This window comes from Paraburkholderia lebeckiae (assembly GCF_050436325.1).
Taxonomy (GTDB): Bacteria; Pseudomonadota; Gammaproteobacteria; order Burkholderiales; family Burkholderiaceae; genus Paraburkholderia; species Paraburkholderia tuberum.
The window spans coordinates 2727067-2842409 of sequence record NZ_JBNDLZ010000002.1 but is presented as its reverse complement, the minus strand read 5'-3'; the positions used below and the strand labels follow the sequence as shown (position 1 = coordinate 2842409).

Below are 115343 nucleotides of genomic sequence, written 5' to 3'. Positions count from 1 at the left end.
GACCGCGAAACCGATGCAGTCCTCCACTGGCAATTGATCTATTTCGATACCACTCCCGTCGACAGTCTCGCCGACGCCGTTCGTCAGCGTTCTGAACACGAGCGCATGCACCCCAACTTTTACGGTCTGTTTGCTTCCGACGGACGGCATCTGGCTGGCGATATACTTGTGCGCCCGCCTGGTGTCCCCGTAAATCGCGTGGGTATGACGCTCGGAGACAAACTCGTACTCGGAGGCAACGAAACGGCCCCAATGGTTCGCGTCATGGCCGCCCAGCGCGCGAACGGCGACACGCTGGTGATCGCGAGAGATCTTACCCATGTCTTGCGCATACGGCAGACCATGATCATTGCGCTGATCGGCGGTGGCCTTTTCTGTCTCAGCGCGGGCGTCGTTGCCGGACTAGCACTGAGCGTCAGACAGGCTCGACGCCTGAAAGCAATCCGCCGCGTGACCCAACGTATTGCGCAGCGCGGCGACCTCGGACAACGTCTGCCGACCGGGGGACGCGATGAAATCGATATGCTTGCTCAGTTGGTCAATCACATGCTCGCCGAAGTCGAAAGGCTGATGAACGAGGTGAAAGGAACCTGCGACGGAATCGCTCACGATCTCAGAACGCCTCTTAGCCATATACGCACGTCGTTGATGCACATTGACGAGCGAATAGCCGGACTACCGGACGCCGAGCTGAACAAGCTAGTAAATGACGCACGGCGCGACACTGATGCGCTGCTGGAGCGCTTCCGTGCGATGCTGCGTATCTCCGAAATCGGAAGCTTGCAACGTCGCGGCGGTTTCGAGGAAATGCAACTGGCCTCGCTTATGACGGAAGTCGGCGAACTCTTTGAACCGCTGGCCGAGAGCCGGTCAATCGGCGTCGTCACACAAATTGCGAGCGTCGGTACGACGCATGCGGACCGCGCGTTGATTTTTGAAGCTCTCAGCAATCTGCTTGACAACGCGATCAAGTTCACGCCGGATGGAGGCACCGTTAGGCTCGAACTCATTCGGACCTCGCGTGGCCCGCAGATCGATGTCATCGACAGTGGTCCGGGCATTCCGGCGGATGAACGCAACGCGGTCCTGCAGCGCTTTTATCGCAGCGACCGGACGCGACATCTGCCGGGTTCCGGCCTCGGGCTGAGCATCGTCTCGGCAGTCGTGAACGTGCATGACTACTCCATGCGCATCAGCGATGCGAACCCGGGCACGCGCGTGACGATTCAGTGCTGGACCAAAACATTGACATGACCGATTTTCTCAATCAGCCCCTGGCACTCAACAGTTCATGCGTGTCCTACTAGTTACCGGTACACAACCCGAGGCCGCCTGGCTTCAGAAAGCCCTGATCGAGAGCGCGCACAGCCTTGAGCTCGTCGACTGTTTGAACGATGCGATCTTCCTGGCAGGGCAAGAGCTCTTTGACGCAGTGATTGTCATGTCGACAGACGTTCCGCCGTATGCCTGCCTGCTAGCCGCCCTACCAAAACTCGCGAGCGAAAGCCGCGGTGCACCGATTATCGTGGCGCTCGGTGCGGCTCACGCAAAGGAAAGGACGCAGGTACTGCGAGCCGGTGGCGACGCCTGCTTCTGCCATCCGCTGTCTTTCATTGAATTGCACGAGCGCATGCATGCATTGCGGCGCGTTAGCTCTGATGCGGTCCAACGCGAGGGACAGGTCCCCGTGTGTCCCACATTCGATACTGCCACGCGGGAGCTGGTGCTGGGGGTACAGCGGCTCTATTTAACACGCCGCGAATCCATGCTGCTTGAATGCCTGCTGCGCCAGCCGAATCTGCCTGTGTCACGATCCGATCTGATCCGCTATGCGTGGCCCGATCACGATGACGTCGCTGCTTCGAGCGTCAATCTTGTCATATCGCGTCTGCGTCGCAAGCTCGCGCCGCATCATCCCGATGTACACATCGATACGTTAAAACGCTACGGCTACCAGCTCACGTTGACGAGAGTTCCCGGTCGATCTGACACATAGTGGCTTTCCCGCTTCTTTCCAGCTTCTTTCCCGCTTCTATCCCTCTTCGCATGCCGCTGACTGTACGCTTCCCGAGCAAGGGAAGCGCACTCCCTATGATCCACCAAAGTAGACGTTGCAATAGCTTGGTGGACCGACACATTGATCGGCGGTCTTGGTTGCATCCAACGCGCAGCCGGACAGGAGAGCGCTAGCAACGGTCGCCAGAATCAAGGCCACGCGGAATTTCGTGGATCGGCTTCGGTTCATCTCGGCTCCAGATTACAAGCGTTTGTAGGGGCATGAATCTCAGCCAACGACGTCATCGCGCCGCCGTTGGCCAAGCGCTTTGCTACGTTACGGGTGCGCATAGATCGTCGAGTTCAGGTAAGCAAGTTGCCCATCCTGCTCGGCGTGCACCAGTTCCTGGTAGACCTGAGCGCGGGTCTTCGGGCGCCTCCGGTTGACCATATGGCGGCACCCATTGGCCACTGGCCGCGCCCGCCGATGTGACATTTGACGCGACCTGAGCCGCCTGACTGCTCATCTGCGTGCTACCCGTGGAACCGGCCGGAGCCGACTGTGCAAAGGCCGTTGCGGCCGACAGTGTTCCAGCGAGAACGATCGCCAATGTGATCCGTTTCATTTTCTCATCCTCAAAATTTAGGTTAATTAGCCGGTCGCTGCGCGTTATGCCTCGCGAGAACCGGTTGAGGATCAGCATAACCAGCCACCTTTATCGGATGACTAGCTGAACGGTGAAAATTAGTTTATCGAAGACATAGCGTGCGATCACGAATCGCTGAACCCGTGCGGATCGAAAAATTAAAGGAATTTCATTTAACCGATCGCTTTTTATCATCCGCAGCCAATCGTGTCCGAATACATTGCCGCCAGTCGCTCGCATCGACGCGCGAACTCGCGCCCGAAAGCGCGGCAGACCGTATCTATCCCTAGGAAAAACCACATGAATAAAGCATTGACAACAGCCTGCGCGGCGCTAGCGGCGGCTTTCGCGACAGCCGCGCACGCTCAGAGCAATGTCACTCTCTACGGCACGCTTGACACGGGTATCGACTATGTCAGTAACCAGAAGACAGCCAACGGTCAGGGACATAGCAACTGGATGATGGTGAGCGGCAATCTCAACGGTGACCGCTGGGGGCTGCGTGGCACCGAAGACCTGGGCGGCGGCTTGCACACGGTGTTCGATGTGGAGAACGGATTCAACATTACCAACGGCAAACTGGCTAATGGCGGAGACGTCTTCGGGCGGCAGGCGTGGGTGGGATTGTCGAGCAACACGTGGGGCACAGTGACCATGGGGCGTCAATACGACTTCCTCGTCGACTTTGTCGCGCCCTTGTCGGCAACCGGCTCCGGCTTCGGCGGAAATATCGCCGATCACCCATTCGATAACGACAACCTGGCTAACGACTTCCGCATGAACAATGCGGTCAAGTACCGCAGCCCGGATTATCACGGTTTCAAATTCGGCTGGGCTTACGCATTCAGCAATGCGGCTGGCGGCTTCAGCAACAATAACGCATTCAGCGCCGGCGCCGCATGGTCGCGCGGGCCGGTCGACCTGGCAGTCGGATATTTTCAGGGTAATCATCCAGGCGGCGTCGACGCGCCCACCAACACGGGTGGTGCGATCAGCAGCAGTGACGGCGACGCGATGCTGACGGGCGCGCGTCAACGCATCCTCGGCGCAGCGGGCCGTTACGCATTCGGGCCCGCCACCGTCGGCCTGGTAGTTACGCGCACAATCATGGACGACCCAGCTCAAGTCGCGCAAGGCGGTACGTACGTCGCTCTCGAGGGGGACCTCTTGACGTTCACCAACTACGAACTGAACGCGCGATATGCGCTTACGCCGGCCCTGAGCCTCGGCGGCTCTTATACCTTCACCGATGGGCATTTCAGCAGCGCGAGCGGCGTCGCATCGCCCAAATGGAATCAGGTGATGCTGCAAGCCGACTACGCGCTGTCGCACGGTACAGACGTCTATCTTGAAGGGGTCTATCAGCATGTGTCCGACGCCAGCGGCATACCGGCGCTCGGCAACGCTTCTATCTTCACGCTGGCACCGTCGGCAGGCAATCAGCAGACCGTGGTCGCAATGGGCTTGCGCCACCGCTTCTAGACATCTGTCTTTAACTCGCGTTGTGCATGACGAGCAGGACGCATCGCCGCGAATCGCAGCAAACCGCTGCGAGGCATCCTGTTCTGCGAAACGTGACTGTTCACTTCGTCGTTGTGGACGTGGGCGTGTCGGCGGGTTCGTTGGCCCATCCACCTCCTAACGCGTCTATCAGTGCAGCGGAGGCGATCAACTCGCGAGTTTGCAAATCCAGCACCGAGGTTTGCGTTTCGAGTTCCATTGCCTGCGCAGTGACGACATCCAGATAACTCACGACGCCATCGCGATACCGCGACATCGACAACTCGAGCGTACGCTGCGCAGCCGAAAGCGCGCGTCCTTCTTTCGCGGACTCGTTGCCCAGGTAATGCAACTGCGAAAGCTGATCTTCCACCTGCTGTACCGCCAGCAGCACCGTCGCCTTATACTTTTCACCATTTTCTGCCAGCTTTGCCTGCGCCTGCCGCGTGACGGCCGCTCGCCGGCCGCCGTCGAACAAGGTCACCAGCAGGCTCGGACCGATCGACCACATCTCGTTAGGCGCTGCCAGCCACGGGGATAAAGTTGTGCTTTGATAACCGCCGTCAAGACCTAACGACACATCCGGGAAAAAAGCTGCTTTGGCGACGCCAATCTGCGCGTTCGCCTGGGCGACGTGGCGCTCGGCAGCCGCGATATCGGGCCGACGTTGCAGCAGCGCGAGAGGCACTCCAACTGGGATCGACGGCAAATACGTCGGGGCGACGGCGGGCGCTAGAGAGAATTTTGAAGCCGCTTCTCCCGCAATAGTCGCGATCGCATGCTCGTACAAGGCCCTTCGTGCCGACACATCTTCAACTGACGCCCTTGCCGATTCAAGTTGGGTTTGAGCACGAGACACATCGAGATCGGATGCGATACCTCCACCGTGCCGGCTTTCAGTCAACTGCAATGCATGCTCATATGTGCGAACGGTATCCGCCAGCAATTCCTGCTGTTGATCGAGACCACGCAGATGGAAATACGCCTCAGCAAGCTTTTCCTGCAAACTCAATCGCAATGACTCGATGTCGTACTGGCTCGCCTGCTCGGCCGCCTTGCCCGCGGCAACCTCATTGCGCACCTTTCCCCATAGATCGAGGTCGTAGTTCAGGCCGACATCGACAGTCGCCGAATTGTAGAGCGCTGGTTGAGTAGCTCCCCTCAATGGCCGGTTGTCGGACTGACGCGAGCGCGAGACCTGCGCATAAGCGCCGATGGTGGGAAAGAGGCCAGCGCGAGCCTGGTCCAGATACGCTTGCGCCTGGTCATGCCGAGCAATCGCCGCAGCCAGGTCGGGGTTAGCGCTGGCCACCTTGCTTTCCAGTTCATCGAGGACAGGATCGCGATACACAGTCCACCACTCACCGCGCGGCATACGGTCGGCAGGCTGCGCGAGTTGCCAACCGCGGGCCTCCTTGAACGCGCTCGGCATGGCCGACGGCGGTACCTGATACGGCGGCGCGAACGAACACCCGCTCACGAGCGCTGCGGCAATCAGAACCGCGCATACGCGGCGCCTAACCATGACTGCGCTCCGCTTCGTTATGCTGTGTGAGCGCGGTCGTCGCGGATGTCGAAGCCAGTCGCACTGAATCGCCGTTTGCCAGCGAATCAGGCGGGTTGTCGATCACCCGGTCGGTGGCAGTCAAACCCGATGCAATCACAATCTTGGTACCCAGGTCGGTCGCGACGCTCACCCGCTTCAGCATTGCGTGATTGCCCGGACCGACCACCGCCACTTGCAAACCGCTTTCCCGGAACATCAGCGCGCTAGCAGGAATGGTCATCGCATGCTTGTCCGTGGGCAGTTCAAAATGAACTTCCGTGTATTCGCCTGGAATCAGCACGCCGCTGGAATTGTCGACTGCCAATTGCACCAGCAGCGTCCCTGAAGAGGGCGTGATGGAGTCGTCCGTATCGACAAGCTTTGCGGAGAACTGCATGCCGGGGCGTTCAGGCACGGTCAGACTGGCGACCAGTCCGGGCCGGATCACGGCGGCTTCGTTCTGTGGCACGCTGACATACACGCGCAGTTGCCGTGCGTCGGAGACGGTGAACAACTCCGGTCCGTTGCCGCCGCCCGCGCTGATCAACGCGCCGACATCGGTCTTGCGCGCAGTCACGACGCCATCGAAAGGCGCGGTGATCCGTTTGAACGATTCAAGCGCTTGCAGCCGTGCAACATTCGCCTGGTTCGCGGCCACCATCGCCTGCTTTGCCGCAAGGTCACTCGTTTTTTCGTCTGTCTCCTGCTGCGATACGGAGTCCTGCTGCAGCATCTGGGTCCACCGGCGCGACGTGGATGCCGCGAGCGTTTCGTTCGCCTGTGAGGTGCGCAGATCGGCACGTGCCTGAGCGAGTTGCTGATCGAGATCGGGCGTATCGATTTCGCCCAGCAACTGCCCGGCCTTCACGTGAGCGCCAATGTCTGCATACCACGCATGCAGATAACCCGACACGCGCGCATAGATCGGTGCCTTCACATAGGCCGACAATTGGCCCGGTAAGACTAGCACCTGCGCGGAACTGTCATGCAACGGCGGGTTGGCGACGACCGTTGGAATCGCCTGCGCGGCCGACCATTTGGCCATCTGCTCCTTTGCATGGACGCGCGTTGCGATGCCGGTCGCTGCAACCGCTGCGGCAGCCAGCAGAGCGACAACTCCTGCGAGTTTGAGAGACCGCAGCCGCCGCGGCGCTGCGATGTCGATGTCAGTTGACATGGATGACTCCAGGTTCGGAAGATGAATGGTCGTATGACTCGCGTTGTGGTTCGCTCGGCCCAGCGTCGGGTGGGGCGGCGTCGCGCCGGTGCACCAGACTGAAAACGACAGGAACGAACAGCAAGGTGGCACAGGTTGCGCAGATCAGGCCACCAATAACGGCTCGCCCGAGCGGTGCGTTCTGCTCACCGCCGTCGCCGAGACCCAGCGCCATCGGAGCCATGCCGATGATCATCGAGAGTGCCGTCATCAACACAGGGCGAAACCGCGAGAAGCCCGCTTCGAAGGCCGCTCGCAATGCGTCGTGAGTCACCGCGAGCCGTTCGCGTGCGAAGCTGACGACCAGCACGCTGTTCGCGGTTGCCACACCCATGCAGAGGATGGCGCCAGTGAGAGCAGGCACCGACAGCGGCGTGTGCGTCGCAAACAGCATCCACACGATGCCAGCCAGCGCCGCAGGCAACGCCGAGACGATCACAAAGGCGTCGCCCCACGAATGGAAGTTGACGACGATGAGCAGATAGATGAGCGCGATTGCACCGACGAGGCCGAGTAACAGCCCGGTAAATGCGCTATTCATAGTCTGTACCTGACCACGCAGCGTGACCGTTGAGCCCTTGGGCACATCTTTCGCTGTGGCACGCACGATGCCGTCGATGTCGCTCGCGACCGCACCGAGATCGCGACCCTGCGGAGTGGCGTAAATATCAAACAGCGGCTCGATGTTGTAATGCGATACCACCGCGCTGCCGACGCCGCGCGCGATGCTCGCGACACCGCCGAGCAATTGCGAGCGGCCACTGGCGTCTGTTACTGGGAGATTCTCGAGACTGGACAGCGATGCCATCCAGTATTCGGGGGTTTGCGCGACGATCGGGTATGAAACCCCGTTCGTTGGATTGAGCCAGTACGTGGGCGCCACCTGGCTCGTACCGGCGAGCGTTGCTACGACGGAGTTCGTCACATCCTCCTCGCTAATGCCCAGTCGTCCCGCGTGAGAGCGATTCACCGCGATGGTGAGCTGCGGATAAGTGACCGCCTGCTGGATACGGCTATCGGCAATACCGGAGATCATCCGCACACGTCGCAACAGTTCGTTCGCGTATCGATGATTCCCGGCCTGGTCCGGCCCGGCGACTTGCAGATCGATCGGTGCCGGTGCGCCGAAATTCAGAATCTGGCTAACGATGTCCGCCGGCAGGAAAGAGAAGGTCGTACCTGGAAACGCTGCGGGCAGCACTTCGCGTAGCCTTTTCACATATCCCGCCGTCGGCTCATGATTCTCACGCAGCGCGATCATGATGTCGCCATCCTGTGAGCCGATGGTGCCGCTGTTGTTGTATGTCAGGTTGATACCGCTGACCGGCAGGCCAATATTGTCCACCACGCTGCCGAGTTGACCCGGCGGAATAACCTGGCGAATGGTGTTTTCAACGTGATCGAAAATACTTGCCGTATTTTCGATGCGTGTCCCAACCGGCGCGCGCACATGCAAGGCGATCTCGCCCGCGTCGATGTCGGGAAAGAAGTTCCGTCCGAGCCACGGTGAAAGCAGGAAAGACACGCATACGACGGCCAGTACGCCGACCACAAAGCGCTTCGGGTGCGTCAGCACAAGGCCGAGAAGCACGCGGTAAACGTTTCGCACGCGCACAAAGCATTGCTCGAAGCCGCGCTGGAAACGTACAAACGGATTGCGCGACGTTGGACTTGTGGACATGCTGCCGTGAGATTCGATTGTCGCCGCGAGTTCACCGCTTGAATGCCCGCCCGACGCATGAGGGGCGAGGAGGTACTGTGCCATCATCGGCACAAACGTACGCGACAGAATGAACGAAGCGATCATCGCAAACATCACGGCTTCCGCCATCGGCACGAAAAGGAACCGCGCAATGCCGTCGAGCAACAGCATCGGAACGAACACGATGCAGATGCACAGCAATGAAACCAGTGCTGGCGTGACGATCTGCTGCGCGCCGTCCATGATCGCCCGCTGCACATCTTTCCCCTGTTCCAGGTGCCAATTGATGTTCTCAATGGTGACCGTGGCGTCGTCGACAAGTATTCCTACTGCCAGCGCGAGCCCGCCTAGCGTCATCACGTTCAGCGTCTCGCCCATCGCGGAAAGCGCCGCCACTGCCGCAAGCAAGGCTAGCGGAATCGACGCCGCGATGATAAGCGTCGAGCGCCAACTGCCGAGGAAGAGCAGGATCATGGCGGACGTGAGGGCCGCGGCAATGACGCCTTCACGCACCACGCCGCTCACGGCACCCTTGACGAACTTTGACTGGTCGCCCATCGTGACCAGCTTCAATTGCGGGGGAAGCGAAGCTTCGACGAGCGGCAGTTTCGCCTTGACGCCAGAAATGATGTCGAGTGTCGAAGCGGACCCGTTCTTCAGGATACTCATCAGCACCGCGCGGCGGCCGTCAACGCGGACAATATTGGTTTGCGGCGGATATCCGTCGCGTACATGCGCAACATCGCGAATGTAGATTGTCGCGTCACCGTCTACTTTCACGGGCAGCGCATTCAACTCCTCGAGGTCCACCGGACTATTGTTCAGCTTGACGTTGTACTGGAATGCACCAACCTTTTGCGTGCCGACAGGAATGATCTGGTTTTGCCGGGCAAGCGCCGCGGCGACGTCTTCTGCCGACAGCTTTCTCGCCTGCAACGCTTTGGGATCGAGGTCAATCTGCACCTCGCGCGTCTTTCCGCCGTATGGCGTCGGAATCGCGACGCCCGGCACACTCAGCAATTGCGGGCGAATCGCGTTTGTTGCGTAGTCGGCGAGTTGCTGCTCGTCGAGTGTGTCGCTTGTCAACGCTAACTGCAATACCGGAACAGTCGATGCGTTGTAGTTGAGAATCTGCGGCGGAGTCGTGCCGGGCGGCATCTGCTTGAGCACGGTCTGCGAGATCGATGTGACCTGGGCCGTCGCGGTCCGGATGTCGACCGTTGGCTGGAAAAATATCTTGACGATGCCGTAGCCCGTGAACGACTGCGATTCAATATGCGCAACATCGTTCACTGTCGTACCGAGCGTGCGCTCGTAGTAAGTAACGATTCGACCCGCCATGTCGTCAGGCTGAAGTCCCGTATAGCTCCATACGACGCTAATCACCGGAATGCGTATGTCGGGGAAAATGTCCGTCGGTGTGCGCAATGCCGATAAAGGGCCCAGAATTAGAATGAGCATCGCGAGCACGACGAACGTATAGGGCCGCGTCAACGCCAGCCTGACCAGTTTCAACATTGGAACAGCTCCATTCAGGAAAGCGCATGGTCATCGCGCGCAGGCATCGGTATGCGCCTGATGCATGGCACGCATGTTTATATGGGGATTTTCGACGTAGGGCGCTAACAGTGTTCTACCTCGAACATTAAGGAACTTTTAGTTAGCGAGACTCATACGGACGAAAGCTCGACGCAGCACCGCAGAGATCGGGGACGCTTGTGCGCATTGCTGCCCGCTGCGGGCTTTGGAGTTAGATAACTTTCACCCAGGCGGCTGGACGCGCAGCTCTCACATGCAGTGCGGAGCTTGCCGCAAGGCCTCATTGAAAGACGGTGGCTTGAAGGTCAAGCGACCGCCTTGAGCGATGACGTGCGATCCATTGCGCGGTAGTGGTCCACCGCGAAGTCTACGAAGCTTCGCACCCTCCTAGACAACAACCCCGGCGACGAATACAACGCGCAAAGATTTCTCGCGCCGCTGCCGACATTGAACTGTTCGAATAGCTCGACCAACGCGCCGCGTTGCAATTCCGGTTCAACGATCGAACGGGGTAACAAAGCGATTCCCAGGTGGTGCGTGCATGCGGACTTCAGCATCGCATAGCTGGACGACGCAATCCCGGCAGATGCGGTGACGCGTGAAACCTGGCCACGATCCACGAACTCCCAGCAGCGAGCCCCACTTCCCGACCGGTACAGCAACGTGTGTCGGGTCAGATCCGCGGGGGCAATTGGCGTGGCGTGCCTGGACAGGTACCGAGGCGATGCGACGACAACCTGTGGGATACGCAGAAGTGGCCGGCAAACGAGCGCTGAGCTGAATAGCCCAGGATCGTCCGAGAAGCAGACGTCGAAGCCACCTTCGACCATGTCGATATGGACATCGAAAGTCGTTACCTCGAAAGACACGCCGGGATGCAACTCGCGATAGGCGGCAACCAGGCGTACGAGTCCGGCGTCAGCGAAGGTTGCCACGCTTGCAATCCGAAGCGCTCCGCGCAACTCCCGGGTCGACTGTACGAGGGACGTTTCCATTTCGTCCAACTGCTCGATAATCACGCGACAGCCTTCGAGATAATCGCGACCTGCCTCCGTTAGCGACAGCGTGCGCGTCGTCCGGTTGATCAAGCGTGTGTGCAGATGAGCTTCCAGCAAGCCAATGCTGCGCGTGACCGATGCCGCTGACACGCCAAGCTGCTTGGCCGCCAGATTGAAACTGCCGAGGCCGACCACACGGGTGAAGACGCGCATAGCCTGAAGCTGATTCATGACGCAATGTCCATGGTTGAACGATGGATGCATCATTGCTCGCTTCCCCTAAAGTCCCCGCTCCACGTTGATGAAGTCTTTTTTAGTTTTGCTTCGCGCCGACACCAACGCTAAAAAAAGTAAGTCAAGCGGGGGGTAGCCAAATACAACGGCTTGCGCCCCCTCAACCCGTCTGTCTGCCGGCACTTTCCACGCCGAGAACGACTCACGCGCTTTGTTCAACTTTCCTGAATGCTCGATTTCATTTCCTTGTGAACGGTGGCAATTCTCGCTGCCTAGACTTGCTTCGCCTTTCGAGTCGAGCGACCGAAATTGCGTAGGCAGTCTCGAGTCGATCGTCTGCGGCTCCTGGCAACATCATGCGGACAATCCTTAAATAGCGAGTCAAAATGAAAAAGACGAACTTGACGTGGGCAGCTTTCGCCTCCTTGACGCTGGTCACCGGCGTCGCGCACGCACAATCGAGCGTGACGCTCTATGGGCTTCTCGATGAGGGCCTCAACTTCACGAGCAACGCAAACGGACACGCCACGTATCAAATGAAAAGCGGTGACACGTACGGGAGCCGCTGGGGCTTGCGAGGCGAGGAAGATCTCGGTGGCGGTCTGAAAACGATATTCAAGCTGGAAAGCGGCTTCGATACAAACAGTGGACAGGCAGGCCAGGGCGGGCGTCTGTTCGGCCGTCAGGCGTACGTAGGGTTGTCGTCCGATCAGTACGGGACCGTCACGTTCGGCCGTCAGTACGATACGAGCGTCGACGAGCTTGGCTTCGGCGGCCTTACTGCGGCCGGAAATTATGCTGGCGATGTGAACGCGCATCCGTTCGACAACGACAACGCGGACTGGGATTTCCGCGTCAACAACGTTGTCAAGTATGTGAGCCCGACATACCGCGGCCTGACTGGCGAAGCGATGTACGGTTTTAGCAACCAGGCGGGCGGGTTCGCGAATAACCGCACCTGGGGCGCGACGTTGAACTACCAGAACGGTGGCTTAACGGCGGCGGCTTCCTATCTCAAGCTCGACAACCCCGGTGCAAACGCCAGCGGCGCCGTTTCCGGCGACACGCTGTTTGCCGCCTCATCGCAGCAGGACATCGGCGTGGCCGCGACTTACCGCTTTGCGCATTCGCTGGCCGGACTCGCCTATTCGCACGTCGACGTGTACGACCCGACTTACAACTTGTATTTCACGTCCAACAGCGGGCCCTCCGGCGGGACATGGAATTCCTGGAAATTCGACAACTTCGAAGCAAACGAGCAGTACTTCTTCCGACCGGACCTGTGGCTTGGAGCGGCTTACACGTTTACGGTCGCGCACCTTCACTCCACCAGCGGTTCCTTTACTCCCAAGTGGCATCAATTGGGTCTCACGCTTGACTACGATCTGAGCAAGAGCACGTCGGTCTATGCACAAGGTGCCTACCAACACGTCGTCAGCGCGCACACGGGCACTGACTTCGACTTTGCTCACATCCCTGCCGCGGCCGGCATGTCTAGCAGCCAGAACCAGATGGTCTATCGCGTCGCCATGATCCATCGCTTCTGACGTGGCGTGCTATCGCACGCAATACGAACGATGACGTTTGAGCCCAGCGCTCCACAGAGTGCTGGGCGAGATAGCGTTCAGTCATTCCCTGCCGCGAAATGGGATTAGCCGCCTGGTGGTGGCCGCAAACGACGCGGCGGTGCGGCGGGTGTCGCACCAATACTGATCCAACCGCGAGCGAGCCCATGAAGCTGCATCACGGCATGCCGCGCTTCGCGTACTGGATCGCGTCTTCGAGCAGCCGTTCGACTGGCAGCCTGCCGCCGAGCGTTTCAGCCGACCAGTGATGCGCGCGCTGCCAACCCGACACCGTGCGTGGGCCCACACCCTGTCTCTTCTTATCTTTCCTGTGCCGGATATAGGCGAGCGGCATCTGTGCCGGCTGGGCCGTTGTTAATGGCTCAGCGAAGCCGCAGACCGCCGCCAACGCGGCAACCACTATGAATCACGGGGTTTCATTGCTTAAGAATGCGTCGGTCGCGAACGCGTGACTCCAAACCTACGCTTATCCATAACAGGTCATGCGTCAGAGTGGTCTCCACCCGGCACAAAAATCGATCGGCGCGAAAATCCCTTGAGGAATTGGGGGCATCGACGCCTGATTGAGAGGCGGAGCGAGTCACAATTCACGCTATAGGCTTTTCGCGCTGTCACCGCCCGTAACTTCGATTTCGGAGCCGGTGACCATCGCGGCGGCATCCGAGGCAAGATATACCGCCGCAGGCGAGATGTCTTCCGGCTGCACCCACCCGACTCCAAGCGGCATCGTTGCCGCGCGGCGGTCCCACGCCTCCTGCGGCGTCAGGAAACCGTCCGGTTTGTGGTAGCCGGTCTCACCGACGCTTTCGGCCAGTCGCTTTTCGTACAGCGTCAAAGCGGTGGCGACGAGCCCCGGTACCACGGCGTTGACTGTAATGTTGTAGCGACCGAGTTCGAGGGCCGCCGACTTCATCAGCCCAAAGATGCCCCACTTGGACGCCGCATAACTTGCTGCGTCTTTCGTACCGTGCCGTCCCTGCATCGAAGAAACCACGATGATGCGGCCATAGTTGCACTTCACCATCATGGGTGCGAATGCTCGGATAGTATTCGCGGTCCCGTTCAGGTTATTGTCGATGACGTCCGTCCACTCTGTGTCCTGGAGGTCCAGAAGTGGCTTCCAGTACTGAATGGCGGCGTTGGCTACCACGATATCGATCTTTCCGTAACGCTGTTCGATGCGACTAGCGGCGGCGCGCAACGCGCCGAGGTCGCGGACGTCTGCGCGAATACCCTCCGCACGGCGCCCATACGCCTGGATCATCCTGACTGTCTCAGCAAGCTCTTGCGGCGTGGCGGGTGCCGCATCGGAGGCGATACTGACCGGTCCCGAGATGTCGAGCGCAATGACGTCCGCTCCATTTGCCGCGAACTCGACCGCAATGGCGCGCCCGATTCCGCGGGCCGCCCCGGTGACGACCGCAACGCGTCCCTCCAACCTGGAATCTCGGCCAGCGACGATCGGCCCGGCCGTCTTATCCGCCGGCGGCACTGGCACGGGCAGCCCGTCCATCGTCGGAGCGCCGCCGGGCGACTTCTGAGCCTGCGCGACGCCTGACAGCAACATGCCGGCTGCGGCTACGCCGCCGCCAACAATCAACTTTCGTCGCGAGCGATCGGGATCATCGTGGTCGCTGTCAGATTTTCTTTCTTTCGTTATCAATTCAATGCTCCTTTCGGATAGGGTTCGAGCAGCGCGCCTCGCCTATGACGGCGCGTGACAGAAGGTCATGCCGTGGGCGACGAAGCTGCGATGTGCAGACCCTGAAATCGGAATTTTTAGAGGCCGGGCGTAGCGCGAATCAAATTCGGAAGACTAACGCTCGCAATCCTTACTCAGAAAGCAGCTCGCCAGGCAGTTGGCGCGGGCGTGGGCCGAGCCAACAGGTCAGGAGCTTGCCGGGGCGTCCTGGTTCCCCTTTGCGGACGCCTGCGGTGCCGGGGCGCAATCGGCAACGAACTTTGCATGCAGGCGCTCCTCCGCCTGCGTGAGTTGGTTCGGATACTGCGGATCATTTCTGGCCGGTTGGTATCCAACCGATTCGAGTTCCGACAATTCCCGCATGATGTCGCCATGTGTTATCCCCGCTTTGGCCGCTACAAAGGGATACGAGTGACATTCCTCTGCCGAGAATTTCTCCGCTGCGCTCGCGGATACGCTAATTATCATCAAGGCGATGATTGAGGTTAGTTTGAATCGGCTGTTCATATCGAGCTCCAGGTTATCGCGACTTTAAGAAATCACAAACCGCCGTCGTCATCGACTATGCGAGCCCGATGCCCGACGACACGAATGCGTGCCATCACGATATCTGGTCGGTCAGCGCGTTTACGCATCCCAAACGTGAAGGTTAGTTAATCAAAACTGGCTGCGATCCGAGGGGGTTACCCGGCTCGTCTGACTGGCGTGCTCTCCCAATTCGGCTCGGTGCTACCGCAGAGCCCCGGGCGTCTGCGAAGAGAAATCCCGGCGCATCTCGATGCGTTACCCGGCTCGGCCAGACCATGCATCGGTGACCTGCTCGACATGCCGGCAACATCGAATCCCGGCTCGCCGGATACGACCGCGCAATCAGCGAAATAGCACGGGCCGATGAGCGCAGAAAGAGACTTACGCGACTGCGTGTGGATCAGCATGGCACGGTGTTCGATGTGCTGGTGCAAAGCCGGCGCGACAGGCACGCAGCTAGTGTTCCGTTCCGCTGATTCGCGCAGAAAGTCTCTGTAGCTTTTCGAGAATAGAGTCAGCGGAACGGGTTACTAGACGCGCACGCGCATTGCCCCCCCGCCGCTGCAGCTGAACGTCACATGTGGGGCCAATGACAGAGACGCAAGCGGAGCGGCTCGCTCCTGCGCTATCGATGGGCGGCCGTTGTACTTCGCATGAATGTTTTTGCTGGTCTTTGATGTGCGCATGTGTTTCTATACCAATCAGTACAGCAACGGTTATGCTAGACTATAAAGTACAGGAATCGCAAGGAGGAGTTATTACGTGCAGAAAAGTTCGCCAGAGAGCCGCGTCGGTCGCCCGAAAGATGCCGCCAAGCACACGTCCATTGTGGAAGCGGCAACGAGGCTGTTCTCCGGGCAGCGCTACGACACCGTAACCATGGAGGCCGTCGCCGCAGAGGCGGGGGTGTCAAAGATGACGGTCTACAGCCATTTCTCGGACAAGGAAGCGTTATTCGAGGCAGTCGTGCGTGGCGTTTCGGACCGGATGCTCCAGGTACTGCCGCCCGTGAGTTCCGAAAATTTACCCTTACGGGAACGGCTGTCTGCGATCGGCGCCGCATTCCTGAAGACCATCGTCAATGTCCATGTTGCTGGCATGGCGCACGCGCTGCCGACCGGCCGCCAAGACCTGCCGCTAAGGACACGCTTTTACGATGCAGGGCCGGGGCGGACTGTGGCGGTACTGGCCGGTATCATCAGCGAGGCCGCGGCGCGCAATGAACTGATCGTCGACTCGCCGGAGCTGGCGGCCCACGACCTGGTGAGCCTGTGGGCAGGTGATCTGCAAGCGCGCATCCTATTCGGAGTTGTGAAGCGGGCAACCGATAGGGAAATCAAGGAGCGGACACGCCGCGGCACGGACGTATTTTTACGAGCTTTTGGGAAACCGGGAAAGCGCGAGCCGTCATGATGTCTCGCTCGACATGTCCCTAGTGCGCGCTCGGCGACGGATTCGCGGCGCTGGCGGTATGGCTTGCGCCGAAACTCACGCGGGTCGCGGATCACTCGAAGGCTCATTGATTCTGTACATCGGTCGCCCATTCGCGTCGGCCGGCGAACTCCGTTCAACCAGGAACCTTTATGTCTCACCCAATCCGTATTGTCATTGTCGGCGGTGGAATCGCCGGGATACTGCTCGCGACAAGGCTGGGCAACTATTACGCCCATTCGGACGAAGCCCGTGTGACGCTGATCGACAGCAGCCAGACCCATATCTGGAAACCGATGCTCCATACGATCGCGGCAGGCACGCGCGATGTGTCCCAGCAGCAGGTTAGTTATCTCGCTCACGCGAGCGCACACCGGTTTGCATGGCAGCCAGGCCGCATGTATGGACTGGATCCTGCCCGCAAAGAAGTGCTGCTTGACGAGATGAGGACGCCCGAGGGCGAACTCGTGCTCGAAGCCAGGACGATTCCCTTCGACGTGCTGGTGCTGTCGGTGGGCAGTCAGGCGAACGATTTCGGCATCCCTGGCGTCAGGCAACACTGCCACTTCATCGATAGCCAGAAACAGGCCGAAGCTTTCAACGTGGTTCTGCGCAACCGGATGCTTCGCGCCGTGGCGAAGGATGAACGACTCCGGGTCGCGATTGTTGGGGCAGGCGCGACCGGTGTCGAGCTCTCCGCTGAGTTAAGCCGCGTACTGGAGATTGCCGAGGGCTACGGTGACCCTACCTTGCGCAGCCGACTGAGCTTGACGCTGCTTGAAAGCGGACCGCGCGTCCTTGCTTCTTTCCCGCCAAAGATTTCAGAATCCGCTGAAGAACAGCTCAGGCACATCGGTTTTAGTGTGCAGACCTCGACGCGGGTCATGGCAGCGCAAAGCAACGGGTTCGAGATCGACGGCGGGCGTCTCGTCAGCGCCGACCTCATGGTCTGGGCCGCAGGCGTCAAGGCGCCAGATTTCATGAACAATATGGCGGGAATGGAAACCACGGGTTCAAACCAGGTCGTGGTTAAAGCCACGCTTCAGTCGACGCACGACGACAATATTCTTGCACTCGGCGACTGCGCAAGTCTGACACTGATGGATCACGAACGGCCGTTGCCGCCTACCGCGCAGGTCGCAACGCAGCAGGCTGAGCATCTGGCCCGCCATCTGCCGGCGTGGCTCGCAGGCCAACCATTGCCGGACTTTAAGTTCCGGGATTATGGCTCGCTGGTTTCGCTCAGCGACTATGGCGCATTTGGCACGTTAGGGAGTTTTGGCTTCTTCCGCGGTGGCTTCATACGCGGACGCTTCGCGCAATTGAGCCATGCGATGCTTTATCGCCGCCATCAGCAGGCGCTTCATGGTTTTGGAAAGGCAGCACTGATGTGGAGCGCCGAACAGATCAATAGCCTTGTACAGCCCAAAATCAGACTGAGCTGACTACGCTTCCAGCTATGCGTCGCTCGTGGCATCTGCGGCGGCGAGCGGCGAGACTAGGGTGTTAGATCCTATGTATCAGGAAGGCCGGCGGCTTGCCGGAGAACGTCGCGACGATTTCGGAGAATGCGCCAAAGCACGGCAGGATCAGGATGTACACCTCAGGACGTCCCCACACCCAGATGAGGTTGATGTACATCATCGCGTTGCCGCCCAGCTCGTTGGTAAAGAAGTGCATGCCGAGATAGCGGTCAGCGGCAAGCAGCGCCAGCGTGCCCGTCAACACCGGAAACGCGGCAACCACGCATCATGATCGCGTCGGCAAAGCCGCGCAGCAGCATGACGAGCGCAAGGATGATGTACATCACCCCGATGCGCTTGTGATCGACCGAGGTGATCCACTCGCGCCAGAGATAGGTCCATTTCCCCGCGTACGTCACGGCGCCCAGCAGCGCGGCGCCGAGCATGGCGACGACAGCCAGCGTGCCCACGACGATGGGCTCACGATACGGAATCGCATCTAGATTGAATTTCCCGAACATGATGATTACTTTGCGGCCAGGATCGCAGGCGACTGCGCGCCCTGACGTTCATAGGAAATGGCTGCCGGACCTGTGCCAGCCGTGCCCGTGCCGGCTGGACCGCTCCCGCAACGCGGGTCGCCCGACGGGCCGCGCATGTAGCGGTTCACGACGTTATCGAATAGGCCCGGCATGACGCTCGCGTAAAGCGCGACCGGATTCTTCTGGCTCGGCTGCTCCAGCGCCGTATAGGTCGCCGTGTCGAGCGTCTGCCCCGACTGTTTCGCCCGCGCGATCCAGGCTTCGAAGTCGCCGCGGCTCGTCGCGATCGTCTCGAAGTGCATGTCCGAGAAGCCGAGGCCGCTGAACGCGGCGGACCGGCCCGCGTGGACCCCCGGAGTATCGGCGATCAGGTTGAGCTGGGTCTGCATGCCGGCCATCGTATAGACTTGGCTGCCGAGTTGCGGGATGAAAAACGAATTCATCAGCGACTCGGCCGTCAGCCGGAACGAGACAGGCGGATCGACGGGAATGGCCAGTTGGTTCACCGCAGCCACGCCGTAGTCCGGATAGATGAAGAGCCACTTCCAGTTCAGCGCGACCACTTCGACGCGGACGGTCTTTGTCTGGGATTCGATCGGCTTGGATGGATCCAGGCTGTGCGTGGTACGCCAGATCACGAGAGCCAGCATCAGCAGGATGACGCAAGGGATCGCCCAAACGACAACTTCAATTGCAGTGGAGTGTGCCCATTTGGGCGCATAGGTCGCGCTCCTGTTTGACGCGCGATAGTGCCATGCGAAGTGCAAGGTCAACAGAATGACCGGAACGACCACGAGCAGCATCAGACCCAACGCAAGCAGGATCAGATGTTTTCTCCTGTGCACCGATGTCGCCCTTGGGATTGAATAAAGTCATGCTGCATCCGCCGATCAGGCCGAATGCGCCGAGCGCCATAACGCGGCCTGCGGCAACGCAAAACCGCTTAATGGTATGTGATTGACCGCGCGCACTTGACCCGATAGAGGGATTTTCTCTACATAAACCTGGGATTCTGCATGTCATGTACCTCGGTTGCCGGTGACACCACAGGCGGACGAATTCAGCTGCGGCAGCGACCCTTTGGCTGGCGTGGAAAGGGACCGGCCAGGCTGGAGCCGGCCGGCCCCACGACGGCTAGCGGCCTGTCGTATCCCGCTCAGTTTCCTTTGTGATCTCCCCAAGTGGAACGGACTTCGGCGCTGCCACTTCGAGAGGTGGTTGCGCAACGCCCGCTTTATGGCGCCTGCGCGAGCTATGCGCTGGCTTGGTAGCGCCCTCCAGCCGCGCCACGTGAGTCGCGCCCCCAGGACGATGCACGTCGTGCGTCACGAATCCGGAATCGTGATCCGGTATCGCAAACCAGTCCGGATGCTCAAACGACGCGCGAATGTCGTCCAGACCCGTCTGCCAGTGCTCGCTCATCGTGTCGATGCTGAATTCGTAATCCTTATAGTGCCCCTCATACGCCTTGTTCTTGTATATGAGGTGCACAACATTGACCGTACTGCCATCGGCAACTTCCCGTGCCTCCCGGATGAGCGGATGCTGCTTCTCCAAACCCGGCGGCACATGCTTCAATAGCTCCTTGATGAGCTGTGCATGACGCTGGGTCGACCCGAGCATCGCGGTGATAGCGCGGGTCCGGCTGGAATACTGGATGTCCTTGGCGCGCTCGGACACATCCAGCATGTCGCCCGGGAGTCCGCCGCTCGAACTCCAGAGGTCAACCTGGAAGACCAGGGAGTCCTTGTGCTGCGGGTCACTTAAAACCTCGGTCAACGGGGTGTTCGACACCAGACCGCCGTCCCAGTAATATTCGCCATCAATCTCGACGGCAGGAAAGCCCGGAGGGAGCGCACCCGAGGCCATGAAGTGCTCTGGCGAAAGGCGCATCTGCGTGTTGTCAAAGTAAACCAGGTTACCCGTGCGCACGTTGACCGCGCCGATGGAGACGCGAATATCGCCGTCGTTGATTCTGTCGAAATCGGCGAATTGCAGAAGGGTCGCCCGAAGCGCGGTGGTATCGTAAAAGCTCACTTCTTCTGGCGAGCGCTTGCCCATCCCTGGGATGGGCACCGGAAGGCGCGGCGAGAAAAAGCCTCGCTGCCCTTCGGTGAGTGCGCGGCCTGCCGCCCAGCAGCTCGACCACTTGCGCGACAGGTCGTGCATGCCCGCGGCGCGGGGCAGCCACGCGCCAAGGTTCCCAAGCATGTCCGCCGGCTGGCAGATGGTGTTCCAGAATCCACGCAATGCCTCGGTACGCTTCCCCGGAGCGTTGCCCGCGATGATGGCTGTGTTAAGCGCGCCGATGGAGATGCCGGAAATCCAGTCCGGATGAATGCCAGCTTCCTCGAGGCCTTCGTAGACGCCGGCCTGATAGGAGCCCAGCGCGCCGCCACCCTGTAGCACGAGAGCTACCTCGTCATAGGCTGGCAGTTCGAAAGGCTTCCGTGTGCCTGGTCTTTCTAGATTTTGACGCACTGGGCAGCTCCTTAGTGCATCGACCAGCCGTGGCTGACGATGATGGACTGCCCCGTCAATGCCGACGATTCGAAACCCGCGAGGAACGCCACGGTGTTGGCGACGTCTTCCACCGTCGTGAATTCGCCGTCGACTGTTTCCTTCAACATCACGTTCTTGACGACGTCTGCTTCCGAAATGCCCAACGCTATCGCCTGCTCCGGAATCTGCCTGTCGACAAGCGGCGTGCGCACGAAGCCCGGGCACACGACATTGGCGCGTACACCGCGCGAACCGCCTTCCTTGGCTACCACGCGTGCGAGACCGAGCAGTCCGTGCTTGGCCGTCACGTAGGCAGCCTTCAGCTTCGACGCTTCATGCGAGTGGACCGAGCCCATATAGATAATCGAGCCACCGTTGCCCGCAGCGTACATGTGCCTGACTGCAGCTTTGGTCGTGAGGAACGCGCCGTCCAGATGGATAGCGAGCATTTTTTTCCAGTCGGAGAAAGCATAATCTTCAATCGGGTTGACTATCTGGATGCCCGCGTTCGAGACCAGCACATCGATGCTGCCAAGCTTGTCGACAGCCTGCTGGATGCCGGCGTTGACCGCTTCTTCGCTCGTCACGTCCATTGATACCGGCAGCGCTTTGCCACCCTCCTTGCGGATGCTCTCGGCCACGCTCTCAGCAGCCTTGAGGTTCAGGTCCGCGATTACCACCGACGCGCCGAGCGCCGCGAGCTTGCGTGCGCATTGTTCACCGATACCACTTGCAGCGCCCGTCACGAGCGCGACCTTATCTTTTACGGACATGCCTTTTCCTTAATATGTCAGAGGGTGCTTACTGATTCGCGGCAAGCTTGAGTGCCGGCGCCTCGGCGAGGTAATCGAAAGCTACCTCCCCGATGTCGAGCGTGAGATTGGCGATAACGTGCCGCGCGCCGACGATTTTGCGCACCGGCAAATCCGCCACAGGAGCCAAGGCATGGGGGTGCAGCTCAAGCGCGGCCGGACCGCCCCACGCGCCGAGCACCGTGACATCCCGCAGGAAGTAGCGCACGAGCTCGCAGATGCGGGCTGAACCGTCGACGTCCGGAATGACTTTCAGTAGATAGTTCGGCGTGTCCGCAAGCTTCTTGCGCTCGACCTCGAGGTCAAGTGGCTCGTACTTGTAGCCCATCGTGCCCGTGGCAATGCGCTGGGTGCCATAGTCGAGCGTTCCAAGCAGCGTGTCGTTGCCGTCAACACGCAATTTCGGACTCGCCAGCTTCTTGGGGAAGCCCCAAATCTCACGACCGCCGGCAATCGGGCCTTCGTCGTCGAGGTACATCGCGTGTGTGTAGCTGCCTGGCGCGCCGGCATCATCTCTCACCGAGATAACCTGGCCGCTTTCCGTGTAATCGCCGAATCCCGACGAGTCTGGCATGCGAATGAATTCGTAATGCACGAGGGGGCTTGCGACTGTCAATGGTTCCGGCACCACGGCGCGCAAAGCGTCCATGTCGGTCTCGTACGAAATGATGAAGTACTCGCGATTAAGGAAGCGAAACGGCGGGCGGGGGTAGGAAGGATTGTGGACGGGCATCGCAAAAGCATCTTTGCGGATTTGTTCGATTTTCAACTATCTCTCCAGTAGTGACGTCAAATGACGTCGCGTCTTTAAAGCCCACGCATGCGCACCAGAGGTGCTGCGCTGCATACTGCGCCTCTGCCTTATCACACGTGTCGGGACGCAACGCTCAGGCGCCGGGTTCGAGTGGCCCTGTGCTTTGCATCGTTGTACAGAACATGGGCAATAGTAGCGCCTTGCTCCATGCATCGGGGTCCTTGCTGGTCGCAAAACATTGTGCCCCTCACCGCAACAATCGGTTCGATCCTTGTACGCGTCGGCTTCTCGTCGGCGAAACGCCGCGTGTAGCGATGTCGCTTCGTGATAGGCAATGTCGCACATATAAGGACAGTATTAATTGCCACATGGCTCGTTGTTTCGTCCCCGATGCCTCGCTTGCTTCAGGCATGTCCATTCGAAACCGCGTCCCCGAGAATATAAACGCGCGCAAAGTCACAGTCAGACATTAACGGAAGCCGCGACCATCATTGCGCCTGCGTTTCGCGGCGGCGGATCGCCTGCTCTGGGAGAGTACACGGCGTCGCCCGCCTCAATCGGATGACCGCTCGACACGCACGTCCCCGGCCCCTTCGCGATGAACACCCGTCAGGGTTGGTAATTACAGCGACCGCCGCACGAATCGCACCAGGAAACCGACAGGGTCTGCAAAGGGTTCGGCGCCACGTTCAGGTCAGGCGGATCTTCGGCTGGACGAGACCGTTGATCTGTTCCGCTGTCCACGCAGCGTCGCCTTTCGAAAGCCATGGAGAGCCTGCTGATGGCGCCGGTAGAGCATAGCGTGACTCAGTCAGTTGAGCGAGGCGGAGCAAGGCAGCGCCGGCAACCACGGCAACGGTACGAGCCGCAAGACAGTGCTCACACCCAACGGCGAACTGACGCTGGATATCCCGCGAGACCGGCAGGCGACGTTCGAGCCGCAACTGGTCGGCAAGTACCAGCGCCGGCTGCCGGGATTCGACGACCACGTCATCAGCATGTACGCGCGCGGCATGAGCGTACGCGAGATCCAGGCTCACCTGCTGGGGCTGTACGGCCTGGAAGTGTCGCCCGATCTGATTTCCACGGTCACCGACGAGGTGCTGGCTGAGGTCGAGCAGTGGCAACAACGCCCGCTCGAGGCGATGTATCCGATTGTGTATTTCGACGCACTTCGACTGAAGATCCGCGACGAGGGCACGGTCAGGAACAAGGCGGTGTACCTGGCGCTGGGCATTCGGGCTGACGGCCGCAAGGAAGTGCTGGGCCTGTGGATCGCGTTGAAAACGCGCGGCTACACCCGCTTCGAAACCATGCGCACCGCCCTGTTCCTCGTCGCTGGCAAGCTCGACTTCGGCAGCTTCAACGCGCATGCCTGGTAATCCGCATTACCCACACCATTGTCAAAAGACCCTTATCGTCGTCGCACCATTGCTATGGTGTTCTCAGGCTAAACTTCGGCCTTCCGCCCTTCGTGCGTGTGCCCCACCGCCTTGCCCGGTAGACGAGACACGCCGCCTCTCCTAAAACGAGTCGATGGAAACTGTCTCTAATGTCCTGATTCTCCTCCTCGCGGTGGCCCTCTCCGGTATCGGCACCCGCGTGCTGCCCCTCAAAGTGCCGCCGCCGCTCGTGCAGATCGCACTCGGCGCGCTGCTCGCGTGGCCGGGACTGGGCCTGCACGTCAGTTTCGATCCGGAAATCTTTATGATGGTCTTCATACCGCCGCTGCTTTTCGCAGACGGATGGCGCATCCCGAAGCGCGAGTTCTTCATCGCGCGGCGCGCGATCCTGATGCTCGCACTCGGGCTCGTGTTCATGACGGTGCTGGCGGTCGGCTATTTCGTCCACGCGCTGGTGCCAGAGATCCCGTTGCCGGTCGCCTTTGCACTCGCCGCCGTCCTGTCACCGACCGATGCGGTCGCGCTGACCGGGATCGCCGGCAAGGACCGGATTCCGGCGAACCTGATGCACATCCTCGAGGGCGAGGCGCTGATGAACGATGCGTCCGGCCTCGTCGCGTTGAAGTTCGCGATTGCCGCCGCTCTGACCGGCGTGTTCTCGCTGCGCGACGCGTCGATCAGCTTCGTGATCATCGCGGCGGGCGGGCTGGCGACGGGCGCGGCAGTAAGCTGGTTGTTCAGCGTGGCGTCCATCCGCTTTCTGAGCAGCGGGGAAGGCGACCCCGCGCCCGGCGTTGTGATGACGCTGCTGATCCCGTTCGCGGCCTATCTGTTCGCCGAGCATTTCGGCTGGTCGGGCGTCCTGGCCGCCGTCGCCGCCGGCATGACGATGAACTACGCCAGCATCGCGCACGCCGGAACAGTCGCCGAACGCGTGCGCGCCAACAGCACATGGACGATGATCGAATTCGTCTTCAACGGCATGGTGTTCATCCTGCTTGGGCTGCAGTTTCCGCATATCCTGGGCCGCGCGCTGATCGAAGCGCACGAGACCAGTTACGAACAGGTAGTGCTGCTGATCGGCTATATCGCGGCGGTGACGCTCGCGCTATACGCGCTGCGCTTCGTTTGGGTGTGGCTGCTGCGCTGGCACGCGAGCCGCGGCGCAGCGAAGCACGGCATGACGAATGCGATGCCCGGCCTCCGCACCGTGACGGTCACCACAGTGGCCGGCGTGCGCGGAGCGTTGACGATGGCGGGTATCCTGTCGCTGCCCGAGACCTTGCCTAACGGGATGCCGTTGCCGGGCCGGGATCTCGCGATCTTCATCGCCTCGGGCGTGATTCTGATGTCGTTGCTGGTTGCGGTAGTAGCGCTACCGCCATTGCTGCGTGGCTGGCGGCGCGGACACGATCCGCACGCCGCCGAGGAGCGGCTCGCGCGCCAGCTCGCGGCCGAGGCGGCGATTCGCGCAATCGACGAGTTGCATGAAACGGCCAGCGCTGGTTTCCACGAATCGGCGTCCGCCCACGCGGCGGACGTGACCGCGCACGTCATGGAGATCTATCGCCGCCGGCTCGCGACTCTAGGCGACGAGACCGCGCCGAGCGAACAGGCGCGTTACGCGGAAGCGCTGGAGTTCCAGACGAAGCTCGCCGCGGTGCGCGCCGAACGCGCCTTGCTGCTGTCGCTGCGCAGGGCACAGAAGATCAGCGACGAGACACTCCACAAGCTGATGCGGGAAGTGGATCTGTCGGAAACCGCGTTGATCGCGCCTACAGAATGATCGCGCCTAGCGTCGCGGTGCCGATGCCGCCCAGCGCAAAGCTGCCCGGCTTCAGCGAGAAATCGCCCGCGCCGAGCACCAGGGTTACGGCAGCTACCATCAGATTGCGGTTGTCGGAGAAGTCCACCTTGTTGACGACCCAGATGCGCGCACCCGTCACCGCGATCAGCCCAAACACACGTCGGGATAAACATTGCGACCGTATGACAGCGGGCGCGGTTGTGCATCGACGTGTAGCACCGTATGCTTGGATACGTCGCTTTCTGTTCGTCAACTTCGACAAGGTCATTCAGTCATGAACGAATACTGCATGTTCAAGGGAAAACTGCTGCGCGCGGCGCCTTTCAAAGATTCGTATATAGGCAGTCCGCACTATGTGATCACGGTGACCGGCAACGACAACACGCCATTCAACATCGTCGTCAATTCGGCGTCGACGCAACCTGGCGCAAGCGGTAACGACGACGTGTACTTCTATGCCGATCTGAACTTCGCCGATCCACTAACCGCGAAACTGCAGCCCCTGAACCTCGGCCTCTACACGAGCGGCTTTCCGCGGCTCGATTACTTCCAGGACAGCAGCCTGCTCGACATTCACCGCATGCGGCCTGTCCCCTACGAGGATCAAAACGGCAACCGCGCCGACGTCAACGACATCATCGACGAAATCCTTACCATCGACGAAAGCAAGCCGTCGCAAAGTCTGCCCTACGACAACGGCAGCGGCCAGTTGCACAACCGCGATTTCTGGACACCGACCACCGCGGGCATCGTGGTCTATGGGTTCGGCTTTCTGTTTCTGCCGAAGAAGGACGGTCTTCACGAGACTCACATGAATCAGGGCAATCCGCGCGGCCCGCATTACAAGGAAAACGGCGCGTTCCAGGACGGCGCGGTGATCGTGCAGCGCGCCGATGGGTTTGCCGCCATGTTTACCGCGTTTCAGACACAGTATTTGCCGACCAATGCGGCCGGCGATCCCGCGGCGAATGCAGTGGCGTTGCCGGTTTATATTCAGCAAGGTTGATAGCGTCGCTCGTGCATGGGGCAAGTGGAAACCGCCGCGATGCGCGAGAAACAGGTTGTTGCAAAGGGGAAAACCGGATCGCGCGCAAAAGTCCCTCGCGATACGAACGCACCGCGAGAGACGTCGCGTCGATCAGCGCGCGCTCTCGGCGCCTCGACGCGGAATATGCCGCTGCACCACCGCCAGCGCGATCAGCACGATGACCATTGCGATACCGAGCATCAGCAGATAGCCAGATGCGCCACCGGCCGTGATCACCGCGGCACCGGCGAATGCGCTTAGAATCGCGCCGACGCGTCCGAACGCGAGTGCCGACGCGGTGCCCGTCGCCCGCACGCTGGTCGGATAGACGTATGCGCACAGCGCGTACATCGTCGATTGCACCGCATTGACGAACAGCCCGTGCAAGCCGAGACCGACCATCATCAACGTCGTATGCTGCGTCGCGCCGACGCCGAGCAGCATCCATGCACTCGCGACGCCGCCCGCGCAGCACAGCAGCAGCGGCCAGCGCGAGCCGTAGCGCCCGATCGCCAGCGCGCACAGCACCGCGCCGATTACGCCGCCGAGGTTGTACGCGCTCAGGCCATAGCCCGCGAGCGACACGCTCAAGCCCTCACTCGTCAGCATCGACGGCAGCCAGCTGAACGCCGCATACACCGCGAGCAGGCACATGAAGAACGCGCCCCAGATCGCGACGGTGTCGCGCGAACGGCCATCGCGGAACAGCGCGCCAAAGCCGACGTGTTTCTCAGCGCTTTGTTCGCGCACATCGGTGAAGCTCGCATCGGCCGACACGTCGCGCGCCATGCGCCGCAGCAGCTTCACGAGCTCGAACCAGCGATGCGGACGGCGTGCCAGAAAACGCGGCGATTCCGGCAGCGCCGCGAGCAGGACGAGGGCGAGCACGAGCGGCAGCACACCACCCGCTACGAACAGACCGCGCCAGCCATAAACCGGCAGCACCTGGCCGGCGAACAATCCGGCGACCATACCGCCCAGCGGCACGCACAGAATGGTCGCCGTCACCGCGAAGGTACGAAAACGCGCGGGCGTGAACTCGGCGGTCAGCGTCGTCGATGTCGGCAGCGCGCCGCCGATGCCGAGCCCCGCGATAAAGCGCAGCGCCGCAATGGCCGCGACGTTCGGCGCGAGACTGATCGCGCAGGTCGCCAAGCCGAACACGAACACGCTGCCGATCACGGCCCAGCGGCGGCCGAAACGATCGGCGAACAGCCCCGCGAACGCGCTGCCGATACCCATGCCGACCAACCCCGACGCGACCACTGGTGCAAACGCGTTGCGCGTAATGCCCCACTCCTTGATCAGCATCGGAATCGCGAAGCCGATCAGCTGGCTGTCGAAGCCGTCGACGACGATCGACAGCGCCGCGAGCACCACCGCGATTTTCTGCAGCAACGTGTAGGGGCCGTCGTCGAGTGCATGACCGATGTCGAACGTGTTGCCGCCGCGCGCGATGCCGGCGAGCGCCGCGTCGTCGCGCGCGGTCGCGGTCGAGGCCGCGGCCGAAGCGGGAGGAACGAAACTCATGAACCTGTCTCCGTTGTTTGCGCTGCACGCGCGTTGTTCGATTTTTTTTGTTGTCGGCAGTACGGTGCGACGCGATGGCCCGCTTCGGCGAGTTGGCCGCCGAACAGCGAGCCGATCGCGACGCTTCTCATCAGAACGGATAGTGACGCGGCATCGTTTGCAGCGTGACCCAGCGCAGATCGGTGAATTCCGCGATCCCCGCCTTGCCGCCGAAGCGGCCGAAGCCACTCGCCTTCACGCCGCCGAACGGCATCTGTGCTTCGTCGTGCACGGTCGGGCCGTTCACGTGACAAATGCCCGACTCGATGCATTTAGCGACGTTCAGCGCGCGCGCCGTGTCGCGGCTGAACACCGCCGCCGACAGGCCATATTCGTTGTCGTTCGCACACGCGATTGCGGCTTCCTCGCCACGCACGCGCACGATCGGCTTGACCGGCCCGAACGATTCGTCGTGATAGATGCGCATGTCCGGCGTCACGCGATCGAGCAGCGTCGCGGGCATCAGCGTGGTTTCGCTCTTGCCGCCGCACACGAGCGTCGCGCCTTTGGCGAGCGCGTCGTCGATCAGCGCGTTGCAGCGCTCGACCGTGCTCATGTCGACTACCGAGCCGAGCACGACCGGGCCCTTGCGCGGATCGCCGAGTGGCAGCGCGCGCGAGCGCGCGGCGAGCCGCTCGACGAACGCATCGGCGATGCTGTCGTCGACGATGATTCGCTCGGTCGACATGCAGATCTGCCCGGAATTCGCGAACGCGCCGAACACGGCCGCATCGACCGCGGCGCCGATGTCGGCGTCGTCGAGCACGACGAGCGGCGCCTTGCCGCCTAGTTCGAGCACGCAGGGCTTCAGATGGCGCGCGCACGTTTCGGCGATCAGGCGGCCCACGCGCGTCGAGCCCGTGAAGTTCACGCGACGCACGGCCGGGTGTCCGATCATGGCGTCGACGATGCGCGCGGCGTCGGCCGGCGCATTGGTCACGAAGTTCACGGTGCCGCGTGGCAGACCCGCCTCCTGCATCGCCTCGATGATGAGGCCGTGGGTAGCCGGGCAGATCTCCGAGCCCTTCAGTACGACCGTGTTGCCGCACGCGAGCGGCAGCGCGATCGCGCGCACCGCGAGAATCACCGGCGCGTTCCACGGCGCGATGCCGAGCACGACGCCCGCGGGCTGGCGCACGCCCATCGCGAGGCTGCCGGGCACGTCGGACGGGATCAATTCGCCGGCGATCTGCGTGGTCAGCGCGGCGGCCTCGATCAGCCCGGCCGCCGCGAGGTGCACGTTGAAGCCGGCCCAGATGCCCGACGCGCCGGTCTCGGCGGCCATCGCGGCCGCGAAGGCGTCGGCCTTCGCTTCGAGCGCGTGAGCGGCCCTCGTCAGCAGCGCGCGGCGCTCGCTCGGTCCGAGCGCGGACCACACCGGAAATGCGGCCGCGGCGGCATCGACGGCGGCGACGGCATCTTCGACGGTCGCGGCCGGCGCGCGCGTCGCGACTTCGCCTTCGAGCGGACTGCGGCGCTCGAAGGTCGCGCCGTTGCGCGCCTGTGTCTGCTCGCCGCCGATCAGCATCGGTACGTTTTTCATCGTAGGCCTCTCTCCTTTTCGTGAATGGGAAGCGCCGTTACGCGACGATCGCTTCGACGAGCGTGGGACCGCTTTTCACGTCACCTTCGGTCAGCGCGCGACGCAACACGTCGGCAAGTTCAGCCGCCTCGCTGACGCGCGCGCCAGGGCAACCCATGCCCGCCGCGATCGTCACGAAGTCGAGGCCCGGCAGGTCCGTGCCCTGCACGGTCTCGCCAGGCGCGAAACCGAACACCGGCGCGAAATCCTGCAACGCCGCGTAGCGCGTGTTGTTCAGGATCACGAATGTGATCGGCAGCCGCATCTGCACCGCGCTCCAGATCGCCTGAATCGAGTACATGCTCGAACCGTCGCCGATCAGCGCGATCACGCGCTCGCCCGGCCGCGCAAGCGCAACGCCGACCGCCGCCGGCATGCCGTAGCCGAGGCCGCCGCTGTCCATCGTCAGGAACGTGCCGGCGCGCGCGATCGGCAGATAGGTCTGCATGATGGGCCGCGAGCTCGGCGCTTCCTCGACGACGATGCCATCGGGATCGCGCACTTCGGCGAGCGTCTGCAACGCGAACGCGACCGACATCCGCTCGCCCCGCGCGGGCGGCAGCGCTCGCGGCGCCACCGCGCGCGGCGCGGGCAACTCACGCGCTTTGGGCGCGGCGCGCGCGAGCAGATCACGCACGCCGAGCCGCACGTTGCCGACCGCGGCGATGCCCTGCGGCGTCCATGCGGCAATGCCCGGATCGTCGATCAACTGACACAGCCGCGAGCCCGGCGGCACATGCGGACCACTGCCTTCGACGTGATACGTGAACGCTGGCGCGCCGATCACGAAGATCGCGTCGTGCGCGCCGAGCAACTCGACGATGCGCTCACGCAGCGCCGGCAAAAAGCCCGCGAACAGCCGGTGCGTTTCGGGGAAGCTGCAACGTCCTGTCATCGGCGCGACGTAGACGCGCGCGGAATGCCGCTCCGCGAGGCGCACGACTTCAGCCGCCGCGTCCGCGCGATCGACCGCGCCACCGACCACGAACGCGGGCCGCTCGCACGCGTCGAGCACCGTGCCGATGCGTTCGAGCATCGCCGGATCGGGTCGCATGATGTGCGCGACCTCGCGGTCGGCCACGCGCTCGGCCGGCTGATCCCAGTCGTCGGCGGGAATCGACACGAACACCGGGCCGCGCGGCTCCTGCATCGCGATCGCGTACGCACGCGCGATCGCGAGCGGCACATCCTGCGCGCGAGCCGGCTCGATGCTCCACTTCACGTAGGGCTTCGGCAATTCGGTGGCCTGAGTCGCGGCGAGGAACGGTTCGAACGGCAGGATCGAGCGGGCCTGCTGACCCGCGGTGACGACGAGCGGCGTGCGGTTGCGAAACGCCGTGAAGATATTGCCCATCGCATTGCCGACACCCGCCGCCGAATGCAGATTCACGAGCGCCGCGTTGCCGGTGGTCTGCGCGTAGCCGTCGGCCATACCGACCACGACCGCTTCCTGAAGTCCGAGCACGTAGCGGAAATCCGCGGGGAAATCGCGGAACATCGGCAGCTCGGTCGAGCCCGGGTTCGCGAAGATCGACGTCATGCCGACGCGGCGCGCGAAGTCGATGACCGCGTCGCGTACGGTCCACCGCGTGCTCTGTTCCTTTGCGTGTGCCTGATTCTGCTGCGGCGCGCTGCTTGTCATGCGAAGTCTCCTGTCTGGTGAGCGCGGAAAATCGAATGGCCATTATCGCGGCCGCCGGGGTAACCGAAAATTGCCCAATTCGCAAAAAGGCATTACCTTTCGGCATGACTTACAACCTCCAACAACTGCAGGCGTTCGCGGTGATCGTCGAGAGCGGCAGCCTCGGACGCGCCGCCGAAGCGCTGCACATCACACAGCCGGCCTTGAGCCGGACCATCCGACGTCTCGAGGAACAGGTCGGCGCGCCGCTGTTCGAGCGGCATTCGCGCGGCATGCATTTGACTGCGGTCGGCGAGGCGCTGCTGCCGCACGCGATCCTGTTGCAACGCGAAGCCGAACAGGCGCGCGAGGAAATCGACGCAATGCGCGGCCTCGCGCGCGGCACGATCCGCGTCGGCGCGGTCGGCAGCATCGCGAGCCTCGTGCTGCCGCTCGCGGTGAGCGGCGTGTTGACGAAGTGGCCGAACCTGCGCGTGGAGATCATCGAGGGCGTGTGGGACCGGCTCGCCGATGCGCTCGTCAAACGTCAGATCGATCTCGCGCTCAGCATGGCCGTGCCCGATACCGACGAGATCACCGCGATCGCCGATTGCCGCTGGGAAGACGCGAGCTACGTGGTCGCCGCGCTCGATCATCCGCTGCGGCGCAAGCCCGACCTCACGCTCGCCGACACGCTAAACCAACGCTGGGCGATTCCGCCACGCGGCACCGGCCCGTTCGAGCACATGCAGAGCGTGTTTGCCGAGCGCGGGCTGGGACTGCCGAACGTCGTCGTCGAAACGCGCTCGGTCACGGCGCTGAAGAGCCTGGTCGCACGTTCGGGCTTTCTGAGCTGGATGGCGTCGACGATGTACGTGACCGAAAGCAAGGCCGGCGTGTTCGATACGCTCGGCGTGCCGGGGGTGGTCGGGCGGCGCACGTTGACCGCGTTCCGGCGCCGCCAGGGGATTCTGCCGAGCCCGGCGGTCAAACTGCTGGAGCAGTTGCGGCAGTTGACGGCGGAGGGTATGACCGTGGATTGATCGTTTCCCGCACACGCTGCCACTTTCTCGGCGTTTACCCGATAGGTAGATTTTATCGACTATTTATCAATAAAGTCTCGTGTTAGATTCCGTCGCCATGCGTCGAGGAAACGAAGCAAGGAGAGCCGGAAGGGGGGTTTTGATTGGCGTGCCGATCGAGGTGCTCGGCTTCGCATTGGCGCTTCAACGCGCTGCTGGTGGTGACGATCGCGGGCCTCGCGACCGGGACAGCCGGCGGCTTGCAGACGGTGGAGATCGTCAGCGCGTTCGGCAAGGCATTCGAACAGGCGCGGCATCTGATCTCGCGCTTGCATGCGGCCACCACCGGCCGCGTGCTCTCATCACGTTGGTCGATACGCTGACGCTCAAGTACGCGCCCTTCGTCGAAACGAAGAATCCGGTTTCTGCGGCACGCTGATGACGCCGAGGGCGGCGAACTTCAACATCGTCCTCGCCGCGCTGCTCGAACTGAAGGACCAGAACGGCGTGATCAAGGCGCAATGGCCGACCGCTTTACTATTGCTGATCGTCAACACCATACTGTTGCACGTGTTTGTATTCCGCTTCTGAGGAGCCGCCGATGACCACCCAGCTCACCCGCGAATTCGCGTCCAGATTCGCCAATGTCGCACTCGCCCACCTCACGCGCGAATACCCGAACAAGCTCACGCACTCGCTTGAAGGACCGCAGGACGTGCAGGGTCCGCGCGCCTTGCATCCGATCTTCTACGGCAGCTACGACTGGCATTCGTGCGTGCACGGTTACTGGCTGATCCTGCATCTGCTCGAACGCTTTCCAGATCTGCCCGAGGCGGCGCGCATCATCGCCGTGGTCGACGAGCATTTCACTGCGGCGAACGTCGCCGGCGAACTCGCGTATCTGGACCTGCCGCACAACCGCGGCTTCGAGCGGCCGTATGGCTGGGCGTGGCTGCTCGCGCTCGGCGCGCAGTTGCAGTCGATGAAAATCTCGGAAGCCGCGCGCTGGGCGAAGACGTTCGCCCCGCTCACTCAGGCGTTCGTCGAGCGCTTCGAGGAGTTCCTGCCGAAGGCAACCTATCCGCTGCGCGTCGGCACGCACTTCAACATGGCGTTCGCGCTCGCACTGACGCTCGATTTCTCGCGGCAAACCTCGCGCGCATCGCTCGAGGCGCTGATCGTCAGCACCGCGGAGCGCTGGTATCTGGACGACGTCGCGTGTCAGGCGTGGGAGCCGGCCGGCGACGAATTCCTGTCGCCGTCGCTGATGGAAGCGGAGTTGATGCGGCGTGTGTTGCCGTCGGCGCAGTTCGCCGACTGGTTCGGACGCTTCCTGCCGGACCTCGGCGCGAAAAAACCGGCGACGCTGTTCGAGCCCGTCACCGTGACCGATCGCAGCGACGGCAAGATCGCGCATCTGGACGGCCTCAATCTGAGCCGCGCGTGGTGCCAGCGTGCGCTCGCGCGTGCGCTGCCCGCCGGCGACGTGCGTCGCACCGTGCTGTTCGATGCGGCCGAGCGTCATCTGCACAGCGCGCTGCCGCATGTGGCCGGCGACTACATGGGCGAGCACTGGCTCGCCACGTTTGCGACGCTGGCGCTCGAAGCTTGAGCGAACCGGGAACGAACTGAACCGGCTTTGAAGAGATGAAGCCGTGCTGGTTGGGGCGCTTCAGTACGAAGCGCCCTTTTCATTGCCCGTTCAACAGTCCCTGCCTGCGGCGGTAAAATCGCGCAAGGCGATTGCGCCGCTTTAAAGGTGGAAGTTTGACTGAGTTCGAGCAGGGTTTCATTTTGACCCGACATTGGCGGGACACGCCCGCCGGCACGGAAATCGAGTTCTGGCTGGCCACGGACAGCGGGCCGCGCCACATCCGTCTGCGGCCTCAGCCGTCCGTCGCCTTCATTCCGGCTGAACATCGCGAACGCGCCGAAACGATTCTACGGCGCGACGCGCCGCTCGATCTGCGTTCGCTCGAATTGCGCGACTTCCAGCATCGGCCGGTCAGCGGGCTTTACTGTACGCAATACCGGCAATTGAAGGGCTTCGAGAAGCGCCTCAGAGAAGGCGGCGTCGATGTCTACGAAGCCGATATCCAGCCGCCCGAACGCTACATGATGGAGCGCTTCATCACCGCGCCGGTGTGGTTCAGCGGCGTGCCGCAGCAGAATGGTCCGGGGCTCGATGTTTCCTGGCTCGACAGCGAACTCAAACCGTCCAACGAATATCGTCCGCCGTTGAAGCTCGTGTCGCTCGACATCGAAACGAGCGCGCATGCCGAGCTATATTCGATCGCGCTCGAAGGCTGCGGCGAGCGGCAGGTGTATATGCTTGGCCCGCCGAATGGCAACGACGGCAACGTCATCGACGCCATCGACTTCAAGCTCGAATACTGCGAAACCCGCGCACAGCTGCTCGAAAAGCTGATCGAGTGGATGGAGCGGCACGATCCCGATGCGATCATCGGCTGGAACCTCGTGCAGTTCGATCTGAAGGTACTGCAACAACATGCCGAACAGTATCGCGTGCCGCTGCGCATCGGACGAGGCGGCGCGGTGATGGAGTGGCGCGAACACGGCGTCACGCGCAATCACTTTTTCGCGGGCGTGGCGGGTCGTTGGGTCATCGACGGCATCGAGGCATTGCGTTCGGCGACGTGGAGCTTCCCTTCGTTCAGCCTCGAATACGTGTCGCGCTCGGTGCTGGGCGAAGGCAAGGCGATCGACAATCCGTATCAGCGCATGGACGAAATCCAGCGCCGCTTCGACGAAGACAAGCCCGCGCTCGCGCGTTACAACCTGAAGGACTGCGAACTCGTCACGCGTATCTTCGCGAAGACCGAGTTGCTGCCGTTCCTGCTCGAACGCGCCACGGTGACCGGCCTGCCCGCCGATCGCAGCGGCGGCTCGGTCGCGGCGTTCACGCATCTGTACATGCCGCGCATGCATCGGCAGGGCTATGTCGCGCCGAATCTCGGCGACGTGGCCGGCGCCGCGAGCCCCGGCGGCTTCGTGATGGATTCGCGGCCCGGGCTCTACGACTCGGTGCTCGTGCTCGACTACAAGAGCCTGTATCCGTCGATCATTCGTACGTTTCTGATCGACCCTCTCGGTCTGGTCGAAGGGATGCTGCATCCCGACGACGCGAGCTCGGTGCCGGGCTTTCTCGGCGCGCGCTTTTCGCGCACGCGTCACTGCTTACCGTCGATCGTCGCGCAGGTGTGGCAGGCACGCGAAGCGGCCAAGCGCGAGCACAACAAGCCACTATCGCAGGCGCTGAAGATCATCATGAACGCGTTCTATGGCGTGCTAGGCTCGACCGGCTGCCGCTTCTTCGATCCGCGGCTTGCGTCGTCGATCACGATGCGCGGCCACGAGATCATGCACACGACACGCGAGCTGATCGAGGCGCAAGGCTACGAAGTGATTTACGGCGACACCGATTCGACCTTCGTCTGGCTCAGGCACGCGCATGACGAGGAAGACGCCGCGCGCATCGGCCGCGCGCTCGTCGAACATATCAACGCGGCGTGGCGGCAGAAGCTGCAGGCGCGCTTCGGTATCGACAGTGCGTTGGAACTGCAATTCGAGCGGCACTATCGGCGCTTTTTCATGCCGACGGTGCGCGGTGCCGAGGAAGGCAGCAAGAAACGCTACGCAGGACTTACGGTATTGCCGGACGGCCGCGAGGACGTGGTCTACAAAGGGCTCGAAACCGTGCGCACCGATTGGACGCCGCTTGCGCAGCAGTTTCAGCAGGAACTGTATCGGCGCATCTTCAAGGAGCAGCCGTATCAGGATTACGTGCGCGACTATGTGCGCGATACGCTCGCCGGCCGGCTCGACGATCAGCTCGTCTATCGCAAGCAGTTGCGCAGACCGATCGACGCTTACGAGCGCAACGTGCCACCGCATGTGCGCGCGGCACGCGTCGCCGATGAGTTCAATCGCCGGCAGGGACGTCCGCTGCAATATCAGAACGGCGGCTGGATCAGCTACGTGATGACGGTGGCCGGCCCCGAGCCGCTCGAAACGCTGCGCTCGGCGATCGACTACGAGCACTATCTGACGCGGCAATTGCAGCCGGTTGCCGACGCGATTCTGCCGTTGCTACGCGACGATTTCACGACGCTGACGTCGGGGCAGAAGCAGTTGTTCTGATCGGGGCGGCGAACGCGCGGCTGCGAGCATGGACGAATTGCCTACTTCACCATGGACGGGGCTCGGCCTCTTCGTCGGAGTGCGTGTTATGCACAGCAAAGGTGCGGCAGGGCGAGTTGCCGCGGGTCGCATATCACATGCTCCGCGCTCTCGAGTCCGGCGTAAATCGACGGCGCAATGTAACTGTGCCGCGACACCGGGGATGGCTAAAAATGTCAATCAGACACCGGTAATCGGTGATTAAAGGCGGAAAAAAACTAATCCTTAGTTTTGATTTGCAACCCTATCAATAGAATTAGAGCGCCCTCATAATTTGAAGTATTGTAATTTCTTCGGTTGTCCGCGCAATTGGCCGGTTTGCATTGCTGCTTGACCTAACCCTTTATTGTCCTATAGTGCCATTTGATCCGCCTCAGAAATATTGTGGGGGCGTGTGTGTGATATCCCTGAATCTGTAGCCCAACGATCTGCAACGACAGGAGAAGATGCATGAAAGCAATCCACGCCGTCAAACTGGTCGGTACCGCCCTTCTGATTTCGGGTTCGATTCACGCCTATGCGCAGGCGAGCAACGCTAACGCCCCTGAGTCTGCCCCGACCACGACGCCCGAAGCCCGATCGCATTACAAGTCAATGAAAGCAGCGAACCGGGCGCTACAGCGTCAGGTTCGAAATGCGCTGGTGAAAGATAGGAACATCTCAACGGCCAATATCACAGTTCGCGCCCGCGATGGTGCTGTCACGCTGCAGGGCAGCGTACCGCTTCAGGCAGAAAGCGACCGGGCAACCGAGGTGGCGAAAGGGGTACCTGGCGTAACTTCGGTCAGGAACGCGCTGTCGATCCGTCCTGTGGGCACCTGAAGCAGTCCTGGACCCCGCTTTGCAGGAAGGTCGGCGCTCTGACCGTGCATTCCATTGTTGGCATAGCCAATGCGGTACATGGCGGCGGGCCGGCTCGACAGCCGGCCTTCGCTATCTGGATATCTTCTCGAGTTCGAGCCCTTTCGTCTTCGGCCCCATCAAGCCAATCGCCAGCATCACGATCAGCATCGCGCCCGCGATGAACACGAACACGCCGGTCGTCCCGAAGTAGCGCAACACGGCCGCGATCAGAAAGGCCGTGAAAATCGCGGAAAAGCGGCTCCACGAGTAGACGAAGCCAACCGCGCGCGCCCGGATGCTGGTCGGAAACAGTTCGGCCTGGTACGCGTGATAACTGTACGAAATGATGTTGCCGGCCAGCGTCAGGCACACTCCGAGGCTCACGAGGAGCACCGCACCCGATGCCTGACTGAACCACAACCCGCACACGATATTGACGCCGGCCATCACGACGATCACCGTCTTGCGCTCGAAGCGGTCGCCGATAAACAGCCCGATGATCGGACCGAGCGGCGCGGCCAATGCGATCACGCTCGAATACATCAGGCTCGTCGTAATCGTGATGCCCTGCTTGATCAGCAGCGTCGGCACCCAGTTCGCGAAGCCATAGAAGCCGACCGTCTGGAAGATGTTGAAGATCGTCATCATCAGCGTGCGGCTGCGGTACGGCGGTACCCACATGTCGCGGAAGCTGCCGCGCGGTGGGATCGGCACCGGCGGCGCCGGTGGCGGCAACTCGCGGCCATATTCGTGACGTACCTTCGCCTCGAGCGCGTTCATCACGCGGTCGGCTTCGGCGAGACGTCCTTGCTGCGCGAGCCAACGCGGGCTTTCCGGCAACGCGCGGCGAATCCACCAGACGAATAGCGCGCCATGCGCGCCGATCAGCACGACCCAGCGCCAGCCCTCCAGACCGAACAGCGTGCGCGGCACCAGCAGAAACGATAGAAACGCGACCACCGGCACGGCCGTGAAGCCGACCGCCTGCTCGCACGCGAACGCGCGGCCGCGGATCTGTTTCGGCACCAGCTCGGAGATGTACGTGCCGATTGTCACCAGCTCGACGCCGATGCCGACACCGGCGACGAAGCGCCAGAAATTAAGGCCCGTCGCGGTCTCCTGAAACGCCATCACGACGTTCGCGGCGGTGTACCACAGCAGCGACCAGGTGAACACCGCGCGCCGCCCGAAGCGATCCGCGAGGAAACCGCACGCGATCGTGCCGATAAACAGGCCGCTAAACAGCGCGGCGATGAAACTCGCGACGCCGGTCGAGCCGAACAGGCCATGCGTGGTCGCGGTCAACATGCCGCTTTTCACGAGGCCCGGCGCGATATAGCCGGAGTACAGCAGGTCGTAGAGTTCGAAGAAGAAGCCGAGGCTCAGCAGCACCACCAGCCTCCAGACGGAGCGCGTGGCGGGCAAGCGGTCGAGGCGCGCCGAAATGCTGCCGGCGTCGAGCGATGCGTGGCCCGCCGCCTGAGCGGGCGTGCTGCGGGCGGCGCTGCCGGCCGCGTCAGTGGAATGCGCCACGGTACCGCCGCTGCGCGCGACGGACCCCGCGGGATCGGGGAATGCCATGTTGTCTGTCTCCTTCTGTTGCGACTGCTTTTACGGCAGGGCTGATCGCTTACCGCGGCCGGTTCGATGCCGGCCTTGCGTCTTGTCGCGCGTCGCACGCGCCACGATGGGTCGGCCGGAGTCCGGCCAGCATTCTAGCCGTGCCCGCGTTGCAATTGTTCGAACGTGGTGATTTTTCCGGCCAGCGCGCTCGCCGCGACCGTGTACGGGCTCGCGAGCCAGACGTCGCCTGGTCCCGATCGGCCGGGGAAATTGCGGTTGATCGCGCTGATCGTTACATCGTTCGGGTTGACCGATTGTCCCGGTCCGCAGTTTGCGCACGAGCCGCAGCCAGGCATCACGAGCGTCACGCCCGCGCGCTCGAACACCGGCAGATAACCCTGCTCCTCGCAATACGCGCGCACCACCATCGTGCCGAATTGCAGATACAAACGCGTGCGCTCGGGCACCCGTAGCCCGTGCTCGACGCCCCAACGCAGCACCTCATGATAGAAATCGAAGTCCTCGCGCTTGCCCGCGGTGCACGAGCCGCCGTACGCGATATCGATCGCGACGTCCTGTTCGAGCCACGGCGCCGGCACGCCATTGCCGGGGTCGCCCGGACGCGCGAGCATCGGTTCGATCGCGTTCGCATCGATATGGATCGTGTCGCGATAGGTCGCGTCCGCGTCGCTTTTCATCCAGCTTTCCAGCACGAAATCGACGCCGCGCCGCTCCTTCAGGAACGCGATCGTGCGCTCGTCCGGTTCGACGATGCCGGTGAAGCCGCCGAGTTCCGCGACCATGTTGGTCAGCGTCGCACGTTCGTCGATCGACATCGCGCGCACCGCCGCGCCGCCGTATTCGAACACGAGGCCGATCGCGCCGCCCGAGCGAATCGCGTCCATCCGCAGCAGATGCAGCACGACGTCCTTCGCGGTCACGCCGTCGCGCAACTGCCCGTCGATCTCGATGCGCAGCGTCTCCGGCACCTTGCAGCGCACGTAGCCCGTGACCCAGCTATTGGCGATTTCGGTCGCGCCCGCGCCAAATGCGAGGCAGCCGAGCGCGCCCGAATGCGGCGTGTGCGAGTCGGTACCGCATGCTACCTGGCCCGGCAGCGCGTATTGCTCGGCCATCAACGCATGACAGATGCCCTCGGAGCCGGGCACACCATCGAGCGCACCGTGCGAGCGCACCGGGTAGTCGCGCGAAAACGACGTGTGGCCTTCCATCAGATTCGCGACGCCCGGCAACAGACCGTCGCGCACGTGAGGGATGCTCTGCGGCGCGAGCACCAGATGATCCTGGAACGCGATGATGTGATCCGGCGCATGCAGCGGCGCGGGCTTGCCGAACGCGCGATGCATCAGATGCGCGCACATGCCGGTGAAATAGTCGTGGCTGAAGCGCCAGTCGGCGGCGATGAACACGCCGTCGCCGCGCTGCGCGCTCGCGGTGCCCGGATGCAGATGACGGTCGATGATCTTCTCGACCAGCGTTTTCGGCTCGGCGCCCGGCGCCTCGTTCGGGGCATCGCTCGCGCGGCCGCCGGGCGCGGGCCACTCCGCAAACCGGCTATACGCGAGCAGCCCGCCGCTGCGGATGATCTGCTGCGTGAGCGAGTCGCGGCCTTTCAGGAATTCGTCGATCGGCACCGCAGCGCCTGCAAGCAGGCGATCGAGCACGGAAAAATCGGTCGTGGTCAGAATGCCGATGTTGTCGCAGTTCTGCTGATAGATACGCTCGAAGCTCTCGGCAACGATCAGGCGAATGCCTGCGGACAACTCCGCGAGCGGGCTCGATTCTCGCGACGAGCCCTTGCCGTAGCGCTTGCCGGCCACCGTCACGCGAAAGCCGCCGTCCTTCACCGCATTGCGGCCGATCGGCAGACGCTCGCCGGCCTTGAAGCCGACGTACGGGTACTGGCCGAGGCGCTCGTCGTAGGTGAGCATTACGGTGACGGGCGTGATCTCGTCCGTCGACACGTTGTCGCGCAACGGCCCCGCCGTGTCGCGAGTGAAGTTTTCGCCGGCCAGTTGCGCCTCGATCAGGGCCGGGTCTTGCGACAGGTACAGCACGCGGCCGTCCAAACGAATCGTATCGCTCATCACTGCATTCTCCTTGCGCTCACTATACGGCGCGCAAGGCGGATGCCGAAGTGCCGGTGCGGCAATGCTGCCGTCTCGTTTCGCGAATGCTCGATGGCGGAACCGCGGTGCGGAGTGCGGGTAGTGGAACCGTCTAAGGCGGATTGCCGAGGAACGACACCAGCGCGGCCGCGCTTGCGCTCAACTGCTCGCGCGCCTTGAAGATGATGATCAGATGACGCTCCGCCCACGCATCGGCAAGCGGCAGCAGCCGCACATCGAGCGTGTTCACGTAGAGCAGGCCGACCGGCTCGGGCACGATCGCGATGCCGAGCCCCGCATGCACCATCCGGCACAGCGCATCGAGACTGCTCACGCGCATCCGCACGTCGAGCTGCCGCCCCGCGCTTGCCGCCTGCTGCGCGAGCAAACGCATGAGCGCGCTTTCGCTGCGCAAGCCGACGAAGCTGTCGTGCAACAGATCGTCGAAGTTCACCCGCGCCGCGCTGACGAGCCGATGCCCACCCGGCACGAGCACCGCGAGCCGGTCCTGCCGGTACGGCACCTGCTCGAACGCCTCGCTGCCAGCAACCGGATTGCAGATGCCGAAGTCCGCGCCGTGTTCGTCGACGATACGCAGCACGTCCGCGCTGTTTTCTTCTTCGAGTTCGATCGATACATCGGGGAACGCGCGGCCGAACGCGGCCACGTCTTCAGGCAGAAACTGCACGATCGACGACAGATTCGCAACCACCCTCACGCGCCCTTTGACGCCCGTCGAAAAGCGCGACAACTCCGCGCTCATCTGCTCGATATTGCCGATGATCGCGAGCGCGTAGCGCAGCACGGTCTCGCCGACCGGCGTCACGGTAATGCCGCGCGACTGCCGCTGAATCACCGGCAGGCCGATCAGCGCCTCGATCTCGGCGATGCGCCGGCTCACCGCCGACGACGCGATGAACTCGCGCTCCGCCGCGCGCGCGATATTGCGCTCCTGGCAAACGGCGACGAACAGACGCAGCGAAGTGAGATCGAGTTTCTTGAGCAGGTTTTCCATGGGACGAGGCGACGGGTCTTACGACAATGGCGGTAGATCGCTGGAATCGTGGCCATTATCGTCTCACGGCACGCGGTGTTGCGCCATTGCGCCGACAACGGTCCTCACAGCGCATCATGAAAGATGATGCCGACCGTATGCCGATGCCCTGAGCGCAGGCGGCTCACGCCGTGCCGCAGATTCACGCGATACGGCCCGCGCGTACCCTGCACCGGCCGGCTGTTCACGGTGAACACGACCGCGTCGCCCTTCGCGAGCGGCACGACTTCGGCACGCGACTGCATACGCGGACGCTGCTCGGTCATCACGAACTCGCCGCCTGTGAAGTCGCGCCCCGGCTCCGACAGCAGTACCGCAACCTGCAGCGGGAACACGTGTTCGCCGTACAGATCCTGATGCAGGCAGTTGAAATCGCCCTCGCCGTATTGCAGGATCAGCGGCGTCGGACGCACCTGGCCGGCGTCATGGCAGCGTCGAATGAAATCTGCATGTTCCGGCGGATAGCGCACGTCGATGCCCATCGCCATGTTCCAGCGGTTCGCGACTGGCACGAGGTGCGGATAAAGGGCACCGCGCAAGCCGCCGACGAGCCGCGGCAGCGGATACGCAAAGTACTTGTATTCGCCGCGACCGAAGCCGTGGCGCGCCATTACGATGCGGCTGCGATAAAGCGCGTCGCGTGTATAGAGCGCGCTCAGCGCGTCGCATTCGCGCGGCGTCAACAGTTGCGGCACGGCGGCGCAGCCGTACTGATCGAGATCGTGTTCGATCCGCGGCCAGTCGAGTGCGTCGACGCGTTGGTCGATCGTTTGGGTGGGAGCGATTGCGTTCATCGTCGATGAGTGGGCGGCCGGGCTCGTCGCCCGCGCCATCAAAAGTAGGTAGCCCGATGGGTTTAGTGTACGAGTGTGGTGGCGGGAAAACACTCCGGGTCTTGCGGTCAAATTCAGCCGCACTGCACGGACGAACGATTCACGCTACGCTGTCGGGATCGTTGCGGCCGCACTTGCCCCCGCCGCATCGCACTTCATTCCGCCCAGGACAACCATGAAACAGCAGCTCACCATCGATTTTGTTTCCGACATCGCCTGCCCGTGGTGCGCGATCGGCCTGTCGTCGCTGCAGCTCGCGCTCGCGCGGCTTCAGGACAAAATCGACGCGCGTATCGTCGTGCATCCATTCGAACTGAATCCGCAGATGGGACCGGACGGCGAAGACATCGTCGAGTATCTCGGCAAGAAATACGGCCGCACGGCCGCGCAGATCGCCGAAACCCAGGCGATGATCCGCGAACGCGGCGGGAGCGTCGGCTTCGATTTCGGTCCGCGCACCCGCACCTACAACACGTTCGACGCGCACCGCCTGCTGCATTGGGCCGGCCTGAAGGGCCACCAGTTGCCGCTGAAGCTCGCGCTATTGCGCGCGTATCATGCCGACGGCAAGAATCCGGGCAATCATGACGTGCTGGTCGAAGCGGCCCAGTCGGTAGGACTCGACGCCAACGAAGCACGCGACGTGCTGACGAGCGGCGCGTATGCCGATGAAGTGCGCGAAGCGGAAAAGAACAATCAGGAAATGGGCATTCAATCGGTGCCGTCGATCATTTTCAACCGCCGCTATCTGGTGACCGGCGGCCAGCCGGTCGAGCAATTCGTGCAGGTGATCGAGGAGATCGTGGCGAAAGAGACAGCGTAATCTTGCACGCGCTGACGGTTTTAACGAAAAGAAACTGGAACGAGGTGCCCCGATGAGCGGCTGATAATCGGCGGCGCGGCAATCATGTTTTTCGGGCAGGTCGCGCTGATATTCTCGGCTCATCGACGGCGTCTTTCGTTCGTCGTGGCGGGTTGCCGCGGCGGCGTCGATCGCGCTATTCACGCTGATGCACGGCTACGTCGATCGTGCGGTCGCGACGATTCTGTTTGGGCGCGGCGGTGCTGGCGGCGGTGTTCATCGTCGAAGCGAAGCCTAATGGACGGCCCATTCTGAGCACCTGGCTCACGCATTCACTCGCGAATGCTTGCGTGGTGTCTCTTCAACACATCCGAGCAAAGATAGCCTGGGCCCATTGTCCAAGCCGTCATGGCTGCGTGCAACAGGTCTGTCTTATCCGCTTGCACGCGCCTTAAAGCCGCTTACAGATAGCTGCAAACGTAGTCCAGCGTTTCAACCACATCGATATCGAAGCGGCTCTTGCCAGGCACCGAGAACGATTCGCCCGCGCCATAGGTCTTCCACTCGTCGCTGCCGTCGAGACGGATGCGGCATTTGCCCGCCTGCACTTCCATCAGCTCCGGCGCGTCGGTGCCGAAGTTCAGCGCGCCGGGCAGGATCACGCCGAGCGTCTTGCGCGTGCCGTCGGCGAACAGCACCGTGTGCGACACGCACTTGCCGTCGAAGTACACGTTGGCTCGTTTGACAACAGAAACCTGGTCGAATTGCGTTGCAGCCGTCATGGCGGTTTTCCTCTGGGTCATCGTGAATGGATGCGTTGCGGCCCGGTGGGCGCGGCAGACGGCGCGCGATCCGCGCAAGCCGCCCGGGGCTCCGGCCGGACGCGAGCCCGCCATCATACAATGGCTATTGATGGCGGCAATACCGTAAAGTCTGCCAGAACCATATCGACATCTACACAGACTCATTCGACCCATGCGCACTCCTGCTCCTTCCGCCGGCGCCGTATTGTTGTTGATCGATCTGCAACGCGCGATCGATCATCCGAGCTGGGGCGAGCGCAACAATCCCTCAGCCGAGACGCAGATGAGCCGCTTGCTCGCGCATTGGCGTAGCCGAAACTGGCCGGTGTGGCATGTGCGGCACGACTCGACGGAGCCTGGGTCGCACTATCGGCCGGGTCAGGCGGGACACGAATTCAAGGCGTCGAACGTGCCGTTGCCCGACGAACCTGTGATTGCGAAACGCACGAATAACGCGTTCATCGGCACGGGACTCGAGGACCGCCTGCGCGCCGCCGGCCACTCGACGCTGGTCGTGGCGGGTGTCATCACCAACAACTCGGTCGAGGCGACGGTGCGGATGGCCGGCAACCTCGGCTTCGATACATATCTCGTGGCCGACGGCTGTTTCACTTTTGCACGGACCGACTGGAACGGAACGCCGCGCAGCGCCGACGACGTTCATGCGATGTCACTGGCCAATCTCGATCACGAGTACTGCACGGTCGTCACGACGGACGCGCTATTGGGCAACGGGCAACCGCAATAGCCGCAACGTCGATCTGCTGCGCGGCGAGCGACAATCAGGTGGTACAGGAGGACTTGTGAGAAAAGACAGCGCGAGCACCCTAATTGGCGCCATTGCCGCGGCAGCGATTGCGATCGGCACTGCGACCTGTGCGAATGCGCAAACCAGTGGCGGCATGCCGAACGATGCTTCCGCGCAAAGCCAATCCATCGCGGCATCGCCGGCTCGCAACAGACCCGATAGCGAGCTCGCGCGCGACGTGCGGCGCGCGCTCGCACGCGCGCCGAACCTGCATTCAACGTCGATTCACGTGCAGGCGCGCCGCGGTATCGTGACGCTGACCGGTTGGGTACCGCAGCGCGCTCAGGTGCAACGCGCGGGCAGTGTCGCGAGATCGGTGCGCGGAGTCAGACAGGTGCATAACCATTTGAATGTGCGCACGAGAGGTGCCAGCGGTCACTAGCGCAAAACGAATAAAAGAAAGTACTCAGCCTGACACGAATGCGCCGGGCTGAGTACTTTCTATCGACCAATCAATCGATGCGTGCGAGTATTCGCCGCGGCGCTCCATTGCTGCGCAACGCCGCCACGACTCGCGCAATACCTCAACGCCACATACGATAGCTGTAGACCGGCGCGCGATACGCATACACGCGCGGCTGCGCCCAATAGACCGGCGGACGATAAACCTGATAAGCGACAGGCGCGGCCGGTTGAACCACCGTTTCCACGACCTGCGGCATTTCATCGTATTGCGCCTGCGGATAAACCGGCACGTACTGCACGGGCGGCTGAGGATAGTCCTGCCGCACGTATACCGGCTGGTTGTCGTAGACCGGCTGCATCTGCGCGTAGGCCGGCGCCTGCTGGTATTGCATTGGCGGCGGCGCGTATTGCGGCTGCTGGTATACCTGCTGATATTGCTGTTGCGGCGGCGGTTGCGGCACCTGACGCTGCGCGTATTGGACCGGCCGCGGCTTCTGAGGCTGCGGCGGAATACTCGTGTACTTCGAGTTATCGTCTTCGGGAACGCCCGGCGGCAGCGGCGGCACGTCGACCCGCGCGACGTCGGTCCTGGCGGGTTGCCGCTGACCGTGATTGTGCGAGTCGATCATTGCCTGGTAATCGGCCTGATCCTGCTTGCCGCGGTTGATATAGCCATTGCGATACGCGCGGGCCACGTCCGACATCTTCGCATTCGGATCTTCTTTCATGCCGTCCGCATTGACCTTGTACTCGTTCGGACTGAGCGAGCCGGCCGGCACCTCGTCGTCGGACGCATACGCCGCTTCGGGTCCGTCGGCCCACGCTGGATAACACTGCAGCGTTAGCACCGAAGCGACCGTCGTCACCCCGAGCCCCCAAAGCGTCGTTGTTCTCATGATCCACCTCGCGGCCGATTAAGAGTATTGAAAGCCGAAATTTTTACTTGCAGGTGTGGCTATTTGTCTGCGCGTGCAATTGTTATTTTTTAGCACATTCCTTTGACGTCGGCATTATTTTTTCTTTGCAAATGAGCGGTGTAGCGCACGAGTGACACGGCGGGTCCAAAGGCGAGGCAGGAGAAACCCTGAGAGTCAGAGTTGCCGAAATGGACCGCCTGGTACGGCGGTTCCGCACGCCGCCGCGGAGCGATTCTTTTCGCCCTGAATGACGTCGTCGCGACGCGGCCTTTCAGCGCGCCATGTCGTATCAAGCGCTACGCGACAACTCGGCTTTCCCTATTGCGCGCACTACCGTTCTCTGCTCGCGCGAAAGTCAAACAATTCGCATAAAGGAGGGTCCGCAATTCACGTTGAATACCTTCCGAAAGATTCGCGGATTACGATTCACTTTATCTTTGCACGCGGCATTCGCTTTGCTGAATATGGACATTTCCGTCCTGTCCCGGAGGCAGCCCATGAAAGACACCGCCACGCCAACCGCCGCGGATCGGGTTCCACTGACCGCCGCGCCTGCATCGAGCGCCGGTGACGACGGCTCGCTGCCGCATCTGCGCGAGATTGCATCGTTCCGGCACCAGGTGACCGGCGTCGCCGTCGCCGCGGACGGACGCATCTTCGTCAACTTCCCGCGCTGGACAGAAGACGCGCCGATCTCGGTCGGCGTACTCACGCCCGATGGCGACGTCCGTCCTTATCCCGACGATCGATGGAACGGCTGGCGCAATGCCAGGCGTGAGGAGTTGAACCCGCAGGATCGCTGGGTCTGCGTGCAGGCGATGCTGTGCGATTCGCAAAACAACCTGTGGGTACTCGACCCCGGCGCGCCGGCCCAGGCGTTCGTCGTGCCGGGTGCCCCTAAACTGGTCCGCATCGATCTTGCGACGGATAGCGTCGTCGGCTGCATTGCGTTCACGCTCGAAATCGCGCCTCAGGGCAGCTATCTGAACGACGTGCGCATCAGTCCCGACGGCCGTTTCGCCTACATCACGGACTCTGGAACACGCGGCGCGATCGTGGTGGTCGATCTCGACACCTGTCAAGCGCGCCGCGTGCTCGACGGGCATCCGTCGACGCAAACGGATCCGGGCGTCACGGTCCATGCAGGCGGCGCACCATTGCGGCGTCCCGATGGACGCGGCGTCGAATTTTCGGCCGACGGCATCGCGCTCACTCGCGATGGTCTTTATCTGTACTGGCAGGCCGTGAAGGGCAAAACGCTTTACCGCGTGCCCACCGAAGCACTTCGCGATACCGCGCTCGCGATCGATGAAGTCGGCAACCGCGTCGAGAAAGTGCTCGAGCATCGCCCCGCCGACGGCCTGCATATCGACCGGACGGGACGCCTGCTGATTACCGCGGTCGAAGAACACGCGGTGAAGGTATGGGACGGCGCGACATTGACGACGTTGCTGCACGAGCCCGGCCTGCGATGGCCGGATACGTTCGCGGAAGGGCCGGACGGCACGATCTACCTGACCGACTCACGCATTCCCGAGATGAACTGGTTCAAGCCGGGCCACCCCGACGCCCTGTCTTCGAGGTTGCTGATCATTGCCGGCGCCGCTCCGTCAGCGGGTGGATGAACACGCGGCTGAACCGCGCGGTCGCGCGCTCCGCCGGCACAGCGGATGCTCGCCTCGTCGAACCATCCCGCTCACCCGACTGACGCCGCATCGCCACACCGCGGCCGCCGTTCGTCCGTGCGGCCCGGCGCGCCGAGGCCGGCCGGGAACGCGCCATGCTAGTGGAGGACAAGAGCTGGCGCGCGCCAGCGCGTCTGCCGTACATGCACGCGCCAAACGGCGCCAGGGGTCGAGTGATGATCGGCGAAACCTCATTCGCAACGCACTGCCCGCCTGAAAACGGACAGCCGATGGAGAACGTCGCATGACGATCGGCTGCCCCGAATGCGGCGCGCTCGAAGACATCCCGCCGCTCACCGCACATACCTACGCGCGTTGCCGCGCCTGTCACTTTCCGCTCGAGCGGCGTAGCGGCCGAAGCCAGACCGCGGCGCTCGCCTGCGCGAGCGCGACCTTCGTATTGCTGTTTCCGGCCAACCTCGCGCCCCTGATGTATGTCCATATGCTCGGCGTCGAGCGCTCATCACTGCTGTCGTCGGGCATCGTGGAGATGTGGAACGATGGCTGGTTCATTCTCGCGGTGCTGCTCGGCACCTTCGGTATCGTGCTGCCATTCATCCGCTTTGGCGGCCTCGTGATCGTCCTCGTCGCGCTGCGGCTCGGCCGGCGTACCAGAGGAATCGGTGCGCTGTTTCGCTGGACCACCTCGCTCGATATCTGGGCCATGCCCGATGTCTATCTGGTCGGCTGCTTCGTCGGTTACGCGCGCGTGACGCAGAATCTGACCGGCACGATTGCCCCCGGCGGCTACTGCTTCATCGCCGCGGCGCTGCTGTCGATGCTCACGCGCGCGTCGCTCGACCGGAGAACGGTGTGGCGCGCGATCGCTGCGGAAAACGAGTTGCCGGAACATGAAGCGCCGCTGTCCTGCACGGTTTGCGATCTGGTCGTGCCGATGTCGCAGGAGGGGCGCCCCTGCCCTCGTTGCGCACTGACGCTGCGGGCTCGCAAAACCGACGCCGTCGTGCGCGCGGCCGCGCTGTCGCTCGCCGCGCTCGTTCTGACGATCCCGGCCAACTTCTTTCCGATGACCACTTCGATGCAACTCGGGCGAACCCAGTCGCACCGGATCATCGACGGCGTCTACCAGCTGTTCCATGCGGGCCTGTGGCCGCTCGGCATTCTGATCATCTGTACGAGCATCGTCATTCCGGTGGCGAAGATTCTCGGCATGGCATGGTTCGTCGTCTCCGTTCGGCGCCGGTCGCGCCGGCATCTGCGGGTCAAGGCGCATCTGTACCGCCTGATCGACGAACTCGGCCGATGGTCGTTCGTCGACGTGTTCACGATCGCCGCGTTCGTGCCGCTGATCCACTTCGACGGCATCGCCGCGGCCAGACCGGCCATCGGCGCCACCGCGTTCGCGCTGGTCGTGCTGCTGACGATGGCCGCTTCGCGCGCATTCGACCCGCGCCTGATGTGGGACGTCCACCCGCGGAGCAAGCGATGAGCGGCACGCGTCCCCGTCGTTCGCAAGCCCAGGTGCGGCGCAGCGCGTGGCCCGGCTGGATCTGGGCGGTGCCGGTCGCAGCCTTCGCGATGGCCGGATGGCTCGGCGTTCGCGCGTTGATGCATCAGGGCGAGACGGTCACGGTAACCTTCGACAACGCGTACGGCATGAAGTCCGACGACACGATCGTCACGCTGCGCGGCGTCAAGGTCGGCGCCGTATCGGAGATTACGCTCGCGCCCGATGGCCGACACGTACAAGCGGAGCTCAAGATAGATCGCGCCGAAAAAAAATATCTGCGCAGCGAGACCAGGTTTTTTCTGCGCGGCGCACACGTGGATCTCAACGATCCAGCGTCGATCAAGGGAGTGCTGTCCGGCCCCGAGATCGTGATGGAACCCGGGCCCGGCGAACCGGCATCGCATTTCGAGGGTGTCGATCGCCGCCCCGCGCTCGCGCCGGGGCACGGCCCGGTCGTCACCTATCTGGTGCGCTTCGAGGGCGCCGTCGGCGACCTGAAGAGTGGTGCCGATGTGCAATTGCGCGGTTTCGACGTGGGCACCGTCACCAGCGTGCGCCTGAACTACGACGCACGCACGGGCGCGCTGAGCACCCCGGTGCAGATCGCGCTGAACCCGTCGCAGCTTGGCATCGTCGGCGCGCCGCCACCGGCCAACGGGGACTGGCGCCCGCTCGTCGACGGCATGCTCACCCGCCTCGTCGCCACGGGCTTGCGCGCGCGATTGTCGCAAGATCCGCCGGTCGTCGGCGCGGACAAAATCAACCTCGACTTCGTGCAAGGCGCGCCGGCGGCGACGCTCGCCAGCGAGGACGGCCTGCCCGTCATTCCGAGTGTTGCCGCCGCGAATCTCGACACGACGATGGCCAAGGCCAACGAGGTGATCCAGAAAATCGACGATCTTCCGATCCGGCAAACCGGCGAACAGGTCCGCAGTATCGCCGCGCATATCAACGCGCTCAGTTCCTCGCCTCAGATCAAGGACAGCCTGACGCACATCGACCACTCGGTCGCGCAGATCGATCACACGTTGCAGCAGGTCTCGCCACAGATCGGTCCGCTGGTCGCGCAATTGCGCGACACCGCGAACGCGGCCGATCGCACCGTTGCCGCGGCGAACCGGACGCTAGGCGGCGATGCGTCGAGCCAGAACGACCTGCCTGCCGCCATGCAGGAGCTGACCGACACCGCACGCTCGATTCGGGCACTGGCCGACTATCTCGACCGCCATCCGGAGGCGCTGATCCATGGCAGACAGCAGGAGGCTCAATGATGACGAGGTCGACGTTCCCCGTCGGACGCGCCATCGCGGCATCGCTCGCGACGAGCGTCAGGACGGCGGCGTTCGTCGTAACCGTCGCGGCGATGACGCTCGCCGGATGCGGACACAGCATACCGACACGCTATGTGACGTTGAACCCGATGCCCGCCGACGCGCCGCCCGCCACGGCGCCGATGCCACCGATTCAACTGACCGCCGTGCATATTCCCGCGGTGCTCGATCGGCTCGAAGTCGTCACGCTGGCTTCGCAGAACCGGCTGACGATCGACGATAGCGCCCGGTGGGGCGCACCGCTCGCTCAGATGATGCGCAAAACGCTTGCCCAGGACTTGCTCACGCGGCTGCCCGCCGGATCGTTCGTCGTTCCGGATGCACCCGCGCCGCCCGGCACGCGCACGCTGGTCGTCACCGTGCTGAATGCCACGGCCGACCCGAGCGGCACGCTGACGCTGCAAGCGGAGTGGACGCTGCTGGCCGGGCACTCGGATCAGGCGCCGCTGCGGCAGCAGGTGACGCTCGACTCCGCAATCAATGGACACGATGCGCTCGCGCAGGCGGCCGCGTTGAGCCGCGTTCTCGGCGAATTGGCCGACCGGATCGCGGCGTCGGTCGTCGCGCACTGACCGACGGCGTCGAGTTCGCTGCCGCGTCGATCAGGCAGTAGTCTTATCGCGTTTCCTTGCGGAAAGCCGGTTGAAACGCTGCTCGACCACGCGTGTTCCCCATTGCGTGCCTTCCGATTCTTCACTTAGCCGAAAGCCGAATGACTCGTACAGATGACGCGCCGCGTCGAGCCCCTTGAACGTCCATAGATAGGTTTCGTCGAACCGCGCGTCGACGAAACGCATGGCATGTGACAGCAATTGCCGTCCAATCCCGGAGCCGCGCAACGAATCGTCGACGATGAACCAGCGCAAATGAGCGACACCCGTGTCGTTATCCCCGTCGATCACGACAGACGCGAGCGTGCGGCCGTTTTCGACGTATAGCCAAAGCCCTTTACCTTCGGCCGGCAATGCGCCCGCGAACTCCGCCAGCCCCGTCGCGACCTTCTTTTCGAAGAAGGCGCCGAAACCCCAGTGTTGCGCGTAATAGCGCCCGTGCAGACTCGCGATATCGCCGATGCAGCCGGGTTGGTAGCCTTCCACGATTCCCGCGGACCCCGCTTCCGTCGCGGCAAGCTTGCTGACGTCACCCTGCGCGAGGGCGTCCACGTACAGCGCGAGAGAACGGACCAGCGCCTGCTGGTCGGCGGGAACCATGCGCCGCAGCGCGCCGGACACGCGATCGGTCGCGAACCGGTCGATCTTTTTGCGCAACCTCTGACCTTCGGCCGTCAGGTACAGCTCGGAGGAACGGGCATCGTCGACAGAGACCGTGCGCTCGACCAGTCCGCTCGCTTCGAGCTTCGCGATCTGCCGGCTCGTATTCGATTTGTCGAGCCGCAGGATGGTCGCCAGATCTTTGGCGCTGATGCCCGGCGACATGCCGATCTCGATCACCGCATGCACGGCCGATGGCGCCAGATCGCTGTCGGCGATGGTCGTGCGCATGAAACCAAGTTCGCGGACCAGCCGGCGGGAAAACTCGCGGAGTTCGAGAATCGTCGTGTCGCGGGGCTTGGCGGGGGCGTCGATCAGGTCCATGATGGGGCTCGCATATCAGTTGCGTTGCGCAATCAATATAGTTGCGGCTCGCAACTTCAGCAAGGGCGAAATGGCAGTCGCGATCGCTGCAACGCAACATCCAGATGAAAAAAAACGGCCTCAATCGAACCCGGCTTTCTTTTCCGAACAATCTCATCAATACCGCTGATTCTCCATCAACCGCTTGACGGTCAACGCCAACGGCACAATAAAGAAGATATGCGACATGAACCCGCCGATAATCACGGCCGGGTCGAAGTAAGCCGAATGGCTTGGACTACACATCGGAACTTCAAATCGGATTGCCCAGCGGACACCATTGCCTTGATGCGCGCCTCGATGCGCGGTCTTTAAACGGCGTCGGGTACCTGACGAGTCTTCAGAAACTCTTCGAGCGTTTCGCCGCGCATGCTCGCGTACATGCCGAGATTGGTGATCTTCACCACACGCGCGAACTTCTCGAGCACGAAGAAAGACACCCCATAACGGATCAGACCGATCCAGTCGGTGTTGTCGACCAACGTGCGTTCTTCCGGCGTCAGGCCGGCCGCATCGTATGAGGCGGTGCGGTTTTCGAGCCACAGTGCGCGCGCCGACGCTTCGCGCATCTGCCAGAAAAAGCGGTTCAGGCGCATCGCCTTCATGCTCTGGCGGATATCGAACGGATACGTGCCGGTCAGTTCTTCGACGCCAACCAGTTGCGGATTCATTACGCCACCTCTTCTTCGTAGATCGTCACGGCCATCGCGGTGCTGGTCGCCAGGTAGTAGTTGCGATGCAGCTCGCGGACCTTCTGACCCAGCGCGCCGCGCATCGCGAGCCACATGATCGTCTCGACGCTTTCCGCGCCGCCGAGGCGCACGTAATCGACGTGCTTCATCGCGGCAAGACGCTCCGGATCGTTGACGATCAGGTCGAGGAACTCCATGTCCCATTCGGTATTGTTGAAGCCGCTGCGTTCGCCATGCACCTGGTGCGACAGCCCGCCCGTGCCGACCACCACGACCTTCAGATCCTGCTCGAACGATTCGATCGCGCGACGCAGTGCCTGGCCGAGCCGGTAGCAGCGATTCGCGGTGGGCAGCGGATACTGCAGCACGTTGACTTCGAGCGGCACCAGCGACAGGGGCCAGCCGCCCTGATGCGGCAGCATCAGCGACAGCGGCGAATTGACGCCGTGATCGAGCGGGCGGTCCTGGAATACGGTCAGATCGAATTCGTCGGCGACCAGTTGCTCGACGATATGGATCGCGAGATCCGGATGCCCGGCGATGTCGGGCAGCGGACGCTTGCCGGCGCCTTCATCGGCGAATTCGTGGTTGGGCGACACGCCGAGCGCGAACGTGGGATAGCAGTCGAAGAAGAAGCTGTTCGCGTGGTCGTTGTAGAACATCACCATCACGTCGGGCTTCTGCTCGGCCAGCCACTGCGCCACCGGTTCATAACCCTTGAACATCGGCGCCCATGCCGGTTCGTTCTGCTTGCCCTTGTCGTACGCCAACCCGATCGTGGGTACATGGGACGTGCCGATACCGCCAATGATTCTTGCCATATTCGTTCTCTTCCGTCACTTCGTGCTGCTGCCAATCGGATAGGTCGCCAGGTTTACCGCGCTAGTCACCACGACCGTCTTGGGATACAAAGATAAAAATAGTGCCGCGATACGGGAAGTACGGGTATACCTCAGACAGCGCCGGGTTGATGAGTAAAAGCCCGGTATTTGATCGCCCGCAGCGCGGATGAAGCGCGGCCCGAGCCACGCCGCGCAGGGCTTCCTCGGTATCCCAAGCCCCTGCGGCAAGCCTTCCGCGACGCCTTGGCATCTCGGCACGCGATAAATAAAACAGATGACCCGGAAAACAACTCGCAACGCACATTTCCAAGGCTTGGAGCGGTGCTGCACGCGTGGCTATACTGCGCTGCTTCCGACGAGCGACGAAACGATGAACGAGACCACCCAGCAAGCGATCGTGCAGACCTTACGCGAGAAGATCCTGTCGGGCGAACTGTCGCCCGGGCAGCGGCTCGTCGAAGCGCAGCTTGCGCAATGGCTCGGCGTGTCGCGCACGCCGCTGCGTTATGCGTTGAGCGTGCTGTCGTCGGAAGGCCTGCTCGATCGTTCGGGCTCGCGCGGTTACGTCGTGCGCCGCTTCAGCGTGCGCGACGTGCTCGACGCGATCGACGTGCGCGGCGTGCTCGAGGGACTCGCCGCGCGCTCGGTCGCCGAAAACGGCGTGAGCCTCGCGCTCGCCGCCGCGCTCGACGACTGCCTGCGTGAAGGCGACGCGATCTTCGAGCAAAAGCATCTGCAGCCAGGCGACGACGTGCGCTACGCGCAGATGAACGGCCGCTTTCACGCGCTGATGGTAGAAGCGGCGCAGAACCACGCGGTCACGGCCGCGCTCAGTCTGAACGACAAGGTGCCGTTCGTGTCGCCGTTCACGATCGCGTTCGACGAATCCGCGCGCGAGCGTCAATTGATGATGCTGATGTACGCGCATCGCCAGCATCATGCGATCGTCGACGCGCTGAAAAAAGGCGAAGGCGCGCGCGTCGATGCGTTGATGAAGGAGCACACGCATATCTCGAAGGAAAGTCTGAATCTGTCGCTGCCGTCGTTGCATCTGATCGCGGGCGCGGCATGAGCAACGACACGCTTTCCGCCGCAACCAGCCAGGCGACCGCCAAAGCGCCGCTGTCGGTCAGCGGCAAGGACCTGCTCAATCTCGCGCAACTGCGCGCATTCCGGCTCGTCGCCGAGATGGGCAGCGCGACGCGCGCGGCGGCCGCGTTGTTTCGCGCGCAGTCGGCGGTCACGCGCTCCGTGCAGGAGCTCGAGTCGGCGCTCGGCGAACCGCTGTTCGATCGCGGTCCTTCGGGCATGCTGCCCACTCCGGTCGGCCGCGCGGTGCTGCATCGCTGCGAGCGGATCTTCGCTGAACTCGAAGAACTCGCGCAATGGTGCGCCGCGCGACAGACGCGCCGCCGGCCCGTCGCGGAAGGCGCATTGCCCGCGTATCTGCTCAACACGCGGCGGTTGCAACTATTCGCGGCGCTCGCGCGGCATCGGCATATGCCGAGCGCGGCAAAAACCTTCGGCATCAGCCAGCCCGCGGTAAGTACCGCGATCCGGGTACTCGAAAGCGGCTCGGGACTGAGTCTGTTTCACCGCAGCCCGCGCGGCATTCTGCTGACGGCCGAGGGCGAAACGTTCCTGCTTCACGTACGCCGCGCGCTGAACGAACTGCGCCACGTCCCCGACGATATCGCCGCATTGCACGGCAAGATTCAGGGCTCGGTGACAGTCGGCGCGTTGCCGCTCGGGCGCACGCTGATCCTGCCGAAGGCGATCGCGCGAATGACCTCGGAGAATCCGGGCGTGCGCGTGGTCACCGACGAAAGCGCGTACGAGACGCTCGTGGCCGGTCTGCGCGCGGGCGACATCGATTTCATTCTCGGCGCGCTGCGCGACAACGACGCGACGAGCGGCCTGAAAAACGAGCGGCTGATGTCGGAAGACATGGTGGTGCTGGTGCGCCGCGGTCATCCGCTGACTCACGCGCACGATCTGACCATCATGGGTCTGCGCGACGCGCAGTGGATTCTGCCGCGCAGCAACGCGCCGGCGCGTGCGCTGTTCGAAACGCAATTCAAGCGGATGAAGGTGAAGCCGCCTCTGCCGACCGTCGAGACCGCCGACCTCGCGGTGATTCGCGGCCTGCTGCTCGGTACCGACATGGCGGCGGCCTTGTCGGCGCAGCAGCTGCATCACGAGATTCGGTCCGGGCAACTGGTGGTGCTCGATGTACCGCTGCACAACACGCGGCGCGAGATCGGCCTGACGATGCGCGCGGCGGGCACGCCGTCACCGGCCGCGCGCGCATTGATCGACGCGATCCGGCTGTCGGTCGTCGATGTGACCCGCACCGTCAGTATCGGCACGAACTGAGCACTTCCATTGATTAGTGTTCAACTATTCCTGGCTGGGTCCGGCAGGCCGTCGAAAAACGCGCGCCAGCTCACAGAGGCGTCATAGCGCGCCGCCGAATCGCTCGACGCACGCCTGCCGCATGCGCTCGACCGAGCTCGCCCAGTCCTCACCCGGCGCGCGCCGGAACAGGCGCAGCGTGTGCGGATACCACGGCGAATCGTCGCGCTCGTGCATCCAGCGCCAATCGACGTCTCGTTCGGGCAGCATGACCCAGCACGGCTTGCCGAGCGACGCCGCCAGATGCGCGATCGATGTATCGACGCAGATCACCAGATCGAGTTGCGCGACGATCGCCGCGCTGTCCGCGAAGTCCGTCACGCGCGCGCCGAGATCGAGCAGCGGCTGGGTGACCGGCGCATTGCGCGCTTCGTCCTCGCCCTGCCCCTTCTGCAAGCTCACGAAGCTCAGGCCTGGCACGCTCCACAGCGGCGCGAGCGTGGCGAGCGACGGCATCGAGCGATTCGCGTCGTTATGATGCTTCGCGTTGCCCTTCCAGACCAGACCGACCCGGTGGCCGGGCGGCAGTGCGTCGAGCGCGGGGCGCCATTGTTCGATGAGCGCGGGATCCGCGCTCAGTCGCGCGGGACGCGGAATCGTATCCAGCGTCGTGCGCAGATACAACGGCACGCTAAGCAGACTGGTCCAGCAATCGTAGGTCGCAACGCGCGCGAGCGCTCCGTGGTGGTCGAGCACCGCATCGACACCATCCACCTCGCCGATCAGCCGATGCAACGCCGGCGCACACGCAAACGCGATATGCGCGGCCCCCAGCGCCTTCAGCAGCGGAACGTAGCGGCTGAATTGCAGCATGTCGCCGAGGCCGTCTTCCTGCCACAGCAGCACGGACCTGCCCCCGAGCGGCTCGCCGAACCATTGCGGACAACTGAGCATCGCCCGCGACTTTCGATGAATGAAATGGGGCTGCTCATAGCGGCATTCGTAGAGGGGCCAGCCTTCGTCGAAGCGGCCGAAGCCGAGCAGCAACACGGCGAGGCTGAAACGCGCCTCGCCATAGTCGGGTTTCAATGCAATCGCCTGCCGATACGCGCCTTCAGCCTCGGCAAAGCGCCCGAGTTGCGTCAGCGCGTTGGCAATGTTCGAGTGCGCCTCGGCGAGTTGTGGCGACACCGCGAGCGCTTGCCGGAACGCATCGAGCGCTTCCGGAAATCGCTCTAGCACGCGCAGCACGCAACCCAGATTGTTGTGCGCATGAGCAAGCCCGGGCTGGCAGCGAATCGCGTCTCGGTAAGCCTGCTCGGCTTCCTCATAACGTTCCTGCCTGAACAGCGCCACGCCAAGGTTGTAATGCGCCTCCGCATAGTCCGCCCGATGCGCGAGCGCTTCGCGGTACGCCGCCTCGGCCTCGCTGACCCGATCGAGATCGACGAGCACCGCGCCAAGATTGAGATGCGCTTCCGCGTAGTCGGGCCGGATAGCGATCGCGAGCCGGCAAGCCAGCTCCGCTTCCGCGAGACGCTGGGTCGCCTTCAGCACACCGGCGAAATTATTGAGCGCCTCCGGATATTGCGGCTTCAGCGTCAGCGCTTCGCGATACGCGGCGTCCGCTTCCGTGAGACGCCCGAGCTCCATCAGCACGCTGCCGAGGTTGTTGTGCAATTCGGCATGGGCACGCAAGCCGCGCAGCGCATGACGATAAGCCACTTCTGCTTCCTGCGGGCGTCGCAGGTCGCGCAGCACGATGCCGTGGTTGTAATGCGCTTCGGCGTGGTCGGGCTGAAGCGTCACCGCCTGCCGATATGCCGCCTCCGCTTCGGCGCGGTAGCCGAGCCCGTAAAGCACGTTGCCGAGTTGAGAATGCGCGTTCGCGTCGAGCGGGCGCAGCGACACCAGTTGCCGATACGTCGACTTCGCGGCCGACAGGCGGCCGAGCGATCGGAATAGCGAGCCGAGACTCGCGTAGACGTCCGCGTAATCGGGCTTCAGATACAGGCACTGGCGCCAACGATTCTCCGCGTCCGCCCACCGACCCAGCGCGAACGAACACGCAGCGGCGATATTGAACGCTTCGGCCCGCTGATCGTTCGGCAAGGCGGAATCTTCGAGCAGCGGCGCGACGAGGGGCAACGCGTCGGCGAACTGCCCGGCCGAACATAGCGCCACGGCTCGCTGGTTGATGTCGGCGATCGAAGAAGCAGGCGTCTGCGTGAGTGTCATGTGTCGTGGCGATGTTTCAGCAGCGTGGCCGTGCAGCGGGTGCGCCGCCGTTGCGCCGCTGTTGCGCTGTTGATTCGATACGCGCACCTCGCGCGATTTCACAGCATAAGTGATTCGCCTCGGCCTCAGCGCGCCGAAATAAGCGCTTTTTCACCGTCTAATCCGCCGTTATGCCCGTCATTGCGAATGAAAGGATCGCGCGGTGATGCTAGAATCGCGCCCGTCTTTTCTTCGACGATCATGACTCGACACTCGCGCAACCACCTGACCGCATGGCTTGGCCTCGTCGCCATGTGGCTCGTCGTGTTCGCGCCGCTCGTGAGTCAGTTGCTCGAATCGGGCCGCGCCCACGAGCCGATTGCCGCGCTATGTTCGGCGCTTCATCCGGCTGGTGCAAGCAATGTGAGCGATGCGAGCGTCGTCGCTCAAACCAGCCCCGCGCCCGTGCATCTGAGCCACGACGATGCATTCGGCGCCTGCGGCTACTGTCATCTGCTCGAACATCACGTCGCGATGCCGACGCTCGCCGCCGTCGAGCCGCCGGCCGCGCTGCCGCTGGCCGGCACCGCGCCGCCCACGCTGTCCACCCGCTTCACCCCGCTTGGCGCCTTCCCGTCGGGACGTCCGCGCGCCCCACCTGCCGTTTCCTGATCGCTACCGGTTCTGATCGCGCTTTCGTCGCTCACATCGACGAGGCCTGCGATCGCCTGTTCAATGCATCGAGGAAACGCTCATGTTCAACTTCGCGCTGCGAAGGCTCTCTTATTGCATCCGTCGTGACGCTGTCTTTTCCGCTCATCGCGCGGTTCGTCGTTCCGTTCTTTGGCCCACGCTCATGCCTGCCTTCGTGCCGGCTTTCGTCGCAACACCCACGCATGCCGCCGACGCAAACACCGACGCGACGCTGCCCGCCGTCAGCGTCAATGCGAGCGCAAGCGCGAGCGCCGCACCGCGCGCCGTCGACCCGAACCTGCCCGCCTCCGTCGAAACCGTCACGCGAGATCAGTTCGCGAACTGGAACGTCGTCAACACCGAGGACGTGCTCAGTTACATGCCGAACCTGGCGGTACGCAAGCGCTTTACCGGCGATCTGAATTCGATCATCGCGGTGCGCGGCACCAGCAATACGCAGAGCGCGCGCGGCCTCGTCTATGCGGACGGCTTGCTGCTGAGCAACCTGCTCGGCAATAGCTATTCGTTTCCGCCGCGCTGGTCGATGGTGTATCCCGACGAAATCCAGCAGGTCGACGTAATCTACGGGCCGTTTTCCGCGCTGTATCCGGGCAATTCGCTCGGCGCGACCGTGCTGATCAGCACGCGCATGCCAAAGCAGTTCGAGGCCAACGCCGACGTGAAGGCATTCACGCAGCACTTCAGCCTGTTCGGCGTGAACCAGAGCTTCAACGGCAGCGAGGCGAGCGCGTCGATCGGCGATAGCATCGGCAAGTTCTCGTACCTGCTCGGCGTCAATCATCTCGAGAACACGAGTCAGCCGCTGCAATTCGCAACGCTCGCGCAATCGACCACGCCCGCAAAGGCCGGCGACACGCCCGTCACCGGCGCCTATTTCTACAACAACCAGACCAATGCGCCGACGGCCGTGCTCGGTGTGAACGGCGAAGGCATCGAGCACACGGTGCAGGACCAGTTCAAGCTGAAGATGCAGTACGACTTCACGCCGACGTTGCAGGGCGGCTTCACGCTCGGCTACTGGCACCAGACGTACAACAGCGAAACATCGACGTTCCTGCGCGACGCGGCCGGCAATCCTGTGTACAGCGGCAACGTATCGATCAACGGTTACCACTACACAATTCCGGTGGCCGCGTTTGCGCCGGGTGTCGGGCACAGCGAAAACTTGCTCTACGGCGTGTCGCTGAAAACGCGCAACGCGACCGGCTGGAACGGCGAGGCGATCGCCTCGTATTACGACATCGGCAATGGCGTCGCACGCACCGCGAATGCCGGCAGCCCGGGCAATGGCCCCGGCACCGTGCTGTTCAACGACGGCACCGGCTGGAAGACGCTGGACCTGCGCGGCACCTACACGCCCGCGACGAACCAGCCAGGACTGGCCAATCACGCACTGAGCGTCGGATACCACTACGACAACTACTTCGTCGACAACCAGACCTACAACACGCAGGACTGGCGCGACGGCGACGCGACCTCGTTCGCCAACGCGTTCACCGGCAAGACGCAGACGCAAGCTCTTTATGCGCAGGACGCGTGGCGCTTTCTGCCGCGCTGGAAGTTCGTCTACGGCGTGCGCTATGAAGACTGGCAAGCCTACGATGGCGCACAGTCGCTGCCCGGCACGACGATCGCGTTCAGCGATACCAGCCAGCGTCACCTTTCGCCGAAGGCGTCGTTATCGTTCGATGTCAGCGACGAGCTGACTTTGCGCGCGTCGATCGCTCGCGCGTATCGCTTTCCGACCGCGAGCGAACTGTTCCAGGGGCAAATCAACGGCTCCGCGATCGTCAACAACAATCCATATTTGCAGCCCGAAGACGATCTGTCGAAAGAGCTGAGCGCCGAATGGGCGCATTGGAATGGCGTGTTCCGCTTCTCGTTGTTTCAGGACGACGTGAAGAACACGATCTTCAGTCAGACCGACACCACCGTGATTCCGAACGTGACGAACTTCCAGAACATCGGCAAGGTTCGCTCGCGCGGCGTCGAAGCAAGCTATTCGGGCGAGGACGTGTTCGTGCGCGGGCTCGATCTGCTCGCGAGCGTCGCGTACACGCAGTCGAAGATCCTCGAGAACGCACGGAATCCGGCCTCGGTCGGCAAGTACTTCTACCGGATTCCGCTGTGGCGCGCGAATCTTGCCGCGACGTATCACTTCGACGCGCGAGCGGCGCTGACGCTCGCTGCGCGTTACTCGGGTCGTCAGTACAACACGCTGACGAATACCGACACGAACCCCAACGTGTTCGGCGGCACCAGCACCTACACGGTCGTCGACGCGAAGTTCACGTTCAAGCCGACGAAGTTCAGCGAACTCGGCATCGGCGTCGACAACCTGTTCGACGCGCGCTACTTCGTCTACCACCCGTATCCGGGCCGCACGTTTTATGTCGAAGCGAAGCTGCATATCTAGCCCTGACGCAAGACGCGGCAAACCGCTTGTCGCACACGAACCATCGCCCCATTTGCCCGACGAGGATTTCATGTCCACGACTCAAACCGCCGCGCCCGTACGGGCGCAGCACGGTACAACCGCTGCCGCAACGAGCGGCCCCGCACATCCAGGCTATAAAACACTGTGGCGCTGGCATTTTTATGCGGGCCTCTTCGTGATGCCTTTTCTACTCGTGCTCGCCATCACCGGCACGCTGTATTGCTTCCAGCCGCAGATCGAGCCGCTGCTTTATCGACAGCAACTGGTCGTCGCACCGCAAGCCGTCCCGAGGCTGGCCGACAACGCGCTGCTCGCGAAAGCGCGCGCGGCGATGCCGCCCGGCTCGATCGCGACGACCGCCGTGATCACACGCGATCCGCAACGCAGCGCGGAATTCGTATTTCGTCTCGCGGACGGCACGCAGCAGAGCGTCTATCTGAATCCGTACAGCGGCGCTGTGCTGGGCACGCTGAGCGTCGAGCATCGCTTGATGCAGATGGATCGCATGCTTCATCGCAAGCTGCTGCTCGGCAAGCCCGGCGAACTGCTGATGGAACTGGCCGCATGCTGGACGCTCGTGATGATCGGCACCGGCGTCGCACTACGGTGGCCGCGCGGCAAAACGACCGCGCGCGCGGTGCTGCTGCCGCGCCTGGCGCTGAAAGGACGTCCGCTATGGAAAAGTCTTCACGCAGTGATCGGCATCTGGCTCGCGCTTGGCGCACTTGCGTTCGTATTGACGGGGCTGCCGTGGACCGGCTCCTGGGGCAAGCAGTTCAAGGCGTTCGCGACCGCGACGAAGCTTGGCGCTCCGCCGGGCGCGTGGGGCGGCTTGCCGTTGCACTCCATCGTGCCGGGGACGCCCTCGGACCACCCGGACCACGCGAGCGCCACGGTCGCGCATGCCACGCACGCCGACATGGACTCGATGCCCGGCATGGTCATGGACGACCTGCCGTTGCCGCTGACGCCGTGGGCCACGGGCAACGCGAGCGTGCCCTCTTCCGCGCCCACCGACGTGGCGCAGCCTCTGTCGCTCGGGCATATCGTCGCGCTCGCCGCGTCGCTCGGTATCGCGGACGGCTACCGCATCGTGCTGCCGAACTCCGCAGCCGGCGTCTACACGCTTTCCTGGTTCCCCGCGAATCCCAAAGACGAACGCACGCTGTACGTCGACCAATACAGCGGCGCGATCCTGAAGGACATTCGCTACAGCGATTACGGCGCGATCGCGAAGGCCGTGTCGTATGGCACGTCGCTGCATATGGGTCGCTACTTCGGCGTCGCGAATCAGATACTGTGCGCGGCCATTTCGCTCGGCCTTGGCGCGCTCGCTGTGACCGGCTTCGTGACGTGGTGGAAACGTCGGCCGCAACGCTCGCTCGGCGCGCCGTCGCGCGAGCTCGCCGCGCCGCCGATGCGCGGCTGGAAAACCGGCCTCGCGCTTCTCGGCGTCGTTTTCCCGCTGATGGGCGCAACGCTCGTCGCGGTGTGGCTGCTCGACCGGCTGGTTTTCGGCCGTGACTCACGACCCGAACCGCACGGCGTGGCATGAGATCAAGACGAGCCTGCGCGCACCGATTGTGTCTCACGAGCGTTTGCGATATATTTTGCTCGATTATGATCGATTCACGCCGAAACGGAGACGAGACCCATGCAGCGAACCCGGGAAGATGCGATCAACGGGCTACTGCCCGAGCAGCGCGAAGGACTGATTCTGGAGCGATTGCGCACGCATGGTCGCGTGCTCGCGGCCGAGCTGGCCGCCGAGCTGCAGATCTCCGAGCACACGGTGCGCCGTCATCTGCGCGATCTCGCGGATCAGGGGCACTGCAAGCGCGTGTACGGCGGTGCGCTGCTGATGTCGCCCGCCGACAAACCCGCGGCGCTGCGCATGCATGAGGCCGTCGATCGCAAGGCACGCCTTGCCGCGGCGGCCGTATCGATCGTTCGTCCGAAGCAGATCGTGCTGCTCGACGCGGGCACGACGAACGTCGCGATCGCGTCGGCGCTGCCCGACAACGCTGGCCTGACCGTCGTCACGAATTCGCCCGAGGCCTGCGCGCGGCTGCTGAACCGCCCGGGTATCGACGTGATCCTGATCGGCGGCCACATCGCCGGCGGCGCGGCGGGCTCGCTCGGCGCGACCGCGCTGCTGCAGATCCAGCAGATCCGCGCGGACCTCTGTTTTCTCGGCGCCTGCGCCTTCGACCCCGACGAAGGCGTCGCCGTATTCGACGCAGAGGACGCCGAACTGAAACGCGCGATGGTCAAAGCGAGTAGCCAGATCGCCATCGCACTGACCTCGGAAAAGCTCATGACAGCGGCGCCGTTCGCGGTAGCGCCTGTTTCGGCCGTCGATTATCTGTTCGTCGAAGCGGACGTGCCGGACGCGCGTGTCGCGAGCCTCCAGGCCGTCTGCGATAACGTGATGGCGGCACGCCCATGAACTCACTCGTCAGGGAACGCATCGCGACGCTCGCCGTCTTTCTCGCCAACGGTTTCGGCATCGGCGCATGGGCGGTCGAGGTGCCGCGCATCAAGGAAAGCCTGGCGCTCAGCGACGCCTCGCTCGGCATCGCGCTGTTCTGCTTCGCGCTCGGCGCCATCGTTGCGATGCCGCTCGCGGGGCAGCTCGCGCCGCGCGTCGGCAGCGGCCGCGCGACCGCGCTGCTCGGCGCGGCATTCGCGATCGCGCTGCCGTTGCCCGCGCTCGCGCCGGGCATGCTGACGTTGTGCGTGGTGCTGTTTGCGCTTGGCGCGTCGAACGGCGCGCTCGACGTGTCGATGAACGGACATGCGAGCGCGATCGAAACGCGCTGGCGCGCGCCGATCATGTCGTCGTTTCATGCCGCGTGGAGCGCGGGCGGCCTGCTTGGCGCGGCGAGCGGCGCGATGTTGCAGAAAGGCGGCGTCGGCGTCGTGGGCGGGCTGTTCGCGCCCGATCTGTTGATCGCGGCCCTGATCATTTTCGCCGCGTCGTTTGCGTTGCGCGATATCGGTCCGCGCGCGGCCGCCGCGTCGAGCGGCTTCGCATGGCCCGACAGCAGCGTGATGAAACTGGCGCTGCTCGCGTTCATGTGCATGCTCGTCGAAGGCGCGGTGGCCGACTGGAGCGCGGTGTACCTGCGCTCCACGTTGAACCAGGAAGCGAGCGTCGCCGCGATCGGCTACTCCGCGTTCGCGTTTTCGATGGCCGCCTGCCGGATCGCCGGTGATGCATCGGTGCGGCGCTTCGGTTCGAGCAAGGTCGTCGCGCTCGGCGGTCTGATCGCGCTCGCCGGACTCGCGCTCGTGCTGAGCCTGCCGACGGTGCTGACCGCGTGCGTCGGCTTCGCGATGGTCGGCATCGGTCTCGCGAATATCGTTCCGGTGATTTTCAGCGCGGCGGGTCGCTCGAGCGCGACGCCGGCGATCGGCGTGTCAATGGCGGCCACGTTCGGCTATGCGGGCTTTCTGGTCGGGCCGCCGCTGATTGGTTTCGGTGCCGGCGTGCTGGGCCTGCGCGCGGCGCTGGGCGTGCTCGTGATGGCCACGCTGATCGTGTCGCTGCTGGGCGGCAACGCGGTGCGCGCCGCGCAACCCGGGTAGCCAGCGTTATTTCACTTTCTTGTCGAGCACGACAAGCGGCTTGCGAACGGGTAACGCATCGCGTGCCGTATGCTGACCCAATGGCCAGCTGAACGCGCCGAGCAGCGAGCTCGGCTGCGTACCATCGTCGAGACCGGTGGCGGGCCACTCGTGTTTCGCGGGCACCCAACGCGTGCCGAACACGTGATCCCACATCGGCAATAGCTGCGTGAAGTTGTGATTGAAATGCTCGGCGCGAATCGAGTGATGCAGCCGGTGATACTGCGGATTGTTGACCCACGTGACGTAGCGGCCAAGGTCCACGCGCAGATTCAGATGCGCGAAATAGTTGCCGAACATGAACACGATCGAGGTCGCACCGACGATCCACGGCTCGACCTTGAACAGTACGCCGACGAGCGGATAAAGCAGGCAGCCCTTGAGCAGCACTTCTATCCAATGATGCCGCAACGTGATCGTCACGTTGAAATCCACCGCGCTATGGTGCAGCGAATGCAGCTTCCACAGGATGGGCCATGTGTGCTGCAAGCGATGAAACGCGTATTCGAGGAAATCGATCGTCAGCAGCACGATCACGAACGAAGCGAGCGCGCCCCACCCGCGCGACACCAGCACCACCATCCCGCCGCCAAGTGCATTGACGATCGCGACGCTCGCGGCCGCCGTCAGCGGTTTCGTGGCTTCCGCCAACGCCAGATACAGGCCCGCATACGCCATGTTCAAACGCTGCCCCGCGCGCGATTGCAGCAATGCGGCTGGCCAGCGACGCTCGAGCAACGCACCGACGCCCATCATGACCAGCACGAGCGCGTAGGCTTGCAGCCACAGATTCGCGTGGTGCAGCAATGCGGGAAACGGGCTCGACGCTAACATGGAATTCCCTGATGCGGCGGTCGTTAGCATGATCTTCGCAGCCCGCCGGCCCGCGCGCAAGCGCCCTTTAGCGGGGGCCCGCCGCGAATATGGCTTGCCCCTCATGCACGGAAAAAATGGCGGGGTCATCGCTTCACGCCGTCACGATCGCGAGCGGACGTTAGATGCAGCCGTATCGTCCGCTCGCGTCGTCGTTGTTTGTCGACATCCGTTTGCTATTGGCCCCGCCGCACCTCGCAAGTTGCGCCAAGCTCCCCGAGCGCGAATCGCGAGACTTTTGCTGCCGTCGGCATTTGTTCACTGCGTGAAATTCCGGCTGCAACATATGTAGTTCTTGTGCATTCGTCATTGCAATGGCTATGCCATGCTGGGATGAAGGCTTGCTACGTATGGAGAAATGCCTGCCGGGGAGCTTCGAAGCGGGCCTGATCGCACGCGATGCATCGGAAATGAGACGCCGCGGGATGCCCCGACGCCTTCGTGCTGGCTCGCACACGTCGTTCGACGCGCGCGGGAATACCCGAACGCGCATTGACGAACCAAGCTTTGGGACCCTTACCAGTCAATATGCCGACACGTCATGCGCCGAAAGCGCGCCTGAATCATGCGGACCGGCGTGTCGCAAAGTTGAGACGGCAAGCGGCTTACAGCAGCGGGGTCAATTGCGCGACGCGCGACTCGAACTGCCGTAATTCATCGGAGGCAAGCGACCTCTTCTGCGGCAGGTCGACCCTGAGCGGATCCTGCGGCACATCGTTCACGTGGACCTCGAAATGCAGATGCGGTCCGGTCGCCCAACCGGTCTTTCCGACATAGCCGATCACCTGATCGCGCCTTACGCGGCTGCCGGAGCGCAGTCCTTTCGCGAAGTGCGACAGATGCGCGAACGTCGTAGAAAACGGTGCAGGGTTCTGAATGACGATTACGTTGCCATAACCGGCCTGACGGCCGATAAAGCGGATTACGCCGCGCGCGGTGGCATGCACGGGCGTGCCGGCTGGCGCGGCAAGGTCGACACCGTCATGACTTTGCCAACGATGCAGCACCGGATCGAAGCGGCGCAACGAGAAAGCCGACGACACGCGCGTGAAGTCGAGCGGATAGCGCTCGAACGCAGGCCGTGGGCTGACGCCGTCTTTCGAGTAGTAGAACGGTTGGCCGTGACGATTTTTCTGAAGGAACACGTCGTGCGCGGTCGAGCCTCGCATGATGCGCACCGCGAGCGGTTCGCGCGATGCGTCTTTGCTGTTGTCGCTACCGGTGTCGAATACGGCGCTCACGCGGTCGCCAGGTTGCAGATCGCGCGACAGCTCGAGCTCGTCGCGAAACGCGCGCGACAGAATGGCTGTGGTGCCCGCATCGACGCCGATGCTCTGCGCGGCCGCGGCGAATGTACGCTCGACCGGCGCTTCCCTCACGGTGAACGCGGGAGCTTGCGCAGCGGGCACGACCGGTGCGGGTGCCGACGCCGGTATCGGCACGCGCGCAACGGCCTGCGTCGAGTCCTTGCTCAGGAGCGACACGTCGGGTTCGCCATTGCGCGCGGCGCGTTCATGAGTGACGAGATAGGCAGCGCACGCCGAGCTCATTGCACATACGACAATGATTTTGCTGGTGCGCCCCGGCAGAAGACGAGCTACGGATAGAGGCATGGTAGGAACGACTGTCGACCATCGCATGCGCGAAAGGCACGCACGGCGAGGTGGTTTCGTTGAATCAGCGTCTCCAGGCACTGCGTAAGACGCTGCATGAGGCTCGGGGCAGCCTATGGTTGCTTTCTTAAGTCAGCCTTAAGCTGCCCCCAATTGAGCCTGCGATGCGGCGAGGGCACGAGCTCGAACTTTGGCCGCTGAGGCTCGACGGGCATGACGGCGCAATCGCGCTGCGCCGACGGGGAGAACAAGCCGGAATATTCGACTCGGCCGCGCGGACGTCGACCGGGTTACGACAACGAAGCAAGCATGTTCGACAGCCGTCGGACATGGGCCTTGAACGCGTCGCTCGTTTCGCGGTTCGTGGTGGGATTCAGATGCGAGCTTTCGGCGAGTTGCGCCTGCTCGTGAAAGTCGTTGGCGATCCTGCGCCTGATATCGTCGGGCAGCGACCGCACGATGGAGACCAGCAAAGCCTCTTCGGCATGCAGCATGCCGAGAATCGAATGTGTGTCCATACGGGAACCTCCGTGGGGAACATCGTCGGTGCCGGCCGGCAGTGGCGCCGGCGCTCCTCATGTTACCCCGTTGGTTCCGCGTCGTTGGTCGTGCGCGTTACTCTGCGATCGAATAGCGCGACGGACGAGCACGCGGCCGCTCCGCCTCACGCTCGACGCGCGGACTCGCGCCGCGGATGAACAGGACCGCGCAAAACGCGACCATGGCCCATATGCAAAGAATGACGGTCAAAGCGCTCATGTCAGTTTCCGGAACTGCGGGTTAGTACGGTGATGCTGCCGCGTAGGCTGTCAATGCAGCGTGGACCGCTCGGGCGCACCGAACAGCAGCTCATCGATCAGGGCGGTCGTGAACGTCAACTGCGTTTCGAGCAATTGGCGCGCGGCTTGCGCGCCCGCTTCGTCGCTTCGGGCGACGGCCGCGTGTGCCTGCGTGGCGAGACGCACGATGGCTTCGGAACCGCGTTGCAGTTCGCGCATCGCGGGGGCGTCCGGACCCGGTGTCGGCTGATCCCGTTTCGGGGTGGTGAGTTCCGGCAGGTCGGCGTCGAACCGGCGGGGTTTGCTGTGACGGGAAGACATCCGGGGCTCCTTACGGAAAAGCGCGATATACGCGGCGGGACGAACCCAGTGTGCGCCGCCGCCCGCGTTTCAATTCACTGAACAGAAGCCGAATCTGAAGCCAATCCGGGGCTTCGGGAAAACGAGGGTTTTTACCGAGCAATTAGCGCAGGTGGGCCGCAGATCCCGTCGCCGGGGGGTGTTGGAATTCGCGGCACCGGCAGGAAAACGTCTACCTTGCGGGCGCGGAAAAGACTTTGAGCGGCCTCAAGCTGCCGGAACAACATCGATGCGCAATACCTCGCCGCCAGCGGCAATCGCCAGCAAGTGGTCGACGTTCGGATGCGCGCCCGGACGGTTGCGCGCGTCGGCCGTATGCTCGGCAAACAGCGCGAGGCCGTGTTCGGCCGCCTTCGCGTCGAGCGTGCCGAACGCGCCGCGCAGGTAGTTGTACACCGCGAGCGAGCCCTGCTTGCCCGGTTTGTTCTCGATGCTGGCGACCACGGTGCCGCTGACGTTGACCAGATCGATGCGTGCGATGCCGTCGATCGCCGGCATTCTGGCGAGATTTTCCTTGAAAAGGTTGCTCGGTTCGATCATTGAAACCACTCCTTCCGTTCTAAAAAATGCATGGCGGGCCGTATCTTATCCGATGGGCGGCGAGCGGGCGAATTGGTGGCCACGACGGATCGGCACGCGTATCCGATACCTGGTATTCCTGGTAATTTTTCGCATCGCCCCTGGCCTCGACAGATCAAAGAAAACGTTTAACCTGAAATGCACAAAGCGCACGAATTCGGCCATCGTTTAACCACTTTCGAAGGAGTCGGCATGGAGGCGAAAGCAATGCGTCGGCTCCACGACGAGTGAATACTTCGACATGCAGTCTTACCTCGACGCGTTCCCGCACTACACGCTGACCTGGTACAACCAGCCGAGCGATACCGTCCATCCGTATAGCGTCGCGCTGATCACGGTGCGCGACGGCAAGCGCGTGATCAACCTGAACCTGAGCCAGGCGCCCGACTATTACTCGTACACGCCGTCGCGGCTACGCTGAATTTGTGGAGATGACGAGAGCGCTGCTCGCGACCAAGTTAATAGCCGTTTGGACGTGGCCGAAGGGTACGTGACACGGCATCCCAGAGCGCAACGGCTTCGCCTGTTGTCAGCGACGCCTTGTCGAGCTTGACATACCCGCTCTGGATCTGCACCTGCCCCCCTGTAGTCAGATCCATTGACAGAAACGGCGACGAAGGGCTGCTCGTGATCTCGTTCGCTCTAAGCGAAAATGTGTCACCACGCCCGTCTCCAGGTTTCAAGCCTTCGAATAGCCACTCCTCAGCCTTCATACCGGGCAGTTCAACGGTCCCTTTGCGGATAACCTTGGCGTCCATCGCCTTGAGTGCCGCTCGCGCTTCCGGGCTGTCGGCATGTTGTAACAGGGTGATACTGTCACGAAGGTCTGGAGTGGTCTCGAAGGCAAAATTGATGTCGTCCTGACCCTTGAGCGTATACAGCGTGCTCACCTCCTCTTCGCTGCCTGCCTTTGCCGGGAGGAAGCCCCCATAAAAACATAGGCCGGGTTCGGTTGGCATCTCGTCGTCGGCACGGCCACGGACTTTTTCAAGCAGCTCAAACACCAGAGCAGTCCTTTCACGGACGTTGTTCTTAATCGCCATTTGCTTGACCGACGGCTCTTCTTTGAATACAGAATGATCATAGTTCCACGCTGTGACTTTGAGCTTGATCCGATAGCCGCGATCCCACTTATAAGCCTCGATCACACGAGTCGTGTCACTAGGGTCGGAGGCGCTACCTAGATGAATAAAATATCTTGTCCCCTTTCCCCATGCTTCGCCATCCTGATAGAGGAACTGATAGCCGAGCGCACTCTTCGCCGCTTTTAACTCTGCCTCGCGCTTTGCGATTTCCCGCTGATACGCATCGCCCGACATTGCTTTCGTTTCAATATCGACACCGTGCATTTTTGCGTAGCCGGAAACATACATACCTTCAGGCATATCGACAAGGTAGCGGCCCACACATCGGGTCTTCAGATTCGCGGTCAATTCGTTCACGGTTTGTTTCTCCTGTTGCGTCAATGGCGCGGGGTTGTTCCCGCACGCGGCAAGCGCGAATAGCATGCAGACGGCCAGTCCTGCGCGCGGGCACTTCATGCCTTGTACTCAAGGTTCGTGCCTTTCACATTCTGCGCAATCTTGGTAATGGCCCACAGCGTGAAGCGACGAGTCGCATCGGGCTTGTAGCCGCCCTCATGGTCGATGCCAGGAAGGGCCATGCAGACCTTTGCCACGCTGGCCGGTGCTCGGCCGGATCGCGCAGGCACGGTGCCGTCGCCATTTTCATCCGCATCGTTCAGCACGAACTTTCCGAACGCCGTCTTTCCGCTGGCGGTTGCCCTGACAAGCTGACCGCCAGTCCCAGGGTCATCACTCGCTTGGCCACTTAACAGACTGACAAGCGGAAGTGAATCGCCGCGCAGCAGCGAGGGGGCCTGTTGCACCCATCTCACATCGCCATATGCCTTGTGTTTTTCGTCGTCGCCGTAGAAGGCGTACGTGCTGGCGTGATATCGACCTCGCGTATCTGTACCGCTCAGCGCTTTATGAAAGGTCATGACGTTGCTATTGACGATGTTGGTAAAACTTGCCCAATCCGTATCGATCGTTTTCTTTCCCGGATCAAGCGGATTCAGCAACCTGTCATCGCACAGGCCCCACCACGCGCCGCGCACGGTATAGATTTCGCTGTAGGGATCGGATCGCGGCAACGTAGCGAACTGCTCACCATCCCTGATCTTGAGCCAGCCCATTCCGTATTCGGAACTCGGCAGAAGCTGTAGCGGGCCAGGTGCATTGCCGACCACCGCTGTCATGGTGGCCGCATCCGGCCCTAGTGCGAGACCGGCCAGACCTTCCGTCCCCGTCTTCATACGCTTGTAGGTCGCCGCCGCCCCCGTGGCAGGCATCACGCCATGTACGATGCCGAGCACCTTGTCGCGATTCCCCATCGGCTCTGAGTAGTAACGCGCGACCAGCCCGCCCATCGAATGGGTAACCAGAATCACCTTCTCGCAGCGATAGCGACATTTTTCTCGATAGTACTTCGTGAATTCGTCTATTTTCGCCGCCAGCCGCTCCGCCGATGCCGCGTTGGATTGCAGCCAGTTGTAGCCGACAGCATGAACCGGAAACCGATATCTGTACGACAGGGCCACTTCGTCGTGAGTCAGTGGCGTGACGCCCGGCGCTTCTGCCACGAGGTGCGTCATGAGTTCGGCGCGCAGCCCCGCCCGTCCGTAATCGGTGCCAGCGTGCGCATCATTGAGCGCATTTTCAAGCCAGACCAGCCACTCGCCGTAACTCATGCACGCCACTTCGCCCCACCCGCGGCGCCGCAACTCATCTTCCGTTTGCACCGTGCCGGACGGAATCTTGCCATCGCTGTAAACCTGCGTATTGTCAGGGTCCAGAATGCGTTTGCGATCCGCCGGTTTTTTCGCCATCCACGTCGCAACAGTCGACGTGCTGTCGAGCAGCCATACCGCATCCGGCTGCCCCTTGCGCTTCAGGTTCGATCCCATGACCCCTGGCACAAAAATTACGGGAATAATGCGGTCCGGCACCATGTGGCAAACGGCGATGCTGTCGTCCGGAGCGGATGTCACGGACGAATAGTGCACAGAGCCGTCGGCGCCTAACGTGGGTGGAATGATGCGTTCAACAGTAGCCATGCGAAGTCCTTTCGGTCTGCCTTTGACCGATCGTGTTTAATAGGCAAATGACGGTGCTTGACCCTGCCAAGCGAACGGTAATGAGTGGCCGCTTAGTCACGGTGGATACGCAGTTGCATACCTTCAACGAGCAGGCTTCTTTGTAAGTCGGTTTTGCCTTCTGCGTCAGTTATGCCGTGAATTACCGTGCCATCCGCGCGTGTAATGGAAAACTTGCGATTGGCAATGGGCGCTCCGTCAAACGGCCACGTGAGGGCAAAGTGCTCGTCGAATTTCGCGTGGCCCCAGGAGTTCACCGATTCCGCAAAAGTTGCCTTGCCCTTTTTCTGGACCGTAATGGTCTTGATGAACAGGTCGAACGGCCCGCCCAGCGTAATGCTGCCGTCCTTGAGCTGGATGAACGCGCCGCCGCATTCAAGAATGAGTTCCTTCTTCGCCACGATGTGGACGCTGCCGTTGACGCTGGCAACGTTCACATCCTTGTCCGCGATCAATGACATTGCGTCGCCCTGCGCCTGAATCTCGACGCGGCCTCGGCCCCGAGCAAGCGCCGCGCTGCCGGAGGCGGCGTAACGGGCATCAGAACGTCAGGCTGATGCGATGACCTCATCCGCCTGAACGAAGTGCCATTGCCGGAACTCCGGGTCGTAAAGCGCGAACTGGTCAAAACCGGGTTCCGCGCGATCCGCTTCCATCGTCGGCGCATCCCGCCACGCCTGATGCGCCAGCGCCCGCAGGTCGCGTTCACTCCAGTCCGAGAAGGTATTCACTGTTTCGTTCCAGGCAAACAGTCCTGCCTGCTCATGAATTTCATCAACCAGACGCAGCAGCCCGCCTGGCAGTTTCCGTACAGTGCCCCCTGACTCCAGTTCAGGCGAGGTGGACAGCACGGCATCCGGCATGCCGTCCGGGCGAATCAGCAGTTTGCCGGAACACGCCCGCCACGCGACATGAACGCAGGCGATCACCGGCCGGTCGCCTGGTGTCCCGCCCGCTTCCGGCCGCAGTGCATCGACCGGATGGATGACGATGGATTGTTCTCGCCCAACAACGACTGCGGGATTACGCGAGATATCAAGCAGTGCATCGAAAGGCGACGGGTAGCAGCGCAGCGCCACCTGTCCATCCGCCAATTCGCTGCCGTGATAGCGGCGTTCTCCATCGTCCTTCTCGAACATGATCACGTAGGCAACCGGGTCCCGCGTGCGGAATGCGCCCATTCACTATCCCCCCAGTATTTGCACTGTTCGTGGCTTTGTTATGTCGGTGGTTTCGCCAAAACAAATGAAATCAATCATTGCTTACTCGCTGCCGGGAATGGGTTCACGAGGTCGGCAGAGTAGACCCAGCCGGCTGTGACTCGACCGTTAGTATCTGGCCCTGGGTCTGAAAACCGAACATACGAGAACTTGCCATGTGTTTGAAGTACAACCACCCCATCACCTGGAGTTAAATAGCCTTTCCTAACAATAAATTGTTCATCTCGAAAATCATAGAAAAATGACTTACGACTGACAAGTCGAATTCCAATTGCAGGAATTTTCTTTGTCACCGAAAATATTTCGCCGCCAACCTTATCGGCCGGAAAAGAGGTAAACGCGCCTAACGCGTTTTCACATCCCGCCTGCCCTTCGTCAGTACGAATAATCCACGCCCCCCCTCTCCTGTACAGCTCCCCCTTAATATCAAAGAATCTATTTCTACCGTCAAATGAAAAATTATTTTCTTTTGGAACAAAAGTAAGTATCTTAATCTTCGTGTATGGCTGCGGACGCCCATCGACTTCACCGCCGACCTGCGAAAATAAAAATACGCACGATCGCCGATTATCTCGCGAATCATAATAACCATTCAGAAACCGACCATCATCAAATGAAATTAACTCGGGTCGATCAAATATGATTGCTCTCCCACACCATGCAACATGCGAAAAAATAAAAGGCAACGCCCAGATAATTAGTTTACTTAAATTTTTCATAAAAATACTTCAGATTTTTCGCATAATCGGGATTTGTATTTTGCCAGTCACGACCGTTGTATGCCGCAGCCACATCCTCCCAGCTATGTGCGCGTAGAGCCTCGACACCATGCGGCTTTACGTTTTTCATAAATAAAACAAAGATTTCAGCTTGTCCCTCTGATCCTGACATGAATTTATTTGCAAATTCAAATGACGTCGCACAACCGCATGCCGCATACTCGCTAGCGATTATCTGAAACCCACCCCAAGAACATGCCTGAATTGCCAAATCAAAATCCAGAGCCGCCGCCCTTGTGATTTTCTCGTACTGGTGCAATCATCGGGTCCATATCCACCTGAATCAGGGAAGCATAAATCAGGATATTGTGGATATGGATTCTTAAAAGGTGTGCCTTTCTTTCTTTCACCTTTCTTGTGAGTCGCCTTATCCGCCTTTGCCTCTTGTGCCTCATGCCTTAACTTCAACGCCCTATAAAAAAGGTGGCGCTCATATCTGATTTTCGGCAGTCCATTTTCTTCAAATGGGATTCCAGAACACTCCTGCATCACAATAGCCTTAATTGCAGCAACCTCAACATTCAATTGAGTTGCCATATTTTTATACTGATCTTCAGAAAACGTCGCTGGATTCGGATAATTTAGCCTCGACCCAAGGACATTCAGCACAACCGTTCTTGGCGCTCCAGTGTCTACCACCTTGTAATGGTGCTCGATGGTAATCGTCGTTTTCTTCTTATGAGTCGTTTCATTTTCCGTCACCTCCTTCTTGCGCGTCGGAAAATCTTTTTTGACCTGCCCCTGCTCGGTTACTTTCTGCGACCAGCCAATGTACGGGCCAAAATCCTTAACGAGGCGTTCGATGGTCATGACCTCGCCTTCCTTCACAACCGGCAAATCCAGCTCCTGCTCAAGTTCATCCTTCGGCGTCAGCTTCGTCGTCGCTTCCAGGTGATACTCGGGACTGACAACGGTGAACGCGCTGATATCCTTTTTGGGCGTCACTGTCGCCTTCAACACGTACTTCCCACTCCGGTTCTTTACCCAGACAGCAATTGGCTGGTTACGTGCGGCGTTCTGGATTGTCACGGCATATCCGTTAGCGTCTGTAACCACTTCCGTCCTGTTGCTTACCGTTGGCGCGGAAGCATCCGGCGCGGATGCCGATGCTCCACCAGGGGCCGACGCTGTCTCCGCCGCAGACGCTCCATTAGGTGCAGATGCCGGATTCACGGCTGGCGGATCGTCACGGTCCTGTCCAAATTTCCATTCAGGCGCTTGCAGTGCGCCCGCGCCTGCCTTAACCAGTACCGACAGTCCTTCAATCGGCTTTTTCAAGGTATCCCTGAACACGGTCACATCCTTGTCCGCAATGACTGACATCGGGCCGCTCTGGGCCTGAAATTCGACCGGCCCTTTGGCAGCAAAAATCTTGATGCCAAGTTTCTGCGCGAACAGCGATATCCTTTCGCCCGCCGCAATCGTAAAGCGCTTGACCACGCTCCAGTCGGCGTTCTTCCCTGCGACGGTCGAGATGAGCAGAACGCGGACGAACTGTATACGCAGACGTTTGATGCGAGTACGTTTGGCGCGACGAAGGGGTGATGCTGTTCACGCGTGGCGCTGCCGCGTAGAGAAGGGTTGAGGGATTCCATGCCGGATTTCAACGGGTCTACGACCTCGGCCCCGAGCAAGCGCCGCGCTGCCGGAGGCGGCGTAACGGGCATCAGAACGTCAGGCTGATGCGATGACCTCATCCGCCTGAACGAAGTGCCATTGCCGGAACTCCGGGTCGTAAAGCGCGAACTGGTCAAAACCGGGTTCCGCGCGATCCGCTTCCATCGTCGGCGCATCCCGCCACGCCTGATGCGCCAGCGCCCGCAGGTCGCGTTCACTCCAGTCCGAGAAGGTATTCACTGTTTCGTTCCAGGCAAACAGTCCTGCCTGCTCATGAATTTCATCAACCAGACGCAGCAGCCCGCCTGGCAGTTTCCGTACAGTGCCCCCTGACTCCAGTTCAGGCGAGGTGGACAGCACGGCATCCGGCATGCCGTCCGGGCGAATCAGCAGTTTGCCGGAACACGCCCGCCACGCGACATGAACGCAGGCGATCACCGGCCGGTCGCCTGGTGTACCCCCCGCTTCCGGCCGCAGCGCATCGACCGGATGGATGACGATGGATTGTTCTCGCCCAACAACGACTGCGGGATTACGCGAAATATCAAGCAGTGCATCGAAAGGCGACGGGTAGCAGCGCAGCGCCACCTGTCCATCCGACAATTCGCTGCCGTGATAGCGGCGTTCTCCATCGTCCTTCTCGAACATGATCACGTAGGCAACCGGGTCCCGCGTGCGGAATGTGCCCATTCACTATCCTCCCAGTATTTGCACTGTTCGTGGCTTTGTTATGTTGGCGGTTTCGCCAAAACAAATGAAATCAATCATTGCTTACTCGCTGCCGGGAAGGGGTTCACGAGGTCGGCGGAGTGGACCCAGCCGGTTGTTATTCGGCCTGGATTCTCGACATTCATTCGCGGGTCCGCGAAACGGACTAAAGAAAACTGGTCATGCGTCTGCAATACGATGACGCCGTTCCATTTTGTTAGATACCCCTTTCGCATAGTAAATTTTCCGTCATGGTAGTCATATAAATACGACTTTTCTTTTACAAGGCGAATGCCGATTGCTGGAATTTCCTTTTCAGAATAATAGCTGGTGGCACGAAAATCATTGGGATCGAAAGTGAATGTTCCCGTCGCATTCTCACATCCTGCCTGGGCGGTTGCCGTCTTGACTATCCATTCATTCTCGCGGCGGTATAAATTTCCGTCGATATCAAATGTCCGATCTCGATTGGAAAATTCAAACGAGTTTTCGCCTGGCGCGAATGTTGATAATTTTGTTTCTGTATATCCCGTGGCTTTCGAAGTCTGTGATTCTCTTCCATTTTGAAAAAAGAAAAAAAGACACGAAAACTTTGCATTTTCCCCGTCATAAAACCCGGAAACAACCTCACCATCACGAAATCCGATCAAATTTGGTTGATCAAATAACACAGCCTTGCCAGCATATGCGCTTGCAATCGATAGATACAATCCTGCAATGCTCACGATGAATTTATTTGAATTGATCATAATATTTTGCCAAGTTGCTTGCATAATTTGGGTTCTTAGTACGCCAGCTCGTGCCATTGTATGCATCCGCGACTTGTTCCCAATTATGAGTCTGCAGACCTTTGACGCAGTTTGGTTTGACATTTTTCATGAACGCAACAAATATCTCCGCTTGCCCATCCGTGCCCGAAATAAATTTATTAACAAACTCAAAAATCGTTGTACATTCACACGAAGAGTAATACTCGCCCAAAATCTGAAACCCTCCCCAAGAGCAAGCCATCAAAGCCACTTCAAAATCAAGTTTCGCGGCCCGGACTAGCTTCTCATATTGATGCAACCCACTAGGCCCGTAATTATCTCCACTCGAAAAGCAAAGCTCTGGAAAGCCTGGATATGGATTTTCGACAGGAGCAGTCTTCTTCTTTCCTCGCTGTTTATTCGCTCCGCCTTCACTTCTATCACTCGCGTTTCGCTTTTTTACCGCAAGATCAAAAAAATGTCGTCGCTCGTACAGTATCGCCGGAAGGCCATTCTCCAAATAAGGGTGACTTTGTGACTCCTGCTCAACAATCGCCTTGATAGCAGCAACCTCAACATTCAGTTGAGTTGCCATATTTTTATACTGATCTTCAGAAAACGTCGCTGGATTCGGATAATTTAGTCTGGACCCAAGGACATTCAGCACAACCGTTCTTGGCGCTCCAGTGTCTACCACCTTGTAATGGTGCTCGATGGTAATCTTCGTTTTCTTCTTGTGGGTCCGTTCATCTTCCGTCACCTCCTTCTTGCGCGTCGGAAAATCTTTTTTGACCTCACCCTGCTCGGTTACTTTCTGCGACCAGCCAATGTATGGGCCAAAATCCTTAACGAGGCGTTCGATGGTCATGACCTCGCCTTCCTTCACAACCGGCAAATCCAGATCCTGCTCAAGTTCATCCTTCGGCGTCAGCTTCGTCGTCGCTTCCAGGTGATACTCGGGACTGACAACGGTGAACGCGCTGATATCCTTTTTGGGCGTCACTGTCGCCTTCAACGCGTACTTCCCACTCCGGTTCTTTACCCAGACAGCAATTGGCTGGTTACGCGCGGCGTTCTGGATTGTCACGGCATATCCGTTAGCGTCTGTAACCACTTCCGCCCTGTTGCTTACCGTTGGCGCGGAAGCATCCGGCGCGGATGCCGATGCTCCACCAAGGACCGACGCTGCCTCCGCCGCAGACGCTTCACTAGGTGCGTATCTTCTGCTCAACCAGGGGCCGTCGCTGCCCTCCGCAGACCCAAATTTCCATTCAGGCGCTTGCGGTGCGCCCGCGCCTGCCTTAACCAGTACCGACAGTCCTTCAATCGGCTTTTTCAAGGTATCCCTGAACACGATTGTCACTTCCACAAAGGGCGACGGTGCAGCCCTGGTAGGGGCAGAAGCGGGAGCGTGATGCGGATGTGCCATTTATTCGCCTTGACAAGTCACTTTAAAAGAGAAGGTAGATATTCAACCTGCGCCGGATCGTTTTCAGGTTCTTCATGGTCGTAGGCGTCTTCGACCACGCTCCAATCCCCGGCGCCAATTTCACACCTGACCTTTACCGATTCCGCTGTGCTGACGCTAAACGTCGAGCCTTCGACCAGCACGCCCTGCTGCTTGAGTGTGCCATCTGGCAGGTAGACACGGTACGGCTGGCTATTGAGAGCCAGTCCATCCCCCAGATTGGCGGCAACCGTACTCGCATCAAACGTCTGCGTATACAGTTCGTCCGCGTTCTGCTCAATTGGCACAGGCGGAAGCGATACGGGATTGCGCATCGATGCCTTGCCTTTCTTCTGCACCGTGATCGTCTTGATGAACAGGTCGAGCGGGCCACCCAGGGTGATGCTGCCGTCCTTCATGTGGATGAACGCACCGCCGCATTCGAGGATCAGTTCCTTCGCCGCGGACAGGTTGACCTTTCCATTGACGCTGGCAACGGTCACATCCTTGTCCGCAATGAATGACATGGCATCGCTCTGCGCCTGGAACTCCACGGGACCTTTCGCCGCAAAAATCTTGATGCCGAACTTCTGCGCGAACAGCGATATCTTCTCGCCCGCCGCGACCGTGAATCGCTTGACCACGCTCCAGTCGGCGTTTTTGCCAGCCACGGCGTTGATGTTGGCCTGCGCCGAAAACTGCACGCCGCCGCCCGCGACAAGCGCCGCCGACGCGGGCGTGCTCATTAGCAGGCCTGGATTTTTCAGGCCGTCCAGATCGTCCTTCATCTGCTGCTGCGCGTCAGTGTCGGCAGGCTCGGCCTTCGCACTGCTGGCGGTTGCGGCGAGCGCCTTGGCAAGCTCCAGCGCGCTCTCAAGCTCGGCCATGGTCTCCTGCATGTCGAGCTGCTTGCCGGTCGCGCCGGGACGGTCATAGGTCGTGACCATCATGCCTTTGCCTGCGCGAAGCGCCCCCCAGCCCGACGATCTCAGCTCATACCCTTCGCCCCGGTGTTCGAGCTTGTGATTGACGAGGTAGCCGAGATTCAACTGCGACTTGCCCGAGTGTTCGGTGCTGAGCTTGACGCCTTCCTGGCCCTCCCAGTCTTCCATGCGCAGCTTGTTGTTCTTCTGTGTGCGGATCGTGTTGCGCGACAGCCAGCGCCGGTCGTTCGTCACGAGGTCGCGCGCCTGGCTGTGGTGATGGAAAGCCGTGATTTCGGGCTTGTCCGGGTCCCCATCGCGGAATGTGATCTTGGCTTCGTCGTTGTCGAGCGCAACGAAGTGCATGCCGGTTTGCAGCTTGCCTGCGAACGGTTTCGCGAGACGTAGCGGCACACTCTCACCGCCGTTGGGCCAGGTGCCGAAATCGGCATCGAGCCGAACCACGTAGTAGCCCGCCGCGTTCAGGTAACCATAGGTGTATTTGTCCGGACTGCAAATACGTGCGGAAAGCGTTCCCGGAATTTTTGCCCAGGTTTCGGGCTTCAGTTCCAGCCGGAAACGCCGGTCGGCAGGGATCGCCTTGTAGCTGTTGGTGTAGGACGCGTCGCGCGCGCCGCTGTGCGTGACCTCGATCACGACCTGACCTTTGGGCGCATCGGGCAGCACGATATCCGTTTCGAGTACGCTCGCGCACTGCAACGCAAGCACGTTGCTCTCGCCCTCATACACGACCTGGCGCGCAATCGCCGCCTCATGCCTAAGCTGCGCCTCCCACTTGGCCCCGGCCTGGTCCAGGTGGTTCGTGCCATAGAGGTACGGCTGGCCGTAGGTGGTCGGGTCGCCTGGCGCGACATTCGCCGTGTCGCGCAAACGCTCCCAGGCGGCGTCCGGGTTGTAGTCCGCCACGATGAACGATTGCGGCACCGTCACGGTATGGGTCCTGATGACCGTGACGGCTTCCACCCCGTCCGCTTCGAGTCCCGCCGCCTCGCGGTACGGCACGATCCGTTGCGGCTCGTCGTAGCGCTAGTGGTCGATGTCATCGGCAAAAACGGTCATGTCGCCATGTTCCGTTTCCACGATATAGCTGTAGATGCCGGCCTTCTGCATCAACATCTGGACATAGGCCAGATCATTCACCTGGTACTGGAAACGCCACGCGTGAACCGGATACTGGCGGCGCAGGCGGAACGCCATCAGGTGAGCCGGGATACCGTGCCGGCCCAGGACGGCCTGGATGATCTGCGGTGTCGTGAGGTGCTGGTAAGGCTGGGTGGTCGTGACGGCCTCAAGCCGTCCGAAGTGCGACTTCAGGACAACTTCGTACTTGACGAAATCCTTCGTGGTCTGCACCGTCGAGAAGCGCGCGATGAATCCCGAGAACTTCCGTACGGTCCCGTCCCCGGCCACGATGGTGAACACCGCATCGAGGTTGAGATAGTCCGAGCGCAGCAGTTGCTGCGGGTGGGTCAACTCGATATGGACGACGTTGGGTTCGCCCATCGTCTCGGTGGCCGTGAACGAAACGACCGATAAGGCTGACGCGCTGTCGGTGCCTGGCACCGACAGGTGGTACGCCTGGCGTCCCGTGATACCCTGGCTTAACGGGTCGAATTCTGCCACTCCCTGCTCCTTGAAAAGACCAGCGACACAGCATTGGCTGCAAAACCCGTTAACTGACCATTTAAATTTCGCGAGGTCAACGGAAACAATATGAGATAGGCGCGTCTTGACAATCGTTAAAGAAAATCCGGCACATGTGATTCATTGCGCATCAGAACGGCTTCGGTCGCCCTCGCCTGGCAAGCGACTTGACACTTCCTGCCGCCGGCCAAAGAAAAACAAGACAATCAGCACGACACACAGCAACAAGGCGCAGGCGTCGCGGGGGGATCGCTTTTCTTCATGTTGTGTCCTTCTTTTTTCGTTGGAGTAAAAGAAGTCCCGCCCGTTGCCGCAAAGATCGGGGGCGGGCACAGTGGCAGGGGCGGAAGACCGGCGCCTTCCGGGTCTCCCTGCCACGCCCCGCCCACAGATAGACAGACGCACGAAGGCAGACGCACACCTGCCTAGTCTTACTGTGTCATAAAATCCATTTGTAGCGACGCGATACCTGGTAGTATTGAATAATAGAGACTTCGGGTGATCGCGATGAGAGAAGATGTCGACGAATTTGACGCGTATCTGAATCATCTGGCGCAGGCGTTAGGGCACGCCGATCGCCATGCCGGCCTCAAGGGTTACTGTTCGGGCTTGGTAATGCCGTTGTCACGCAAGAGCGTCGAGCCGATGGCCGCGCATATTGACCCAGTTCACGCGAGTGCGAAACACCAGTCACTCCATCATTTTGTGGCCAAGGCAGAATGGTGTGACCGGGCGGTCCTTGAGCGGGTACGCGAATGGGTGATGCCCGCGTTAGGCCTGCACGCTGCTGAAGAGGCTGGCTATTACTGGATTATTGACGACACGGGCTTCCCGAAGAAGGGCAAGCATTCGGTTGGCGTAGCGCGGCAATACTGTGGGCAACTGGGCAAACAGGATAACTGTCAGATCGCCGTGAGCCTGTCGATCGCGACACAACGCGGCAGCCTGCCGATTGCCTGGCAGTTGTATGTCCCCAAGGAATGGATTGACGACCGGGAACGTGCCCGTCGTGCGGGCATTCCCGACGATCTGGCTTTCGAGACCAAGCCACAGATTGCGCTGGCCCAGCTTCGCGAGGCTATAGCATCCGGCGTTGCGCCGGGCATCGTGCTGGCCGATGCCGGGTACGGCGACGAAACCGCTTTCCGGAATGGCGTAACGGAACTGGGTTTGTTGTACGCGGTAGGGATCCGGCCGGGCACCTCTGTGTGGACACGAGGTACGGCGCCCCTTCCGCCCAGGCCCTGGAGCGGGCGCGGCAAGCCACCGACATTGTTGCGCCGTGCGCCCGGCCACGAGCCGATCGCCGTGAAGGAACTGGCCATGCAATTACCCGTGGACGCCTGGCAATCCGTAACCTGGCGCGAAGGTAGCAACGCAGCACTTTCCTCGCGCTTTGCCGCCGTGCGGGTTCGTCCCGCACATCGCGACTATTGGCGAAGTACCGTTCGCGACGAAGAATGGCTGCTCATTGAATGGCCTGAGGGCGATACGGAGCCGCTCAAATACTTTCTCACTACCGCCCCTGAGGAGGCGACACTTGAGCAGCTTGTGTTCGTGACCAAGATGCGCTGGCGCATCGAACGCGACTATCAGGACCTGAAACAGGAGTTCGGGCTTGGTCATTATGAAGGGCGTGGCTGGCGTGGCTTTCACCACCACGCCACACTGAGTATCGCTGCGTATGGGTTTCTGATCGCTCAGCGACTCCGAATGCAATCAGATGGACGCGATAAAAAAAACTTCCTTGAACGCGCGCTGCCTGCCCTTCCCTCGGATTACATCCCCCGGGGCAGTCCAGCGCGCTCAACGCCACGTTCCTGATTCCATTACTACGTTACGCATCCTGCTTGGACAAAGACTCATGCAACGATGGCTCTCCTCCTGTACGACAATAGAGCGTGCATTAGTTATGTGACACAGTAGTACTAGGCAGGTGTGCGGGTTTCAACTCTTCAGGCTTCCACACCTGAGCCGTCGCTGTTTTGACAGCGTTGCGATTAACGACCCGGCGCTACCGACGCCGTCCGTCAACATGTGGGTCAAGGGCCGCGGCACCGACTCGTATCGCAGCAAGCCGCGCGTGATGGGCGAAAAGTTCAGCCTGCTGCATCAGTACATGTAAGTGAACGCGTGGTGGGACAAGCTCGGCTTCAACGGCAAGGCGCCGCTGTCCGACACCGACATGCAGTCTTACCTCGACGCTTTCCCGCACTACACGCTGACCTGGTACAACCAGCCGAGCGATACCGCGCATCCGTATAGCGCCGCGCTGATCACGGTGCGCGACGGCAAGCGCGTGATCAACCTGAACCTGAGCCAGGCGCCCGACTACAACTCGTACACGCCGTACTATCCGGCGCCGTTCTCGGACAATCTCGCGTATGGCACGACTGACCTCGGCTATGCGCTGATGATTCCGCAGGTCACGTACAACGGCAAAACCTATATCCCGGTCACGTACTACAGGAATCTGAACGTGCAGGAAACCAATGGTCAGGTGGTCGTCACGTTCGACACCGCGAAGTTCAGGCAAGCGGCCAAGAACGCGTTGTACACGACGGCGAATAGCGACGGCTACTCGGTCAGCTACGCGAATGGCCCCGCGACGAACTACGCCGCCATGGGTTTCGATAGTTGCGCGCCGTCACAGTTCGATACGGTGAACGGTGCGACGAACCCGCTGTCGACCACGCCGATTGGACAGTTGCATTCCAACTTCGCCTGTACGACCAACCCGTTCGCGTTGTCGGGCGGCGCCAGCCGTACGCTGACGTGGACGCTGAAGTACGCTGATCCGGCCTGATAGCGGCAAGCGCCTTCCTTCCTGTTTTCAGGCAGGAAGGCCTCGTTCGATGGTTGATACGGGTAGCAGCCATACCGGTAGCAGAAGTTGGACCTCGCGAGCGAAGTCGGCGAAGGCAGCGGCCTCTCGATAGTGCGCGCGCGGCGTTGAATGCCGTTATGCAGCGGGTCAACCCGGCGTCAGCTGAAAAGCGTTGATCGAGAAGTCAGCGTGCGAGCAGCAGTTCGCCACGCCGAAAAAAAGCCCGCTTCCGCGGGCAACCCTTCTCTACGCAGCAGCGCCACGCGTGAACAGCATCACCCCTTCGTCGCGCCAAACGTCAGGCCCGCGACGAAATGCTTCTGCATTGCAAAGAACATCATGACCGATGGCAGCGCCGCCAGAATCGATCCCGCCGAAACGAGATTCCACGCGGTCGTCCACTGCCCTTTCAGCGCGGCCACGCCGACCGTGATCGGCGCGGCGTCATCGCCTTGCGTCAGACACAAGGCCCAGAAATAGTCGTTCCACACGAACGTGAACACGAGGATCGCCAAAGCCGCGAGCGCCGGACGAATCAGCGGCAGCACGATCCTGAAGAACACGGTCCACTCGTTCGCCCCTTCGATGCGCGCCGCCTCGACCAGCTCGAATGGCAGCTGCTTGATGAAGTTGCGCAGAAACAGCGCGCAAAAGCCGGTCTGGAACGACACATGAAACAGAATCAGCGCGCTCACGGTATTGAACAGACCGAGTTGCAACGACAGATCCCGCACCGGAATCATCAACACCTGAATCGGCACGAAGTTGCCTGCGACGAACGTCGCGAACAACGTCGAATTGCCGCGGAAGCGATAGATCGCCAGGGCAAAGCCCGCCATCGCCGCGAGTGCGATCGACCCCACTACGGAAGGAACCGTAATCAGCACGCTATTCCAGAAGTAATGCAGCATCGGCGACGTCGTCAATGCCTCGCGATAGTTATCGAACATCGCGAAGTGCTTCGGCCATCCCCAGTAGTTGCCCTCGCTCAGTTCTTCGGTCGAACGCACGGACGTGACCAGCACCGCGATCATCGGCAACAGCCAGATCACAAGTGCAATCGGCAACGTCAGTTTGTATGCGCGGCGCGTGGCCGGCTTCCATTTGTCGATTGGAATCGGAAACATCAGCGGCTCCTCATTGCTCGGCGCGCAGCATCCGCCGCAAGTGATAGACGATGTACACGAGCATGATGCCGAACAGCACCACCGCGATCGCCGCCGAATAGCCGATGCGGTAGTACTTGATCGCCTGGTCGTACATGAAATAGGCGAGCACCGTCGAGCTTTCGAACGGACCGCCGCCCGTCATCACCGAAATCAGATCGAAGCTGCGCAGCGCGCCGATGATCGTCACGACGATCGCCATGAACGTCGTAGGCCGCAACTGCGGCAGGATGACATGCCAGAGCATCGACCAGCCCTGCGCGCCTTCCATTCGCGCAGCTTCGATCTGTTCGGCGTTCAACGTGGTCAGGCCGGTCAGATAAAGAATCATGCAGTACGCGGTTTGCGGCCACAGCGCCGCGAACACGATGCCGAGCGTCGCATAGCGCGGATCGCCGAGCACCGGCACGCCGTGGCCGAGCATCATCGCGAGCAGGCCGAAGGTCGGATCGTAGAACCATGAAAAGATCAGTCCGACCACGACGCCCGACAACACGAATGGCGCGAAAAACAGCGACTTGACGATGCGGATGCCCGCCACCGCCTGATTCAGATACAACGCGACGGCGAGGCCCGTCGGCGGTGCGAGCAAAAACAGCACGAGCCAGATCAGGTTGTTCTTGAGCGCCGTATAGAACGTGGGCGTATGGACCAGCTCGATATAGTTCGCGAGGCCGACGAAGGTCGGCTCGGTCATCCCATCCCAGTTGAAGAAGCTCAGGCGGATCGTCGAGAGGATCGGCCACACCACGTACACGGCCACCATGAAGCAGGCCGGCGCGAGAAACAGGAACGCGGCGCGCCGCTGCCGCCGTGCGGTCGGCGTGGGGCCGCGCCGGCGCGACGCGACGGACGCGCCGCTCAGCGCACCGCCCGACGCCGGCAAGCCCGGGCCGCCGGGTTCAACAGGACCGTCGACGCTATGACGGCTGACGGAATGCGACACGATCAATCTCCCGATCCAATCCGATGCATCGGACAGCGGCCTTGCGGCCGCCGCCGCTCACTTCTTGTAGATACGCTGACGCGTCTGCTCGAGCTGCGCGAGGATGTCGTCCAGTTTCGACGGATCGGAGACGAACTGCTGCATCCCCTTCATCCCTTCGTCGGCCATTTCTTTCGTCATGTCGCGATCGTAGAACTGCGCAATGCCGCCCTTCGTGTTCGACAGGATCTGGAAGCCGATCTTCGAAATCGGATCTTCAGGCTCCGGCGATTTGCTGTTCGCCGACAACGAGCCGAGTCCCTTTGCGAGTTGCGCACCGATCTGAGGCGTCTCGACGAACGCAAGGAAGGTGTGCGCATCGGACTTGTTCTTCGCTTTCGACGGAATATGCAGCGATTCGACCGGTCCATCCTCGGCGGTCGGCACCTTGGAGTCGATGATCGGGAACTGGAAGTACCCCATTTGCGGCTTCACGTTGTCCGGGAAACCCGCCGCAATGAACGTCCCCATCAGCATCATGGCCGCCTTGCCCTGGAACAGGAACGGCTGCACTGCGTCGAGATCGTAGGACAGTGAATTGTTGATGAAGTAGCCGTCGTCGATCAGTTGCTTCCACGTCGTATAGACCTTCTTCACGCGCGGATCGGTGTACGGAATTTCGCCGGCCATCAGCTTCTGGTGAAACGCATTGCCGTTCAGGCGCAGATCGAGATAATCGAACCAGCCGGCCAGCGTCCAGGCATCGCGGCCCGCCACCGCGATCGGCGCAATGCCGGCGGCCTTCAGCTTTTTCGCGGCGTCGAGAAACTCGTCCCACGTTTTCGGCTCGCCCTTGATGCCGGCCTTCTCGAACAGGTCCTTGCGATAGAACATCCCCCACGAGTAGTACACGGTCGGCGCGGCATACTGCTTGCCCTTGTACGACGATGCTTCCTTCGTCGACGCATACATGTCGTTCCAGCCGTTCTTCTGCCAGTCGCCGGTCAGATCCTCGAACAGGCCACGCTGCGCGTAATACGCCATACGCTCGCCGTCGTGCCAGTTGACGATATCTGGCGCGACAGTCGAAAGCCAACCCGGCAACTGAACCTTGTAGGCTTCCTCATCGATGAACGATACCTTCACGTCGACCCCGGGATGCGCCTTCTTGAACTCGTCGACCACCTGCTGCCAAACCGCGCGCTGGCCCGCGCCCTTATACGCGATGTTCAGCGCGAGCGTGCCCGCCTGCGCGGTGCCGACGACCGAGGTCCCCGCGGCAACCGCGGCCAGCGCGAGCGCCAACAGAATCTTGCGTGGTTTCAGTTTCATCCTGACTGTCTCCTTCATTCCATGGTTTTTACGTCGTTGTCGCTTCTATATCGAATGACTGCGTGGAATTGCCTAGGCCGGACTTCTATTGCGAGCGGTAGACCGCTACCCCTTGCGGCGCCACCTCCCGGGAGCCGATCACGAATGCGTCGTCGGAAATGTCGTCGAGCGTGTGGGTTCGATCGCCATAGTTGAACACATACGTCAGTCCGCCGCGACGGCTGATGCGCACGCTGTCGCCGAGTGCCTGCGTTTCGAGGCCCGCTTCCTGCGCGATCCGCGCGAACAGGCGCACCGTCAAGGCGTCGTCGAACAGGCTCGCAAAGTAGTGATATGCGCCGCTTCGCACGTACGCGGGGTGACCGTCCGCGAAACGCGCGCGCACGTCGAATGAAGATGATGCATCGCTGTCGATGAAATCGCGCCAGTGTCGCGCGAAGCCCTCGGCGGCACCGCCCTGCTGTTCGAGCACCACCGCCTCGGTCACGTTCGGCCGCATCGATTCGACGCGCCACACGCGCAGCGGCAGCACCGACGTCAATGCGCCAGGCGGCAGATTCGCCGGAATCCGCAGCTCGCACGTCTTCGAGCCGGTGCGTGGACCGAACACGACCTGCGCGCCCGAGCGTGCGAGACGTTCGGCGAAATCGTCGGGCACGACCGGCAGCGGCGGCACGACGACGAGGCTATAACCATCGAACGATGCATCGGCCGGTACGACATCGACGTCGAGTCCGAGCGCGCGCAAAGCCGAGTAGTACTCGAATGCGAACCGCGGATAGTGAAAGTCCGCGCCCTGCGGATGAATCTCGAACAACCACTTCGCTTCATAGTCGTAGACGAGCGCGACTTTCGAGCGGATCGACGCATTCGCGTCGGCACTCGCGGCGAGCACCGCGTGAATTTCCGACGCCACCCGCGATGCTTCATTGCCGCCGACGTCGAGCCGGTTATCGGGCGTATTGAGGCCCGCATGCATCTGCTCCTGCGCGAACGGCGCCTGACGCCAGCGGAAATACGACACGCAGCCCGCGCCGTGGGCGAACGCTTCCCAGCTCCACAGCCGCACCATGCCCGGCAGCGGCGCCGGATTCCACTGCGCCCAATTCACCGGTCCCGGCTGCTGCTCCATCACCCAGAACGGCAGCTTCGACATGCCGCGATACACGTCGTGATTGAACGACGCGAAGTCCGGATGACCAGTGCGCAACCAGCGCGCCTTGATGTCCGGCGCGAACCACTGCTCTTCTAGCGCGCCGAGCGGATAGCTGTCCCACGTTGCGACGTCGAGATCGGCCGCGACCTTGTAGTGATCGAACTCGGTGAAGAGCTGCATGAAGTTGTGCGCGACCGGCCGTCCCGGCGAATGCGCGCGAATGATCTCGACCTGCATGCGGTTGTAGCGCGCCACTTCGTCGGATGCGAAGCGTCGGTAGTCGAGACGATGCGAAGGATGCGCCTCGGTCACGGTGCCGACCGGCGCGTCGATTTCTTCGAAGCCGAGGTACTCCATGCTCCAGAACACCGTGCCCCACGCCTCGTTCAACGCCTGGATCGTGCGATAACGCGCCTTCAGCCACTCGCGAAAGCGCGCGACCGCGGCTGGCGAATAGCTGACCACCGTGTGATGACAGCCAAATTCGTTATCGGTCTGCCAGAAAGCGACCGCCGGATGCTTGCCGTAACGCTCGGCCACCGCCGTGCAAATAAGTCGCGACGCCTCGAAATACGCGGGCGACGAGAAGTCGTAATGACGCCGCGAGCCGAACCCGCGCGGACGTCCATCGGCGCCGACCGGCAGGATCTCCGGATGACGATCGATCAGCCACTTCGGCGGCGTCGCGGTCGGCGTACACATGACGACCTTCAGGCCAGCCGCGCCGAGCACGTCGACGGCGCGATCGAGCCAGCCCCAGTCGTATTCGCCGGGAGTCGGCTCGATCCGGCTCCAGGCGAATTCCGCAACCCGCACCTGCTCGATGCCGAGCGCTTTCATCCGGCGCGCGTCGTCGTCCCACATCGACTCGGGCCAGTGCTCCGGGTAATAACAGACTCCAAGACGCATCCCTATGTCCCCAATGTTTTTCAAGCGTAGTGTTCGACGGATTCGAGCGAAGCGGCCGCGAAACCGTCCTCGGTAAACAGATGACAGGCCGTGGACGGCACCCGCAGGCTCGCGCGATCGCCTGGAGCGAGGCGCGTGTTGCCGGGCGCCTTGGCGATCAGAACGGCGCCGCCGGGTTGATCGAGGTGCACGTAGCTGTGTTCGCCAAGCTGCTCGACGAGCGATACGGTGCGCGCGAGCGCGCCGTCTTGCGACACGCCCTCATTCGTCGTGGCCGCTGCATCGACGAACTCGAGATGCTCGGGACGCACGCCGAGCGTGACCGGCTGCGCTGGCTGCAATCCGGCGCTGCTGACCGGCACGCGCACGTTCTCGCCGGTGTGATCGAGCGTGACGCGCACGCCCTGCGCATCGAGTGACGCCACCTTGCCCGGCAGGAAATTCATTCGGGGCGAGCCGATAAAGCCGGCCACGAAGCGGCTTTTCGGGCGGTGATACAGCTCGAGCGGGGCGCCGATTTGCGCGATGCTGCCGTAGCGTTCGGTGTCCTTGCCCGAATGCAGCAGCACGATCTTGTCGGCGAGCGTCATCGCTTCGATCTGATCGTGCGTCACGTAGACCACGCTCGCCTTCGCAAACTGCTTATGCAGGCGCGCGATTTCGACGCGCGTTTGTCCGCGCAAGGTTGCATCGAGATTGGACAGCGGTTCGTCGAACAGAAACACGCCGGGCTCGCGAACGATCGCGCGGCCGATCGCGACGCGCTGCCGCTGCCCGCCCGATAGCGCCTTCGGCTTGCGCTCGAGCAGTGCCTCGAGTTGCAGGATGCGCGCGGCTTCGCGCACCTTGCGCTCGATTTCATCCTTCGGGGTCTTCGCGAGTTTCAGGCCGAACGCCATGTTCTCGAACACGCTCATGTGCGGAAACAGCGCATAGCTCTGGAACACCATCGCTACGCCACGCTGCGCGGCCGGCACGTCGTTGACGATCTTCCCGCCGATCGACAGGTCGCCGTCGGTCACATCCTCGAGACCGGCGATCATGCGCAGCAGCGTGGACTTGCCGCAGCCTGAGGGGCCGAGAAACACGCAGAACTCGTTTTCGCCGATGTCCAGATCGACGTTGCGAATCACCGGCGCACCGTCGCCATATGCCTTCTGCACGCCTCGTAACGAAATGCTCGCCATTGCATCGACTCCGTGATTTAATCGGCGCGAAGTCGGAGATTAAGCGCTTAATCAGCGCGACCGAAAAATCGATCGCAAGCGATCGTTGGGTCTGTCTCCGATATCGTTTTGTACCTTGGTTTGACGACAGATGTTGCCGCGCCTCGCGCCGCGATGCAAATGTCGGACAGCCATCCCAAATACTGACCATATCATGCCCACACTCAGCGAAGTCGCTCGTCATGCCGGCGTCACGTCAGCCACGGTGTCCAACGTGCTGCGCAATCGCGGCCGCGTTGGCGAAACGACCCGGCAACGTGTGCTCGAGGCAGTCGCGGCGCTCGGCTATCGCCCGCATCTCGCCGCGCGCGCGCTCGCCGAGGGCCGTGCGCCGACGCTCGCGCTGATGGTGTCGAGCATCGCGAATCCGTTCTATCCGGAGTTCGCGCTCGCGGTCGAACGCGCTGCGCGCACGAGCGGCCACTTCGTGATCATCTGCAATACCAACGACGATCCGCTAAGCGGCCGCGCGTACCTCGACCAGATCGCCGGCACCTTGTCGGAAGGCGTGCTCGTGACCAACGCGAACCTCGATTTCGCCGATCTGCACAAGACCGAAGCGCGCGGCACGCCGGTCGTGCTGTGCATGTGGGAGCGGCCCACCGAGCCGCCCGGGCTGCCGTGCGTCGCGGTCGATTTCCGGCTGGCCGGCCAACTGGCCGGCGAGCATCTGCTCGAGCTCGGGCATCGGCGCTTTGGTGCGATCGTCGGCAGCAAGGCGTCGGGCATTCACGCGGCGCGCTACGAAGGTTTCGTCGACGCGTTGCGCGCGGCCGGTGTGACGAGAAATCGCGTGCGGCACGCGCTCGACACGATCCACGGCGGCTACCTGGCGGCGCGCGCGCTGCTCGAAGCCGATCCGCAACTAAGCGCGATCTTCGCGACCAACGATTTGCCTGCGCTCGGCGCGATGCACGCGGCCGCGGATCTCGGCCTGTGCGTGCCGGACGATCTGTCCGTGATCGGCATCACCGACATCCAGCTCGCGCGCGAGTCGCGCCCCGCACTGACGACGGTGGCGGTGCCGACGGTCGAGGTCGCCGGACTTGCGGTGGAACTGCTGCGCGAGCTGATCGAGACTTCCTACGGACAGCCGGGACGCGCCGCGCGGGACCTGCCGGCGCACGTGCCGATGCGGATTTCGTCCGAGCTGAAACTGGTCGTGCGCGCATCGACGGCCGCACCGCGTTCGCGTTGATGTGGCGGTTACAGCCGCCGCGCCGCAACGTTGCAGTTCGTAGCAGTTGGACCAGGCTCGGCCAGCTTGCCGCGCGTCAACTCGCGTGACGAGGCCGACGCGCACCGACCGCCAACGCAATGCAGGCCAATACCGCGGAAACCGCCGCGAATGCGACGTTCGCCCACAAATGTCCGACCCGGGTCGACAGCAGCGCTATGCCGACCGCCGGCAACGAGTTGCCGGTGTAACAGCAGAGCAGATACGCCGATAGCAATTCGGCGCGTTGGTCCGCGGGCGCGATCCGGTTGATCTCCTGCAAACTGCCGCGAAACCCGAGCGCCGCTGCGATGCCGCACAGCGCCGTCGCCGCGCTCAGCACTACGATCGACGCGGCAACCTGCGCCCACAGCAGCAACGCGAGACTCGGCGGCAACAGCCACAGTCCGGCGAACATCGCGGTGCGAGCGGCGAGTTTCGACGTGACCATCACGGTGATCGTGCTCGCGGCGAACAGTTCGGCGACGAGCGCCCCGCTCAGCGCGGGGCTGTGCAGATGCATGCTGTTCGCGATCAGATTGGGCAACAGCGCCGCGAAAAAGCCGAGCAGCGCGAAGGTCGCGAACGCGGTGACGGCAGGCACGACGAATGCCACGCGCAATTGCGCTGGCACGCCGATGCGTGGCGCGAACGACACCTGTGCAAACGTCCGGGCGCGCGCCTGGACCGTTTCGCATGCGAGCGCCGCCAACGCCGCGGTGACCAGAAGCGTCAACAGATAAACGACGAACACCGTGCGCAATGGCCAGGGCGCGAATTCCGCGAGCAGACCGGTCAGCAGCGGTCCCACGCCGAGCCCAGCCAGATTGACCGCCGCGGCGAGACGACTGGCGGGCGCCTTGTCGGCGCCGGCGTGCAATTCCGCGATCCATGCGGTCGCCGTCGCGGCACCGACGCCGATCGCAAGGCCGCTCGCTGCTCGGGCGACGAAAAGCCACGTCGCATGCGTGGCGAACAGAAAACACATCGTGCTCGCGATCGCGGCTGCGAGCACGAGCAGACTCACTGATCGGCGCCCGGCCTGGTCGGACACGCGACCGAATAGAAACAAAGCGCCGAGATTGCCGATCACGTAGGTCGCGTACACGAGCGTGATCGTCAGATCGGACAAGCCGAACCGGCGTTGATAGAGCGGATAAAGCGGCGTGACCATCGTGCTGCCCGCGTACAGAACGCCGATCACGAGGGCGGCGGCGATCAGCGATGCGCGGGAGCCGAGTCGTCGCTGCCACCAGTGCGAAGGCATGGGTCTCTCCGAAAGGTTCGCATTCTGTCGAGGCGAGCTAGCGCTGTTCCGCCGCAATCTCTCGCAAACATTCAGCGCCCACCGAAAAAGCGTGTTACGCACCACGAATTGCGTTGAAAAACCATCGTTTGCATTTCAATCAGCTTTCATACGGGCCAGGACTTTCCCCAAGCCGAGAAGCGCCGCTTCGCACTGCAACACAGCGCCAAAGCGTTATCACACAAGGCTCTCAGCCTGCACGCGGTTCGCGGCGCGGCGAATTTCCGCGCTTCACATTTCCTTGACGAGCGGTCGCGCGCCTGCTGTACTAAATCAACCAAAGTGATTTAGGCGATTTCCTTCGGACCACATTACGTCGAAGCGTCATCGTCAATCGTCAAGCCCGCAGCTTCGCAGTTTCGATCTATCTGCAGTCCCATACGTCGTTGCCAATAACCGGAGGAGCGTCTCATGAATCTGAATTCCCACAGGCGTCCTGTCGCCAGGACAATCGCGTCGATGTGCGCCGCGGCAGCGGCGCTGTGGTGCGCAAGCGCGAGTCAGGCCGCCGACCAGCCCGTCGTCGGCCTGATCACGAAGACCGATACGAACCCGTTCTTCGTCAAGATGCGCCAGGGCGCGGACGCGGCCGCGTCGAAAGACGGCGCGAAACTGATCACGGCCGCCGGCAAGTTCGACGGCGACAATGCGAGTCAGGTCACCGCGATCGAAAATATGATGACGGCCGGCGCGAAAGCAATCCTGATCACGCCGAGCGACACCAAAGCGATCGTGCCGAGCATCAAGAAGGCGCGCGCGGCCGGTGTGATGGTCATCGCCCTCGATACGCCGACCGATCCGCAGGACGCAACCGACGCCCTGTTCGCCACCGACAACTTCAAGGCCGGCGTGCTGATCGGCAAATATGCGAAGGCCGCGCTGAACGGCAAGCCCGCGAAGATCGCCACGCTCGATCTCGCGCCGGGCGTGTCGGTCGGCGTGCTGCGCCACAACGGCTTCCTCGAAGGGTTCGGCGTCAAGGAAGGCGATGCGTCGATCGTTTGCAGCCAGGACACCCGCGGCGATCAGGCGAAAGGCCAGACGGCGATGGAAAACTGCCTGCAGAAAGCGCCCGACATCAACGTGGTCTACACGATCAACGAACCGGCCGCGGCCGGCGCGTATCGCGCTCTGAAGGCAGCGGGTAAGGACAAGGGCGTGATGATCGTGTCGATCGACGGCGGTTGCGAAGGCGTACGCAACGTGAAGGCCGGCGCGATCGCGGCGACCTCGCAGCAGTATCCGCTGAAGATGGCCGCGCTCGGCGTCACCGCCGGCGTCGACTACGCGAAGACCGGCAAGAAGGTGTCCGGTTATCAGGACACCGGCGTCACGCTGATCACCGACAAGCCGATGTCCGGCATCGACAGCAAAGACACGAAGTTCGGCCTCGACAACTGCTGGGGCAACAAGTAACGCGCATTGCACAGCGGCCCGTTGCGCGTCGTACCGGGCCGCCAATTGATTTGCCGCGTGACCTTCACGTCACGCTCATGTACCGAGGACTGCCATCATGTCGACCCCTTCCGCGCCCGCCGGCCGCCCGCGCCCGTCTTTCACCGAGCACCTGCCGTCGCTGTCCGAAATCGGACCGCTGATCGCGCTGGTGCTGGCCTGCGCATTCTTTATCTCGCAGAGCAGCCGTTTTCTATCGTTCCAGAACCTGTCGCTGATCCTGCAACAGACGATGGTCGTCGCGGTCATCGCGATCGGCCAGACACTGATCGTGCTGACCGGTGGCATCGATCTGTCCTGCGGCATGGTGATGGCCTTCGGCTCGATCATCATGACGAAGTTCGCGGTCGTGCTCGGCGTGCCGCCGATCCTCGCGATTCTGTGCGGCATCGGCGCCAGCACCTTGTTCGGCTTACTGAACGGTCTGTTGATCACGCGCATCAAGTTGCCGGCGTTCATCGTCACGCTGGGTACGCTGAACATCGCGTTTGCGCTCACGCAGATCTACTCGAACGCGGAAAGCGTGTCGAACCTGCCCGATGCGATCATGTTCCTCGGCAGCACGTTCAGGCTCGGACCGGCGGAAGTCACGTACGGCACCGTGCTGACGCTGCTGATGTATCTGGCCACATGGTTCGTGCTGCGCGACACGGTGCCCGGCCGGCATCTGTACGCGCTCGGCAACAACGCCGAGGCCGCGCGACTGATGGGCCTGTCGTCCCAGCGGATTCTGCTGACCGTCTACACGCTCGCCGGCGCGATCTACGGCATCGCCGCGCTGCTGTCGGTAGCGCGCACCGGTGTCGGCGATCCGCAGGCCGGGCAAACCGAGAACCTCGACAGCATCACCGCGGTCGTGCTCGGCGGCACGAGTCTGTTCGGTGGACGCGGCTCGATCGTCGGCACCTTGCTTGGAGCGCTGATTGTCGGCGTATTCCGTAACGGCCTGACGCTGATCGGTGTTTCCTCGGTGTACCAGGTATTGATCACCGGCATCCTCGTGATTCTCGCGGTCGCCGCCGATAAACTCTCGCACCGCGGCCGTTGATCCCGCACAGGAGCCCTCTCATGTTGACCTCCGCCTCCCCTTCCACGTCCGCTCCGATGCCGGTTCTGCAGGCACGCGGGCTCGTCAAACGCTACGGCAACGTGACCGCGCTCGACGGTTGCGATTTCGAAGTGCTGCCCGGCGAGATCCTCGCGGTGATCGGCGACAACGGCGCGGGCAAATCGTCGCTGATCAAGGCACTCTCCGGCGCCACGGTGCCCGACGAAGGCGAGATTCTGCTCGACGGCAAACCGGTCAAGTTCCGCAGTCCGCTCGATGCGCGCGCACAAGGCATCGAGACCGTGTACCAGGAACTCGCCGTCGCGCCGGCGATGAGCATCGCCGAAAACCTGTTTCTCGCCCGCGAATTGCTGAAGCCCGGCTGGCGCGGCTCGCTGTTCAAGATGATCGACAAGCGCCGCATGCTCGAGGAAGCGACCGCGGCCATGAAGGATCTGCAAATCGGCATCCGCTCGATGCGCCAGGCGGTCGAAACGCTGTCCGGCGGCCAGCGCCAGGGGGTCGCCGTTGCACGCAGCGCGGCATTCGCGCGCCACGTGGTGATTCTGGACGAGCCCACCGCCGCGCTCGGCGTGAAGGAAGGCAACATGGTGCTCGAACTGATCCGGCGCGTGCGCGAGCGTGGCCTGCCGGTAATTCTGATCAGCCACAACATGCCGCACGTGTTCGAGATCGCGGACCGCATCCATATCCAGCGGCTCGGCCGGCGCGCGGCGCTCGTCAATACGAAGGATGTGCACATGTCGGAAGCGGTCGCGATCATGACCGGCGCGAAGACAGCCGACGTGAAGGCGATCGCATGACGCGCCGCTCAATCCGCTGAGCCACGAGGCCGGTACACGACAATGGACACCCCCAGCACCAGCAGGCGTTCGCCGGTCAAACGCACGGTCGGTTCGAATCAGGTTGGCATGCGGCAATTCAACGAGCGCATCGTGCTGCAAACGATCCGCTTGCATGGACCACTGCCGAAGGCCGAGGTCGGCCGCCTCACGCGTCTTTCGATGCAGACGGTGTCGATGATCGTCGACCGGTTGATCGCCGACGGCCTGCTCGAAAAGCAGGCGCGCCTGCGCGGCAAGATCGGCCAGCCGTCGGTGCCGATCGCGTTGTGCGCGGACGGCGCGTACACGATCGGCATCAAGGTCGGACGCCGCAGTCTCGACGTGCTCGCGATGGACTTCGCCGGGCGCATCGTATGCCGCGACGTATTCGAGTATGCGTATCCCGATCCGCGCGCGCTGTTCCCCGCGCTCGAAACCAAACTCGCGCGCGTGAACCAGACGCTCGGCGCGAAGGCGGACAAGGTGGTCGGCGTCGGTGTCGCCGCGCCGTTGTGGCTCGGCGGTTGGCGCGACTTTCTCGGCGCGCCGCCCGACGCGCTCGACGCCTGGAACGACATCGATCTGCGCGCCCGCATCGCGACGATAACCGGCCTGCCCGTCGAGTTCGCCAAAGACACCACGGCCGCGTGCGCGGCCGAACTCGTGATGGGCCAGGGCCGCGGCATCCACAACTTCCTGTATCTGTTCGTTGGCACGTTCATCGGCGGGGGTCTCGTGATCGACGGACGTCTGCATGGCGGTCCGCACGACAACGCGGGCGCGGTCGGTTCGATCCCGCTGCGCGAAGGCAGCGCACGCAAACCCGCGCGGCAGTTGCTGCACGCGGCATCGGGCTTCGTACTCGAACAACTGTTCAGCGATGCGGGCGCGCCGGCGGCCGCGGCGCATGATCATCGCGCGTTGTCGCCCGAGTTGTGGCGGCATACCGAGCGATGGCTCGACACCGCGTGCCCGGCGATCGCGAACGCGCTAACCAATGCGGCCGCGTTGCTCGATCTCGAAGCCGTCGTGATCGACGGCGAGTTCGACCGGCTATTGCTGCGCGAGATCATTCGTCGCACCGAGCGCGTGCTCGATCGTTTCGAATGGGAAGGGATGGTGCGGCCGCAATTGCTCGAAGGCGCGATCGGCGCCGACGCCCGCGCGATGGGCGGTGCGATTCTGCCGCTATATGCGCATTTCGCGCCGGTTCATGAGCTGTTCCTGAAGCCGGCGGCGTCGGAGACGGGTTATGACGAGCGGTGAGCGATTCACTGCGCGGCAACTTTCGTCGCGGCAGGCGTCGATCCCGCCGGCGCCGCCGTCACGGTTGTTTGAACCGGCTTGTCGAGCAACGGCTGCAACGCCGGTGCCATCGACTTCAGCAACTGCACCGCCAGCGCGCTCGTGAAGTCGTAACGCGCGGCATACGGCTCGTGCACCCATGCGGTCAACGTGCCGTAGAAGCGGTCGCCGAGAGCGAACACGAAGGTCGCGCTGCGATTCACCTTGCGCGACTCGATCAACCGCGCGCCCTTCGCGTACACGTTCAAGCGCTGATCGCCGGTGCCGGTCTTGCCATAGACTTCGAGCGTTTCGCCGTTCGGGAACGTCATGCCTTGCGCGAGACGCCTCGCGGTGCCACCCGTCACGACGTCGCGCAACAGCATCCGCACCTCCCCGGCGATCTCCGGCGACACCTGCTGCTGCGGCGCGACCACCGCGCGCCTGAAATGCGTTTCGTACGGCGTATCTTTCGCGAAGTCGATTTGCGTCAGCGTTTCGGTAGGCACCTTGTTGCCGCCGTTCGCGATCACGCCGATCAGTTGCGCGAGCGCCGCCGGACGATCGCCCGACGCGCCGATCGCCGCCGCATACGACGGCGTCAGCGACGCGAACGGATAGCCGAGCGCCTGCCAAGATTTGCCGATCGCGTCGTAGGCGCGCAGCTCGACCATGCGCTTGATGCGGTGATCCTGGGTCACGTGATAGCGCGTCTTGAACAGCCACGAGTAAGTCGACAGGCGCACGTCCTGGCTCGCGGCTTCGATCTGCGCAAGCGTCGCATCCGGATGCGAGCGCAGGTAGTTCAGCGTCCATAGTTCGAGCGGATGCACACTCGAAATATAGCCGCGGTCGTTCAGATTGAAGCGGTTGATGCCGTACTTGTCGTACAGATTCGCGAGATCTTCGTCGTCGAGCATCGAAGCCGCCGGCGTGTTCTTCAGGGCCGCGTACATCATCCTGTTGAACCACGCGTTCGATTGATCCGGCGCGACGCTGCGCAACGCGGTCGCCACTTTCGGGGGCGACTTGCGCACCCCGAGCAGCAATAGGGTGATCTGCTGATCAGGCGTCTTGCCGTGGTACTTCGTATAGAAACGCTTCATGTACACGCGGCTTTCCTGATCGGCGAAACGCGTCAGGTACATCTTGCGGGTCGCCGGATCGCCGAGCCATTGCGACGACGGCCCGGTGGTCTGCACCATTTCATAGTGCACGATATCGCGCATCAGCCGCACGAACACGAGGTTCACCGAATGCTGGAACGCGCGATGCACGGTCAGGATGCGGCTGTTGTCGTCGGACTCGAAGTTCGCGAAAGTCTGCGCGCCGCCGCCCGTAAAGAACGTTTCGCCCGGGCTCGCCGAGTATTTGCGCTCGACGGCGGCGTCGAGCATAGGCTGCAACGAATGGTCGCGGGTGTGCAGCAGATAGTCGATCGCCCAGCGCGTCAGCCGATCGTTCGGATCGGGCGTGAGCGCCTTCAGCTCGGCATTGCTCAGCGATGCGTAACGTGTGTGCAAATCGGTGACGATCTGCAGATACGTGATGACGGTGCGCAGTTTCGCGGTCGAGCCGAGGTTCAGGCGCGCGCCGGAATTGATGTCGAACGGCTGGTTCACGCTATCGGTCTGCACGCGCACGAGGTTCGCGTCGCCGTGCCGCTCGAACAGCGTGAAGCTGTAGGCGATATGCGACGGATCGTCGGACCCGCGCAACATTTCGTAGCCGACGAGACCCGCGGCCTTCGCGCCGTCTTTCGTCGCGGCGGCGGCGAGGCGCTCGGCAACGGCTTGTTGCACGTCATTGTTCAGCGTGCCTGTCGCCTGCACGTCGAGGCGGTCCAGTTCATAGAAACTACGCACGCCGAGCGCGGCGAGCAGATGCGAGCGCATCGACGTGACGGCCTTGCGCGACACGAACGAACCGAGATCCGGTGTGCTGCGCGGCGCGCGATACAGTTCGACGTGCGCCGCCAGCGCCGCGTCGCGCAACTGCTCAGTGATCACGCCGCCACTAGCGAGCAGCCGCAGATAGCTGTCGGTCAGCCGTTCGAGCTCGGGATAGCCGCGCTGCAGAAAAAACGACGGCGCGCGCTGCGCGATCATCAGCGACAGCACTTCGCGAAACGCCAGCCCCTGATCGGGGAGATTTGCATCAGTCGACGGCGCCTTCAGCAGCCGGTTGGTCTCGCGGAAATCGCGCCCATACCAGGCGGCGAGCCCATCGCCGATACCGTTGATTTCGCCGACGCCGGGCTGCGCGGCAAGCGGCACCGAGTTCAGATAATGGACTACGATCTGTTCGCGCGCGGGCAGCGTTTGCGGCCCGTTCAGATAAGCGCGCACCGACGCCGACGCGATTTGCCGCAGCTTTTCCGGCGGCGTCGCGGTGCGGCCCCCCGCCGAGTGACGGAATTTCTCGATCTGCGTCGCGAGCGTGCTGCCGCCGGGCGTCTGCTGATGACGATTGAACACGCGCGCGCCCTGGTCGACGAGCGCGCGGCTGAAGCGCCCCCAGTCGATCGCCGGATTGCGGTTCGGCTGATCCGGATCGAGCAGATAGCGGTCTTCGATGAACAGCAGCGAGTCCACCATGAGCGGCGGAATCGCGCCGAAGCTGTCGTACACGCGACCGGGAAACTGAGCGCTGTATAGCGGCACGCCGGTGCCGTCGAACAGTTGCAGGCCGGCCGTGTCTTTTTCGTCGTAAGGCAGGAACAGGCCGTCATCGGCTAGCGAAAGCATGCGTTCTGAATCGCGCGCCTGCGAGCTGATTTCGAAGCCATGTTGCAACAGACGCTGCTGGATAGCCGGCAACAGCGCGTAGCCGAGGCGCGCGTCGTACGGGCCCTTGTCGGCTTGCGGAAAGCGGATGGAATGACTGGGACCGTCGGTGACCGAAAAAGCGACGTCGCGGGTCAGCTCGGAAAGGTACCGCGCCTGCAGTCGCGAGGTCTCGATCTCGATCTGCACGAGCCGCGCAATCAGCGCCACCGCGAGCAGCAAAACCGCGGCAAGCCCCCATTTGAGCCAACGCCAACTCCGCACGGGCACGGTGCTGGTCACGCGAAGCGGAAACCGAAGCGGTGGCCGATTCATGGCTGCTCTCCCCGAGCGATGGCCAGGGTGTCGAGCCTGGCTCAGTTCATTCAAACCAGTGTAGCTCGGAACGAGAAACCCTCATCGGTTCGGATTGATGCGACAGTGTCGCGGCTACAACACCCGCTGGCGTCGGATGACAAAACGCGAACCGGCATGAGATATTGAAGCTCTTTTCACACGAATAACAAACCGCCTTTTCGGGCGGTTTTGCCGTTTCTGGCGGGCCTTGCCGAAAGAAAGTCGATTTTTCGCTGGCATTCTTACCGGCAACCGGGCGGACAGCTGAGCAACCTGTTTGCGCAGCGCCTAAATTCGCGCTTTCGTCTGTGCATGCAACAGCGCGATAAACCGTTCCGCCGGCGGCGACAGCACGCCGCCCTTGCGCGTGACAATGCCGAACGTCTGCGATGGCGATTTGAGCCTGACCGGCACGACGCGCAGCATCCTGTGCCGCACGAACGGCCCAGCAATTGCACTCGGCAGCAGCGAAACGAGTTCGGCGCTGCTTTGCAGCAGTGCAACTGTCACAAACGTGGAAGCCGTCGAAATCGGATTGTCGGGCATGTCGAGGCCGGCGAGATCCATCTCGCGTTCGAGCAGCGCATGCAGCGGCATATGTGACGGATACATGACCCAGCGATGCCCGGCGAGATCGCGCAACATCATCTCGCGGCGCGGCAACGGCGCATGCTGATAACCAACCACCACCGCCAACGGCTCGTCGCCGAGCGGACGATACTGATACTTCGACGGATCGGCCGCGACCGCCGCTCGGCCAACCACCAGATCGAGCCGCCCGTCGTCGAGCTGCGCGAGCATTCGTGCGCTGGTGTCCTCGACCACTTCGATCGACAGACCCGGTTGCGCCGCATGCAATTGATTCAGCGCGGGCACCACGCAGTCGGGAATCGCGCCCATGATCGCGCCGAGCGCGAGCCGCCCGCCACGCCCCGAACGAATTTCGGCGACGTCCTGGCAGAGCGCGGTGAGGTCCGACGTCACGACGCGCGCATATCGGATCACGCAATGACCGAGCTGGTTCGGGATCATGCCGCTTTTCGAGCGCTCGAAAAGCGGCGCGTCGAGCATCGATTCGAGTTCCTGCAGCGCCTTGCTCGCCGCCGATTGCGTCATCGACATCACGCCGGCCGCTTTGTGCAGCGATTTGTGATCGTCGAGCGCGATCAGCAGATGCAGTTGCTTCATGCGCAGCTTCGACAGCAGGACGTTGAGCGTGTCTTTCATCGATGGGGTGAGTCGCAAAAGCGATCACGATATGGAAACAATTCAATATACCCGCGAGGCCCAGCGCCGTATAGTCGCCGAAGGAGACATTCATGCAGTTGCGCCGCCCGTTCGCGGGCTCGAGCGCAATCCTTCCATCCCCGTACGGACCACATCGCCATGAGCCAAGCGTCACACTCTCCCGCCCTGCGCGGCGTCTTCCCCGTCGTGCCGACGATCTTCGACGGCGCCGGGCGTCTCGACCTCGAAGGCCAGAAGCGCTGCCTCGATTTCATGATCGACGCCGGCTCGAACGGTCTGTGCATTCTCGCGAACTTCTCCGAGCAGTTCGCGCTGTCCGACGACGAGCGCAACACACTGATGCATCTCTCGCTCGAACACGTCGCGGGCCGCGTGCCGGTGATCGTGACGACCACGCATTTCAGCTCGTACCAGTGCGCGGAGCGCAGCCGCGCAGCGCAGGCCGCGGGCGCCGCGATGGTGATGGTCATGCCGCCGTATCACGGCGCGACGATCCGCATCGGCGAGCGCGGCATCTACGAGTTCTATCGTACGGTGTCCGATGCCATCCAGATTCCGATCATGATCCAGGACGCGCCGGTCAGCGGCACGCCGTTGTCCGCGCCGTTCCTCGCTCGCATGGCGCGCGAGATCGACAACGTGTCGTACTTCAAGATCGAAACGCCGCAGGCCGCGAACAAGCTGCGCGAGCTGATCGAACTGGGCGGCGACGCGATCGTCGGTCCGTGGGACGGCGAGGAAGCGATCACGCTGATGGCCGACCTCGATGCGGGCGCGACCGGCTCGATGACGGGCGGCGGTTATGCCGATGGCATCCGCCTGATCGTCGATGCCTATGCGGCCGGTGATACCGAGGCCGCCGCCGCGCACTATCAGCAGTGGCTGCCACTGATCAACTACGAGAATCGCCAGGGCGGCCTCGCATCGTGCAAGGCGCTGATGAAGGAAGGCGGCGTGATTGGTTCGGACGCGGTGCGTCACCCGTTGCCGCAGATGCATCCGGCGACGCGCGAAGGACTGTTGAAGATCGCACGCCGGCTCGATCCGCTGGTGTTGCGCTGGAGTCGATAACGCAGAACGAAGCGCGGCGGGGCGCCTGTCGACGTGCGGGCTCACGCGGGCTGGACGGGCACACGCGATTGCCGCTAACCTAGGGCGTGCCCACAAGCTCGCGCCCGCCCCATGCAAAGTTTCTACGAAGCCACCGTCACCCGCTCCTCCGCCTATGCGCCGCTCAACGGCCGACGCAGCGCGCACGTCTGCATCGTCGGCGGCGGACTTGCGGGACTCTCCACCGCGCTGGGACTCGCCGAACGCGGCGTCGAAGACGTCGTCGTGCTCGAGGCGCAGCAGGTCGGCTTCGGCGCATCGGGACGCAACGGCGGCTTCGTGTTCGGCGGCTACAGCCTCGATTGCGCCGACCTGCTGAAGACGCTCGGGCCGACTCGCGCGCGCGAACTCTATGCGCTGACCACCGACGCGGTCGAGCTGATGCGCAAGCGAATTGCGCGCTATCGGATCGACTGCGACGCGACCGATGCCGGCGTGATCCTCGCGAACTGGTTCGACGAACCGGTGCGTCTCGAAGCGCAACGGCGTTTGATGCGCGATTCGTTCGGCGTCGACTGGGAACCGATCGCTGCCAACGAACTCGCCGCGCATCTGAAAACGAGCCGCTATCACGGCGGCCTGTTCGAGCGCAACGCGTTCCATTTTCATCCGCTCAAGTACGTTATCGGCGTCGCCGCGGCGGCCGCGCAAGCGGGCGTGACGATACACGAGCGCTCGCCGGTCGTCAGCTTGCGGCGCGACGGCGCGGGCTTCGTCGTCGAGACGCCGCAAGGTGCGCTCGACGCGCGTCACGTCGTGATGGCGGGCGGCGGCTATGCACGCAACGTGTACGCGCGCGTCGAGCGCGCGGTGCTGCCTATCGCCACCTACGTGATGGCAACGGAGCCGCTCGGCGAACGCTTGCACGACGCAATCGCCACGCGCGCCGCGATCTATGACACCCGCTTCGCGTTCGACTACTACCGCCCCTTGCCCGACACGCGCATCCTGTGGGGCGGCCGCATCTCCGTGCGCGACCGCGAGCCCGAGGCGATCGCGCGACTGTTACGACAGGACCTGCTGAAGGTCTATCCGCAACTGCGCGACGTGCGAATCGAGCACGCGTGGGGCGGCCTGATGAGCTACGCGCGACACAAGATGCCGCAGATCGGCCAAAGCACCGACGGAGTCTGGTACGCGGTCGGTTTCGGCGGACACGGCATGGCGCCGACCACGGTGTCGGGCGAACTGCTGGCCGCGGCTATCTCCGGTGAACGGCCGGTGCCTGATGCGTTCGCGACCTTCGGCCTCACGCGCACATACGGCGCGCTCGGCCTCGCGGCCGCGCAGCTCACGTACACCGCGATGCAAACACGCGACGCGCTCGCCGCGCGCCGCCGGCCCACGCGCCCGGTCGCGTAAGCGCCACGCAAGCTCCTTCGAGATGCCTTCGCCGATGCCCGGGACCCACGCCAGAGGCCCATTTCGCCATGCTAGAATGCGCCGTCACTGCCGCTCGAAACCACAATGAAAAAGGGAAGCAAGGCCGCCGAGCCTGATACCAACGGCATCGTGTCTGGCACGCCGCACGCCGACGCGCGACGTACCGGCGCCAGGCGTACCGACGCCCCACGCAAATACGATCCCGAGCAGACTAAGCGCAACATCCTCGACGTCGCGACCCAGGAGTTCTCCGCGATGGGGCTGACGGGTGCCCGCGTCGATGCGATCGCGGAACGCACGAACACCACCAAGCGCATGCTGTACTACTACTTCGGCAGCAAGGAAGGGTTGTACCAGGCGGTGCTGGAAAAGGTGTATGGAGACATTCGCGCGCTCGAACAGGACCTGCACATCAGCGAACTCGATCCGGTCGAAGGCATGCGCGCGCTGGTCGAATTCACGTTCGACTACCACGACCGCCAGCGCGATTTCGTGCGCCTCGTGACGATCGAAAACATTCACGGCGCGAAGTACGTCGAGCAGGTCAAGACGTTCAAAGGACGCAACGTCACCGTGATTCACACGATCGAGGATCTGCTCGCGCGCGGCATCGCGGCCGGCCAGTTCCGCAGCGACATCGATCCGATCGATCTGCATCTGATGATCAGCTCGCTGTGTTTCCATCGGGTGGGCAACCGGCATACGTTCGGCACCGCGTTTGGGCGCGATCCGTCGCATCCGCGGCTGCGGGCGCGGCATCGGGCGATGATCGTCGATGCGATCTTGCGGTTCGTGAAGAAGGACGATTGACGCCGGTTGCGCGGCGACCGGCTGAAAAGGAAACGGGATGTGGCGAAAGCCACATCCCGTTTTTTATCGCTTCGAGAAACGCAGCGCGTTCAGCGGCTTACTGCCCCGGCAAACCGGTGACGGCAGTCGACGTGGTTGCCGCCGCACCGCGACGACAACCGGGGATTCGAAGGGAACTACGACCGTCACATGAAGCGACGGCTCAGCGGGAAGACTCAATCCACCAGCACGATCCGCTTGATATCGCCGACGACGAAGATATACGACAGCGCGCCGATCAACGCGATGACACCGATAAATACCAGCGCGCCCACGAATGAACCGGTCGCCGCGACGATCAGGCCCACCACGAGCGGCGTCACGATACCCGCCAGGTTCGCGGCGAAATTGAAGATGCCGCCAGTCACGCCGAGCAAGCCCTCGGGCGCGATATCCGACACCAGCGTCCAGCCGAGCGCGGCCATGCCCTGCGCGAAGAACGCCACCGACAGAATCGCGATCACCACGACGTTGCTCTCGACATAGTTGGCGAGAATGATCGTCGACGCGAGCAGCAGACCCGCGATGATCGGCAGCTTGCGCGCGACGTTCGCCGATTTGCCACGGCGCAGCAGCCAGTCGGAGAACAGGCCGCCGAACATCACGCCGATCGAAGCCGCGATGAACGGCATGATCGCGAAGAAGCCGATCTTCAGCCACGCCATATGACGTTCGGTGGCGAGATACGTCGGGAACCATGTGAGGAAGAACACCAGCGTCGAATTGCCCGCGAACTGGCCGAGGCAGATGCCGGTCAACTGGCGATGCTTGAGCAGCTGGCCAATCGTGCGCCATTGGAAGCCGCTCTTCTTCGATGCCGCCGTATCGGCTGCACCCGCGGCGGCACCCGCGACATCCTTGTTGCGTTGCGTGAGACCGCCGCCCGCCTCGATATAGTCGAGCTCTTCCTGATTCGCCGACGGATGATCGCGCGGCTCACGATACAGCAGCCACCACACCACGCCGAACGCGATACCGACGCCGCCGACCACGAGGAACAGCGAGCGCCAGCCGAATGCGCCCATCAGCATGAACAGGAACGGGCTGAAAAACGCGAGGCCGATATATTCGCCGACCGTGTAGGTGCCGGTCGCCATCGCGCGCTCGCTTTGCGGAAACCACGTGGCGACCACGCGGCTATTGGTCGGAAAGCATGGCGCCTCCGAAACGCCAAGGCCGAGACGGAAGGCGAACAGGCCGCCGATGCCCCCCACGAGCCCTTGCGCGAGCGTGCAGAGCGACCAGAACGTCATCGACAGGAAGTATGTGAGCTTGCTGCCGAAGCGGTCGAGAAACAGGCCGCCGGGAATCTGCGAGGCCACGTAGCTCCACGAAAACACGGAGAACAGCAGGCCCATCAGCGCGGCGTTGATGCCGAGCTCCTTCGTCAGCTGCGGTGCCGCGATGCCGAGAACGGTGCGGTCGAGATAGTTGATCATCGTGCCGACCGCGAGCAGCGCGAGGATCTTGTAACGGGCTTTCGAACGGCGCGCGGGGCTCGCCGCCTTGTTCTGCGCGGGCGAGCCCGCGGAGCTGGATTGGAACGATTGCGTCATGTCGTGCTTGTCTCCTCGATCAGCTTGGGTGCCGGTCTCTACGCGGCCGGTTAGCGTTGCAACAACGATTGAAAGTGTGTGTAGACGCGCTCGGCGTCCGGCTCGAGCCCCGTGAAAATACGCATGGCGTCGACCGCCTGGTAGACCGCCATGCCGCCGCCACTCAGCGTGCGGCAGCCAAGCGCCTCGGCCGCCTGCAGCAGCGCGGTGCGAATCGGGAAATAGACGATGTCGGCGACCCACAGGTCGCGGTGCAGCAATTCGGCCGGCAGCGGCAGGCCCGGCATTTTAGCCATACCGGTCGGCGTAGCGTGAATCAGGCCTTGCGCGACGCAGAGCGATTCTTCGAGCGACGTGCCCGCGCTGACCTTGGCTTTCGGGAAACGCGCCTGCAACTCGTCGGCGAGCGACTGCGCACGGGCGGCATCGACGTCGAACAGCGTCAGCGACTGCGCGCCCATGTTCAGCGCCGCGTGCGCGACCGCCGCGCCGGCGCCGCCGGCGCCAAGCTGCACGACGCGTTCCAGCGACACGTCCGGCAGGCCGCGCTGGAACGCACGCGCGAAGCCGGACCAGTCGGTGTTGTGACCGATACGCTTGCCGTCCTTGAACAGCACGGTGTTGACCGCGCCGAGCGCGCGGGCGTCGTCGGACAGTTCGTCGAGCAGCGGAATCACCGCCTGCTTGCACGGATACGTGATGTTCAGGCCGTTGTAACCCATCCGTTCGGCCGCCGTCAGCAGCTCCGGCAGCGCGGCGGTGTCGAGCTTCTGCGCATCGAGATCGATGCGTCGATAGACATAGTGCAGTCCGAGCTTGCTGCCCTCTTCCTCGTGCATCGCGGGCGTGAGCGAACCGCTGATGCCCGAGCCGATCAGGCCGACCAGAAAGGAGTGGGGAGTGGCCCGCAAGCTCGCCTGCGCATTGGCCAACGCGGCAATCTGCGCGTCGGTTCGGGAATTTCCCCGAGTGTTCGCTTGAGTGTTCATTTCGCCGCCCTATTCTTAAGAATCGTCGCCATCCGTTCCAGCGCGAGCACATAGCCCTGCGTGCCACAGCCGACGATGATCGCGTCCGCCACCGCCGACACGTACGAGTGATGCCGGAACGCTTCGCGCCGATGCACGTTCGAGATATGCACCTCGATGACGGGCTTTTCGATCGCGCTCAATGCGTCGGCGATCGCGACCGACGTATGGGTGTAAGCGGCCGGATTGATCACGATGCCGTCGACCTTGGTGCGCGCCGCGTGCAGCCAGTCGATCAGCTGATGCTCGGCGTTGGACTGGCAGAAGTCGATCGCGAGGTCGAGGCGCTCGCCCGCGTCGCGGCACAGCTTCGCGACGTCGTCGAGCGTTTCCGCGCCGTAGATGGCCGGCTCGCGCGTGCCGAGCAGATTGAGGTTCGGTCCGTTCAGGACCAGTACGGAGGCAAAGCTCATGACAACGACTCCCGCAAAATAAGGCGCGACTCGAACCGCGGCACCCGCGGCGGTTCTTCGACGCATGGCGAAGTGTGCGCGCATCGGCCGCCGTCGTCATTCGGGGTTTCTACGAATTTGTACCATCTAGTTAGTTTGTATAGACTATCGAAGCTCCCCGAGGTAGTGTGGGGAATTCTGGCCTGCGTCTTGCTCCAGTGCATAACGAACTAGCTCATTTTTGCGCATTGCAGCAAGCCCGGCAGGCCGCGCAACCAGGCGCGCCGCCGCGGTTTTTCTGCTGGTTTCCCCCTCGTTTGTCCGTTTTTGCAGGAGCCGTTCATGCAACGTTCGATTGCCACCGTGTCGATTAGCGGCACCCTCGTCGAGAAGCTGAGCGCGATCCGCGCCGCGGGCTTCGAAGGTGTCGAAATCTTCGAGAACGACCTGCTGTATTTCGACGGCTCGCCCGCCGACGTGCGCCGCATCGCCGACGACCTCGGCCTGAAGATCATGCTGTTCCAGCCGTTTCGCGATTTCGACGGCGTCAGTCCCGAACGGCTGGAGCGTAATCTCGACCGCGCGAAGCGCAAGTTCGACGTGATGCACGACCTAGGCACGGACCGCATCCTCGTGTGCAGCAACGTGTCGCCGGACACGATCTGCGACGACTCGCTGATGATCGACCAGTTGGGCGCGCTCGCCCGCGCGGCCGAAGCGGCTGGCGTGGTCGCCGGTTACGAAGCGCTCGCCTGGGGCAGGCACGTAAAGACCTATCGCCACGCGTGGAAGCTTGTCGACGCCGTGAATCATCCGAATCTCGGGCTCGTGCTCGACAGCTTTCACACGCTGTCGCTGAACGACACGCCCGACGCGATCGCCGACATTCCTGGCGAGCGCATCGCGTTCGTGCAGATCGCGGACGCGCCGAAGCTTGCGATGGACGTGCTCGAATGGAGCCGCCACTACCGCTGCTTCCCGGGCCAGGGCGACTTCGATCTCGCCAACTTCACCGCGCAGGTCGTCAAAGCTGGCTACAAGGGCCCGCTTTCGCTGGAAATCTTCAACGACGGCTTTCGCGCCGCCCCCACCACGATCACGGCCGCCGATGGCCATCGCTCGTTGTTGTTCCTCGAAGAGCAAACTCGCGCGCTGCTCGAGGAGCAACAGCAGCCGCGCAAGACGACAGGCGGCCTGTACCGCTCGCCCGCCGCGCCCGCGCACGTCGGCTATCAGTTCCTCGAATTCGCGGTCGATGACACCACGCGCACGCAGCTAGCCGACTGGCTCGGCAAGCTGCGCTTTCGCCAGGCCGGCCAGCATCGCTCGAAGGACGTGACGCTGTATCAGCACGGCGCGGCCTCGATCGTGCTGAACGCCGAGCCCGATTCGTTCGCGAACGCGTTTTTTCAGCAGCATGGTTTGTCGCTGTGCGCATCGGCATTTCGTGTCGATGACGCGAGCCACGCATTCGAGCGCGCGGCCGGCTTTGGCTACGCGCCGTTCTCCGGCCAGATCGGGCCGAACGAGCGCGTGCTGCCGGCCGTGCAGGCGCCGGATGGCAGCCTCAACTATTTCGTCGACGAAACGCCCGATCAGCCCACGCTGTTCGAGGCCGATTTCGTGCTGACCGACGTCAACGGCCCGACCGAGGTGGGACCGCTCGAGCGCATCGATCACGTGTGTCTGTCGGTGCCGGCGAGTGCGCTCGATACGTGGGTGCTGTTTCTGCGCACCGCGTTCGGCTTCCTCGCCGAGCCGGGGGTGCTCGTTCCCGATCCGTACGGCCTCGTGCGCAGCCGCGCGCTGCGCAGCCCCGACGGCTCGGTGCGGATCGCGCTGAATGCATCGGTGGATCGCCATACGGCGGTGGCCGAGGCGCTGCACACGTATCACGGCTCCGGACTGAACCACGTCGCGTTCAGTACCGGCGACATCTTCAGCGCTATCCCCGAGTTCGTCGCCGACGGCGTGCCGATCCTGCGCATTCCGCGCAATTACTACGACGACCTGGCGGCCCGCTACGCGCTGTCCGACACGCTGCTCGAAGCGATGCGCGCGAACAATATCCTGTACGACCGCGACGAACGCGGCGGCGAGTTTTTGCACGCTTATACGGAGCAACTCGACCAGCGCTTCTTCCTTGAGATCGTCGAGCGGCGCGGCGGCTACGACGGCTACGGCGCGGCCAATGCGGCGGTGCGGCTCGCGGCGCAGGCGCAGCGGCGCAAGTAACGGGCGGACCCCGGAGGCAGACGGCGGCTTCGTCATTGGAAGTCGCCGCGTCGATACGGATTTCGTCTTTTCAGGCACGCGACCTGCGTCCCCGATCAGGGCAGGCTCGCCGTCTCGATATAATGGCGCCTGCTCAGCCGAATCGCCGAATCAACGCCAGGAGAGATATGAAGAAGTTCGCTGCAGTCCTGTCCCTTTCGCTGCTGCTCAGCGCTTGCGCGTATTTCCAGAAAGACCCGGATTCCGGCGAACCCGTCACGGACACGACGACACAGCGTTCCGTCGACGACGTGGTCGCCTGTCTGACGCAGATGGCCAATCATCACAACGCCGCGTTCAAGTCGACCGGGATCCCGCAAGGTCAGATGCTCGACTTCGGCGACTCGAACATCGTCAAGGTACGCAGCGACAACGGCGCGACAACTTACCGTTTCTATGCGGGCAAGCGTCATGTAAGCAACCTGTGGATCGAATCGGCAGGCAAAACCTGCGCGCCATAAGGCTTTGTGGCGCATAAAGGCGAAGTTGCAGGCGCCGGAATCTGATCCATTGCAACGTTCATGTCACGGTGTTACAGGACAATGGGGTCTTAAGAATCGTTTAAGACTTCGTCCGCAAGATCCCCGGACATGTCCCCGTACCAGGTGCGCTCCATGAACCAGCCCGAACCGAAAACCAACGAAACACCGGCCAAACGGCCAACTATCCTGCGCCGTCTGTTGAGCCATCACGAACTTGCGACGCTGCTGCTGCTGCTGCACGCGCCGATCGATGCATCCGCAAAACCGGAAATTCCGCAGCTTTACGAAGCAGGTCTCGTCGAGACCGTTTCGAACGATGCGGGCACGCCGCATATCCGTCTGACGTCCGAGGGTAATGCGGTGTTGCGAGGGCTTGGGGTGAAGTAACCAGATCGGCTCGCGACCCGGTCATCTGAGGCCGCGTCAGCGCTTTGCGTTGACGCGGCTTTTTTCTATTCAGGCACAGCCATTGAGCGTGGCCTACGTTTTTGGCGATAGATCAGACCGCCGCGCTTCTGCATCAGTTTCGTAGACATGCGAGGCATCTTTAAGAACGCTCCGATTGTCTGGCACCGACGTACACGCAATAGTCATTGCTCCGCCACCGCAGGGAATTCCGGAGCAAAAACCAATGACTGGAAGCTGTACCTTCGAGCTCAATCGGAAAGAGACTTCACGATTCGTCTGATCAGAATTCGGCCGCGTCAAGCCTTTCAAGCCTGCCACACCCCATACCCCGCCTCGCGCAGCCCGATCGCCAATTCCACTTCCATATCCTGCGCGCCGCGGTAAGGCATCGGGTTGAACACTTCGTACAGTTCGGGCATCAGACGCAGGCCGTAGTCGCGCACATAGCGATTCGCCTGAATGCCCGCCTTGTGCCGATCGAAGCGCAAGTCCGGGTCAAGCCCCGTCATGCCGACGTACACGCACGGCTTGTCGAAACGGTAACCGGGATTCGCGCGACGAAAGCGCGCCTCGTTCCACACCTTGTCGTCGAGCGCGACGACGTACACGTAGTAGTGATGCGCGCGACCCGCCATGACACGCCCGACGCCGCTCAGCCGCGTAGCGTACCGTGCAGCAACATCCGGTATTCGGTCGGTGTAACGCCGACGGTCGCCTTGAATTGCCGTGTGAACGCGCTGTGATCGGTGTAGCCGCAACGCGCCGCGACGTCGGTGACCTTGTCGTGCGACACCAGCAGCGCGGTCGCCGCATCGAGTCGCGTTTTCAGGAGCACCTGGCGCGGTGTCAGATGAAACACCTTGTGAAAGTACCGCTCCAGCTGCGCGACCGACATGTCCGCCATCGCCGCAAGCTGCTTCAGGTTCAGCGGCTGCACGTAATTCTCCTGGATCGACTGCACGACGGCGGCAAGCCGGCTGTAGGCCGGGTGGCTGTTTTCGTCGGCTTTCAGATCGCGGGAGATGCCGGCGAGGCCGACCACCTTGCCGGTCGCATCGCGCAACGGCTGTTTGCAGGTCAGGCACCAGCCCGGTTGACGGCCCGGATACAGATGCAGTTCGAGCTGATCGAGCATCTGGTTGCCGACGCCGATGATCGCCTTGTCCTGCGCGGTATAGATGCGCCCGAAGCGGCGCGGAAACACGTCTTCCGCAGTCTTGCCGAGCAGCGCGGCCTTTTCCTTGAAGCCGCAACGCGAAGCGAGCGTGCGGTTGACGAGCGCATACCGCGCGTCGGCGTCCTTGACGAAGAACACGACGTCCGGCATTGCATCGAATACCGGCTCGAGCAACCTGAAATGCGACAGCATGCTGGACAGCGTCGTATCGTCGGGTTCGAGCGGATGCGCCAGCGTGTTCATCGTGCGGTTCCGTGGGTGCGTGCCTGGTTGATTGCGTTAGGTTGCGTTCGCGGATCGCTGCGCCGGTGCGGCCGGGCAGCCCGCGCGTGCGGTTGATTGCGGTCGATTATAGAGCCGCGCGTCGCCCGCCAATATCTACCGAGGGTAAGCGCGGAGCCGTCATGGCGCCGCAGTCGGCGGTTCGGCGGCGCTCATCAGCGTGCCGATTTGCGCCGGACTGAACGGCGGACGCGCCGCCGCGGCTGGCCAGCCGAAGTACAGACTCGCGGCCGCGCCGCAGATGCGCCCCTGGCAAGGGCCCATACCGCAGCGCGTCTGCAGTTTCGCGTCACGCCAGTCGGCGCAGCGGCGCACCTCGCCGACACTCACGTCCTCGCAACGGCACAACAGCGTCGCGTCGGCGGGCGGCGTGCGCGCGGCCTCGCCCAATGCGAACGACACCGCGACGCGCCCGCCAAAGCCCCGCCAGCGCGCGCGTTGCGCGACGAGCGCCGCCAGCGCGGCGCGTTGCGTGCTCGCCGCGCCGCTCGCCACGAGACCGGCGATCTCGCCTTCCGCGCCAGCGAGCTCAGCGCCGCCGATGCCCGTGCACTCGCCCGCTGCGTAAACGCGTTCGAGCGAGGTGCGCTGTCCGTCGTCGATGACGATCTCGCCCGCGTCGTTGATCGCGCAGCCGAGCGCCTGGGCAAGCGTGACATTCGGCAGCAGTCCGAAGCCGCACGCGACGCGGTCGCAATCGAGCGTCACCTCGCGTTCACCGCGCCGGATCGTCACCTGTTGCACGCGCTGCGCGCCGCGGGCTTCGCGCACGATG

93 protein-coding genes and 12 pseudogenes (2 of these 105 only partly in view) are annotated in these 115343 nt (G+C 62.3%); 45 read left to right on the top strand and 60 right to left on the bottom strand.

All coding sequences use genetic code 11. The features are described 5' to 3' along the window. Together OKW44_RS16295 and OKW44_RS16290 are read left to right on the top strand one after the other, a co-directional pair. On the top strand, window positions 1-1254 hold the 3' portion of the coding sequence (locus OKW44_RS16295) for a sensor histidine kinase (RefSeq protein ID WP_018423320.1). It extends 150 nt beyond the left edge of the window; only the last 1254 of its 1404 coding nucleotides appear in the window; its start codon lies beyond the left edge, outside the window; it ends in the stop codon at window positions 1252-1254. 37 nt (window positions 1255-1291) lie between these two features. Next, window positions 1292-1996 (top strand): response regulator transcription factor, encoded by a 705-nt coding sequence (locus tag OKW44_RS16290; RefSeq protein ID WP_018423321.1) that lies wholly within the window; start codon window positions 1292-1294, stop codon window positions 1994-1996. Window positions 1997-2332: 336 nt separating this feature from the next. Here the strand turns inward: OKW44_RS16290 and OKW44_RS16285 are convergent, their stop codons facing one another. Then, window positions 2333-2446, bottom strand: coding sequence for a DUF4148 domain-containing protein (locus OKW44_RS16285; RefSeq protein ID WP_429410615.1), 114 nt, complete (start codon window positions 2444-2446; stop codon window positions 2333-2335). A 496-nt stretch (window positions 2447-2942) separates the two neighbouring features. Here OKW44_RS16285 and OKW44_RS16280 point away from each other — a divergent pair, with 496 nt between their 5' ends. Next, window positions 2943-4124, top strand: a complete 1182-nt coding sequence (locus OKW44_RS16280; protein ID WP_018423323.1) for a porin — start codon at window positions 2943-2945, stop codon at window positions 4122-4124. A gap of 100 nt (window positions 4125-4224) precedes the next feature. Here the strand turns inward: OKW44_RS16280 and OKW44_RS16275 are convergent, their stop codons facing one another. The 4 genes from OKW44_RS16275 to OKW44_RS16260 all read right to left on the bottom strand — a co-directional run bounded on the left by OKW44_RS16275 (window position 4225) and on the right by OKW44_RS16260 (window position 11374). Then, window positions 4225-5667, bottom strand: coding sequence for an efflux transporter outer membrane subunit (locus OKW44_RS16275; RefSeq protein WP_018423324.1), 1443 nt, complete (start codon window positions 5665-5667; stop codon window positions 4225-4227). Next, the gene (locus tag OKW44_RS16270) at window positions 5660-6865 is read right to left on the bottom strand and encodes an efflux RND transporter periplasmic adaptor subunit (protein WP_018423325.1); all 1206 of its coding nucleotides are present in this window, start codon (window positions 6863-6865) and stop codon (window positions 5660-5662) included. The genes OKW44_RS16275 and OKW44_RS16270 overlap by 8 nt, the downstream gene beginning before the upstream one ends. Beyond that, a complete protein-coding gene (locus tag OKW44_RS16265; protein ID WP_018423326.1) occupies window positions 6855-10124 on the bottom strand; it encodes an efflux RND transporter permease subunit in 3270 nt (1089 codons plus the stop codon). The genes OKW44_RS16270 and OKW44_RS16265 overlap by 11 nt, the downstream gene beginning before the upstream one ends. Before the next feature lie 326 nt (window positions 10125-10450). After that, complete coding sequence (locus OKW44_RS16260; RefSeq protein ID WP_018423327.1) at window positions 10451-11374, bottom strand: LysR family transcriptional regulator; 924 nt, start codon at window positions 11372-11374, stop codon at window positions 10451-10453. A gap of 389 nt (window positions 11375-11763) precedes the next feature. Here OKW44_RS16260 and OKW44_RS16255 point away from each other — a divergent pair, with 389 nt between their 5' ends. Then, entirely contained in the window at window positions 11764-12924 is a 1161-nt protein-coding gene (locus OKW44_RS16255; protein ID WP_018423328.1) for a porin, read from the top strand. Window positions 12925-13120: 196 nt separating this feature from the next. On the opposite strand, the gene OKW44_RS16250 is transcribed toward OKW44_RS16255, so the two are convergent. The 3 genes from OKW44_RS16250 to OKW44_RS16240 form a co-directional block, all read right to left on the bottom strand. Next, a complete protein-coding gene (locus OKW44_RS16250) occupies window positions 13121-13249 on the bottom strand; it encodes a hypothetical protein (protein WP_018423329.1) in 129 nt (42 codons plus the stop codon). A gap of 306 nt (window positions 13250-13555) precedes the next feature. After that, window positions 13556-14626, bottom strand: a complete 1071-nt coding sequence (locus tag OKW44_RS16245; RefSeq protein WP_018423330.1) for an SDR family NAD(P)-dependent oxidoreductase — start codon at window positions 14624-14626, stop codon at window positions 13556-13558. Between the two features lie 225 nt (window positions 14627-14851). Beyond that, window positions 14852-15172 carry a DUF4148 domain-containing protein gene (locus OKW44_RS16240; protein WP_018423331.1) on the bottom strand — a complete coding sequence of 107 codons (321 nt, stop codon included), beginning with the start codon at window positions 15170-15172 and terminating at the stop codon, window positions 14852-14854. A 186-nt stretch (window positions 15173-15358) separates the two neighbouring features. Between OKW44_RS16240 and OKW44_RS16235 the strand changes: the two are divergent. The 3 genes and pseudogenes from OKW44_RS16235 to OKW44_RS16225 form a co-directional block, all read left to right on the top strand. After that, window positions 15359-15588, top strand: a pseudogene (locus tag OKW44_RS16235) (IS110 family transposase); the annotation flags it as partial. 367 nt (window positions 15589-15955) lie between these two features. Then, on the top strand, window positions 15956-16606 hold the full coding sequence (locus tag OKW44_RS16230) for a TetR/AcrR family transcriptional regulator (RefSeq protein WP_018423332.1): 651 nt from the start codon (window positions 15956-15958) through the stop codon (window positions 16604-16606). Window positions 16607-16776: 170 nt separating this feature from the next. Then, the gene (locus OKW44_RS16225) at window positions 16777-18069 is read left to right on the top strand and encodes an NAD(P)/FAD-dependent oxidoreductase (protein WP_018423333.1); all 1293 of its coding nucleotides are present in this window, start codon (window positions 16777-16779) and stop codon (window positions 18067-18069) included. 88 nt (window positions 18070-18157) lie between these two features. On the opposite strand, the pseudogene OKW44_RS16220 reads toward OKW44_RS16225, so the two are convergent. From OKW44_RS16220 to OKW44_RS16200, 5 genes and pseudogenes are all read right to left on the bottom strand, one after another. Next, window positions 18158-18608, bottom strand: a pseudogene (locus OKW44_RS16220) (cbb3-type cytochrome c oxidase subunit I); the annotation flags it as partial. 5 nt (window positions 18609-18613) lie between these two features. Continuing rightward, window positions 18614-19544, bottom strand: a pseudogene (gene cyoA, locus OKW44_RS16215) (ubiquinol oxidase subunit II). A 219-nt stretch (window positions 19545-19763) separates the two neighbouring features. Further along, window positions 19764-21110 (bottom strand): DUF3734 domain-containing protein, encoded by a 1347-nt coding sequence (locus OKW44_RS16210; protein WP_018423335.1) that lies wholly within the window; start codon window positions 21108-21110, stop codon window positions 19764-19766. Window positions 21111-21121: 11 nt separating this feature from the next. Beyond that, window positions 21122-21904 carry a 3-hydroxybutyrate dehydrogenase gene (locus tag OKW44_RS16205; protein WP_018423336.1) on the bottom strand — a complete coding sequence of 261 codons (783 nt, stop codon included), beginning with the start codon at window positions 21902-21904 and terminating at the stop codon, window positions 21122-21124. A 28-nt stretch (window positions 21905-21932) separates the two neighbouring features. After that, window positions 21933-22712: an acetoacetate decarboxylase gene (locus tag OKW44_RS16200; protein WP_018423337.1), complete on the bottom strand. Its 780-nt coding sequence runs from the start codon at window positions 22710-22712 to the stop codon at window positions 21933-21935. An 809-nt stretch (window positions 22713-23521) separates the two neighbouring features. On the opposite strand from OKW44_RS16200, the pseudogene OKW44_RS16195 reads away from it, so the two are divergent. Both OKW44_RS16195 and OKW44_RS16190 read left to right on the top strand, forming a co-directional pair. Continuing rightward, window positions 23522-23974 (top strand): annotated as a pseudogene (locus tag OKW44_RS16195) (IS256 family transposase); the annotation flags it as partial. A gap of 259 nt (window positions 23975-24233) precedes the next feature. Next, window positions 24234-25886, top strand: a complete 1653-nt coding sequence (locus OKW44_RS16190; protein ID WP_018423339.1) for a Na+/H+ antiporter — start codon at window positions 24234-24236, stop codon at window positions 25884-25886. Here the strand turns inward: OKW44_RS16190 and OKW44_RS16185 are convergent. Further along, window positions 25876-26064 (bottom strand): annotated as a pseudogene (locus OKW44_RS16185) (pyrimidine utilization transport protein G); the annotation flags it as partial. The gene OKW44_RS16190 and the pseudogene OKW44_RS16185 sit on opposite strands and share 11 nt — an antisense overlap. A gap of 117 nt (window positions 26065-26181) precedes the next feature. Between OKW44_RS16185 and OKW44_RS16180 the strand changes: the two are divergent. Beyond that, window positions 26182-26913, top strand: coding sequence for a DUF2278 family protein (locus OKW44_RS16180; protein ID WP_026226323.1), 732 nt, complete (start codon window positions 26182-26184; stop codon window positions 26911-26913). 132 nt (window positions 26914-27045) lie between these two features. Here OKW44_RS16180 and OKW44_RS16175 read toward each other — a convergent pair whose 3' ends face one another. The 3 genes from OKW44_RS16175 to mdlC form a co-directional block, all read right to left on the bottom strand. Then, a complete protein-coding gene (locus OKW44_RS16175) occupies window positions 27046-28464 on the bottom strand; it encodes an MFS transporter (RefSeq protein ID WP_018423342.1) in 1419 nt (472 codons plus the stop codon). A 130-nt stretch (window positions 28465-28594) separates the two neighbouring features. Then, window positions 28595-30046 carry an aldehyde dehydrogenase gene (locus OKW44_RS16170; RefSeq protein ID WP_018423344.1) on the bottom strand — a complete coding sequence of 484 codons (1452 nt, stop codon included), beginning with the start codon at window positions 30044-30046 and terminating at the stop codon, window positions 28595-28597. 37 nt (window positions 30047-30083) lie between these two features. After that, a complete protein-coding gene (gene mdlC / locus OKW44_RS16165; RefSeq protein WP_018423345.1) occupies window positions 30084-31727 on the bottom strand; it encodes a benzoylformate decarboxylase in 1644 nt (547 codons plus the stop codon). A gap of 104 nt (window positions 31728-31831) precedes the next feature. On the opposite strand from mdlC, the gene OKW44_RS16160 reads away from it, so the two are divergent. From OKW44_RS16160 to OKW44_RS16135, 6 genes and pseudogenes are all read left to right on the top strand, one after another. Then, a complete protein-coding gene (locus tag OKW44_RS16160) occupies window positions 31832-32749 on the top strand; it encodes a LysR family transcriptional regulator (protein ID WP_018423346.1) in 918 nt (305 codons plus the stop codon). Window positions 32750-32846: 97 nt separating this feature from the next. Next, window positions 32847-33108, top strand: a pseudogene (locus tag OKW44_RS16155) (5-oxoproline transporter, DUF969 family subunit); the annotation flags it as partial. 37 nt (window positions 33109-33145) lie between these two features. After that, window positions 33146-33319, top strand: a pseudogene (locus OKW44_RS16150) (5-oxoproline transporter, DUF979 family subunit); the annotation flags it as partial. A gap of 10 nt (window positions 33320-33329) precedes the next feature. Further along, window positions 33330-34340: a DUF2891 domain-containing protein gene (locus tag OKW44_RS16145; RefSeq protein WP_018423349.1), complete on the top strand. Its 1011-nt coding sequence runs from the start codon at window positions 33330-33332 to the stop codon at window positions 34338-34340. 155 nt (window positions 34341-34495) lie between these two features. Next, entirely contained in the window at window positions 34496-36889 is a 2394-nt protein-coding gene (locus tag OKW44_RS16140; RefSeq protein WP_018423350.1) for a DNA polymerase II, read from the top strand. Between the two features lie 489 nt (window positions 36890-37378). Beyond that, entirely contained in the window at window positions 37379-37750 is a 372-nt protein-coding gene (locus OKW44_RS16135) for a BON domain-containing protein (protein WP_018423351.1), read from the top strand. 111 nt (window positions 37751-37861) lie between these two features. Here the strand turns inward: OKW44_RS16135 and OKW44_RS16130 are convergent, their stop codons facing one another. From OKW44_RS16130 to OKW44_RS16115, 4 genes are all read right to left on the bottom strand, one after another. Beyond that, window positions 37862-39352 (bottom strand): MFS transporter, encoded by a 1491-nt coding sequence (locus tag OKW44_RS16130; RefSeq protein WP_018423352.1) that lies wholly within the window; start codon window positions 39350-39352, stop codon window positions 37862-37864. A 134-nt stretch (window positions 39353-39486) separates the two neighbouring features. Continuing rightward, window positions 39487-41442, bottom strand: coding sequence for an aconitase family protein (locus tag OKW44_RS16125; protein WP_018423353.1), 1956 nt, complete (start codon window positions 41440-41442; stop codon window positions 39487-39489). A gap of 133 nt (window positions 41443-41575) precedes the next feature. Beyond that, on the bottom strand, window positions 41576-42478 hold the full coding sequence (locus OKW44_RS16120) for a LysR family transcriptional regulator (RefSeq protein WP_018423354.1): 903 nt from the start codon (window positions 42476-42478) through the stop codon (window positions 41576-41578). A 104-nt stretch (window positions 42479-42582) separates the two neighbouring features. Continuing rightward, a complete protein-coding gene (locus OKW44_RS16115) occupies window positions 42583-43311 on the bottom strand; it encodes a 2OG-Fe(II) oxygenase (RefSeq protein WP_018423355.1) in 729 nt (242 codons plus the stop codon). A 214-nt stretch (window positions 43312-43525) separates the two neighbouring features. Between OKW44_RS16115 and OKW44_RS16110 the strand changes: the two genes are divergently transcribed. Beyond that, window positions 43526-44173 carry a DsbA family oxidoreductase gene (locus tag OKW44_RS16110; RefSeq protein WP_018423356.1) on the top strand — a complete coding sequence of 216 codons (648 nt, stop codon included), beginning with the start codon at window positions 43526-43528 and terminating at the stop codon, window positions 44171-44173. A gap of 175 nt (window positions 44174-44348) precedes the next feature. Here OKW44_RS16110 and OKW44_RS16105 read toward each other — a convergent pair whose 3' ends face one another. Continuing rightward, entirely contained in the window at window positions 44349-44480 is a 132-nt protein-coding gene (locus OKW44_RS16105) for a hypothetical protein (RefSeq protein ID WP_275426098.1), read from the bottom strand. A gap of 133 nt (window positions 44481-44613) precedes the next feature. After that, window positions 44614-44934 carry a pyrimidine/purine nucleoside phosphorylase gene (gene ppnP / locus OKW44_RS16100; protein ID WP_018423358.1) on the bottom strand — a complete coding sequence of 107 codons (321 nt, stop codon included), beginning with the start codon at window positions 44932-44934 and terminating at the stop codon, window positions 44614-44616. Between the two features lie 193 nt (window positions 44935-45127). Between ppnP and OKW44_RS16095 the strand changes: the two genes are divergently transcribed. Both OKW44_RS16095 and OKW44_RS16090 read left to right on the top strand, forming a co-directional pair. Further along, window positions 45128-45703: a cysteine hydrolase family protein gene (locus tag OKW44_RS16095; protein ID WP_026226324.1), complete on the top strand. Its 576-nt coding sequence runs from the start codon at window positions 45128-45130 to the stop codon at window positions 45701-45703. A gap of 55 nt (window positions 45704-45758) precedes the next feature. Beyond that, window positions 45759-46145, top strand: a complete 387-nt coding sequence (locus tag OKW44_RS16090) for a BON domain-containing protein (protein ID WP_018423360.1) — start codon at window positions 45759-45761, stop codon at window positions 46143-46145. 142 nt (window positions 46146-46287) lie between these two features. Here OKW44_RS16090 and OKW44_RS16085 read toward each other — a convergent pair whose 3' ends face one another. Beyond that, window positions 46288-47064 (bottom strand): hypothetical protein, encoded by a 777-nt coding sequence (locus OKW44_RS16085; RefSeq protein WP_035471695.1) that lies wholly within the window; start codon window positions 47062-47064, stop codon window positions 46288-46290. A 518-nt stretch (window positions 47065-47582) separates the two neighbouring features. Between OKW44_RS16085 and OKW44_RS16080 the strand changes: the two genes are divergently transcribed. The 4 genes from OKW44_RS16080 (at window position 47583) to OKW44_RS16065 (ending at window position 52144) form a co-directional block, all read left to right on the top strand. Continuing rightward, complete coding sequence (locus tag OKW44_RS16080; protein ID WP_018423362.1) at window positions 47583-48710, top strand: L-dopachrome tautomerase-related protein; 1128 nt, start codon at window positions 47583-47585, stop codon at window positions 48708-48710. Window positions 48711-49014: 304 nt separating this feature from the next. Next, on the top strand, window positions 49015-50220 hold the full coding sequence (locus tag OKW44_RS16075) for a paraquat-inducible protein A (protein ID WP_018423363.1): 1206 nt from the start codon (window positions 49015-49017) through the stop codon (window positions 50218-50220). Next, window positions 50217-51512 carry an MlaD family protein gene (locus tag OKW44_RS16070; protein ID WP_018423364.1) on the top strand — a complete coding sequence of 432 codons (1296 nt, stop codon included), beginning with the start codon at window positions 50217-50219 and terminating at the stop codon, window positions 51510-51512. The genes OKW44_RS16075 and OKW44_RS16070 overlap by 4 nt, the downstream gene beginning before the upstream one ends. After that, complete coding sequence (locus tag OKW44_RS16065) at window positions 51509-52144, top strand: PqiC family protein (protein WP_018423365.1); 636 nt, start codon at window positions 51509-51511, stop codon at window positions 52142-52144. The genes OKW44_RS16070 and OKW44_RS16065 overlap by 4 nt, the downstream gene beginning before the upstream one ends. Before the next feature lie 30 nt (window positions 52145-52174). Here the strand turns inward: OKW44_RS16065 and OKW44_RS16060 are convergent, their stop codons facing one another. Next, entirely contained in the window at window positions 52175-53167 is a 993-nt protein-coding gene (locus OKW44_RS16060) for a bifunctional helix-turn-helix transcriptional regulator/GNAT family N-acetyltransferase (RefSeq protein ID WP_018423366.1), read from the bottom strand. Here OKW44_RS16060 and OKW44_RS16055 point away from each other — a divergent pair. Beyond that, the gene (locus tag OKW44_RS16055) at window positions 53166-53336 is read left to right on the top strand and encodes a hypothetical protein (protein WP_204357171.1); all 171 of its coding nucleotides are present in this window, start codon (window positions 53166-53168) and stop codon (window positions 53334-53336) included. The two genes, OKW44_RS16060 and OKW44_RS16055, sit on opposite strands and share 2 nt — an antisense overlap. A 181-nt stretch (window positions 53337-53517) precedes the next feature. Here OKW44_RS16055 and OKW44_RS16050 read toward each other — a convergent pair whose 3' ends face one another. Together OKW44_RS16050 and OKW44_RS16045 are read right to left on the bottom strand one after the other, a co-directional pair. After that, the gene (locus OKW44_RS16050; protein ID WP_018423368.1) at window positions 53518-53877 is read right to left on the bottom strand and encodes a protocatechuate 3,4-dioxygenase subunit alpha; all 360 of its coding nucleotides are present in this window, start codon (window positions 53875-53877) and stop codon (window positions 53518-53520) included. Next, window positions 53877-54719, bottom strand: a complete 843-nt coding sequence (locus OKW44_RS16045) for a gallate dioxygenase (protein ID WP_018423369.1) — start codon at window positions 54717-54719, stop codon at window positions 53877-53879. Before OKW44_RS16045 ends, OKW44_RS16050 begins: the two co-directional genes overlap by 1 nt. 391 nt (window positions 54720-55110) lie before the next feature. Between OKW44_RS16045 and OKW44_RS16040 the strand changes: the two genes are divergently transcribed. Then, on the top strand, window positions 55111-55812 hold the full coding sequence (locus OKW44_RS16040; RefSeq protein WP_026226325.1) for a GntR family transcriptional regulator: 702 nt from the start codon (window positions 55111-55113) through the stop codon (window positions 55810-55812). Then, window positions 55809-57116 carry a LysR family transcriptional regulator gene (locus OKW44_RS16035; protein WP_018423371.1) on the top strand — a complete coding sequence of 436 codons (1308 nt, stop codon included), beginning with the start codon at window positions 55809-55811 and terminating at the stop codon, window positions 57114-57116. The genes OKW44_RS16040 and OKW44_RS16035 overlap by 4 nt, the downstream gene beginning before the upstream one ends. Before the next feature lie 81 nt (window positions 57117-57197). Here the strand turns inward: OKW44_RS16035 and OKW44_RS16030 are convergent, their stop codons facing one another. After that, a complete protein-coding gene (locus OKW44_RS16030; protein WP_026226326.1) occupies window positions 57198-59333 on the bottom strand; it encodes a tetratricopeptide repeat protein in 2136 nt (711 codons plus the stop codon). A 240-nt stretch (window positions 59334-59573) separates the two neighbouring features. Here OKW44_RS16030 and OKW44_RS16025 point away from each other — a divergent pair, with 240 nt between their 5' ends. The 5 genes from OKW44_RS16025 to OKW44_RS16005 all read left to right on the top strand — a co-directional run bounded on the left by OKW44_RS16025 (window position 59574) and on the right by OKW44_RS16005 (window position 66054). Continuing rightward, complete coding sequence (locus OKW44_RS16025; RefSeq protein WP_018423374.1) at window positions 59574-59984, top strand: DUF2946 domain-containing protein; 411 nt, start codon at window positions 59574-59576, stop codon at window positions 59982-59984. 184 nt (window positions 59985-60168) lie between these two features. Continuing rightward, window positions 60169-62442: a TonB-dependent receptor gene (locus OKW44_RS16020; protein ID WP_018423375.1), complete on the top strand. Its 2274-nt coding sequence runs from the start codon at window positions 60169-60171 to the stop codon at window positions 62440-62442. A 70-nt stretch (window positions 62443-62512) separates the two neighbouring features. Continuing rightward, complete coding sequence (locus tag OKW44_RS16015; RefSeq protein ID WP_026226328.1) at window positions 62513-64018, top strand: PepSY-associated TM helix domain-containing protein; 1506 nt, start codon at window positions 62513-62515, stop codon at window positions 64016-64018. A gap of 99 nt (window positions 64019-64117) precedes the next feature. Beyond that, on the top strand, window positions 64118-64912 hold the full coding sequence (locus tag OKW44_RS16010) for a DeoR/GlpR family DNA-binding transcription regulator (protein WP_018423377.1): 795 nt from the start codon (window positions 64118-64120) through the stop codon (window positions 64910-64912). After that, complete coding sequence (locus OKW44_RS16005) at window positions 64909-66054, top strand: MFS transporter (protein ID WP_018423378.1); 1146 nt, start codon at window positions 64909-64911, stop codon at window positions 66052-66054. Before OKW44_RS16010 ends, OKW44_RS16005 begins: the two co-directional genes overlap by 4 nt. Before the next feature lie 183 nt (window positions 66055-66237). Here the strand turns inward: OKW44_RS16005 and OKW44_RS16000 are convergent. From OKW44_RS16000 to OKW44_RS15975, 6 genes and pseudogenes are all read right to left on the bottom strand, one after another. Beyond that, window positions 66238-66675, bottom strand: a pseudogene (locus OKW44_RS16000) (sterol desaturase family protein); the annotation flags it as partial. 896 nt (window positions 66676-67571) lie between these two features. Continuing rightward, window positions 67572-68516 (bottom strand): M23 family metallopeptidase, encoded by a 945-nt coding sequence (locus tag OKW44_RS15995; RefSeq protein WP_018423380.1) that lies wholly within the window; start codon window positions 68514-68516, stop codon window positions 67572-67574. Between the two features lie 353 nt (window positions 68517-68869). Then, window positions 68870-69097 (bottom strand): hypothetical protein, encoded by a 228-nt coding sequence (locus tag OKW44_RS15990; protein ID WP_018423381.1) that lies wholly within the window; start codon window positions 69095-69097, stop codon window positions 68870-68872. Between the two features lie 97 nt (window positions 69098-69194). After that, window positions 69195-69338 carry a hypothetical protein gene (locus tag OKW44_RS15985; protein WP_184025491.1) on the bottom strand — a complete coding sequence of 48 codons (144 nt, stop codon included), beginning with the start codon at window positions 69336-69338 and terminating at the stop codon, window positions 69195-69197. A 50-nt stretch (window positions 69339-69388) separates the two neighbouring features. Beyond that, a complete protein-coding gene (locus tag OKW44_RS15980; protein WP_018423383.1) occupies window positions 69389-69679 on the bottom strand; it encodes a hypothetical protein in 291 nt (96 codons plus the stop codon). A gap of 246 nt (window positions 69680-69925) precedes the next feature. Further along, window positions 69926-70258 carry a DUF2322 family protein gene (locus tag OKW44_RS15975; RefSeq protein WP_018423384.1) on the bottom strand — a complete coding sequence of 111 codons (333 nt, stop codon included), beginning with the start codon at window positions 70256-70258 and terminating at the stop codon, window positions 69926-69928. A 280-nt stretch (window positions 70259-70538) separates the two neighbouring features. Between OKW44_RS15975 and OKW44_RS15970 the strand changes: the two genes are divergently transcribed. Continuing rightward, window positions 70539-70718 carry a hypothetical protein gene (locus OKW44_RS15970; RefSeq protein ID WP_018423385.1) on the top strand — a complete coding sequence of 60 codons (180 nt, stop codon included), beginning with the start codon at window positions 70539-70541 and terminating at the stop codon, window positions 70716-70718. 37 nt (window positions 70719-70755) lie between these two features. On the opposite strand, the gene OKW44_RS15965 is transcribed toward OKW44_RS15970, so the two are convergent. The 12 genes and pseudogenes from OKW44_RS15965 to OKW44_RS15910 all read right to left on the bottom strand — a co-directional run bounded on the left by OKW44_RS15965 (window position 70756) and on the right by OKW44_RS15910 (window position 82481). Beyond that, window positions 70756-71739: a T6SS immunity protein Tli4 family protein gene (locus OKW44_RS15965; RefSeq protein ID WP_162634072.1), complete on the bottom strand. Its 984-nt coding sequence runs from the start codon at window positions 71737-71739 to the stop codon at window positions 70756-70758. 95 nt (window positions 71740-71834) lie between these two features. Further along, the gene (locus OKW44_RS15960; protein WP_063713728.1) at window positions 71835-73415 is read right to left on the bottom strand and encodes an esterase/lipase family protein; all 1581 of its coding nucleotides are present in this window, start codon (window positions 73413-73415) and stop codon (window positions 71835-71837) included. Between the two features lie 92 nt (window positions 73416-73507). After that, window positions 73508-73972, bottom strand: a pseudogene (locus OKW44_RS15955) (DUF2345 domain-containing protein); the annotation flags it as partial. Between the two features lie 30 nt (window positions 73973-74002). Beyond that, complete coding sequence (locus OKW44_RS15950) at window positions 74003-74635, bottom strand: hypothetical protein (RefSeq protein WP_018423389.1); 633 nt, start codon at window positions 74633-74635, stop codon at window positions 74003-74005. Between the two features lie 74 nt (window positions 74636-74709). Continuing rightward, window positions 74710-75393: a hypothetical protein gene (locus OKW44_RS15945; RefSeq protein WP_162634073.1), complete on the bottom strand. Its 684-nt coding sequence runs from the start codon at window positions 75391-75393 to the stop codon at window positions 74710-74712. Continuing rightward, a complete protein-coding gene (locus OKW44_RS15940; protein ID WP_275426099.1) occupies window positions 75377-75664 on the bottom strand; it encodes an N-acetylmuramidase domain-containing protein in 288 nt (95 codons plus the stop codon). Before OKW44_RS15940 ends, OKW44_RS15945 begins: the two co-directional genes overlap by 17 nt. Continuing rightward, complete coding sequence (locus OKW44_RS15935; RefSeq protein ID WP_429410900.1) at window positions 75625-75942, bottom strand: N-acetylmuramidase domain-containing protein; 318 nt, start codon at window positions 75940-75942, stop codon at window positions 75625-75627. Before OKW44_RS15935 ends, OKW44_RS15940 begins: the two co-directional genes overlap by 40 nt. An 801-nt stretch (window positions 75943-76743) precedes the next feature. After that, window positions 76744-76929, bottom strand: a pseudogene (locus tag OKW44_RS15930) (DUF2345 domain-containing protein); the annotation flags it as partial. A 198-nt stretch (window positions 76930-77127) separates the two neighbouring features. Beyond that, complete coding sequence (locus OKW44_RS15925; RefSeq protein WP_018423390.1) at window positions 77128-77760, bottom strand: hypothetical protein; 633 nt, start codon at window positions 77758-77760, stop codon at window positions 77128-77130. 74 nt (window positions 77761-77834) lie between these two features. Next, window positions 77835-78551: a hypothetical protein gene (locus OKW44_RS15920; protein WP_162634074.1), complete on the bottom strand. Its 717-nt coding sequence runs from the start codon at window positions 78549-78551 to the stop codon at window positions 77835-77837. Next, window positions 78511-79956 (bottom strand): N-acetylmuramidase domain-containing protein, encoded by a 1446-nt coding sequence (locus tag OKW44_RS15915; protein ID WP_113061983.1) that lies wholly within the window; start codon window positions 79954-79956, stop codon window positions 78511-78513. The genes OKW44_RS15920 and OKW44_RS15915 overlap by 41 nt, the downstream gene beginning before the upstream one ends. Before the next feature lie 17 nt (window positions 79957-79973). Further along, window positions 79974-82481, bottom strand: a pseudogene (locus OKW44_RS15910) (type VI secretion system Vgr family protein). A 588-nt stretch (window positions 82482-83069) separates the two neighbouring features. Between OKW44_RS15910 and OKW44_RS15905 the strand changes: the two are divergent. Then, window positions 83070-84386 (top strand): IS701 family transposase, encoded by a 1317-nt coding sequence (locus tag OKW44_RS15905; RefSeq protein WP_018423394.1) that lies wholly within the window; start codon window positions 83070-83072, stop codon window positions 84384-84386. 181 nt (window positions 84387-84567) lie between these two features. Further along, a pseudogene (locus tag OKW44_RS15900) lies at window positions 84568-85368 on the top strand (hypothetical protein); the annotation flags it as partial. 296 nt (window positions 85369-85664) lie between these two features. Here the strand turns inward: OKW44_RS15900 and OKW44_RS15895 are convergent. The 5 genes from OKW44_RS15895 to OKW44_RS15875 all read right to left on the bottom strand — a co-directional run bounded on the left by OKW44_RS15895 (window position 85665) and on the right by OKW44_RS15875 (window position 92064). Then, window positions 85665-86516 carry a carbohydrate ABC transporter permease gene (locus OKW44_RS15895; protein ID WP_018423397.1) on the bottom strand — a complete coding sequence of 284 codons (852 nt, stop codon included), beginning with the start codon at window positions 86514-86516 and terminating at the stop codon, window positions 85665-85667. A 10-nt stretch (window positions 86517-86526) separates the two neighbouring features. Continuing rightward, window positions 86527-87501, bottom strand: a complete 975-nt coding sequence (locus tag OKW44_RS15890; protein ID WP_026226330.1) for a carbohydrate ABC transporter permease — start codon at window positions 87499-87501, stop codon at window positions 86527-86529. 57 nt (window positions 87502-87558) lie between these two features. Next, entirely contained in the window at window positions 87559-88812 is a 1254-nt protein-coding gene (locus OKW44_RS15885) for an ABC transporter substrate-binding protein (protein WP_018423399.1), read from the bottom strand. A gap of 85 nt (window positions 88813-88897) precedes the next feature. Continuing rightward, window positions 88898-90877, bottom strand: coding sequence for a beta-galactosidase (locus OKW44_RS15880; protein ID WP_026226331.1), 1980 nt, complete (start codon window positions 90875-90877; stop codon window positions 88898-88900). Between the two features lie 20 nt (window positions 90878-90897). Then, the gene (locus tag OKW44_RS15875; protein WP_018423401.1) at window positions 90898-92064 is read right to left on the bottom strand and encodes an ABC transporter ATP-binding protein; all 1167 of its coding nucleotides are present in this window, start codon (window positions 92062-92064) and stop codon (window positions 90898-90900) included. A gap of 193 nt (window positions 92065-92257) precedes the next feature. Here OKW44_RS15875 and OKW44_RS15870 point away from each other — a divergent pair, with 193 nt between their 5' ends. Continuing rightward, window positions 92258-93301, top strand: a complete 1044-nt coding sequence (locus tag OKW44_RS15870; RefSeq protein ID WP_018423402.1) for a LacI family DNA-binding transcriptional regulator — start codon at window positions 92258-92260, stop codon at window positions 93299-93301. A 76-nt stretch (window positions 93302-93377) separates the two neighbouring features. On the opposite strand, the gene OKW44_RS15865 is transcribed toward OKW44_RS15870, so the two are convergent. Then, window positions 93378-94586: an MFS transporter gene (locus OKW44_RS15865; protein WP_018423403.1), complete on the bottom strand. Its 1209-nt coding sequence runs from the start codon at window positions 94584-94586 to the stop codon at window positions 93378-93380. Between the two features lie 450 nt (window positions 94587-95036). On the opposite strand from OKW44_RS15865, the gene OKW44_RS15860 reads away from it, so the two are divergent. The 4 genes from OKW44_RS15860 to OKW44_RS15845 all read left to right on the top strand — a co-directional run bounded on the left by OKW44_RS15860 (window position 95037) and on the right by OKW44_RS15845 (window position 99239). After that, window positions 95037-96041, top strand: a complete 1005-nt coding sequence (locus OKW44_RS15860) for a sugar ABC transporter substrate-binding protein (RefSeq protein ID WP_026226332.1) — start codon at window positions 95037-95039, stop codon at window positions 96039-96041. Between the two features lie 97 nt (window positions 96042-96138). Beyond that, window positions 96139-97128, top strand: coding sequence for an ABC transporter permease (locus OKW44_RS15855; RefSeq protein WP_018423405.1), 990 nt, complete (start codon window positions 96139-96141; stop codon window positions 97126-97128). A gap of 20 nt (window positions 97129-97148) precedes the next feature. Continuing rightward, entirely contained in the window at window positions 97149-97952 is an 804-nt protein-coding gene (locus OKW44_RS15850) for an ATP-binding cassette domain-containing protein (RefSeq protein WP_026226333.1), read from the top strand. Between the two features lie 42 nt (window positions 97953-97994). Continuing rightward, on the top strand, window positions 97995-99239 hold the full coding sequence (locus OKW44_RS15845; RefSeq protein ID WP_018423407.1) for an ROK family transcriptional regulator: 1245 nt from the start codon (window positions 97995-97997) through the stop codon (window positions 99237-99239). 5 nt (window positions 99240-99244) lie between these two features. Here the strand turns inward: OKW44_RS15845 and OKW44_RS15840 are convergent, their stop codons facing one another. Together OKW44_RS15840 and OKW44_RS15835 are read right to left on the bottom strand one after the other, a co-directional pair. Further along, on the bottom strand, window positions 99245-102358 hold the full coding sequence (locus tag OKW44_RS15840; protein ID WP_018423408.1) for a transglycosylase domain-containing protein: 3114 nt from the start codon (window positions 102356-102358) through the stop codon (window positions 99245-99247). 309 nt (window positions 102359-102667) lie between these two features. Beyond that, on the bottom strand, window positions 102668-103606 hold the full coding sequence (locus OKW44_RS15835) for a LysR family transcriptional regulator (protein WP_018423409.1): 939 nt from the start codon (window positions 103604-103606) through the stop codon (window positions 102668-102670). Window positions 103607-103765: 159 nt separating this feature from the next. On the opposite strand from OKW44_RS15835, the gene OKW44_RS15830 reads away from it, so the two are divergent. From OKW44_RS15830 to OKW44_RS15820, 3 genes are all read left to right on the top strand, one after another. Then, window positions 103766-104698: a dihydrodipicolinate synthase family protein gene (locus OKW44_RS15830; protein ID WP_018423410.1), complete on the top strand. Its 933-nt coding sequence runs from the start codon at window positions 103766-103768 to the stop codon at window positions 104696-104698. A gap of 111 nt (window positions 104699-104809) precedes the next feature. Continuing rightward, window positions 104810-106099 (top strand): NAD(P)/FAD-dependent oxidoreductase, encoded by a 1290-nt coding sequence (locus OKW44_RS15825; RefSeq protein ID WP_018423411.1) that lies wholly within the window; start codon window positions 104810-104812, stop codon window positions 106097-106099. A 105-nt stretch (window positions 106100-106204) separates the two neighbouring features. Next, entirely contained in the window at window positions 106205-106930 is a 726-nt protein-coding gene (locus OKW44_RS15820; RefSeq protein ID WP_018423412.1) for a TetR/AcrR family transcriptional regulator, read from the top strand. Window positions 106931-107145: 215 nt separating this feature from the next. On the opposite strand, the gene OKW44_RS15815 is transcribed toward OKW44_RS15820, so the two are convergent. The 3 genes from OKW44_RS15815 to aroQ are packed head-to-tail and all read right to left on the bottom strand — an operon-like array spanning window position 107146 to window position 109966. Next, window positions 107146-108525: an MFS transporter gene (locus tag OKW44_RS15815; protein ID WP_018423413.1), complete on the bottom strand. Its 1380-nt coding sequence runs from the start codon at window positions 108523-108525 to the stop codon at window positions 107146-107148. A gap of 50 nt (window positions 108526-108575) precedes the next feature. Continuing rightward, window positions 108576-109514: a shikimate dehydrogenase gene (locus OKW44_RS15810; RefSeq protein WP_018423414.1), complete on the bottom strand. Its 939-nt coding sequence runs from the start codon at window positions 109512-109514 to the stop codon at window positions 108576-108578. Continuing rightward, window positions 109511-109966 carry a type II 3-dehydroquinate dehydratase gene (gene aroQ, locus OKW44_RS15805; protein ID WP_018423415.1) on the bottom strand — a complete coding sequence of 152 codons (456 nt, stop codon included), beginning with the start codon at window positions 109964-109966 and terminating at the stop codon, window positions 109511-109513. The genes OKW44_RS15810 and aroQ overlap by 4 nt, the downstream gene beginning before the upstream one ends. Window positions 109967-110287: 321 nt before the next feature. Here aroQ and OKW44_RS15800 point away from each other — a divergent pair, with 321 nt between their 5' ends. The 3 genes from OKW44_RS15800 to OKW44_RS15790 all read left to right on the top strand — a co-directional run bounded on the left by OKW44_RS15800 (window position 110288) and on the right by OKW44_RS15790 (window position 113088). Continuing rightward, window positions 110288-112180, top strand: coding sequence for a bifunctional sugar phosphate isomerase/epimerase/4-hydroxyphenylpyruvate dioxygenase family protein (locus tag OKW44_RS15800; protein ID WP_018423416.1), 1893 nt, complete (start codon window positions 110288-110290; stop codon window positions 112178-112180). 167 nt (window positions 112181-112347) lie between these two features. Beyond that, entirely contained in the window at window positions 112348-112680 is a 333-nt protein-coding gene (locus tag OKW44_RS15795; RefSeq protein ID WP_018423417.1) for a hypothetical protein, read from the top strand. 153 nt (window positions 112681-112833) lie between these two features. Continuing rightward, a complete protein-coding gene (locus OKW44_RS15790; RefSeq protein ID WP_018423418.1) occupies window positions 112834-113088 on the top strand; it encodes a hypothetical protein in 255 nt (84 codons plus the stop codon). 326 nt (window positions 113089-113414) lie between these two features. Here OKW44_RS15790 and OKW44_RS15785 read toward each other — a convergent pair whose 3' ends face one another. The 3 genes from OKW44_RS15785 to OKW44_RS15775 all read right to left on the bottom strand — a co-directional run. Beyond that, window positions 113415-113744: a hypothetical protein gene (locus tag OKW44_RS15785; protein WP_018423419.1), complete on the bottom strand. Its 330-nt coding sequence runs from the start codon at window positions 113742-113744 to the stop codon at window positions 113415-113417. Window positions 113745-113761: 17 nt separating this feature from the next. Continuing rightward, the gene (locus OKW44_RS15780; protein ID WP_018423420.1) at window positions 113762-114529 is read right to left on the bottom strand and encodes an AraC family transcriptional regulator; all 768 of its coding nucleotides are present in this window, start codon (window positions 114527-114529) and stop codon (window positions 113762-113764) included. A gap of 159 nt (window positions 114530-114688) precedes the next feature. Continuing rightward, window positions 114689-115343 carry the 3' portion of an FAD/NAD(P)-dependent oxidoreductase gene (locus OKW44_RS15775; protein WP_018423421.1) on the bottom strand. The gene runs 638 nt beyond the window's last position, so the window shows 655 of its 1293 coding nt (coding positions 639-1293); its start codon lies beyond the right edge, outside the window — the gene reads right to left on this strand; the stop codon is at window positions 114689-114691.

What these genes read in the sequence shown, in the direction of transcription:
- OKW44_RS16290 (WP_018423321.1), top strand. Translation starts at nt 1,292, where the DNA reads ATGCGTGTCCTACTAGTTACCGGTACACAACCCGAGGCCGCCTGGCTT.
- OKW44_RS16285 (WP_429410615.1), bottom strand. Translation starts at nt 2,446, where the DNA reads ATGGTCAACCGGAGGCGCCCGAAGACCCGCGCTCAGGTCTACCAGGAA.
- OKW44_RS16280 (WP_018423323.1), top strand. Translation starts at nt 2,943, where the DNA reads ATGAATAAAGCATTGACAACAGCCTGCGCGGCGCTAGCGGCGGCTTTC.
- OKW44_RS16275 (WP_018423324.1), bottom strand. Translation starts at nt 5,667, where the DNA reads ATGGTTAGGCGCCGCGTATGCGCGGTTCTGATTGCCGCAGCGCTCGTG.
- OKW44_RS16270 (WP_018423325.1), bottom strand. Translation starts at nt 6,865, where the DNA reads ATGTCAACTGACATCGACATCGCAGCGCCGCGGCGGCTGCGGTCTCTC.
- OKW44_RS16265 (WP_018423326.1), bottom strand. Translation starts at nt 10,124, where the DNA reads ATGTTGAAACTGGTCAGGCTGGCGTTGACGCGGCCCTATACGTTCGTC.
- OKW44_RS16260 (WP_018423327.1), bottom strand. Translation starts at nt 11,374, where the DNA reads ATGAATCAGCTTCAGGCTATGCGCGTCTTCACCCGTGTGGTCGGCCTC.
- OKW44_RS16255 (WP_018423328.1), top strand. Translation starts at nt 11,764, where the DNA reads ATGAAAAAGACGAACTTGACGTGGGCAGCTTTCGCCTCCTTGACGCTG.
- OKW44_RS16240 (WP_018423331.1), bottom strand. Translation starts at nt 15,172, where the DNA reads ATGAACAGCCGATTCAAACTAACCTCAATCATCGCCTTGATGATAATT.
- OKW44_RS16225 (WP_018423333.1), top strand. Translation starts at nt 16,777, where the DNA reads ATGTCTCACCCAATCCGTATTGTCATTGTCGGCGGTGGAATCGCCGGG.
- OKW44_RS16205 (WP_018423336.1), bottom strand. Translation starts at nt 21,904, where the DNA reads ATGTCCGTAAAAGATAAGGTCGCGCTCGTGACGGGCGCTGCAAGTGGT.
- OKW44_RS16190 (WP_018423339.1), top strand. Translation starts at nt 24,234, where the DNA reads ATGGAAACTGTCTCTAATGTCCTGATTCTCCTCCTCGCGGTGGCCCTC.
- OKW44_RS16180 (WP_026226323.1), top strand. Translation starts at nt 26,182, where the DNA reads ATGAACGAATACTGCATGTTCAAGGGAAAACTGCTGCGCGCGGCGCCT.
- OKW44_RS16175 (WP_018423342.1), bottom strand. Translation starts at nt 28,464, where the DNA reads ATGAGTTTCGTTCCTCCCGCTTCGGCCGCGGCCTCGACCGCGACCGCG.
- OKW44_RS16170 (WP_018423344.1), bottom strand. Translation starts at nt 30,046, where the DNA reads ATGAAAAACGTACCGATGCTGATCGGCGGCGAGCAGACACAGGCGCGC.
- mdlC (WP_018423345.1), bottom strand. Translation starts at nt 31,727, where the DNA reads ATGACAAGCAGCGCGCCGCAGCAGAATCAGGCACACGCAAAGGAACAG.
- OKW44_RS16160 (WP_018423346.1), top strand. Translation starts at nt 31,832, where the DNA reads ATGACTTACAACCTCCAACAACTGCAGGCGTTCGCGGTGATCGTCGAG.
- OKW44_RS16145 (WP_018423349.1), top strand. Translation starts at nt 33,330, where the DNA reads ATGACCACCCAGCTCACCCGCGAATTCGCGTCCAGATTCGCCAATGTC.
- OKW44_RS16135 (WP_018423351.1), top strand. Translation starts at nt 37,379, where the DNA reads ATGAAAGCAATCCACGCCGTCAAACTGGTCGGTACCGCCCTTCTGATT.
- OKW44_RS16130 (WP_018423352.1), bottom strand. Translation starts at nt 39,352, where the DNA reads ATGGCATTCCCCGATCCCGCGGGGTCCGTCGCGCGCAGCGGCGGTACC.
- OKW44_RS16125 (WP_018423353.1), bottom strand. Translation starts at nt 41,442, where the DNA reads ATGAGCGATACGATTCGTTTGGACGGCCGCGTGCTGTACCTGTCGCAA.
- OKW44_RS16120 (WP_018423354.1), bottom strand. Translation starts at nt 42,478, where the DNA reads ATGGAAAACCTGCTCAAGAAACTCGATCTCACTTCGCTGCGTCTGTTC.
- OKW44_RS16115 (WP_018423355.1), bottom strand. Translation starts at nt 43,311, where the DNA reads ATGAACGCAATCGCTCCCACCCAAACGATCGACCAACGCGTCGACGCA.
- OKW44_RS16110 (WP_018423356.1), top strand. Translation starts at nt 43,526, where the DNA reads ATGAAACAGCAGCTCACCATCGATTTTGTTTCCGACATCGCCTGCCCG.
- ppnP (WP_018423358.1), bottom strand. Translation starts at nt 44,934, where the DNA reads ATGACGGCTGCAACGCAATTCGACCAGGTTTCTGTTGTCAAACGAGCC.
- OKW44_RS16095 (WP_026226324.1), top strand. Translation starts at nt 45,128, where the DNA reads ATGCGCACTCCTGCTCCTTCCGCCGGCGCCGTATTGTTGTTGATCGAT.
- OKW44_RS16085 (WP_035471695.1), bottom strand. Translation starts at nt 47,064, where the DNA reads ATGAGAACAACGACGCTTTGGGGGCTCGGGGTGACGACGGTCGCTTCG.
- OKW44_RS16080 (WP_018423362.1), top strand. Translation starts at nt 47,583, where the DNA reads ATGAAAGACACCGCCACGCCAACCGCCGCGGATCGGGTTCCACTGACC.
- OKW44_RS16075 (WP_018423363.1), top strand. Translation starts at nt 49,015, where the DNA reads ATGACGATCGGCTGCCCCGAATGCGGCGCGCTCGAAGACATCCCGCCG.
- OKW44_RS16070 (WP_018423364.1), top strand. Translation starts at nt 50,217, where the DNA reads ATGAGCGGCACGCGTCCCCGTCGTTCGCAAGCCCAGGTGCGGCGCAGC.
- OKW44_RS16065 (WP_018423365.1), top strand. Translation starts at nt 51,509, where the DNA reads ATGATGACGAGGTCGACGTTCCCCGTCGGACGCGCCATCGCGGCATCG.
- OKW44_RS16055 (WP_204357171.1), top strand. Translation starts at nt 53,166, where the DNA reads ATGATGGGGCTCGCATATCAGTTGCGTTGCGCAATCAATATAGTTGCG.
- OKW44_RS16060 (WP_018423366.1), bottom strand. Translation starts at nt 53,167, where the DNA reads ATGGACCTGATCGACGCCCCCGCCAAGCCCCGCGACACGACGATTCTC.
- OKW44_RS16050 (WP_018423368.1), bottom strand. Translation starts at nt 53,877, where the DNA reads ATGAATCCGCAACTGGTTGGCGTCGAAGAACTGACCGGCACGTATCCG.
- OKW44_RS16045 (WP_018423369.1), bottom strand. Translation starts at nt 54,719, where the DNA reads ATGGCAAGAATCATTGGCGGTATCGGCACGTCCCATGTACCCACGATC.
- OKW44_RS16040 (WP_026226325.1), top strand. Translation starts at nt 55,111, where the DNA reads ATGAACGAGACCACCCAGCAAGCGATCGTGCAGACCTTACGCGAGAAG.
- OKW44_RS16035 (WP_018423371.1), top strand. Translation starts at nt 55,809, where the DNA reads ATGAGCAACGACACGCTTTCCGCCGCAACCAGCCAGGCGACCGCCAAA.
- OKW44_RS16030 (WP_026226326.1), bottom strand. Translation starts at nt 59,333, where the DNA reads ATGACACTCACGCAGACGCCTGCTTCTTCGATCGCCGACATCAACCAG.
- OKW44_RS16025 (WP_018423374.1), top strand. Translation starts at nt 59,574, where the DNA reads ATGACTCGACACTCGCGCAACCACCTGACCGCATGGCTTGGCCTCGTC.
- OKW44_RS16020 (WP_018423375.1), top strand. Translation starts at nt 60,169, where the DNA reads ATGCCTGCCTTCGTGCCGGCTTTCGTCGCAACACCCACGCATGCCGCC.
- OKW44_RS16015 (WP_026226328.1), top strand. Translation starts at nt 62,513, where the DNA reads ATGTCCACGACTCAAACCGCCGCGCCCGTACGGGCGCAGCACGGTACA.
- OKW44_RS16010 (WP_018423377.1), top strand. Translation starts at nt 64,118, where the DNA reads ATGCAGCGAACCCGGGAAGATGCGATCAACGGGCTACTGCCCGAGCAG.
- OKW44_RS16005 (WP_018423378.1), top strand. Translation starts at nt 64,909, where the DNA reads ATGAACTCACTCGTCAGGGAACGCATCGCGACGCTCGCCGTCTTTCTC.
- OKW44_RS15995 (WP_018423380.1), bottom strand. Translation starts at nt 68,516, where the DNA reads ATGAGCTCGGCGTGCGCTGCCTATCTCGTCACTCATGAACGCGCCGCG.
- OKW44_RS15990 (WP_018423381.1), bottom strand. Translation starts at nt 69,097, where the DNA reads ATGGACACACATTCGATTCTCGGCATGCTGCATGCCGAAGAGGCTTTG.
- OKW44_RS15985 (WP_184025491.1), bottom strand. Translation starts at nt 69,338, where the DNA reads ATGAGCGCTTTGACCGTCATTCTTTGCATATGGGCCATGGTCGCGTTT.
- OKW44_RS15980 (WP_018423383.1), bottom strand. Translation starts at nt 69,679, where the DNA reads ATGTCTTCCCGTCACAGCAAACCCCGCCGGTTCGACGCCGACCTGCCG.
- OKW44_RS15975 (WP_018423384.1), bottom strand. Translation starts at nt 70,258, where the DNA reads ATGATCGAACCGAGCAACCTTTTCAAGGAAAATCTCGCCAGAATGCCG.
- OKW44_RS15970 (WP_018423385.1), top strand. Translation starts at nt 70,539, where the DNA reads ATGCAGTCTTACCTCGACGCGTTCCCGCACTACACGCTGACCTGGTAC.
- OKW44_RS15960 (WP_063713728.1), bottom strand. Translation starts at nt 73,415, where the DNA reads ATGGCTACTGTTGAACGCATCATTCCACCCACGTTAGGCGCCGACGGC.
- OKW44_RS15950 (WP_018423389.1), bottom strand. Translation starts at nt 74,635, where the DNA reads ATGGGCGCATTCCGCACGCGGGACCCGGTTGCCTACGTGATCATGTTC.
- OKW44_RS15945 (WP_162634073.1), bottom strand. Translation starts at nt 75,393, where the DNA reads ATGAAAAATTTAAGTAAACTAATTATCTGGGCGTTGCCTTTTATTTTT.
- OKW44_RS15935 (WP_429410900.1), bottom strand. Translation starts at nt 75,942, where the DNA reads ATGCAGGAGTGTTCTGGAATCCCATTTGAAGAAAATGGACTGCCGAAA.
- OKW44_RS15925 (WP_018423390.1), bottom strand. Translation starts at nt 77,760, where the DNA reads ATGGGCACATTCCGCACGCGGGACCCGGTTGCCTACGTGATCATGTTC.
- OKW44_RS15920 (WP_162634074.1), bottom strand. Translation starts at nt 78,551, where the DNA reads ATGCAAGCAACTTGGCAAAATATTATGATCAATTCAAATAAATTCATC.
- OKW44_RS15915 (WP_113061983.1), bottom strand. Translation starts at nt 79,956, where the DNA reads ATGGCACATCCGCATCACGCTCCCGCTTCTGCCCCTACCAGGGCTGCA.
- OKW44_RS15905 (WP_018423394.1), top strand. Translation starts at nt 83,070, where the DNA reads ATGAGAGAAGATGTCGACGAATTTGACGCGTATCTGAATCATCTGGCG.
- OKW44_RS15895 (WP_018423397.1), bottom strand. Translation starts at nt 86,516, where the DNA reads ATGTTTCCGATTCCAATCGACAAATGGAAGCCGGCCACGCGCCGCGCA.
- OKW44_RS15885 (WP_018423399.1), bottom strand. Translation starts at nt 88,812, where the DNA reads ATGAAACTGAAACCACGCAAGATTCTGTTGGCGCTCGCGCTGGCCGCG.
- OKW44_RS15880 (WP_026226331.1), bottom strand. Translation starts at nt 90,877, where the DNA reads ATGCGTCTTGGAGTCTGTTATTACCCGGAGCACTGGCCCGAGTCGATG.
- OKW44_RS15875 (WP_018423401.1), bottom strand. Translation starts at nt 92,064, where the DNA reads ATGGCGAGCATTTCGTTACGAGGCGTGCAGAAGGCATATGGCGACGGT.
- OKW44_RS15870 (WP_018423402.1), top strand. Translation starts at nt 92,258, where the DNA reads ATGCCCACACTCAGCGAAGTCGCTCGTCATGCCGGCGTCACGTCAGCC.
- OKW44_RS15865 (WP_018423403.1), bottom strand. Translation starts at nt 94,586, where the DNA reads ATGCCTTCGCACTGGTGGCAGCGACGACTCGGCTCCCGCGCATCGCTG.
- OKW44_RS15860 (WP_026226332.1), top strand. Translation starts at nt 95,037, where the DNA reads ATGAATCTGAATTCCCACAGGCGTCCTGTCGCCAGGACAATCGCGTCG.
- OKW44_RS15855 (WP_018423405.1), top strand. Translation starts at nt 96,139, where the DNA reads ATGTCGACCCCTTCCGCGCCCGCCGGCCGCCCGCGCCCGTCTTTCACC.
- OKW44_RS15850 (WP_026226333.1), top strand. Translation starts at nt 97,149, where the DNA reads ATGTTGACCTCCGCCTCCCCTTCCACGTCCGCTCCGATGCCGGTTCTG.
- OKW44_RS15845 (WP_018423407.1), top strand. Translation starts at nt 97,995, where the DNA reads ATGGACACCCCCAGCACCAGCAGGCGTTCGCCGGTCAAACGCACGGTC.
- OKW44_RS15840 (WP_018423408.1), bottom strand. Translation starts at nt 102,358, where the DNA reads ATGAATCGGCCACCGCTTCGGTTTCCGCTTCGCGTGACCAGCACCGTG.
- OKW44_RS15835 (WP_018423409.1), bottom strand. Translation starts at nt 103,606, where the DNA reads ATGAAAGACACGCTCAACGTCCTGCTGTCGAAGCTGCGCATGAAGCAA.
- OKW44_RS15830 (WP_018423410.1), top strand. Translation starts at nt 103,766, where the DNA reads ATGAGCCAAGCGTCACACTCTCCCGCCCTGCGCGGCGTCTTCCCCGTC.
- OKW44_RS15825 (WP_018423411.1), top strand. Translation starts at nt 104,810, where the DNA reads ATGCAAAGTTTCTACGAAGCCACCGTCACCCGCTCCTCCGCCTATGCG.
- OKW44_RS15820 (WP_018423412.1), top strand. Translation starts at nt 106,205, where the DNA reads ATGAAAAAGGGAAGCAAGGCCGCCGAGCCTGATACCAACGGCATCGTG.
- OKW44_RS15815 (WP_018423413.1), bottom strand. Translation starts at nt 108,525, where the DNA reads ATGACGCAATCGTTCCAATCCAGCTCCGCGGGCTCGCCCGCGCAGAAC.
- OKW44_RS15810 (WP_018423414.1), bottom strand. Translation starts at nt 109,514, where the DNA reads ATGAACACTCAAGCGAACACTCGGGGAAATTCCCGAACCGACGCGCAG.
- aroQ (WP_018423415.1), bottom strand. Translation starts at nt 109,966, where the DNA reads ATGAGCTTTGCCTCCGTACTGGTCCTGAACGGACCGAACCTCAATCTG.
- OKW44_RS15800 (WP_018423416.1), top strand. Translation starts at nt 110,288, where the DNA reads ATGCAACGTTCGATTGCCACCGTGTCGATTAGCGGCACCCTCGTCGAG.
- OKW44_RS15795 (WP_018423417.1), top strand. Translation starts at nt 112,348, where the DNA reads ATGAAGAAGTTCGCTGCAGTCCTGTCCCTTTCGCTGCTGCTCAGCGCT.
- OKW44_RS15790 (WP_018423418.1), top strand. Translation starts at nt 112,834, where the DNA reads ATGAACCAGCCCGAACCGAAAACCAACGAAACACCGGCCAAACGGCCA.
- OKW44_RS15785 (WP_018423419.1), bottom strand. Translation starts at nt 113,744, where the DNA reads ATGGCGGGTCGCGCGCATCACTACTACGTGTACGTCGTCGCGCTCGAC.
- OKW44_RS15780 (WP_018423420.1), bottom strand. Translation starts at nt 114,529, where the DNA reads ATGAACACGCTGGCGCATCCGCTCGAACCCGACGATACGACGCTGTCC.